113 protein-coding genes and 2 pseudogenes (2 of these 115 cut by a window edge) are annotated in these 115,343 nt (G+C 49.4%); 50 read left to right on the forward strand and 65 right to left on the reverse strand.

Annotation, left to right across the window (positions count from 1 at the left end):
* Positions 1-529, forward strand: partial view of a bifunctional metallophosphatase/5'-nucleotidase gene (locus tag FCN78_RS13335; RefSeq protein ID WP_077659224.1) — the end only. 1,220 nt of this gene lie to the left of the window's left edge; the window shows 529 of its 1,749 coding nt (coding positions 1,221-1,749); its start codon lies off the left edge, out of view; its stop codon occupies positions 527-529.
* Between the two features lie 229 nt (positions 530-758).
* On the opposite strand, the gene FCN78_RS13340 is transcribed toward FCN78_RS13335, so the two are convergent.
* Complete coding sequence (locus FCN78_RS13340; protein WP_201258658.1) at positions 759-1,691, reverse strand: hypothetical protein; 933 nt, start codon at positions 1,689-1,691, stop codon at positions 759-761.
* A 348-nt stretch (positions 1,692-2,039) separates the two neighbouring features.
* On the opposite strand from FCN78_RS13340, the gene FCN78_RS15890 reads away from it, so the two are divergent.
* The 10 genes from FCN78_RS15890 to FCN78_RS13385 all read left to right on the forward strand — a co-directional run bounded on the left by FCN78_RS15890 (position 2,040) and on the right by FCN78_RS13385 (position 11,148).
* Positions 2,040-2,213, forward strand: coding sequence for a hypothetical protein (locus FCN78_RS15890; RefSeq protein ID WP_167369488.1), 174 nt, complete (start codon positions 2,040-2,042; stop codon positions 2,211-2,213).
* Between the two features lie 141 nt (positions 2,214-2,354).
* Entirely contained in the window at positions 2,355-2,636 is a 282-nt protein-coding gene (locus FCN78_RS13345; RefSeq protein ID WP_077523163.1) for an HlyU family transcriptional regulator, read from the forward strand.
* Between the two features lie 312 nt (positions 2,637-2,948).
* Positions 2,949-4,502: a Re/Si-specific NAD(P)(+) transhydrogenase subunit alpha gene (locus FCN78_RS13350; protein WP_077523165.1), complete on the forward strand. Its 1,554-nt coding sequence runs from the start codon at positions 2,949-2,951 to the stop codon at positions 4,500-4,502.
* Between the two features lie 9 nt (positions 4,503-4,511).
* On the forward strand, positions 4,512-5,888 hold the full coding sequence (pntB, locus tag FCN78_RS13355; RefSeq protein ID WP_069362972.1) for a Re/Si-specific NAD(P)(+) transhydrogenase subunit beta: 1,377 nt from the start codon (positions 4,512-4,514) through the stop codon (positions 5,886-5,888).
* Positions 5,889-6,028: 140 nt separating this feature from the next.
* The gene (locus FCN78_RS13360; RefSeq protein ID WP_077659266.1) at positions 6,029-7,468 is read left to right on the forward strand and encodes an ATP-binding protein; all 1,440 of its coding nucleotides are present in this window, start codon (positions 6,029-6,031) and stop codon (positions 7,466-7,468) included.
* Positions 7,440-8,105 (forward strand): response regulator transcription factor, encoded by a 666-nt coding sequence (locus FCN78_RS13365; RefSeq protein WP_069362973.1) that lies wholly within the window; start codon positions 7,440-7,442, stop codon positions 8,103-8,105. Before FCN78_RS13360 ends, FCN78_RS13365 begins: the two co-directional genes overlap by 29 nt.
* Complete coding sequence (locus tag FCN78_RS13370) at positions 8,102-9,007, forward strand: DUF2861 family protein (protein ID WP_069362974.1); 906 nt, start codon at positions 8,102-8,104, stop codon at positions 9,005-9,007. The genes FCN78_RS13365 and FCN78_RS13370 overlap by 4 nt, the downstream gene beginning before the upstream one ends.
* A gap of 123 nt (positions 9,008-9,130) precedes the next feature.
* Positions 9,131-10,261 (forward strand): conjugal transfer protein TraF, encoded by a 1,131-nt coding sequence (locus FCN78_RS13375; RefSeq protein WP_077523167.1) that lies wholly within the window; start codon positions 9,131-9,133, stop codon positions 10,259-10,261.
* A gap of 88 nt (positions 10,262-10,349) precedes the next feature.
* Positions 10,350-10,508 carry a YoaH family protein gene (locus FCN78_RS13380; protein ID WP_077487001.1) on the forward strand — a complete coding sequence of 53 codons (159 nt, stop codon included), beginning with the start codon at positions 10,350-10,352 and terminating at the stop codon, positions 10,506-10,508.
* Positions 10,509-10,593: 85 nt separating this feature from the next.
* The gene (locus FCN78_RS13385) at positions 10,594-11,148 is read left to right on the forward strand and encodes an HD domain-containing protein (protein WP_069362976.1); all 555 of its coding nucleotides are present in this window, start codon (positions 10,594-10,596) and stop codon (positions 11,146-11,148) included.
* A 48-nt stretch (positions 11,149-11,196) separates the two neighbouring features.
* On the opposite strand, the gene nadE is transcribed toward FCN78_RS13385, so the two are convergent.
* Positions 11,197-12,036, reverse strand: coding sequence for an ammonia-dependent NAD(+) synthetase (nadE, locus tag FCN78_RS13390; RefSeq protein ID WP_077458892.1), 840 nt, complete (start codon positions 12,034-12,036; stop codon positions 11,197-11,199).
* 200 nt (positions 12,037-12,236) lie between these two features.
* Here nadE and FCN78_RS13395 point away from each other — a divergent pair, with 200 nt between their 5' ends.
* Positions 12,237-12,755 carry a nicotinate-nicotinamide nucleotide adenylyltransferase gene (locus FCN78_RS13395; RefSeq protein WP_077659225.1) on the forward strand — a complete coding sequence of 173 codons (519 nt, stop codon included), beginning with the start codon at positions 12,237-12,239 and terminating at the stop codon, positions 12,753-12,755.
* Positions 12,756-12,789: 34 nt separating this feature from the next.
* Here FCN78_RS13395 and FCN78_RS13400 read toward each other — a convergent pair whose 3' ends face one another.
* Positions 12,790-13,461 carry a cupin domain-containing protein gene (locus FCN78_RS13400; protein WP_077659226.1) on the reverse strand — a complete coding sequence of 224 codons (672 nt, stop codon included), beginning with the start codon at positions 13,459-13,461 and terminating at the stop codon, positions 12,790-12,792.
* A 194-nt stretch (positions 13,462-13,655) separates the two neighbouring features.
* Between FCN78_RS13400 and FCN78_RS13405 the strand changes: the two genes are divergently transcribed.
* A complete protein-coding gene (locus FCN78_RS13405) occupies positions 13,656-14,819 on the forward strand; it encodes a lysophospholipid acyltransferase family protein (protein ID WP_069362980.1) in 1,164 nt (387 codons plus the stop codon).
* 5 nt (positions 14,820-14,824) lie between these two features.
* Here the strand turns inward: FCN78_RS13405 and FCN78_RS13410 are convergent, their stop codons facing one another.
* Positions 14,825-15,745: a LysR family transcriptional regulator gene (locus FCN78_RS13410; protein WP_077659227.1), complete on the reverse strand. Its 921-nt coding sequence runs from the start codon at positions 15,743-15,745 to the stop codon at positions 14,825-14,827.
* A 463-nt stretch (positions 15,746-16,208) separates the two neighbouring features.
* Here FCN78_RS13410 and chrA point away from each other — a divergent pair, with 463 nt between their 5' ends.
* A complete protein-coding gene (gene chrA / locus FCN78_RS13415; protein ID WP_077659228.1) occupies positions 16,209-17,354 on the forward strand; it encodes a chromate efflux transporter in 1,146 nt (381 codons plus the stop codon).
* Positions 17,355-17,492: 138 nt separating this feature from the next.
* Here chrA and FCN78_RS13420 read toward each other — a convergent pair whose 3' ends face one another.
* Positions 17,493-18,527 (reverse strand): Gfo/Idh/MocA family oxidoreductase, encoded by a 1,035-nt coding sequence (locus FCN78_RS13420; RefSeq protein ID WP_077486996.1) that lies wholly within the window; start codon positions 18,525-18,527, stop codon positions 17,493-17,495.
* Positions 18,528-18,812: 285 nt separating this feature from the next.
* On the opposite strand from FCN78_RS13420, the gene FCN78_RS13425 reads away from it, so the two are divergent.
* Positions 18,813-19,217, forward strand: a complete 405-nt coding sequence (locus FCN78_RS13425; protein ID WP_077659229.1) for an MbcA/ParS/Xre antitoxin family protein — start codon at positions 18,813-18,815, stop codon at positions 19,215-19,217.
* A gap of 1 nt (position 19,218) precedes the next feature.
* The gene (locus tag FCN78_RS13430) at positions 19,219-19,905 is read left to right on the forward strand and encodes an RES family NAD+ phosphorylase (RefSeq protein WP_077659230.1); all 687 of its coding nucleotides are present in this window, start codon (positions 19,219-19,221) and stop codon (positions 19,903-19,905) included.
* A gap of 375 nt (positions 19,906-20,280) precedes the next feature.
* On the opposite strand, the gene FCN78_RS13435 is transcribed toward FCN78_RS13430, so the two are convergent.
* Both FCN78_RS13435 and FCN78_RS13440 read right to left on the reverse strand, forming a co-directional pair.
* Positions 20,281-20,811 carry an RES family NAD+ phosphorylase gene (locus FCN78_RS13435; RefSeq protein ID WP_077659231.1) on the reverse strand — a complete coding sequence of 177 codons (531 nt, stop codon included), beginning with the start codon at positions 20,809-20,811 and terminating at the stop codon, positions 20,281-20,283.
* Positions 20,804-21,166 carry a hypothetical protein gene (locus tag FCN78_RS13440; RefSeq protein ID WP_077659232.1) on the reverse strand — a complete coding sequence of 121 codons (363 nt, stop codon included), beginning with the start codon at positions 21,164-21,166 and terminating at the stop codon, positions 20,804-20,806. The genes FCN78_RS13435 and FCN78_RS13440 overlap by 8 nt, the downstream gene beginning before the upstream one ends.
* Positions 21,167-21,398: 232 nt before the next feature.
* On the opposite strand from FCN78_RS13440, the gene FCN78_RS13445 reads away from it, so the two are divergent.
* Positions 21,399-22,289: a TPR end-of-group domain-containing protein gene (locus FCN78_RS13445; protein ID WP_077608647.1), complete on the forward strand. Its 891-nt coding sequence runs from the start codon at positions 21,399-21,401 to the stop codon at positions 22,287-22,289.
* A gap of 69 nt (positions 22,290-22,358) precedes the next feature.
* Here FCN78_RS13445 and yciH read toward each other — a convergent pair whose 3' ends face one another.
* Both yciH and FCN78_RS13455 read right to left on the reverse strand, forming a co-directional pair.
* Complete coding sequence (yciH, locus tag FCN78_RS13450) at positions 22,359-22,682, reverse strand: stress response translation initiation inhibitor YciH (protein WP_069362988.1); 324 nt, start codon at positions 22,680-22,682, stop codon at positions 22,359-22,361.
* Positions 22,683-22,776: 94 nt separating this feature from the next.
* Positions 22,777-23,145: a DUF3319 domain-containing protein gene (locus FCN78_RS13455; RefSeq protein ID WP_077523177.1), complete on the reverse strand. Its 369-nt coding sequence runs from the start codon at positions 23,143-23,145 to the stop codon at positions 22,777-22,779.
* Positions 23,146-23,353: 208 nt separating this feature from the next.
* Here FCN78_RS13455 and FCN78_RS13460 point away from each other — a divergent pair, with 208 nt between their 5' ends.
* A complete protein-coding gene (locus tag FCN78_RS13460) occupies positions 23,354-24,307 on the forward strand; it encodes a tyrosine-type recombinase/integrase (RefSeq protein WP_077486393.1) in 954 nt (317 codons plus the stop codon).
* Here the strand turns inward: FCN78_RS13460 and FCN78_RS13465 are convergent, their stop codons facing one another.
* Positions 24,308-25,312 (reverse strand): D-alanine--D-alanine ligase, encoded by a 1,005-nt coding sequence (locus FCN78_RS13465; protein WP_069362991.1) that lies wholly within the window; start codon positions 25,310-25,312, stop codon positions 24,308-24,310.
* A 229-nt stretch (positions 25,313-25,541) separates the two neighbouring features.
* A complete protein-coding gene (locus FCN78_RS13470) occupies positions 25,542-26,045 on the reverse strand; it encodes an SPOR domain-containing protein (protein ID WP_201258659.1) in 504 nt (167 codons plus the stop codon).
* A gap of 281 nt (positions 26,046-26,326) precedes the next feature.
* On the opposite strand from FCN78_RS13470, the gene FCN78_RS13475 reads away from it, so the two are divergent.
* Positions 26,327-29,032, forward strand: a complete 2,706-nt coding sequence (locus tag FCN78_RS13475) for a bifunctional acetate--CoA ligase family protein/GNAT family N-acetyltransferase (RefSeq protein WP_077659233.1) — start codon at positions 26,327-26,329, stop codon at positions 29,030-29,032.
* A gap of 79 nt (positions 29,033-29,111) precedes the next feature.
* Here FCN78_RS13475 and FCN78_RS13480 read toward each other — a convergent pair whose 3' ends face one another.
* The gene (locus FCN78_RS13480) at positions 29,112-30,023 is read right to left on the reverse strand and encodes a LysR family transcriptional regulator (RefSeq protein ID WP_069362994.1); all 912 of its coding nucleotides are present in this window, start codon (positions 30,021-30,023) and stop codon (positions 29,112-29,114) included.
* Between the two features lie 198 nt (positions 30,024-30,221).
* Between FCN78_RS13480 and FCN78_RS13485 the strand changes: the two genes are divergently transcribed.
* Complete coding sequence (locus FCN78_RS13485) at positions 30,222-31,853, forward strand: DUF2813 domain-containing protein (protein ID WP_077659234.1); 1,632 nt, start codon at positions 30,222-30,224, stop codon at positions 31,851-31,853.
* A gap of 26 nt (positions 31,854-31,879) precedes the next feature.
* Here the strand turns inward: FCN78_RS13485 and FCN78_RS13490 are convergent, their stop codons facing one another.
* Genes FCN78_RS13490 through FCN78_RS13540 form a run of 11 tightly spaced genes read right to left on the reverse strand, consistent with a single transcriptional unit; the run spans position 31,880 to position 41,092 of the window.
* Positions 31,880-32,419: a DUF3833 domain-containing protein gene (locus FCN78_RS13490; protein ID WP_106406599.1), complete on the reverse strand. Its 540-nt coding sequence runs from the start codon at positions 32,417-32,419 to the stop codon at positions 31,880-31,882.
* A 5-nt stretch (positions 32,420-32,424) separates the two neighbouring features.
* Positions 32,425-32,958, reverse strand: coding sequence for a chalcone isomerase family protein (locus FCN78_RS13495; protein ID WP_077659235.1), 534 nt, complete (start codon positions 32,956-32,958; stop codon positions 32,425-32,427).
* A complete protein-coding gene (locus FCN78_RS13500; RefSeq protein ID WP_069362996.1) occupies positions 32,955-33,473 on the reverse strand; it encodes a DUF2878 family protein in 519 nt (172 codons plus the stop codon). Before FCN78_RS13500 ends, FCN78_RS13495 begins: the two co-directional genes overlap by 4 nt.
* Before the next feature lie 3 nt (positions 33,474-33,476).
* On the reverse strand, positions 33,477-34,718 hold the full coding sequence (locus tag FCN78_RS13505; protein ID WP_077659236.1) for an SAM-dependent methyltransferase: 1,242 nt from the start codon (positions 34,716-34,718) through the stop codon (positions 33,477-33,479).
* Between the two features lie 2 nt (positions 34,719-34,720).
* On the reverse strand, positions 34,721-35,467 hold the full coding sequence (locus tag FCN78_RS13510) for a DUF1365 domain-containing protein (RefSeq protein ID WP_077599467.1): 747 nt from the start codon (positions 35,465-35,467) through the stop codon (positions 34,721-34,723).
* A complete protein-coding gene (locus tag FCN78_RS13515) occupies positions 35,464-36,723 on the reverse strand; it encodes an NAD(P)/FAD-dependent oxidoreductase (RefSeq protein ID WP_077599466.1) in 1,260 nt (419 codons plus the stop codon). Before FCN78_RS13515 ends, FCN78_RS13510 begins: the two co-directional genes overlap by 4 nt.
* A gap of 3 nt (positions 36,724-36,726) precedes the next feature.
* On the reverse strand, positions 36,727-37,452 hold the full coding sequence (locus tag FCN78_RS13520; RefSeq protein WP_069363000.1) for an SDR family NAD(P)-dependent oxidoreductase: 726 nt from the start codon (positions 37,450-37,452) through the stop codon (positions 36,727-36,729).
* Entirely contained in the window at positions 37,449-37,889 is a 441-nt protein-coding gene (locus tag FCN78_RS13525; RefSeq protein WP_077458323.1) for a nuclear transport factor 2 family protein, read from the reverse strand. Before FCN78_RS13525 ends, FCN78_RS13520 begins: the two co-directional genes overlap by 4 nt.
* On the reverse strand, positions 37,886-39,328 hold the full coding sequence (phrB, locus tag FCN78_RS13530) for a deoxyribodipyrimidine photo-lyase (protein WP_077599465.1): 1,443 nt from the start codon (positions 39,326-39,328) through the stop codon (positions 37,886-37,888). Before phrB ends, FCN78_RS13525 begins: the two co-directional genes overlap by 4 nt.
* Positions 39,319-40,149 carry a MerR family transcriptional regulator gene (locus tag FCN78_RS13535; protein WP_077659237.1) on the reverse strand — a complete coding sequence of 277 codons (831 nt, stop codon included), beginning with the start codon at positions 40,147-40,149 and terminating at the stop codon, positions 39,319-39,321. Before FCN78_RS13535 ends, phrB begins: the two co-directional genes overlap by 10 nt.
* Positions 40,139-41,092, reverse strand: coding sequence for a YbgA family protein (locus FCN78_RS13540; protein ID WP_069363004.1), 954 nt, complete (start codon positions 41,090-41,092; stop codon positions 40,139-40,141). The genes FCN78_RS13535 and FCN78_RS13540 overlap by 11 nt, the downstream gene beginning before the upstream one ends.
* Positions 41,093-41,450: 358 nt before the next feature.
* Between FCN78_RS13540 and FCN78_RS13545 the strand changes: the two genes are divergently transcribed.
* On the forward strand, positions 41,451-43,613 hold the full coding sequence (locus FCN78_RS13545) for a putative bifunctional diguanylate cyclase/phosphodiesterase (protein WP_158075206.1): 2,163 nt from the start codon (positions 41,451-41,453) through the stop codon (positions 43,611-43,613).
* Here FCN78_RS13545 and FCN78_RS13550 read toward each other — a convergent pair.
* Together FCN78_RS13550 and FCN78_RS13555 are read right to left on the reverse strand one after the other, a co-directional pair.
* Positions 43,610-43,885 (reverse strand): GIY-YIG nuclease family protein, encoded by a 276-nt coding sequence (locus FCN78_RS13550; RefSeq protein ID WP_077458333.1) that lies wholly within the window; start codon positions 43,883-43,885, stop codon positions 43,610-43,612. The genes FCN78_RS13545 and FCN78_RS13550 overlap by 4 nt on opposite strands.
* A gap of 5 nt (positions 43,886-43,890) precedes the next feature.
* Complete coding sequence (locus FCN78_RS13555; RefSeq protein WP_069363007.1) at positions 43,891-44,529, reverse strand: YceH family protein; 639 nt, start codon at positions 44,527-44,529, stop codon at positions 43,891-43,893.
* A 219-nt stretch (positions 44,530-44,748) separates the two neighbouring features.
* Between FCN78_RS13555 and FCN78_RS13560 the strand changes: the two genes are divergently transcribed.
* Together FCN78_RS13560 and FCN78_RS13565 are read left to right on the forward strand one after the other, a co-directional pair.
* A complete protein-coding gene (locus tag FCN78_RS13560) occupies positions 44,749-45,189 on the forward strand; it encodes a bactofilin family protein (RefSeq protein WP_069363008.1) in 441 nt (146 codons plus the stop codon).
* Between the two features lie 12 nt (positions 45,190-45,201).
* A complete protein-coding gene (locus FCN78_RS13565) occupies positions 45,202-45,627 on the forward strand; it encodes a DUF3069 domain-containing protein (RefSeq protein WP_077659238.1) in 426 nt (141 codons plus the stop codon).
* A 65-nt stretch (positions 45,628-45,692) separates the two neighbouring features.
* Here the strand turns inward: FCN78_RS13565 and aroG are convergent, their stop codons facing one another.
* Complete coding sequence (aroG, locus tag FCN78_RS13570) at positions 45,693-46,775, reverse strand: 3-deoxy-7-phosphoheptulonate synthase AroG (RefSeq protein ID WP_077608673.1); 1,083 nt, start codon at positions 46,773-46,775, stop codon at positions 45,693-45,695.
* A 279-nt stretch (positions 46,776-47,054) separates the two neighbouring features.
* Between aroG and FCN78_RS13575 the strand changes: the two genes are divergently transcribed.
* Positions 47,055-47,594: a hypothetical protein gene (locus FCN78_RS13575; protein WP_235607568.1), complete on the forward strand. Its 540-nt coding sequence runs from the start codon at positions 47,055-47,057 to the stop codon at positions 47,592-47,594.
* 200 nt (positions 47,595-47,794) lie between these two features.
* The gene (locus tag FCN78_RS13580) at positions 47,795-47,992 is read left to right on the forward strand and encodes a hypothetical protein (RefSeq protein WP_131825180.1); all 198 of its coding nucleotides are present in this window, start codon (positions 47,795-47,797) and stop codon (positions 47,990-47,992) included.
* A gap of 554 nt (positions 47,993-48,546) precedes the next feature.
* On the opposite strand, the gene FCN78_RS13585 is transcribed toward FCN78_RS13580, so the two are convergent.
* The gene (locus tag FCN78_RS13585) at positions 48,547-49,866 is read right to left on the reverse strand and encodes a DEAD/DEAH box helicase (protein ID WP_077458341.1); all 1,320 of its coding nucleotides are present in this window, start codon (positions 49,864-49,866) and stop codon (positions 48,547-48,549) included.
* Positions 49,867-49,999: 133 nt separating this feature from the next.
* On the opposite strand from FCN78_RS13585, the gene FCN78_RS13590 reads away from it, so the two are divergent.
* Both FCN78_RS13590 and FCN78_RS13595 read left to right on the forward strand, forming a co-directional pair.
* Positions 50,000-50,545 (forward strand): NUDIX hydrolase, encoded by a 546-nt coding sequence (locus FCN78_RS13590; protein WP_158014700.1) that lies wholly within the window; start codon positions 50,000-50,002, stop codon positions 50,543-50,545.
* Positions 50,546-50,637: 92 nt separating this feature from the next.
* The gene (locus FCN78_RS13595; protein WP_077458345.1) at positions 50,638-51,120 is read left to right on the forward strand and encodes a PaaI family thioesterase; all 483 of its coding nucleotides are present in this window, start codon (positions 50,638-50,640) and stop codon (positions 51,118-51,120) included.
* A 321-nt stretch (positions 51,121-51,441) separates the two neighbouring features.
* Here FCN78_RS13595 and FCN78_RS13600 read toward each other — a convergent pair whose 3' ends face one another.
* The 5 genes from FCN78_RS13600 to FCN78_RS13620 all read right to left on the reverse strand — a co-directional run bounded on the left by FCN78_RS13600 (position 51,442) and on the right by FCN78_RS13620 (position 61,407).
* Positions 51,442-54,507, reverse strand: coding sequence for an efflux RND transporter permease subunit (locus FCN78_RS13600; protein ID WP_069363016.1), 3,066 nt, complete (start codon positions 54,505-54,507; stop codon positions 51,442-51,444).
* Positions 54,504-55,598 (reverse strand): efflux RND transporter periplasmic adaptor subunit, encoded by a 1,095-nt coding sequence (locus tag FCN78_RS13605; protein ID WP_106406597.1) that lies wholly within the window; start codon positions 55,596-55,598, stop codon positions 54,504-54,506. The genes FCN78_RS13600 and FCN78_RS13605 overlap by 4 nt, the downstream gene beginning before the upstream one ends.
* On the reverse strand, positions 55,595-56,632 hold the full coding sequence (locus FCN78_RS13610) for an efflux RND transporter periplasmic adaptor subunit (protein WP_235607569.1): 1,038 nt from the start codon (positions 56,630-56,632) through the stop codon (positions 55,595-55,597). The genes FCN78_RS13605 and FCN78_RS13610 overlap by 4 nt, the downstream gene beginning before the upstream one ends.
* A 123-nt stretch (positions 56,633-56,755) precedes the next feature.
* A complete protein-coding gene (locus FCN78_RS13615; RefSeq protein ID WP_235607570.1) occupies positions 56,756-60,196 on the reverse strand; it encodes an ATP-binding protein in 3,441 nt (1,146 codons plus the stop codon).
* A 2-nt stretch (positions 60,197-60,198) separates the two neighbouring features.
* Positions 60,199-61,407 (reverse strand): EAL and HDOD domain-containing protein, encoded by a 1,209-nt coding sequence (locus FCN78_RS13620; RefSeq protein WP_069363162.1) that lies wholly within the window; start codon positions 61,405-61,407, stop codon positions 60,199-60,201.
* A gap of 181 nt (positions 61,408-61,588) precedes the next feature.
* Here FCN78_RS13620 and FCN78_RS13625 point away from each other — a divergent pair, with 181 nt between their 5' ends.
* Complete coding sequence (locus tag FCN78_RS13625) at positions 61,589-61,777, forward strand: restriction endonuclease subunit S domain-containing protein (protein WP_069363020.1); 189 nt, start codon at positions 61,589-61,591, stop codon at positions 61,775-61,777.
* A 188-nt stretch (positions 61,778-61,965) separates the two neighbouring features.
* Here FCN78_RS13625 and FCN78_RS13630 read toward each other — a convergent pair whose 3' ends face one another.
* Both FCN78_RS13630 and phhA read right to left on the reverse strand, forming a co-directional pair.
* A complete protein-coding gene (locus FCN78_RS13630; RefSeq protein ID WP_069363021.1) occupies positions 61,966-62,307 on the reverse strand; it encodes a 4a-hydroxytetrahydrobiopterin dehydratase in 342 nt (113 codons plus the stop codon).
* Complete coding sequence (gene phhA / locus FCN78_RS13635; RefSeq protein ID WP_069363163.1) at positions 62,300-63,124, reverse strand: phenylalanine 4-monooxygenase; 825 nt, start codon at positions 63,122-63,124, stop codon at positions 62,300-62,302. The genes FCN78_RS13630 and phhA overlap by 8 nt, the downstream gene beginning before the upstream one ends.
* A 270-nt stretch (positions 63,125-63,394) precedes the next feature.
* Here phhA and FCN78_RS13640 point away from each other — a divergent pair, with 270 nt between their 5' ends.
* Positions 63,395-63,700, forward strand: coding sequence for a DUF6482 family protein (locus tag FCN78_RS13640; protein WP_069363022.1), 306 nt, complete (start codon positions 63,395-63,397; stop codon positions 63,698-63,700).
* A gap of 17 nt (positions 63,701-63,717) precedes the next feature.
* Here the strand turns inward: FCN78_RS13640 and FCN78_RS13645 are convergent, their stop codons facing one another.
* From FCN78_RS13645 to FCN78_RS13660, 4 genes are all read right to left on the reverse strand, one after another.
* On the reverse strand, positions 63,718-64,452 hold the full coding sequence (locus FCN78_RS13645) for an SDR family NAD(P)-dependent oxidoreductase (protein WP_069363023.1): 735 nt from the start codon (positions 64,450-64,452) through the stop codon (positions 63,718-63,720).
* Positions 64,453-64,539: 87 nt separating this feature from the next.
* Positions 64,540-66,507, reverse strand: coding sequence for a Fe(3+)-hydroxamate ABC transporter permease FhuB (gene fhuB, locus FCN78_RS13650; RefSeq protein ID WP_069363024.1), 1,968 nt, complete (start codon positions 66,505-66,507; stop codon positions 64,540-64,542).
* Complete coding sequence (locus FCN78_RS13655; protein WP_077659240.1) at positions 66,504-67,367, reverse strand: iron-siderophore ABC transporter substrate-binding protein; 864 nt, start codon at positions 67,365-67,367, stop codon at positions 66,504-66,506. The genes fhuB and FCN78_RS13655 overlap by 4 nt, the downstream gene beginning before the upstream one ends.
* On the reverse strand, positions 67,364-68,143 hold the full coding sequence (locus FCN78_RS13660; protein ID WP_077659241.1) for an ABC transporter ATP-binding protein: 780 nt from the start codon (positions 68,141-68,143) through the stop codon (positions 67,364-67,366). The genes FCN78_RS13655 and FCN78_RS13660 overlap by 4 nt, the downstream gene beginning before the upstream one ends.
* A gap of 239 nt (positions 68,144-68,382) precedes the next feature.
* Between FCN78_RS13660 and FCN78_RS13665 the strand changes: the two genes are divergently transcribed.
* Positions 68,383-69,975, forward strand: a complete 1,593-nt coding sequence (locus FCN78_RS13665; protein WP_077659242.1) for an FAD-binding domain-containing protein — start codon at positions 68,383-68,385, stop codon at positions 69,973-69,975.
* Entirely contained in the window at positions 69,965-70,126 is a 162-nt protein-coding gene (locus FCN78_RS13670; RefSeq protein ID WP_077458369.1) for a DUF2256 domain-containing protein, read from the forward strand. Before FCN78_RS13665 ends, FCN78_RS13670 begins: the two co-directional genes overlap by 11 nt.
* On the opposite strand, the gene FCN78_RS13675 is transcribed toward FCN78_RS13670, so the two are convergent.
* Positions 70,062-70,994: a LysR family transcriptional regulator gene (locus FCN78_RS13675; RefSeq protein WP_077659243.1), complete on the reverse strand. Its 933-nt coding sequence runs from the start codon at positions 70,992-70,994 to the stop codon at positions 70,062-70,064. The genes FCN78_RS13670 and FCN78_RS13675 overlap by 65 nt on opposite strands.
* 99 nt (positions 70,995-71,093) lie before the next feature.
* Here FCN78_RS13675 and FCN78_RS13680 point away from each other — a divergent pair, with 99 nt between their 5' ends.
* From FCN78_RS13680 to FCN78_RS13690, 3 genes are read left to right on the forward strand one after another with little or no spacing between them, the layout of a single operon-like run.
* Positions 71,094-72,461: an NADH-quinone oxidoreductase subunit L gene (locus tag FCN78_RS13680; protein ID WP_077458373.1), complete on the forward strand. Its 1,368-nt coding sequence runs from the start codon at positions 71,094-71,096 to the stop codon at positions 72,459-72,461.
* On the forward strand, positions 72,461-74,908 hold the full coding sequence (locus tag FCN78_RS13685) for a DUF2309 domain-containing protein (protein ID WP_077659244.1): 2,448 nt from the start codon (positions 72,461-72,463) through the stop codon (positions 74,906-74,908). The genes FCN78_RS13680 and FCN78_RS13685 overlap by 1 nt, the downstream gene beginning before the upstream one ends.
* Positions 74,909-74,916: 8 nt before the next feature.
* Positions 74,917-75,888, forward strand: a complete 972-nt coding sequence (locus FCN78_RS13690; protein ID WP_106407183.1) for an L-threonylcarbamoyladenylate synthase — start codon at positions 74,917-74,919, stop codon at positions 75,886-75,888.
* A 10-nt stretch (positions 75,889-75,898) separates the two neighbouring features.
* Here FCN78_RS13690 and FCN78_RS13695 read toward each other — a convergent pair whose 3' ends face one another.
* Together FCN78_RS13695 and FCN78_RS13700 are read right to left on the reverse strand one after the other, a co-directional pair.
* Entirely contained in the window at positions 75,899-76,333 is a 435-nt protein-coding gene (locus FCN78_RS13695) for a PaaI family thioesterase (protein WP_077659245.1), read from the reverse strand.
* Positions 76,302-76,814, reverse strand: a complete 513-nt coding sequence (locus tag FCN78_RS13700) for a NifB/NifX family molybdenum-iron cluster-binding protein (RefSeq protein ID WP_077659246.1) — start codon at positions 76,812-76,814, stop codon at positions 76,302-76,304. Before FCN78_RS13700 ends, FCN78_RS13695 begins: the two co-directional genes overlap by 32 nt.
* Before the next feature lie 255 nt (positions 76,815-77,069).
* Between FCN78_RS13700 and vapB the strand changes: the two genes are divergently transcribed.
* Together vapB and FCN78_RS13710 are read left to right on the forward strand one after the other, a co-directional pair.
* Positions 77,070-77,303 carry a type II toxin-antitoxin system VapB family antitoxin gene (vapB, locus tag FCN78_RS13705; RefSeq protein WP_077659247.1) on the forward strand — a complete coding sequence of 78 codons (234 nt, stop codon included), beginning with the start codon at positions 77,070-77,072 and terminating at the stop codon, positions 77,301-77,303.
* Entirely contained in the window at positions 77,296-77,715 is a 420-nt protein-coding gene (locus FCN78_RS13710; RefSeq protein ID WP_235607571.1) for a type II toxin-antitoxin system VapC family toxin, read from the forward strand. The genes vapB and FCN78_RS13710 overlap by 8 nt, the downstream gene beginning before the upstream one ends.
* A gap of 31 nt (positions 77,716-77,746) precedes the next feature.
* Here FCN78_RS13710 and FCN78_RS13715 read toward each other — a convergent pair whose 3' ends face one another.
* From FCN78_RS13715 to FCN78_RS13735, 5 genes are all read right to left on the reverse strand, one after another.
* Entirely contained in the window at positions 77,747-78,028 is a 282-nt protein-coding gene (locus FCN78_RS13715; RefSeq protein WP_021023566.1) for a DUF134 domain-containing protein, read from the reverse strand.
* 128 nt (positions 78,029-78,156) lie between these two features.
* A complete protein-coding gene (gene gnd / locus FCN78_RS13720; RefSeq protein ID WP_069363035.1) occupies positions 78,157-79,605 on the reverse strand; it encodes a decarboxylating NADP(+)-dependent phosphogluconate dehydrogenase in 1,449 nt (482 codons plus the stop codon).
* A gap of 11 nt (positions 79,606-79,616) precedes the next feature.
* Positions 79,617-80,342: a 6-phosphogluconolactonase gene (pgl, locus tag FCN78_RS13725; protein WP_077659248.1), complete on the reverse strand. Its 726-nt coding sequence runs from the start codon at positions 80,340-80,342 to the stop codon at positions 79,617-79,619.
* Positions 80,339-81,841: a glucose-6-phosphate dehydrogenase gene (gene zwf / locus FCN78_RS13730; RefSeq protein WP_077458389.1), complete on the reverse strand. Its 1,503-nt coding sequence runs from the start codon at positions 81,839-81,841 to the stop codon at positions 80,339-80,341. Before zwf ends, pgl begins: the two co-directional genes overlap by 4 nt.
* Positions 81,842-82,061: 220 nt before the next feature.
* On the reverse strand, positions 82,062-82,985 hold the full coding sequence (locus FCN78_RS13735; protein WP_077659249.1) for a LysR family transcriptional regulator: 924 nt from the start codon (positions 82,983-82,985) through the stop codon (positions 82,062-82,064).
* Between the two features lie 223 nt (positions 82,986-83,208).
* On the opposite strand from FCN78_RS13735, the gene FCN78_RS13740 reads away from it, so the two are divergent.
* Entirely contained in the window at positions 83,209-84,840 is a 1,632-nt protein-coding gene (locus tag FCN78_RS13740) for a glycoside hydrolase family 13 protein (RefSeq protein ID WP_077659250.1), read from the forward strand.
* 121 nt (positions 84,841-84,961) lie between these two features.
* Here the strand turns inward: FCN78_RS13740 and FCN78_RS13745 are convergent, their stop codons facing one another.
* The 5 genes and pseudogenes from FCN78_RS13745 to FCN78_RS13770 all read right to left on the reverse strand — a co-directional run bounded on the left by FCN78_RS13745 (position 84,962) and on the right by FCN78_RS13770 (position 88,301).
* Positions 84,962-85,483: a GNAT family N-acetyltransferase gene (locus FCN78_RS13745; RefSeq protein WP_077659251.1), complete on the reverse strand. Its 522-nt coding sequence runs from the start codon at positions 85,481-85,483 to the stop codon at positions 84,962-84,964.
* Positions 85,484-86,306: 823 nt separating this feature from the next.
* Positions 86,307-86,462, reverse strand: a pseudogene (locus FCN78_RS16040) (GNAT family N-acetyltransferase); the annotation flags it as partial.
* 99 nt (positions 86,463-86,561) lie between these two features.
* Positions 86,562-86,798: a hypothetical protein gene (locus FCN78_RS13760; RefSeq protein ID WP_077659252.1), complete on the reverse strand. Its 237-nt coding sequence runs from the start codon at positions 86,796-86,798 to the stop codon at positions 86,562-86,564.
* Between the two features lie 250 nt (positions 86,799-87,048).
* On the reverse strand, positions 87,049-87,525 hold the full coding sequence (locus tag FCN78_RS13765) for a GNAT family N-acetyltransferase (protein WP_077659253.1): 477 nt from the start codon (positions 87,523-87,525) through the stop codon (positions 87,049-87,051).
* Between the two features lie 155 nt (positions 87,526-87,680).
* The gene (locus tag FCN78_RS13770; RefSeq protein WP_077659254.1) at positions 87,681-88,301 is read right to left on the reverse strand and encodes a LysE family translocator; all 621 of its coding nucleotides are present in this window, start codon (positions 88,299-88,301) and stop codon (positions 87,681-87,683) included.
* Between the two features lie 149 nt (positions 88,302-88,450).
* On the opposite strand from FCN78_RS13770, the gene FCN78_RS13775 reads away from it, so the two are divergent.
* Positions 88,451-88,729, forward strand: a complete 279-nt coding sequence (locus FCN78_RS13775) for a type II toxin-antitoxin system RelB/DinJ family antitoxin (protein ID WP_077458086.1) — start codon at positions 88,451-88,453, stop codon at positions 88,727-88,729.
* A complete protein-coding gene (locus FCN78_RS13780) occupies positions 88,722-88,931 on the forward strand; it encodes a type II toxin-antitoxin system RelE/ParE family toxin (RefSeq protein WP_077651115.1) in 210 nt (69 codons plus the stop codon). The genes FCN78_RS13775 and FCN78_RS13780 overlap by 8 nt, the downstream gene beginning before the upstream one ends.
* Before the next feature lie 143 nt (positions 88,932-89,074).
* On the opposite strand, the gene FCN78_RS13785 is transcribed toward FCN78_RS13780, so the two are convergent.
* From FCN78_RS13785 to FCN78_RS13830, 9 genes are all read right to left on the reverse strand, one after another.
* Positions 89,075-89,854 carry an adenylate/guanylate cyclase gene (locus tag FCN78_RS13785; protein WP_077659255.1) on the reverse strand — a complete coding sequence of 260 codons (780 nt, stop codon included), beginning with the start codon at positions 89,852-89,854 and terminating at the stop codon, positions 89,075-89,077.
* On the reverse strand, positions 89,854-90,417 hold the full coding sequence (locus tag FCN78_RS13790; protein ID WP_077659256.1) for a hypothetical protein: 564 nt from the start codon (positions 90,415-90,417) through the stop codon (positions 89,854-89,856). Before FCN78_RS13790 ends, FCN78_RS13785 begins: the two co-directional genes overlap by 1 nt.
* Positions 90,418-90,500: 83 nt before the next feature.
* Positions 90,501-91,067, reverse strand: coding sequence for a hypothetical protein (locus tag FCN78_RS13795; protein ID WP_077659257.1), 567 nt, complete (start codon positions 91,065-91,067; stop codon positions 90,501-90,503).
* A 137-nt stretch (positions 91,068-91,204) separates the two neighbouring features.
* Positions 91,205-91,714 (reverse strand): hypothetical protein, encoded by a 510-nt coding sequence (locus FCN78_RS13800; RefSeq protein WP_137317909.1) that lies wholly within the window; start codon positions 91,712-91,714, stop codon positions 91,205-91,207.
* A gap of 96 nt (positions 91,715-91,810) precedes the next feature.
* A complete protein-coding gene (locus FCN78_RS13805) occupies positions 91,811-92,278 on the reverse strand; it encodes a GNAT family N-acetyltransferase (protein ID WP_077659811.1) in 468 nt (155 codons plus the stop codon).
* An 89-nt stretch (positions 92,279-92,367) separates the two neighbouring features.
* Complete coding sequence (locus tag FCN78_RS13810; RefSeq protein ID WP_077659810.1) at positions 92,368-93,108, reverse strand: hypothetical protein; 741 nt, start codon at positions 93,106-93,108, stop codon at positions 92,368-92,370.
* A 103-nt stretch (positions 93,109-93,211) separates the two neighbouring features.
* Positions 93,212-93,970, reverse strand: a complete 759-nt coding sequence (locus tag FCN78_RS13815; RefSeq protein WP_077659821.1) for a restriction endonuclease — start codon at positions 93,968-93,970, stop codon at positions 93,212-93,214.
* Between the two features lie 807 nt (positions 93,971-94,777).
* Positions 94,778-95,149 carry a hypothetical protein gene (locus FCN78_RS13825; RefSeq protein ID WP_137317910.1) on the reverse strand — a complete coding sequence of 124 codons (372 nt, stop codon included), beginning with the start codon at positions 95,147-95,149 and terminating at the stop codon, positions 94,778-94,780.
* Positions 95,100-95,579 (reverse strand): GNAT family N-acetyltransferase, encoded by a 480-nt coding sequence (locus FCN78_RS13830; protein ID WP_077650144.1) that lies wholly within the window; start codon positions 95,577-95,579, stop codon positions 95,100-95,102. Before FCN78_RS13830 ends, FCN78_RS13825 begins: the two co-directional genes overlap by 50 nt.
* A 258-nt stretch (positions 95,580-95,837) precedes the next feature.
* On the opposite strand from FCN78_RS13830, the gene FCN78_RS13835 reads away from it, so the two are divergent.
* The 5 genes from FCN78_RS13835 to FCN78_RS13855 all read left to right on the forward strand — a co-directional run bounded on the left by FCN78_RS13835 (position 95,838) and on the right by FCN78_RS13855 (position 103,516).
* Positions 95,838-97,841: a hypothetical protein gene (locus FCN78_RS13835; RefSeq protein WP_077659018.1), complete on the forward strand. Its 2,004-nt coding sequence runs from the start codon at positions 95,838-95,840 to the stop codon at positions 97,839-97,841.
* Positions 97,842-98,307: 466 nt separating this feature from the next.
* Positions 98,308-100,137, forward strand: a complete 1,830-nt coding sequence (locus FCN78_RS13840) for a M4 family metallopeptidase (protein ID WP_077659017.1) — start codon at positions 98,308-98,310, stop codon at positions 100,135-100,137.
* A 269-nt stretch (positions 100,138-100,406) separates the two neighbouring features.
* A complete protein-coding gene (locus tag FCN78_RS13845; protein ID WP_077659016.1) occupies positions 100,407-101,141 on the forward strand; it encodes a substrate-binding periplasmic protein in 735 nt (244 codons plus the stop codon).
* Between the two features lie 65 nt (positions 101,142-101,206).
* Positions 101,207-102,757, forward strand: coding sequence for a methyl-accepting chemotaxis protein (locus FCN78_RS13850; protein WP_077459568.1), 1,551 nt, complete (start codon positions 101,207-101,209; stop codon positions 102,755-102,757).
* A gap of 27 nt (positions 102,758-102,784) precedes the next feature.
* A complete protein-coding gene (locus tag FCN78_RS13855) occupies positions 102,785-103,516 on the forward strand; it encodes a substrate-binding periplasmic protein (protein WP_077599423.1) in 732 nt (243 codons plus the stop codon).
* Positions 103,517-103,582: 66 nt separating this feature from the next.
* Here FCN78_RS13855 and FCN78_RS13860 read toward each other — a convergent pair whose 3' ends face one another.
* The 4 genes from FCN78_RS13860 to FCN78_RS13875 form a co-directional block, all read right to left on the reverse strand.
* Positions 103,583-104,398 (reverse strand): substrate-binding periplasmic protein, encoded by an 816-nt coding sequence (locus FCN78_RS13860; protein WP_077659015.1) that lies wholly within the window; start codon positions 104,396-104,398, stop codon positions 103,583-103,585.
* 64 nt (positions 104,399-104,462) lie between these two features.
* Positions 104,463-105,518: an efflux RND transporter periplasmic adaptor subunit gene (locus FCN78_RS13865; RefSeq protein ID WP_077659014.1), complete on the reverse strand. Its 1,056-nt coding sequence runs from the start codon at positions 105,516-105,518 to the stop codon at positions 104,463-104,465.
* Positions 105,515-108,823 (reverse strand): efflux RND transporter permease subunit, encoded by a 3,309-nt coding sequence (locus FCN78_RS13870; protein ID WP_077659013.1) that lies wholly within the window; start codon positions 108,821-108,823, stop codon positions 105,515-105,517. Before FCN78_RS13870 ends, FCN78_RS13865 begins: the two co-directional genes overlap by 4 nt.
* A 112-nt stretch (positions 108,824-108,935) precedes the next feature.
* The gene (locus FCN78_RS13875; protein WP_069363167.1) at positions 108,936-109,229 is read right to left on the reverse strand and encodes an ArsR/SmtB family transcription factor; all 294 of its coding nucleotides are present in this window, start codon (positions 109,227-109,229) and stop codon (positions 108,936-108,938) included.
* A 243-nt stretch (positions 109,230-109,472) separates the two neighbouring features.
* Here FCN78_RS13875 and FCN78_RS13880 point away from each other — a divergent pair, with 243 nt between their 5' ends.
* The 6 genes and pseudogenes from FCN78_RS13880 to FCN78_RS13900 all read left to right on the forward strand — a co-directional run bounded on the left by FCN78_RS13880 (position 109,473) and on the right by FCN78_RS13900 (position 114,336).
* Entirely contained in the window at positions 109,473-109,664 is a 192-nt protein-coding gene (locus tag FCN78_RS13880; protein WP_046075776.1) for a YgaP family membrane protein, read from the forward strand.
* 10 nt (positions 109,665-109,674) lie between these two features.
* Positions 109,675-111,375: an FAD-dependent oxidoreductase gene (locus tag FCN78_RS13885; protein ID WP_077522647.1), complete on the forward strand. Its 1,701-nt coding sequence runs from the start codon at positions 109,675-109,677 to the stop codon at positions 111,373-111,375.
* A gap of 201 nt (positions 111,376-111,576) precedes the next feature.
* Positions 111,577-112,623: pseudogene (locus FCN78_RS16150) on the forward strand (PAS domain S-box protein); the annotation flags it as partial.
* Positions 112,624-113,046: 423 nt separating this feature from the next.
* Positions 113,047-113,319, forward strand: coding sequence for a methyl-accepting chemotaxis protein (locus tag FCN78_RS16155; protein WP_369801978.1), 273 nt, complete (start codon positions 113,047-113,049; stop codon positions 113,317-113,319).
* 138 nt (positions 113,320-113,457) lie between these two features.
* Complete coding sequence (locus FCN78_RS13895; protein WP_077650152.1) at positions 113,458-113,883, forward strand: YeeE/YedE family protein; 426 nt, start codon at positions 113,458-113,460, stop codon at positions 113,881-113,883.
* Positions 113,884-113,898: 15 nt separating this feature from the next.
* Positions 113,899-114,336, forward strand: coding sequence for a YeeE/YedE family protein (locus tag FCN78_RS13900; protein WP_077659011.1), 438 nt, complete (start codon positions 113,899-113,901; stop codon positions 114,334-114,336).
* A gap of 64 nt (positions 114,337-114,400) precedes the next feature.
* On the opposite strand, the gene FCN78_RS16100 is transcribed toward FCN78_RS13900, so the two are convergent.
* Positions 114,401-115,343 carry the 3' portion of a methyl-accepting chemotaxis protein gene (locus FCN78_RS16100; protein WP_276469539.1) on the reverse strand. Its footprint extends 356 nt past the window's final position, so 943 of the gene's 1,299 nt are visible here — the last part of the coding sequence; its start codon lies off the right edge, out of view; the stop codon is at positions 114,401-114,403.

The raw sequence follows: 115,343 nt of genomic DNA on the forward strand, positions 1-115,343 counted from the left end.
TTTTGCTATTCACAATGCGGGTGGTGTGAGAGTCAGTTTAAACGCCGGGCCGCTCTCTGCTGCTTTAATTGCAGGCACGTTGTTACCGTTTGCTATCGACGTGATCGCCTACCAAGTAACCGGCGCACAGATCCGTCGTGCGATTGAAGGCGCGATCAACAATGCGACAGATAATGGCGTAACGGGCCTCGGGTCGGGCAGCTTTCCGTATTGCGCCGATATACGCTATCGCTACGAAGCCTGGCAGCCGATGGGGGCGCGGGTAACACAACTCGAGATAAAGCGCGGTAATCACTGGATAGCCATCGATGATCAGCGACAATACACGGGTGTGTCGTCATCTTATACTGCCCAAGGTAAAGAAGGATACGATGCCATTCAAACCGGCCACCGCCGCTCGATTGGTTTATCCATGGCGGAGTGCTTTATTGACTATGCGCGTCAACAGCCAGTGTTGGCACTGCCTACTGAGCCTTTAGTGTGTTACCTCCGAACGTCTGATGAGAGAAAAACCTGCTGGGGGGAATAACTTGGCCTGCCCCTTGCTTATTGATAGTCAGCTTGGTGTTGACGGCAGACAATTGCCGTTTAAGTTTTTGACAAAATTGTCGATACATAAAGTGAACCTGAATTGATCGACACACTATCGAAAGGTGAGGGGTTATGGAAAAACGTGACTGGTTTGATATCGGCTTGATCAGTTTTTGGTTGGTGGCTTGGGCATCGATTGTTTACTTTGTGCCAGTCATTTAACTTATTTACTGATCCGCGGATTGCGGGGGAACCTGTTTGAGTCGGGTTCCCCAGCGCACTAATAACGGCTGTAAATAGATTGGCAGCTGTATGGCGCCGATTAATGGCAGAAATGCCGGCCCCAGCGCGGCACCAGCAACGGTGTACGTTAGCAATACGTTCCGATTGACCGCTGACACCGCGGCGATCATGCTCGCTTCTCGCCCCTGATGTCGATATAGCCCATACGCAATGATGAAAAAAAGTATGCAAATTGCAACTGAAATGGCTAAAAGCTCCAACGCGTAGCCTGAATCCTTTTGCCACATTGCCCCGAACGGCCCTACTAGCCCTAATGGAAAACTGAACACCAGCACAATGGTAAACTGTGCCAGTTTGCTGTGAATGCGTTTGAGTTTTTCGGGTTTGATCAGCGCGTGAAAAAGCGCGGCAAACATCATGGGACCAAAAATAAAGATCACCAATCGCACCGCATAGCTTTTTAGATCCAATGAAAAATCATCACCTGACAGCACCGTGAGATTGATGAATAAGACGACGGGCATGAGCAATGTTGACGCGATGGTGTAGGCCATGGCGATGAGCGCGTCCATTCCCAAAGAACGAATGATGGCAGGCGTTGCAAACAAAGACCCAGTGGCGCAAATGCCACTGATTGCTAGTAACAAAGGGGTAGACGCACCGAGTAGCCACGCGAGAGAACAAGTGAGTACGGTAAGTAGCACTGAGTGAACCAGTGCGTACACCCAGACCTGCCACCGGGCTAACGCTTTCACTAATAGACCTTGATGAATGCCAAGCAGGGTAAACAGCATCAAGGCGAATAGCACATAAGGTAAAAACGGAAATAAGGCTAACGAGACGCTCGGAAAGGCAAAGCCAATCAATGCGGCAATAAAAAGACACAACGCTGAATGTTTGGCGAGAAACGCGAGCATGGTCAACACCTTGGTCACATGTGTAATCACGATGTTATCAGGTTTACACAACTAATCGAGTGAAAAATAGTCTTTTTCAATGATTAATACACTGTGTCGTATAAAAAGTCAGACAGGATGAGGGAGCGAGCGGTGAATTCAAACAGACAAACTGAACTCATTGATGGCTTGTCCGTCAGGTAAGTGATTCGCTTATTTTACTGCAACTTAACATAATGAATACGTGCAAACCGGCAAGTATGTTAGATTAGAAAAACTAATCCATTGGTTTAATTTTCATCAGTTTAAATCTCGGGGTAGCACCTTATAATTTGCGCCGAGTGATTAAGACAACAAAGCGAGGATCTGATGACGACTGCAACGGTTAATATGCCCCGTTCTCGTCGATCTTACGCGGTAACAATCAAAGGACTGATCGCTCACGCCATGGATGTGCTGTTTACTCGCAGCACGCACGCTCCCGCTTATGATGCCAGTCGTTTACCGGCACATTTGCAGCGTGATATTGGTATAAACCGATAAGACGACTTAAAACGGATAGAACGCGAAACGCCACATCATCGAGATGTGGCGTTTTTTTTATGGTTTAATCGTCTCCGAGCGTTTACGAACAATGAGTGGCTTACCAAGCCGACGAATGCGATTAATTGAGGAGTACAAAAGATGGGATGGTTCTCTGCACTGTTTTCCAAGGGAAGCGAAAAACAATCACAGGCGTCAGTCACCCCCACAGAATACCAAGGGTATTTAATTTATCCTGAATCGACCGCCGAAAACGGCCAATATCGTGTCAGTGGCCGCATTTGCAAATCACTTGATGACAAGGTACTCACCCATAGGTTTATTCGCTCAGATTTGCTGGGAAGTCAGGAAGATGCCAACAGCCTGATGGTCACAAAAGCAAAAATGATGATTGATCAAAACGGTGATCGACTATTTGATTGAGGGGCGTCAACGAATCGCGCGATAGCAAAAATAATGCATAACTATGAGCAATTAATTCGGATAAAGTGTAGCCCAGATCACATTTATGCCCCAATGGCGATCCCCGCCCTGTGGTGATTAAGGAATAAACTCGTTAAGTTAACACTGTTGCGTTGCTAAGCACGAAGCACTGATAACAGACCGCAACAGCGTGATAAGCGAATAAAACCGCTTGGAATGCTTATTTTTGTCAGTGAACCTATTTCAGGCTGCGGTTTTCGCGCCTGTGATAACCAAAAAAATTTCTTATAAGCCAACATTCAGGGAATAGCTATGCAGATTGGTGTTCCAAAAGAGAGGCTCGTTAATGAAACGAGGGTAGCTGCGACACCTAAGTCGGTTGAGCAGCTTATCAAGCTCGGTTTTGACGTCGTAGTAGAGAAGGGAGCAGGCGAACAAGCAAGCTTTGAAGACACTGCGTACGAACAAGCTGGTGCGAGCATTGTTGATACAGACGCTGCCTGGCAGTCTGACATCATCTTTAAAGTTAATGCACCAGGCGTAATTGAAGAGACTGGCCAAGATGAAGTGGCGTTGCTGCAGGCAGGCACCACCTTGGTTAGCTTTATTTGGCCCGCTCAAAACGAAGAATTACTCGAGCGTCTGTCAGCGCAGAACGTGAACGTGATGGCCATGGATGCGGTCCCACGTATTTCACGAGCGCAGTCATTGGATGCGTTAAGCTCGATGGCAAATATCGCCGGTTACCGTGCAGTGGTTGAAGCGGCGCATGAGTTTGGCCGCTTCTTTACCGGACAAATCACGGCAGCGGGTAAAGTACCGCCTGCGAAAGTCTTTGTTGCGGGGGCTGGCGTTGCCGGGCTGGCGGCGATTGGCGCAGCGGGTAGCTTGGGGGCGATTGTCCGTGCTTTTGATGTTCGTCCTGAAGTGAAAGAACAAGTCGAGAGCATGGGGGCGGAGTTTTTAGAAGTCGACTTCAAACAAGACAACTCAGGCAGTGGCGATGGTTATGCCAAAGAAATGTCTGACGAGTTTAATCAGGCGGCGGAAAAGCTTTATGCGCAGCAAGCAGAAGATGTCGACATTATCGTCACAACCGCACTGATCCCCGGTAAGCCAGCGCCGACGCTGATCACCAAAGAGATGGTTGACAGCATGAAGCCGGGCAGCGTGATTGTTGATTTGGCCGCAGCTAATGGTGGCAACTGTGAGTACACGGAAAAAGATCAAGTGATCACCACGCCCAATGGCGTAAAAGTGATCGGTTACACCGATATGGTCGGCCGTTTGCCCACCCAATCGTCACAGCTTTATGCGACTAACTTAGTCAACCTCACCAAACTGCTTTGCAAAGAGAAAGACGGCAACATCCAGATTGATTTTGATGATGTGGTCGTGCGTGGCGTGACCGTAATCAAAGAAGGCGAGGTCACTTGGCCGGCGCCACCGATTCAAGTCTCCGCGCAACCTAAAGCAGAGCCCAAAGCTGAACCTGCTCCTAAGCCGGCACCCAAAAAAACCTCTCGGGCGACCAAGTATGGTCTAATGGCCGCCGCCGCAGGGGCGTTCGGATGGATTGCCAATTATGCCCCTAGTGAATTTCTCTCTCACTTTACCGTTTTCGTACTGGCCTGTGTGGTGGGCTACTACGTGGTATGGAATGTGACTCACGCGCTGCATACCCCGCTGATGTCTGTGACCAATGCGATCTCTGGCATCATCATCGTTGGGGCGTTATTGCAAGTAGGACAAGGCATTGGCTTTGTAACCTTCCTTGCTTTCATTGCCGTGTTGATCGCCAGCATCAATATATTTGGCGGCTTTACTGTTACAAAGCGCATGCTTGAAATGTTCCGTAAAGGGTAAGGAGAAAGAATGTCTGAAGGATTGGTACAAGCGGCGTATATTGTCGCTGCGCTTTGTTTTATTCTCAGTTTGGCTGGGCTCTCAAAGCAAGAGTCAGCACGCGCGGGTAACTATTACGGGATTACCGGGATGGCGATCGCACTGGTTGCCACCATCTGGGGGCCGGAAGTGCAAGGTGTGGGCTGGATTATTCTGGCCATGGTCATTGGTGGCGCGATCGGTATTTATTACGCCAAGCGCGTAGAAATGACGGAAATGCCGGAGCTAGTGGCGATGCTACACAGCTTCGTGGGTCTGGCTGCGGTATTGGTGGGCTTTAATACCTACATCGATCACCCGCCGCTGACGGGCGCGATGCTTAACATCCACTTGGTTGAGATTTTCCTCGGTGTCTTTATCGGTGCAATTACTTTCACCGGCTCGATTGTCGCCTTTGGTAAACTTCGTGGCGTGATTTCCTCCAAGGCGCTGATGTTGCCACATCGCCACAAGCTTAACTTGGCCGCTGTGGTTGTGTCGTTCTTGTTGCTAATCAGCTTTGTCAACGCTGAAGGCTCAACAGCGGCACTGCTGATTGTGACCGTCATTGCGCTAGCATTTGGTTATCACTTGGTGGCTTCGATCGGTGGCGCAGACATGCCCGTGGTGGTGTCGATGCTCAATTCCTACTCAGGATGGGCAGCGGCGGCGGCTGGCTTTATGCTGGCAAATGATCTCTTGATTGTGACAGGCGCGCTAGTGGGCTCATCGGGGGCGATTCTGTCTTACATCATGTGTAAAGCGATGAACCGTTCTTTCATTAGTGTCATCGCCGGTGGCTTTGGCTCTGATGGCGCTGCGTCTTCGGGTGATGACGAAGTTGGCGAGTATCGAGAAAGTACAGCCGAAGAAGTCGCCGAAATGCTGAAAGAGTCAAACAGCGTGGTCATCGCCCCAGGTTATGGCATGGCAGTCGCGCAAGCCCAATATCCTGTTTACGAGGTGACAGAAAAACTCCGTAGTATGGGCGTCGAGGTGCGCTTTGCCATTCACCCTGTTGCGGGTCGTTTGCCCGGTCACATGAACGTATTGTTGGCTGAGGCCAAAGTGCCGTATGACATCGTGTTGGAAATGGATGAAATCAATGATGATTTCCCTGACACAGATACCGTTTTGGTCATTGGTGCCAACGATACGGTGAACCCTGCGGCGACGGACGACCCATCGAGTCCTATCGCTGGCATGCCGGTCCTTGAGGTTTGGAACGCCAAAAATGTGGTGGTATTTAAGCGCTCAATGAACACAGGTTATGCTGGGGTGCAAAACCCGCTGTTCTTTAAAGACAATAGCAGCATGTTGTTCGGTGACGCGAAACAAAGTGTAGAAGCGATTTTTAAAGCGCTATAATTAGCCTTAATGCTTGATACGCTGTCAAAAAGAGCCAGTTCCGACTGGCTCTTTTTTTTGGCGTGTCTTGACTAAGCGAGGAATGATGGAACTTACACGGTACTGACATTTTGATAAAAATTGATGATAAGCTTGCGATCATGCGAATTCTGCTGCTACTCACTCTCACATTGGCTGGCTGGCCAACCTTGGCCGCGAGCACGTTCTCAGAGCAGATGACTGCCTTTCGTGCGCAGTTATTACTTGCCGATCCTGTCGCTCGCTACAACTTGATCGGCATTAACCGTGCTTTCCCCCGTGTGTTGCTCAGCCCAAAGAGTTTGCTGCCGCAGAGTGCTCAATACCCGTTAAAAGACATTCGCCGCCTATATCAAGCCGCACAAAAATGCCAAGGGCCGTGGCCTGTTAATCCGCAAGTGACCGAACCGTTGGTATTCACGCGAGCGATGTGTAATCACACCCAGCTTCCTGTGGCGTGGTTCTCGCGGTCTGGCTTTATTCATCCCGGTGGGGGGAGTTACGCGGCAAAATATGCCGAGCAGTTTCCCGAGCGGCGTAGCGAATTAATGCGCTTCTTTCATATTCAAGAGCGACCTCAAGCAGAACCCGATAGCTTGTTGGGGCGATTGCAGCGGATGGAGTCTCATGCCGTTGATGCCTTAAATAGCGGCGCTAAATCGTTAATCAGTCAGGATGAGATGTGGGTGCGCGTTGGCAGTTATTATCATTTATACCAAGCCTCGCAATGGCAGCCATTGCTGGCCGAGTTTGATTTAAGGATCACCCCTCGAGGAGAGCAAGATTTCTGTTTGGCGCGGGTGGGCAACATTTGTTGGAACGAAGAAAAAGCGCCCAGTTATTGGCCCTACTTGGTTGGAACATTAATCGTTATCAACCTCGTGGCACTGGGCGGTTGGGCGTTTAACCGCTGGACAGTGCAGCGCCGGTTGATGCAAGAGCGTATGCTGGTGTTGCAAATCCTCACTCATGAGCTTCGTACCCCGATTGCGAGCCTATCCATGACAGTGGAGGGTTTTCGGCGCAAATTTGACAGTCTACCCGATGATTTTTATGAGGAGTTCCGCCGGCTTTGCGAGGATTCGCGACGTCTAAAACAATTGGCGGAGGCAAGTAAAGATTATTTACAATCCAACCAGAAGCCTCTCAGTAAAGAGACAATTCCGTCTGTTGAAGAGTGGTTGGGTTATATTTGCGACGAACACCAAGTTACGTTACACGTAAGCCAAGATGGGGCGGTGCGAGCGAATGTTTATTGGTTAACAACATCATTGAACAATTTGATTGCTAATGCGGTCAAATATGGCGTAGCACCTGTCGATGTTCATGCTCACGTGTCTGAGGATCGTTTTACGATCGCGATACGCGATCAAGGGGAACTGACGGCCAAGGACTGGAAACATATACGTAAACCGTTTGTCAGCCAAAGTGGACTTGGACTGGGGCTGACGATTGTAGAATCCATGATTGAGCGAATGGGGGGGAAGTTAATTTTATCTGGCCCACCCACCACATTTACTTTGGAGATTCATTGTGACGCAAGCGACGTTACTTCTGGTTGAAGATGATGCCAACCTGGCGGACGGGTTACTGGCAAGCTTGGAACAAGCAGGCTACCGCTGCTTATATGCAGAGAACGCGACAAAAGTGGCCGAATTATGGCGCGATGCCGATCTCGTGATCCTCGATCGCCAATTGCCAGAAGGGGATTCAATTGAGTGGCTAGCGGATTGGAATAAGCTTAAAACTATTCCTGTGATTTTACTGACAGCCATGGTCTCGGTGCGCGATCGTGTTGGCGGGTTGGATTCGGGAGCCACTGATTATATCACCAAACCTTTTGCCGAAGCAGAGCTGCTCGCGCGTGTGCGTGTGCACCTTCGTCATCCCGTGGGGGAGGTAGAAGTCTCAAGCAATGACATCGTTATCAATGATGTGCGTATCGATACCGCGAGTCGAGCCGTTTTTTGTGGTGACGAAGAGATGACCTTGACGCGCACTGAGTTCGATCTTTTGCACTTTCTGGCTAAAAATGCCGGACGCGTATTCACGCGTGATGAACTATTGGATCAAGTGTGGGGCTATAACCATTACCCGACGACTCGTACCGTCGATACACACATATTACAGCTGCGCCAGAAGCTACCTTCGGTCAATATCGAAACCTTACGTGGCGTTGGCTACCGTATGAAAGCATGATGAAAAAGTGCGCTCTCTTTGGTCTATTCGCAACAACACTGGGTGCTGGTGGCACGCAGGCAGCATGGTTTGACGGCAATGATGCATTAACCAGTGCCCATCAGCGCCTGTTAGAGGGAAAAACCGCGGCGAGTGTCGAATCGATGATTGAGGCGTGGCAACAGCCTAGCCTTTCAGCGTCGCGTCAGAATCACCTGGCTAAGCTATTGGCACTGGCCATTACCGAAGATTGTGGTCGCAGCTTGAGCCGTCAGACATTGCCAGATTGGTTAAGCAACGTCTCCATTCGTCGAGAAACGGTGCAGACCACCAGTCGCGTTTACTATCGCGTCCAAGTCGCGGGAGAGTCGCAGCTTGGCGTTGACGCCTTTACGATGAAAAAATGGCCCGACGAAACCGTCATCAGTGACGATTTATCGGCAGAGCAGCAACACCGCTGGCGCCTTGTGAAAGATGGGCTATCAGAGCCAGTTTCTGAAGGGCTCTATCAGTTAACCGCTCAGTCAGTGGCTGGAGAGACATGGTCTAGCTGGTTATTGTTAACACAGCCTCAGCCGCGTCAAACGCTAAGTTGGAAAGACACCCGCAGCTGGCACATTGCGCCTTTTGATGATTTTAACTCAACCTGTCAGCGTCCTTTCTTGACGCTGAATCTTTATCCGCAAAACCAAACTGACGGTGCACCGATTTGGTCGGCAGAGAAGCACAAACGACTGCCGACTCAGTTACCTATGCTGGATGTCCCCAATGGCCAGTATTGGTTCAGTGTTGCCTTGATTGAGCGGCGCTGGCAGGGCGCGCTGTCAATTGAAGAAGTGCAACGCATCGGGCGTGCGGTTGATTTGCCGGACTTGGAGCCAGGGGCCCTTGAGGCGATTGCGCCTGAGACTGATAATCCGTAAAGCGACGTTTAGGCGTGTGGGATTTTGATAAAGCTCACAGGTTTGAGTGAGGGCTCTCCACCCATTCGTTTTTGCCTCTATCCTTGCTGTTAGTTGCGAAACAAACAATATAGAGGCTGCTCAATGACTTTTAAAACAAAAGCACTTGTTCTAGCGTTAGCCACGTGCTCTGCCAGTGTGATGGCCGCGACCAATCCAACCGATGCGCGTGGCAATGCCATGGGCGGAGTGGGTGTGGCATCGGGGGATTATCTCTCTGCTGGCTTTCATAACCCGGCTCTGGCGGCGCTCGATCCAGAGAGCGCGTTTGGTGTTCTCGTACCTTATCTCGGCGCTGAGGTGCGTGATCCCGATGAACTCGTCGATGGACTCGATGATGTGGCAGACGCCTTTGATACTAACGATGCCAATCAAATTGAACAATCATTACGAGCGGTGCAAGGTGATAAAGCGTATCTGGATGCCGGTTTAGGCGCGGCAGTAGGGATTCCCACAGGCTCTGTCTCTGCCACTCTTTATACATCGGGGTTAATTGAAGGCGCGGTGTTACCCGATATCGACACCAGTGACTTTGGCCTCACCTCCAACCCCAATTCAAATGCGACGATCATTGCCGCCGGTATTGGTGAATTAGGGGTAGCACTGGCGACCAACCTTGATATTGCCGGCCAGCGCGTCGCGGTGGGTGTGACGCCAAAACTGCAACGGATCACTACTTATAATTACGGCGTCGCGGTCGACGATTACGATACGGATGATTGGGATGACAGCCGCTACCGTGAAGAGGACAACACGTTTAACCTTGATCTTGGCGCTGTTTGGCAATCGGGCCCTTATCGGGTGGGGCTTGCCGGTAAGAATTTGGTTAGCCAAGATGTCGATACTGTGACTAGCGCGAGAACAGGCCACCGTTTTACGTATGAACTTGAACCACAACTCACACTGGGTTCGGCGTTTGTGTCTGACTTTGTCACCTTGGCGGCAGACTTGGATCTGAACAAGAAGAAAGGTTTCAAAGGTTCCTTGGATGTGGATGATGACACCCAGTTTTTCCGAGTTGGGGCAGAATTTGATGCCTTTGGCCATGCGCAGTTACGTACTGGTTACCGTGCAGACCTTGAAGATAATGTCGATAATGCGTTTACGCTCGGCTTAGGCTTATCTCCCTTTGGTGTCGCTAACTTCGATATTGCTGCCAGCATTATCGATAGCAACAGCTATGGGGGCTCGGCACAGCTGGCGTTTACGTTCTAACGCTGCATTTGGGATGACAAATGAAAAGGCAGGCCCTAAAATGGCCTGCCTTTTTTGATCACGATGTACTACCAAGAGAGCCCCACCTATGTTTGATGGCGTCACGTTAAACCATGAACAACAGCAAGAAGCGGCAGAGCGCATTCATGCGCTGATGGCAGAAGGGATGAGCAGTGGCGAAGCGATTATGCAGGTTGCCAATGAAATACGTTCGCAAGCCGCTCAAGCCTCTTCGTCTGAAGAGTGAGACAAGTTACAAACAAATCGTCTTTTTATTTACAATTCCACCAATCCCTGATTTATTTAAAGGAGAGCAGTAAAAGGAGTGTCGGATGAGCAATCGGCTTGAAAAGGCGCGCGAGTGGGCAAGGGTGCGGCACGCACTGCAACGCTATGGAGCCCAGCCTTATCGTTGTCACCTTGATCATGTTGAACGTATTGCCGCGCCCTTTGGGGAGCAAGCACGCATTGTGGCGCAATTGCATGACATTCTGGAAGATACCGCCACACGTGTTGACGAAATCTCAGCACTTTTCGGCCCAACCGTTGCTAGAGCTGTGATGCTGGTGACGGATCCCCGACGGCCCAGTCGGGAAGAGAGAAAGCGCGCCTTAAACCAACGTTTGATTGCACTCGATCCGAGCGATGAAGCCGCGTGGTTAGCATTAGTGGTAAAAACGTGTGACCGTTTAGCCAATGTGATTGCCAGTAGTGAGCATAGCCCACCGCGTTTTTTACAATATCAACGTGAGCATGGAGGCTTCCGGGTCGCCGTATATCGACGAGGGTTATGTGATCACCTTTGGCGTGAGTTAGATGGCCTGATTGATGCCGGCCAACAAGCAGACCGGCACCCAGATCATCAACTGCACGCATCCATCTCTTGACTCAGGCTAAGCCAGACACGCTTTTCTTTTAACGCCTCAGTTCATCAATCAGTTATCGAGATCATAAATTGTCGGAATCGGTTGACGTTTGTGCTGTGTGGCTTGGTAAACCTGAATAATCTTCTCTTTAACCGCGTCTTCAACCGGCTTACCCTCAAGAAAATCATCGATTTGCTCATAGGTCAGCTGCAGCGCTTCTTCATCCGCTTTTTGCGGTGATAAGTCTTCCAAGTCAGCGGTGGGCGTTTTATTTACCAAGACGTCTGGTGCCCCCAATGTGGCGGCGAGTTGACGCACTTGTCGTTTGCTTAGACCAAAGAGCGGCGCAAGATCACACGCACCATCGCCGAACTTAGTATAGAAGCCCGTGATGTTCTCGGCAGAATGGTCAGTCCCGATGACGAGCCCTTGTGTTAATCCTGCTATTTCGTATTGCGCCATCATTCTTGCGCGTGCTTTGACATTGCCTTTGGCAAAATCAACCCGGCTATCACTGTCGGGGAGTAAGCCTACGGCAGACACGGCATCTAAAACTGATTGGTGATTACCATCGACCCCCGGTTTAACGTTGACCGTGACGGTTTTGCTCGGCTTGATAAAAGACAGGGCGAGTTGCGCTTCGTCTTCGTCTTTTTGTTCGCCATAGGGCAATCTGACCGCAATGAATTGATAGTGATCCTTGTTTGCTTCTTGGTTAAGCGCTTCAATCGCTAACTGTGCCAGTCGTCCACATGTCGACGAATCGACACCACCACTGATACCTAACACGAGGCTACGTGTCCCGGAACGTTGCAACATAGTTTTGATAAAGGCGATGCGACGACGGATCTCCGTTTCTGGGTCGATATTGGATTGGACGCGCATTTCTTCGCGGATCTGGTGTTCCATCTTATGTTCCTCTCAATCACTCTGGCATACAATGTCAATGAAGACTCTACTGTGAGTTATTGTGCATGATCTCTGTTGGCTTGGGTATAGCGCAAGTGAATCTCCTCACTCTGATGGCGATAGGTTAGGCTTTTGGTCAAATTCATGGCATCATCTCGCGTAATCCCTAAACGCGAACATGACTTGGCAAAGAGCGTATAATGACAGAGCAAATAGCCGTATTTGGCAGCGCATTCAATCCACCCACTCAAGGTCACGCGTCTGTTCTGGCGCAATTGTGTCATTTTGACAAGGTGCTGCTCGTGCCGAGTTATAGACATGCATGGGGAAAAATGATGGCACCTTACGAGACACGATGCGGGTGGGTACAGGCATTGATTCATGATTTGTGCTTACCGAATCTACACTTGTGTCAGCGAGAGGCATCGTTAGGGCGAGAAGGTGACGCTGTCACAACACACATGCTGCTTTCCGCGTTACAGCACGATTATCCTGACGCGGCACTCACGTTCGTTGTGGGCCCTGATAACTTACTCAAATTTGACCAATTTGCCGATAGTGCGCAAATACTCTCGCGCTGGTCAGTATTGGGGATGCCTGAGAAGGTGGTGGTGCGCAGTACACATATTCGTGAACGACTCGCACAAGGCTTACCGGTAGATGATCTCACCACCCCGACAATCGCAGCACAGCTGAGCGAAGCCGTATTTTGTCGCTAGCGGCCTATCGGCGCGTTTTTAACAGTGCTTGCGTTTAGCGTTCAAACACACAGGCATAACGAGTGTACAGGGTGTCAGCGTCGGCCGTGGAGACGCCGGCCGACTCAGCCGCGCGCTCCCATGTTTTACCAGACTTTATCGCTGCTCTTAGCTGTCGAACGGTAAAATACTCTTGCAGTTGTGCAATGGTCAGCTGAGTAAGCGCTTGTAATTGGTAGTGTTGCGCTGTGCTCACCGGCGGCTGGCCTGTTTGGGCATATGCCGTACAATCTGCCAGCGCTTGGGTGGGCGCATCAAGTTGCTGGGTCGGCGCGAGGTGGGTGATTTGGTCAAGCAGCACGGCTTGAATGTGATGCGACTGCGCTGCCGTCAACACGGATGCTGTTGGCGAGCCAAGCTCCATTAAGCCGGCGGCCAGTAATGGGGGCAACACAACATGTCCCACACTCTCAGGGAGAGAATGTTGTGTGCGTGGCGATACGGCCAATTGGTGTAAACGGGTATTGGGCGTGATGGTCAATGCATGAAGGCACTCAAAAGGTAGCCAGAACCCCTGACCGGTGTAGACAGGGACATCTGTTTTTCCTAAGCGAACAAGCACTAAACCGTCCTCAACATAAAGCAGGTTCGCTGTGTAGCGGCGCTTTCGAGGGGTGAATATCAATGAGGGTGTGTGATAAAGAGTGTATTCGCTTGTGGTCTTCATAACAGTGTCTCGATGTAATAAGGCGGCAATGGTGAGCACTTTTGCTGTTGAGGTCAAGTCAATGACGGTAAAGGGAACTCTTAACCAGGCTGAAGGTCTGACCTCCAACCTGTGTAAAATTTCGGTGGGTTCACTTTGAATCCTTTGTTGACTGCGTAGAATGGCGCGGTTTTTACTCGATATAATGGAAGAAAGTGCAGACAGTTAACGATCCTTATCAAGAGATTCGTCCTTATCATGACGACGAAGTTCCCAGTGCAATTCAGCGACTCATCCAAGATGACGAGTTTATCAATGCGATTCTATCTTATCGCTATCCGCATGCGTCTGGCCCGCTTGGTTGGCTTTTAAAGCCTGCTCTTAAATTGTATCTAACTAAAAAGTGGAGCAATATTAAAACAGTGCAGGATGTCCAACTGCATGTCGCCAGCTATATGCGCAAGATGATTAAAACAACCTGTGATAAAGTCACGGTCTCTGGCGTAGAAAAACTGGATCCGAATAAAGCCTACCTATTTGTCTCCAACCACAGAGACATTGCGATGGACCCTGCGCTAGTAAACTGGTGCTTGCACCAACAGGGGCTCGATACAGTGAGAATCGCTATCGGTGATAACCTGTTACGTAAACCGTGTGCGACTGAGCTGATGAAGCTTAACAAAAGCTTTATTGTCAAACGCTCAGCCAAAGCACCACGTGAAATGATGAAGTCATTATCACAGTTATCGGGTTATTTGCGCTTATCCCTCGATGAGGGTCAGTCGATCTGGATTGCTCAGCGAGAGGGGCGAGCCAAGACGGGCCAAGATGTCACGGATCCGGCAATCTTAAAAATGTTCTTCATGGAAGGGCGAAAACGCAAGCAAGACTTTGACAGCTATATGGAAGCGCTTAATGTGGTGCCTGTCGCCATCTCCTACCAAAACGATCCATGCGATCTAGACAAAGCAACTGAATTAGACGCGGTCAACCGCCTTGGCGCCTACGAAAAAAGCGAGTTTGAAGATATTCAAACCATCGTGAAAGGGATTGTCGGCGACAAACGGCATGTGCACGTGGCCTTTGGTGAGCCTGTGACCCTGTCACAAGACACACCCGAGTCAATGGCCGCAAAAATTGATGCGCAAATCCACCAGTTATACCGTTTATACCCGGCTAATTATATTGCCGCTGGGGTAGAGCATGACAGTGTCACGCCGGCTGAGCAGCGCCTCTATGAGCAGAAGCTTGCCCAGGCCCCCGAAGCGGCGCGTGACTATTTGCGTGAAATGTACGCTAACCCTGTGCTCAATCAGTGTGCAACAAGCTCAGACAATATCAATCAGGACAGTCCTCTCGCAGCAGAAAATAATAAGTGACAGCGTCACTCATGATGGCGATCCCAAATCGGCGGATCGCCGACTTCTTGCAGCATAAAATCGACAAACTCTCTCACTTTGGGCGCAAGATGTTTGCGTCTTGGATACACAATGTATATCGGCAGCTCAAGGCAAGGTTGCCATTCAGGCAATAGCTCAATGAGTTCACCTTTTTCTATTTCCTCGTTAATAAGGTAAGTAGCCAAATAGGCAATGCCGAGTCCCGCTTTAACCGCCTCGAGTACCGCGGGTGCGTTATTAATTGTGTACTGGCCACTGACATGCACCACTTGCTCCATGCCTGCTTTCATAAACGGCCATTTATCATAACGGCGCTCACGGCTTTGATAGGTGATGCAATCGTGCTGCCGCAAATCAACCAGTTGTTTTGGGATGCCTCTCGCTTCTAGATAACCGGGTGCCGCGACCAGTTTAAATTGGCAATCCGCCAGCTTTCGCGCCACCATGCCTTCTGGGGGATGTTCATGAATCGCGACCCAGCAATCGTAGCCTTCCTCGACGAGGTTAGGGCGGTGATCAAAAAGATTAATGTTGAGGTTAAGCGCTGGGTAAGTTTGGCGGAATTTAGCGAAATGACGCGTCATTAATGTATTGCCAAACGACTGTGCGACGCCAATCTTAAGTTTGCCTGTCACTTCATTGCGATAGCCTGCCACCATCGCTTCCGCTTCGTCCAAGGTAGCGATCAACTGGCTGCCATACTCCGCATATCTGCTACCGACTTCGGTAAGGGAAACAGAGCGGGTGTTGCGCTGCACCAACTGCACACCTAAGCGATCCTCTAAATAGCGAACCTGTTTGCTGACCTGAGACTTCGAAATTCCCAGCCTGTCTGCTGCGCGAGTAAAGTGCTGCTCTTGTGCAACAGCGGCTAGCACAACGATTTGTTGAAGGTAATCGAGCATTCTACGCACATCCATTTCATCAATAGCGTGAGACTACCACATAACGTCGGTGGTCAGGAATGTGTGTGACAATGTCACGCATGCGTATTCATCAAAGATAAACGGTTTATACCACTTCGAGTGTATTTCATTAAATGCGTGCACATTGTGACATCGATGCGTCGATGAGGGCACGTCTTTTCTGCCCTATGAACGATACATGAGCCTACCACTGTTATTTTTACGGCAAGCCTATAAATATATAAATTATTGATTTAAAGCGAAAAATAATGATTGTTTCTTCAAGTAAACATGGTGAGTGCAGAGCTGTAAGTGCTTACTACTATTTATGTTGTAAAGTTACACAGCGCTTCTGCTTAGCGCTACCTCTCCTTTATTTATTAATTTAATCGATTCATAAAATCAAAATGGTCTGTTTTTGTTCATTGTTCTGTTTGCGTACACTCGTGGTAGGAGGTAAACAATGATTGAGTTAATCAAGCAGTTTTTTTTGTTGGGTTGTATGTCCTTTGGGGGGCCTGCCGCCCATGTGGGTTATTTTGAGCGGGTTTTCGTCAAAAATGAGCGCTGGCTCAGTGAAGAGACATTTGCATCGGGCTTGGCAATGAGTCAGTTCTTACCTGGCCCGGGGAGTAGTCAGTTAGGCATGTATATTGGCTATCAGCGTGCAGGATACCTGGGGGCGTTCGGCGCGTTTGTGGCGTTTACTCTCCCTTCCTTTGCCTTATTGACGGCGGCGGCGGTATTAAACAGTAGTGGACAAGCGTCAGACTGGGTATCGACGATCATCAGTGCGGCAAAGTTACTGGCGGTGGTGGTCGTGATTGATGCCACGGTGTCGATGGGTAAAAAATTTATCGCCTCGTGGTCGAGTGCTGTTGTCGCGGTAATAACGATACTTTGGTTGTTACTGACGCCTTCAGGCGTGTTGTACCAAATTTTGCCTATTTTGATTGCTGGAATGGTTGGCGCGATAGGGTTTGCAAAACCGCAACAGAGCCACACTGCCGTATCTATTGCGTGGCGTCGTAGTGCCAGTATTATTGGCCTGTTTTTATTATTGCTAACGGTGCCTTGGTTGTTTAACCAGACACTTTGGGTACAAGTGTTTAATCTTTTCTATCAGGCAGGGAGCTTTGTGTTTGGTGGTGGCCATGTCGTGCTGCCTTTGCTCGAGCCTATAGTGGGTGACGTTGTCACAGACTCTGCGTTGATTGAAGGGTACGCGGCAGCACAGCTTGTGCCTGGCCCTATGTTTACGATGGCGAGCTACCTTGGCGCAAGTATTGATGGCTTGTCACCGCTTTGGGGCAGTATTATTGCCACTATCGCAATTTTCTTGCCTGGCGCATTGCTGATGTTTGGTGTTTTACCTATCTGGGAGGCGGTGAAGACACAGCCACGCCTAGCCGGCGCTATCAGCCTCATTAATGCCAGTGTCGTGGGGTTGCTCGCCGCCGCGCTGTATCAACCAGTGTGGGTGTCTGCTTATACACAACCGCTTGATTTGTTGCCGATAGCGCTAGGTTTGATTGCGCTCATCAGGTGGCGTGTTTCTGTGTTTTGGTTGCTCCTGTTGATGATGGTCTATCAGTTTACCATCGCCTAAAGCGACTCTATTTTATAGCCCAGCCATATCCTGGGCTATTTTTTCGTACTATAATGCACTATAACTTTAAATAGTTGAATGAAAAATACTAGTCACACCGATGATGTGACTAGGCTAGGTTTAATCTTTTAAAGGTAGTTAGTCTTGGAACTGCCAAGGCTGGCGAGTGCCTGTATCGGAGGCTGTTTGTGCCAACTCAATAGCATAGATAACTTTGCTTGCGGAGATGGGGCAAACAGGCGAGGGTTGATCATTGGTAATTGCCTGAGCTAGCCCGTCAAATAGGCGGTGGTATTGGCCATCTTCAAGCGTAAGCGGGTCAGGTGTGACGCTGTCACCTACTTCGAGCATCCCTTGATACGCTTGTTCACCAAAACCAGAGACAGTCACCATCAAGCCAGCGCGTAGTTGCTCTTCTTGAATATCCAGCCCTACGGTACTGAAGGTTGCCTTTTCACCATGAACAACAAAACGCTCTGTGGTGCCAGAACGATAGGGACTTGAGGAAAGAATTACCTCTTTGTCTGGGTAGTGCAGAGTCACCTGAAAGTAGTCGGTCGTTTCACTGCCTGGGCGGAGTGCGCGGCAACTAGCGGAAACCGCATTCGGCTCCCCTAATAAGTGCAGTGCTTGGTCAATTAAATGTGAACCCAAATCATACAAGATACCGGCGCCTTCACCCGGTAGCTCACGCCACCGTTGACGAACCTCTGGGCGGTAGCGATTAAAGCTAGAGTGCATGACTTTGATGTCGCCAAGCTCACCTGCGAGATGTAAGCCTTTTAGAGTGAGAAAATCCCCATCCCAACGTCGATTGTGGTAAGGACACAACACTAAGCCTTTTTGCTTGGCCAGCTCTGCTAGCTCGAGACCATCACGGCTATTGGTGACAAAAGGCTTTTCCACTAAGACATGACAACCGGCTTCTAATGCTTGTTTAACATGCTGGTAGTGAAGATGGTTGGGTGTGGTGATCACCACCAAATCCGGGGTTTGTTGGGTGAGTAAGGTGCTGAGATCATCAAAGCAGGCCGCTTTGGGTAACCGCTGTGCAACCTGCTCGGGTTTACTGGATACAACAGCTGAAATCGCAAACTCAGAGATTGCGCTCAGAAAAGGAACATGAAATGTATTGGCAGAAAAGCCAAAACCCACCAAAGCTGTTTTTATCATAAAGCTCACTCGCATTGACGACCTATTATCAGCACTTTATCGGACATCGACATGCCAATCAATCCAAGCGAGATGAGGAGTGATAACGCGTCGCTGTTTAATGTATCAAGACATACCATACGATGACATCAAGCGTGGTCTGTTAGGGCGTTGATTCGGGTGCGAGGTTTGGTCAACCCAAGACGAAAAAATGTCGCGAGCTGTGTAAGGCGTTATGTCTCATTGTGGACAAAATTAAACATTAGGTCCATGATGAGAGTGTGCAAACATGAAATGGTGAATGATATGACAGCAGCACAAGCACTAAAAGCGGCAGACAAGAAGAGAATGGCTCAGGTCGGCTTCAAGGCTGCTGTAAACATAATGGAAGGATGGGGATGCACCGGCGCAGACATGCAACGAATTCTTCGCATACCAAGGTCTACGTTCCAAAAGTACAAGGCTAACCCAGACACGATATCTATGGATGATGATCAGCTTGAGCGTTTAAGCTACATCGCAAACATCCACGGTAGTCTTCGAATTATCTTCGATAACCAAGAGAACGTTCAGGGATTCATGTCTATGGAGAACAAAAACGCTTACTTCGAAGGGCGGACTCCTTTATCTATTATGAGTAGCGGCAAATTTGCTGATCTCTACGAAGTGTTTTGTCGTGTTGACGCTTTACGTTCAGGTCAGTGGGGATAAAATGCTGAATGCTCGAGAACATCAAGCGGTAGGATATAGGCTCATTCCGTCTAAGTACCCGACGATTGACTTGTTTGATGATGTCCTTAATCCGGAAGACTTTGAGGTGATGTATCAACTGCAAGCATTGACGAATCCACGTATTCTCGATGAAGTGGGCGATGTTTCCCTGATTAAGCCGGAAGAAATCCCGTACCACTGTGAACGTGGTCGTAGCTATGCGGTAGCCGCCTTTACGCACATTAACCGTGATGGCTCACGCTTTGCTGATGGCAGCTTTGGAATGCTGTATATCGGCGACACCGAACAGACCGCTTTAAAGGAAGTCATGTATCACCAGCGCAAGTATTGGACTGATGTTAATGGGCTTCATTATGATCGCTTGGTGTTTAGGGCGCTTCGTTTCACATTTAATGACGATCAGGTGATTGATGTGTGCGATAAGCCAATGACAGATCCAATCTACGACCTTATTGATTACTCCGCGGCACAGGCGTTTGGTCGTCAGGTTCGGCAAGATGATACATTAACAGGGATCCGCTACAACTCAGTAAGAAATGAAAAAGGGAGCTGTTGGGCGATGTCTACGCCACAAGTGGTTAGCGACGTCATCCAATGCTTCCATGCAGAAATGATTTGGAACGGGAAAGACATTAGTCAGGTTGAGAAGATTTACGCAATGGACTGAGTGTTACGGCTGTATGTTAACAAACCAATCTTAAGTACGCATTATGTATGTTATGTTAAATAGTGTTTGGGCGTGCTGAAGTAGAACGAGGTTTGTTGTTTATAATATAGAGACCGCTGCTTATGCGCCATTACGACCACTGTCGCCCTACTTAGCGACGTGTATTCATGCTTGCCCATCATTCACCATAAACGATATTTACCATAAAATAGCTAATCACCACTTTCTTTAACCCACTCAGTTCAAATGCTCCGCTTGATCTGAGATGCTTCAAGCGCGCGGTGATGAGCCAGACGGAACGGCTTTACGGGTTATACCAAGCTATTTTGGCAAACACTGGGGCTTCACTTACCTTGGCGGGTGGCGCTAATAAGGTTATGGCGGCAGCCGTTCAAAGTCATCAATCACTTTAACCATGTTGGGTGGCGTATCACACCATCGCCAAAATACGATGTTTTTCATCTCTCGGGCGGCGCCATGTGCAAAACTGGGCACAATAATGGCGTTGACCTTTGCACTGATGAGCTGTTTCGATAAGTGCCAACTATCGGGGGTTTGGTTCTGGGTCACTTGGTCTAACCAGGCACAGCTGAGTGTTGAGGGCTTGATGCCACAGTTTAGCAGCACTGTTTCATCGGTCAGGTCGAGTACATTGTCACAGTCGACATCATATTGACATATTGTCAAAGGCTGCGCTTTAAAACGAAACCCCTGCTGAGCCTCGACCCATGCACCCGATTGAGACAATGAGGTATATAGCGCGGCAACGCCTTTGGGATTAAAGCGCCCACCATTGCGTCTTGCTCCTTCCCCACTGTTAGGCGCGTATGACCAGCGAGGGATATGGCCACGAAATACCGCACCTTCAAAGCGAAATAGGTATTCCTGTAGCTTTTCTTTACGCATAACCGCCTTCGCTCGTATGGTTAAGGTAGGCTCTCAGCGCGTCCATTCGATCGTGTTTAACCAGTTGCTCTGCGGTTAATCCGCCAAACTCTGGTAGCCCTTCGCTCCGATACCATGCGTAGGCATGAAATTCATTTCCCGTCCACGGAAGGATTCGGTTGATCACTTCTGTGCAGTTACGCAGTTGTTGCTGTGCCTTGATCGTTGAATATCGCTCTGCGCGGCTTAACGTGGAATAAGGCAATCCAGACAACGACGCAATTTCTTTCAAGTTGGTATGAAAGAACGCGGCCATTTTGCTTGGTTCAACGATACCTTCTGCGTTCATGACTGCATCTAAAATAGATCGGTTCATTGCGCTCACCATGTCAACAATACCTGACTTATATACATCCAATATGATTGTCGTTATAGTGATTGTCAAGGCGTTCGCTCACGGTGCCTGACGCTCCAATCACGGATCGTATCGGGCGTTAGGTATTGAAAAGTCATCTTATCAGCGAATTCCATCTGTTAACCTTTTTAGTCTGCAGAAGGTTTGCTAAAGTCTTGCTAGTTCTCAACTGATTCGTTACATAAGGATAATCATGAAAGCGCACATTTGGGCTTGTTTGCTCGTGGCGTTGGCATGCTTCAGTGCTAGTGCTGAAGATGAAAACGATGTCAAGCATATCAAAGCGGCGAAAGAGCCGACCTCGTATGCTGAGCAAAGTATTTACGATAAACCCCTGATGGAAAGGTACGTTTTGGATGAAATCCGAAACTTAAGAACCGATTTCCAGGCGCTAGAAAAGCGAATGGTGACCGAGATTACCGATCGTGAGCTGGACGTAGCGGATAAATCACTGAACTATGCCAATGTAACAGTGACCTACTTCTTTTATCTGATTGCCGGTGCAGCATCATTGATTGCGTTGGTGGGTTGGCAGTCTTTGCGCGATATAAAAACCAATACTAAAGAACTGGCGGATCAACAGTTATCTGAAATTGCAGAGCAATATGAACGCAAGTTCCAAGCTTTGGAACGCGACTTGAAGCGTAAAACGCGCATTATTGCTGAAAACAACAAAGAGATTGAACGCATTAACGAGATCCATAACTTATGGTTGCGTGCGCAACATTCGCAGACGCCAGAGCAGCGGATGGAAATTTATAATGAAATCCTCAAAATCCGTCCTGGTGACCTTGAAGCGCTCACCCATAAGGCGGATGCTGCGATGGAAATGGGCGAATACCATTGGGCGCTGAGTATCAGTAACCGCGTGCTCGAGGTGGATGAGCGTAATGCCAACGCCCTCTTCCAACGCGCATGTGCTTATACGAGGTTGGGGGCGGAAGATCAGGCTGTGTCTGACTTAGAGCTGGCGGTTGCAGAGAGTGCGTCACTGCGCGAAGCCGCTCGTGAAGAAGCAGACTTCGAATCTCTACACGGTAATGAGCGCTTCGATGCCTTGATTGACGCAGACGGTCATACCTAATAACTGCGCTGAACAAAAAAAAGGCAGCCCACGCTGCCTTTTTTGTTTCTATTATGATGTTTTTAGATCTTAGCCGCCCGCCAGCTTCACTATATGGCCTTTCTTTTCTAGGTGTGCCTTGAGGGCATCGCGTTTGTCCCCTTGGATCTCAATAACGCCATCTTTGACTGCGCCACCACAGCCACACACTTTTTTAAGCTCAGCGGCGAGCAGTTTCAGCGCGCCATCATCAAGATCCAACCCTGTTACCAAGCTGACGCCTTTACCTTTGCGCCCTTTGGTTTGTCGCTGAATACGAACGATGCCATCACCTTTTGGGCGGCTTGGCTTTTCTGGCTCGGCTTTAATTCTGCCAGTTTCTGTCGAGTAAACTAAATGATTATTATCAGACATAATTCTGTATCGTTGAAGCGTTTGGGCACACTATATCAAAGCTGAATCCACATAGCAGCCAGTGACAGGGAGAGCCACTCAGTGGCTTTCCTTCTTAAGCGCGGAGTTGCTCTGCATTTTTGTCAATAAAGTGTTTGAGTGCGGGCAGCGAGCCTTTCATTAAGTTACCGCGTACAATCATGTACCAGCCCTTTTCATCTTTTTCTGGGTCGTCGTTCATGATACGAAAACCTTTATATTCTTCTACCTGCTTTTTTGACGATACGTCATTCTCTTCATCGTCAAAATCAGCGGGCTCCACGAATGTGTTTGTGTCAGCCCACCACTCGATTGACTTTTTTACATTCTGCAAACTGCCAGAGATCGATTTACCTGCGACTCTAGCCCGGTAAACCTCCGTGGTCTCATTACCACCTTCTGTCTTTTCAATCGTATAACCACGATGAAAAAGGCGTCGAGTCATGGTTATCTCCTTTCGCGAACAATAATCCGATACACATACATGGCGTACGAGCATCTTTCATTTTTAGACTATTATCACGCGTTGTTCTAGAAATTTCACCCGCACAAGGGGCTGTTAGACTAAGGAGTAGGCGAATTGAGATATATTTCAAACATTTTTCACTAAAATCTGATACATTGGAGTTATTAATAACAAGTTATAGTGCGTTATGAAAAGACTATTGCCTTTAGACCCAAGTGATATTGAAGAAAGTCAAGCTCGCTTTAATACAGGCACATTGAGCATTGAAGAATGGTCTTCTGTCACGCAAAACGTCTATAGTCAAAACTCGCTGTTGAGTTATCGTAATGATTGGCGCGTTTTCGTTGCCTTCTGCCAAGAACAGAATGTGACGCCACTTCCTTGTGCTGTCACCACGCTGCGCCGTTTTGCTGAAATAACAGCCAATCGGCGTAAGATTTCAGCCGTGCGTAGGATGGTTATTACCGTCGGCTTGGTGCACAAGCTTCACCAATTTAAAGATCCCAGTAAGCACCGGGAAGTAAAGTACGCAATGGCGCGCCTACTCCACGCGAAGTTACCAGAAAGCCGAGAGGCCACTCCCTTTCAATCTCATCATCTAGCGGCGTTAAACCAACAGCTTGCCCGTTCAAAGCGCTTAAAAGACATACGTGATCGTTTAGTTTGGTCGCTCTCATACGAAGGATTATTAAAGCGCAGCGAGCTAGCCGCCCTGTCGGTAGATGACCTGATCACGGTCGAGGCGCAAGCATTCATTATGGTGAGAGACCAGCGCGTCCCACTGTCTGAATCCGTCGCTAGGTTATTGATGGACTGGTTAGACAAAACAGGTATCCGCCAAGGCCCCCTACTTCGGCGAATCAACAAGCATGGTCAGTTGGGAGAAGCGCCGCTTGACCCATCATCGATTTATCGTGTCTTTCGACGAGCTAGTGCGCTGTTGGATGAGTCCGTCACCTTTTCCGGCCAGTCACCCAGAGTGGGGGCAAGTCGGTCGCTCGCGAAAAAAGGCATGACGATAAAGCAAATTCAACATATGGGACGTTGGAAAAGCCCCGCCATGCCGGCGCAATATGTCGGTAATACGGAGGCCAGCGAACAAGCCAAATCGCGTTACCGACGAAAAAAACTTACCGATTAATCAATTAACCCGTCGACCCGTGGCCGTGCTAATACAGGATGCCAAGTATTCATGGAATGCTAAGCCATGGTGCTCCATCAGTTTGGGGAACATAGAAATAGGCGTCATGCCAGGAAACGTATTAATTTCATTGACTAAGATTTCGTTGTCTTCGGTTAAGAAGAAATCGATACGCGACATGTCTTTTAAACGCAGTTGCTTGAATGCCTGATGGGCGTAGGCACGGATTGCTGCCACTTGTGCTTCAGTCAGGTTTTCAGCCTCTATATAGGTATTACTGTGGCTCCCTTCGCTGTACTTTTCTTCGTAGGTGTAAAAGCTCCCTTCGGGACACCGGATTTCACCGGGGCGTGTCACGATAATTTCATCGCCCACTTGAAACGCTGCCACCTCTAATTCACGCGGCTTGATCGCTTTTTCGATCAATACCTGATCCGAGAAGGTGAATGCATCGGCAATCCGGGCTTGTAGCTGCGCGGCATCTGTTACGTGGTAACACCCTACACTCGACCCTTGGCTGGCCGCTTTCACAAACACCGCCTGATGGTCCGCTAGAAACGCGGAGGCACGTGCTTGGCTCTGCTCGCCTTGGTCGGTGATAAACACATAGGGGGTGTTGGGGATACCAAGTGCATCAAACCATAGCTTTGACGTTATTTTATTAAAACAGATCTGGCTACCTTCCGCGTCACATCCTAAGTATGGCAGGCCAGTGATCGTCAGTAATGACTGAATATCGCCGGTTTCGCCTGGGAAGCCATGAAGGCAAGGCACAACATAGTGAATTTGCGTGAGTTCCACTTTACTGCACAGGTTGCCATCAGTATCAAGATGACAGCGCATACCGTCATCCAGGTGCCACCCGTCTTGGGTCATTTCAACTTTATGCACCTTAACGCGGGGTAACTTAGCTAATTGTGATTCAATATATCGGGCAGATACGAGGGAAATATCATGTTCTGCCCCGCCGCCACCGCATAACAAAAGCAGGTTGAGTTTGGTCATTTTCTTCTCTCATCACGCGTCTAGACGCGCTGTTCGGACACTAACGCCATAGTAGACAAATGCGGATTCGCTTGCATCTCTCAGAGGCGTTTTTATTCGTTCATTAGAGCCCATTTGCTGGAGGTTTGTTCAATCTGTGCCGCTAGCGCGTCACCGGCAATACAGGGATAAACGCCACGCAACAAAAAAGCTGGCATTCGCCAGCTTTTCAATCACGCCAACCCGCGAATTAATTCACACGGATCATCTCAGGTGTTGAAGAGCGTTTTATTTTACTGATATCGCGTACAAAAGGACCATATTCCTGAATGGTTTGTGGCAGTGCCTTAATCGCTCGTTTCGCGGCATCACGGCTTGGATATTCACCGTATAACAAGGTGTACCATGGCAAACCATCTACCATTTTTTTGTTGCTCCACAATGGCTGGTCGCTCGGAAGCCGTTTGGCATAATCACTGAACCCTCTATCATGGCTAAGGGCAACGACTTGGATGGTATACCCAGCGCTTTGCGTCGCGGATTTCACCGCTTGCTTTTTCGGTGCTGGCTTCGGCTCAGGCTTGGCCGTGTTCATCATCGGCTCGGCGTCTGCCGTTTGCGCGGTATCTTCCGTTTGCACAGTATCGCGCTTGTCGGTTGATTCAATTGTCTGACTGTAAATTTCAGTGGTAACGCCACCGCCACTGCATCCGGTCAGCAGCATGACGATAGCCAGTAAGGCCAATTTTTTCATTGTGATTCTGTCAGTTATCCAAGTTTGTTTCATTGTGCCCCCGACCTAGGAGCCATTCAACCAAAAGTTATCCTCTTGCAAGAGGTTTCCGGCTACAGCTCACAGATAGTCACGTTAAACGTCGCTTTTAGTCTATCTCACTGTTCATTTTCTGCCATGCCGAGATCACATTGCGCTAAAAAAAACCGTTGAATTCAAGCGCAAACCGATAAACTGGCCAATAAACACGCTTGCACCTCTGAGCACCACAAGCAAGCACACGTCAACCAACGGAGGGCACCATGGCCGGTATTGATCAACTCCTCAAGCCAAAGTCCATCGCTGTAGTGGGCGCGTCTGATCACAGTGGTCGTGCTGGCTATGTCGTCACGCGCAATTTGCAGTCCGGCGGCTTCCAAGGCCCTATCATGCCCGTGACGCCCAAGTACCAAGCGGTTGCCGGTATATTAGCCTACAAAACCGTGGCAGATCTTCCCTTGGTGCCTGATTTAGCCATCCTCTGTACGCGTGGCGAAATCACCCCTCCTCTTATTGCGCAGCTTGGCGAGCGGGGGGTAAAGCTGGTGATTGTGCTGGCAGCGGGCATGCGGGGACAATTAAATGCAGAAGCGATCAGTCAATACGACGCCATGCAACAGATCGCGGCAAAATATACCATGCGAGTCCTCGGCCCTAATAGCCTTGGCATGATCTTACCTTGGCTCAATCTCAATGCGTCATTTGCGCCGGTCCCTGCCAATAAGGGCAATATTGCCTTTGTCTCTCAATCTGCAGCGGTATGCACCACTATCTTAGATTGGGCACGCAACAAACGTATTGGCTTTTCCACTTTTATCTCACTCGGTGAAGCCAGCGATATCGATTTTCCAGAGTTACTCGATTTTCTTTGTCGTGACAGCAAAACCGACGCCATTTTGCTGTATGTCGACTCAATACGCGACGCGCGCCAATTTATATCAGCCGCCCGCGCCGCTGCCCGTAATCGGCGGATCCTGGTACTTAAAAGCGGCCGCACACGAGGTGGCTCGGTGGCGCTCGAGCAGCTCAGTCATACCAACATTGGTTTAGATGCCGCCTACGATGCGGCAATTCGCCGCTCAGGTATGCTGCGCGTTAACAATACGCACGAGCTGTTTGCGGCGGTGGAAACCCTTGCTCACTCGGTGCCACTCCGTGGTGAACGCCTTGCAATTATTACCAATGGGGGCGGGCCGGCGGTGATGGCCGTCGATACGCTCATGGATGCTGGCGGCAAGTTAGCGACGCTGAGCGAACAAACGCTCGACGCCTTGCATCAGGTCCTTCCCAAAAGCTGGTCGCAAACCAACCCCATTGACATAGTGGGGGACGCCGATACGCAACGGTATCAAGCGGTGATTGACATTGTGTTAAACAGTGACGATGCCGATGCCGTGCTTATCATGCATTCTCCCTCGGTCACCGCGCCGGGCTTGAGCACCGCCAAGGCCATTATCCATTCACTCAAAGAAAACCCTCGCGCGCGCCGATTTAATATTCTGACCAACTGGCAAGGCGAAGGCGATGATGCCACGGTAGCGCGTCTCGCTTTTACCCATGCCGGTTTTCCGACCTATCGTACGCCCGAAAGCGCCGTCACCGCCTACATGCATCTCGTGGAGTATCGGCGCAACCAAAAGCAATTAATGGAAACGCCCACCTCGACGGGGAATATGGACTACGACTTGCCCGCCGCTCGCGCGTTTATCGATCAAGCAGAAGATATTGAGCACCTGACCTTAACCACCCACGAAGTCCGCCCCTTACTCGAAGCCTATGGCATGCAAGTAATAGCAACCTGGTTAGCTAATGATTCGGTCGAAGCCGCGCAAATTGCTGAACAGGTTGGCTACCCGGTCGCGGTAAAACTGCGCTCACAAGATATCCGACACAAATCGGATGTACAGGGCGTCATGCTCAATCTACGCACTGGCGCTGAAGTCGCGAATGCCGCCCAAGCCATTGTGGATCGTGTCACGGTTACCTTTCCAGACGCGCGTATTGAAGGCCTGTTAGTCCAATCCATGGCTCATCGCGCTGGCGCGCAAGAATTGCGGGTGACCATCAGCAATGATCCCGTGTTCGGCACTATCATTCTGCTGGGTGAAGGGGGCTCGGACTGGGATGTGACCAAGGATGCTGCGGTTGCGATCCCACCATTAAACATGGCATTGGCACGTTACCTGGTCATTGGCGCGATAAAGAGCGGCAAAATCAAACAACGTGGTTTTCCGATTTCTATTGATATTCCCCGCTTATGCCGTTTTTTAGTGACCCTGTCACAGATGATCATTGATTGCCCAGAGATTGATGAACTCGATATTCACCCTTTATTGGTGTCTGGCAATGAGCTGACTATTCTCGATGCCTCTCTACGGTTACGTGATTACGCAGGCAGTCAACAAAAGCGGTTAGCGATACGCCCCTATCCGAAAGAGCTTGAGCAGTCTATCCAGCTCAAAAATGGGCAGACCATTCTGCTTCGTCCTATTCTTCCCGAGGATGAACCGACGCATAAAGCCTTCGTAGAAAAAGTCTCTGAAGAAGATTTGTATCGTCGCTTTTTTTCCGACGTCGGCGAACTCAACCATGAAGCGCTGGCAAACCTGACCCAAATTGATTATGACCGTGAAATGGCACTCGTGGCTACTTACCATCTTGCGTCTGGCGAAGAAGAGATTTGGGGGGTAGCACGCTTGCTGGCAGATCCACAAAACACCGACGCTGAGTTTGCCGTGCTCGTGCGTTCCGATCTGAAAGGGATAGGTTTAGGTCGCGTGCTTATGCAAGCCATCATCGATTACGGTCGCCAAGCGGGATTATCGCGGATCACCGGGATGACGATGCCCAATAACCGAGGGATGATAACCTTGGCACAAAAATGTGGTTTTAGTATTGATGTGCAAATGGAAGATGGCATTGTCGATATGCAGCTGTCTTTGCACCCGCATCCGCCAGTTAACGACTAAAAACGTCTAAACGGACTTGGGCTGCATGCATCGGCCGGACGAGCGCGGCTAAAAACGAGCAAGCGAAACGCTGTTTTACCTACTTGTGACCAATGGGAATATCCCCTGCTTGCAGGTAGGGCGCTAAGAGCTTGGGAAGCTGGCGTACTAACCATGATTTAGCATTACCCATCCGATTACGTTTCCAGGCCACCCCAAGCGTTAGCTCGAATGGCTCTCCGCCTTTCAAGCGTTTTAAACGGCCCGCATTGAGATCATCTTGTATCCAAAACCAAGGCAGCGTCCCGATCCCTTGTCCGTTTAAGATCGCCGCGTATTTATCGTGCATTGAACTGACGGTGAGCCGCGGCTGGTCTTCTAACACATTGAAAGTTTTAGGTTGCATACCACGCGCAGTATCCGCCACCGCCACCCCGCGATATTTGGCACGCACATCAGGCTCAACGGGACGCGCCTCTTTGTGAATGGGATGGTCGGGCGCGGCTACCCAATAGGCGCTCATCTCGCCCAAAGGCTGCACCTTTATGCCCTGCGGCACCGTGTCGGGAATGGGTGCCACCAACACATCAGCGCGGTCTTGGGCCAGCGCTTCCCAGCATCCTGCCAAGATTTGCTCGGTCAACTTAAGGCGCGTATTGCTTTTCTTCGCCAAGCGCTCGATCAGAGGAAAGAAGAAGTGGCTTTTAAACAGCCCATCATAGGCCAAGCAAATCTCCAACTCCCATCCGTGTGCCAAGGAGGCCGCATCGGCGACCATCTCATCGGCGGCATTCAATAACATCCGCCCACGTTCAACCAATAAATACCCCGCATCGGTAAATGTGGCGCGATGTCCGGAGCGATCAAAAATCACCAAACCCAGCTCGTCTTCTAGTTTTTGAACCTGGTAGCTTAACGATGACGGCGCGCGATTCAATGATTCAGCGGCGGCAGCAAAACTGCCTTTTCTCTCAATGGCATCCAGCACTTGTAGGGCTTCAAACGATAGCATGACTGTCTCTTGATGATCGCCCAATCGGGCTGCGTTGTTAACTCTAAACACTATATCAGGGTTTCGCTCACCACCCTATTGTAAATATGCCCGAGTCCCCACTCGGTTAAGTGCAATAAATCAGGCATATAGCACAAAACCACAAAGGACTGGGTTTCCTTTTTCAAGAAGGTGTCATACTGTAAAACAGAGGTGACAATGAGACTAGACCGAATTGAAATAGCAGGCTTTCGTGGTATCAACCGCCTGTCACTGCAAGTAGATGAACTGACCGTTTTAATCGGTGAAAATGCATGGGGTAAATCTTCTCTACTCGATGCGTTAGAAATTGCCCTCCACCCCAGTGGCGATAAACCTCAATTCAAACGCTCGGACTTTCATGTCGACCATGTTCTGGGGGTCTTGCCTGAACAACAGTTTCAAATCATTCTCCGTTGGCAAGAGAGCTTTCCCGGTGAGCATAAAGCGCGTCGCTATCGCCGCTTTAAACCCGTTTGGAATGGAACCAACGCGGGTTGCCGAACCCTTGATTATTGCTTGAGCGCCACCATCCAAGAAAGCAAGGTCTCGGTACGAAGAGCGTTTTTATCCTCACAAGGCGATATGATTGAGCACGAAAACAGTGACGCGCTCGCCAGCCACCTGATGCAAATCCATCCTGTCGTTCGTGTACGTGACGCAAGGCGCATGCGCGTACCAGGACAAGCGGTGACCAAAGATAACACCCGTCTTGAGCAGCGGTTAGACAACACTTATCGCCGCCTGTTGATGATGCCTGGCCATGTGAATAAAGGCGAGATAAAGAGCGGCCTGCATGCCATGCGTCAATTGCTCGATCACTATTTTGCCGCCTACGAGCATGACCGCGATCCTTATCCCATTCATGCCCCGGGCGCATTGGCCATCACGCATAACCAAATGCACCCGCTCGAAGCGGTGGCCGCAAACACCTCTAATCAAAGCCGGCTCGTGCTCATGGGCCTATTAAGTGCGTTTGTCCGAGCACGCGGGCCTAAACAGCTCAAACGCAATGCGCGGCCAGTGATGCTATTTGAAGATCCAGAGGGGCGACTTCATCCAACCTTACTGAACCAAGCGTGGCGCTTGATTCAGTTGATGCCGATGCAAAAGCTGCTTACTACCAACAGTGGTGACTTGCTCGCGGGTGTACAACTAGACCATATTCGCCGTCTCGTGCGACACCCCACCGAAACTCATAGCCACCAAGTACCGTCTCACCTTCTCAGCCAAGACGAGCGTCGCCGCGTCACCTTCCATGTTCGTTTTCACCGACCCAGTGCACTGTTTGCACGCTGTTGGCTATTGGTGGAGGGTGAAACAGAAATTTGGCTGTTTAACGAGCTGGCGCGATTGCAAGGTTATGACTTAGCGGCAGAAGGGGTACACCTTATCGAGTTTGCCCAAAGCGGTTTGCGGCCGTTGATTAAGGCCGCCAAGGCCTTGGGCATTGAATGGCATTTAGTGGCAGATGGCGATATGGCTGGTAAGAAGTACGCTGCGACGGCGCGCGGGCAAATAGAGCATCAACCAGAGGGCGCGCGTTTAACCGTGCTGCCTGACCGCGACATTGAACACTACCTATATAATAACGGCTATGAGCCTTTGTTTCGCGATATGGCCGGCGTCACGGCACAGCAGCCTCATATGAACGACAAACGCATCATCGCCAAAGCGTTAAAACGCTATGCCAAGCCCGACGCCGCGCTGGCCATTATCGCTTATACCGAGAACGAGTTAAAAGCCCCGATCCCCAAGCTGTTGCGCTGGGTTATCCAACGCGCAATCGGTCTAGCCAGGGGGGTTGGTTAACGCCTCTGACGCGTCCTGTTCGCGCACTATGGCTCTACCCGCTCAAAGAAAAGCGTGACTTTGCCGACTTCTATCCCCCATTTACGCATCGAAGTGACGTTAAAGAGGCGATCTTGGTCTTGGCGAAACATCCAATCGTCAAAGTGGAGTTGGTATTCGCTGTCGCCAACTGGCACCACTAAGTCGTACCGCCAATTAAGCGCATTGCCCGCCACCACCCCTTTTGCCGTCCCGACGATGTCGCCAGCCGTCCCTGTATAAGTCCCGTCAGGGTGACGTTTAATCGTCCAAACTCGGGTTTGCGTTTCGCCATCGGCATACACAAAGGATTCGTCCAGTGTCAGTGTGTCTCCCTCTACCACACCTTCGATATCAACAACGAAGCGTCGGGTTTGCTCACCGGTAAAATCTTGCACCATACCCCAGGCTTTTGTTTGTCCTTCAAAGTACTCAAATAAATTAAAGTCCGGCTTTTGACCTTGGTAATCTTCAATATCGGCAGAGCACGCCACCACCAGCATGGCACTCACCAATACCGTTAGGATCTTGCCTATCGTCTGCGTCATTTTTCTCATGGCGTTTCTCCTAATAATGCTCGACGATGATCTGGATAATCCGTGTCTTCCGATAACCAGATCGCGAGAAATGCATCCGCCAGCTCGGTGTCATCCACTGTCAATGTCGTTTGCCAGCTTTCTCCTTTTGGCTGGGCGTAAAATATCCCTTTTTGTGCGTGGCGCACGAATGCCAAGCGATCGCCTTCTTCAATATCCCCCCACGCTTTGTCTAGCGCTTTTTCCCAACGCGCTCGTTGTGTTTCCGTAAAGCCCAAGTGTTCCCACTGATCCTTGGTTGCTTTCATCAGTCGTTGATCACTGATGTCACGCGCGTAGGTAATCACTAGCGCGTGGGGTGCTTGCGCTTGATAACGCCCGGTCGGTGAGCGCAGTGATGACTGATAGATGGTCCACCAGCCCCAAGTTAACGTCGCTTCGCCAACTTGTGGCCAGCTTTGCCATGTCATTGACGACGACGTCGTCCCGACCGCATAGCCAGGCATTGCGAGCGCGAGCATTAAAATAAGGTGTTTTATCCGCCTATTCATGGCTCTCTCCTTGTCGCGATAGAACGGGCACGCAACTGATGTTGCAGCCATTGCATCAGGTTAATCAGGAAGATGCTGTAGACTAACCAGACCCCTATCAGTACCGCGCCAGTGACCCATAGTGACTGTGGGAAGCTTAAAACCCCTAAACGCTCTCCTGCCCAGTAACTGCTCGCGCCACCCAAACTGCCCAGCGCCGCCATAAACCAAAATGCACGTGCAAGGATCAGGTCACGCATTAACCAGACAAAACTGCAAAATCCTAGCCACAGTAATAGTAGCCACAGCGGCATCACAACGTACTCAGTATCAACCGCTAACCACTGTGTGTGGAGTAATAGGCTATCACCGATCAACCCAACAGGCGTGAGTACGGCCATTGCCCACATCACGCTGCGGTCATAAAGGATCGCGCCCAGCAACATCGCGACCATCAACCACTGAAAGCTCGGCGGACCGAGCGCCGCCGAAAACCAGTAAACATTGAACAATAAAGAAATAACGACAAAGCGCACGAATTATGCCTCTCGCCAAGCGGGGCGACTTAGGAGTAGCTGTACCGCACTGATCGTGCGCTCCTTAAAACCGCCCTCACAATAACAAAAGTAATAGCGCCACAAACGCGCAAAGCGATCGTCATAGCCGTAGTCGCGCAGTGCGTCTGTCTGCTGATTGAAGCGTGTGTGCCAATCCGCCAAGGTTTGTGCGTAATCCAAGCCAATGTCTTTTAAGTCTCTGATCACAAAATCAGTTTGAGCGGTGAGGTGAGACAACAACACACTCACTGAAGGTAAGAATCCTCCGGGGAAAATATGCTTTTGGATAAAGTCGACGTTCCGGCTGTAATGTTCGTAACGCTGATCAGCAATGGTGATCGCTTGGATAGCCATCAAACCATCAGGCTTAAGCAAGGCCTGACATTGACGCACAAAAGTGTCCAAGTACGCTTTCCCCACCGCTTCAATCATTTCAATCGATACCAGTTTATCGTATTCACCGGTCAGATCGCGGTAGTCTTTTTGTAGCAGCGTGATCTTATCTTCCAGCCCTTCTCGCTCGACACAGGCTTTTGCCCAAGCATATTGCTCTTGTGAAATCGTGGTGGTGGTCACGCGGCAGCCGTAATGTTTAGCCGCGTAGATCGCCATGCCTCCCCAGCCGGTGCCAATCTCGAGCAAATGATCATTTGCAGTCAGCGCAAGCTGTCGGCAGAGTCGGTCCATCTTCTCAACTTGGGCTTGTTCCAGCGTCATTTCTTTGTCTGTGTAAATAGCGCTGGAATACAGCATTTGCTCATCAAGAAAATGGCGGTACAAGTCGTTGCCGAGGTCATAATGTGCTGCGATGTTGCGGCGCGCGGTCTCTTTTTCATTGCGATTGCGCCAGTGAGCAAGCTTGTTACCCAACCCCACCAACCAGCCAGTGTGCTTTTCAATTTTGTCGATAGCAGGAAGGTTGCGAGCAAATACGCGAATGACGTCAGTTAAGTTTGGCGATTCCCACCAACCATCGATGTATGCCTCGGCCGCCGCAATGCTGCCGCCGGTTAAAATCCGGGTGTAAAAGCGTGGGTCGTGTACCAGCACGGATGCATGTAATTGTGCCTGAGGATCACCACACTGTAAGGTCTGGCCCTGCTCATCGACCAGGGAAATACACGCCTCATCAACATGTGCTAGCAAGGTGTAAACCAACTGCTTGGCGTAGTGCTCTTTACGTGTCAGTGTGCGTTGACTCTGAGGGACGTCCGTTGCAGACATAATTACTCCTTCTTCGCACTCGGGTGCGGATAAAACGGTGCGCCCTTTATCCATAGTTTGAGCGCTTGCCAATAAATACCAATGACAACTTTTACTGTTTCCATCGGCGTCCGGATCAATAACTTATTCAGTGTTTTTGATGTAAACGGACGTCGCTGCAGTCCCAGTGTGGCGTCGAATTCTTTCTGTTGTCGGTGAGCCTCGAGGTGCAAGTGAACCCGCTTGCCTAAGGGGCGCAGACGCCAGTGATAACGCTGCTTAATAGGATTAAACGGAGAGACATGAAACGCTTTGTCATGTTCATACCGTTGACCCGCAGGCACGGCATAATAATGCCGCTCTCCCCACGGGGTATTACTTACCTCGGCTAATAAATAACGCCAGTTATGCGCTTGGTCATAGAGGTAATAAAAGTTGGCCGGACTAAAATACACGCCCAAATAACGTAGCTGGCACAACGCATACACTTTCCCCTCAATGCGCTCGCCTGTCAGTTCTTGAATCTTATCGATGCATGCTGCTTTGGTATCCGCTTGTCCATTCAAATAATCGCGGTGATCAAAGGCGGCTACCCCCCACTTGCCCAAGCGAAACCCTGTGACCTGCGATGCCAGCAAACTAAGCTCATCCAGATCAATCACAGGCATAAACACCGGGTAATTGAACGTGTGTTTTATTGGGCTAAATCGCCGATGCCGCACGTGTCCGACATACAAACCGCTATTTAGTGCTGAAACCGACTCACTCACGAATTGATCCCCTCCACCACATCAAGCGCACTCCGCACACCATCCTCGTGAAAGCCGTTATACCAGTAGGCGCCACAGAACCAGCTACGTTGCTGGCCATTCACTCGATGGCGCTGTTGCTGTGCGGCAACACTGTCGGTATTAAATACGGGGTGAGCATAGACAAATTGCTTGAGAATTTTACTCGGCTCAATCCTGTCGGTTTGATTTAGCGTCACGCAGAATGTCTCAGGCGCCTGAATTGACTGCAATATATTCATATTGTAGGTCAAAGCCGCCGGATCTGTGTCTATTTTATCTGACAACGGCAAATGATAGTTCCAACTCGCCCAGGCGCCTTGACGCTTGGGCAACAGCGATGTATCGGTATGAAGCACAACCTCATTGTCTTGATAGGGAATCGCCCCGAGCACCTGTTGCTCCGCTTCACTAGGATCGGCCAGCATGGCCAAGGCTTGGTCACTGTGACAGGCAAAGATCACCTGTTCAAACGCCTGTTCACCGGCCTCTGTCGTCACCCATACCGCATCAGGGGTACGGCGAACCTGTGTCACCGGTGAATTCAGGTGGATCTTATCCTCAAAGGCAGGCGTGAGCTTTTTAACATACTCACGAGAGCCACCGGGGATCACATACCATTGCGGCCGATTCGCGATATCCAATAAGCCATGGTTTTGGAAAAAACGTAGAAAGAACGCCAAGGGGAAACCACGCATATCCGACAAGGTGGATGACCAAATCGCCGCGCCCATGGGGAGAATATAGTTTTGACAAAAATAATCGCTGAACCCATGTTGATTGAGAAAATCACCCAAGGTGTTGAGTGCGCCTTGCCGCTCAGCCTCACCCGTGGCATGTGCGTCGCGCGCAAGGCGATTAAATCGCATAATCTCGGCCAAAAAGCGGTAGAAACGCACATTGATAACATTACGCTTCTGCGCAAATAACGAGGAAAGGCTGTGCCCGTTATACTCCAGTCCATTCGCATCATTGCGGACACTAAAGCTCATCTGAGAAGGTTGGCGATCCACACCAATTTCATTGAGTAAACGTTCATAGTTCGGGTAGGTGCGATCGTTAAAAACGATAAAGCCGGTATCAATCGCGTACTGTCCACTGGCGACCTCGACATCGACTGTCGCCGTGTGGCCCCCCAGATAATCATTCGCTTCAAACAAGGTGATATCATGCTGTTTATTGAGATAATGAGCACAGGTTAAACCGGCAATGCCTGAGCCGATGATGGCAATTTTCATGCTTTAGTTCCTTGTCATACGTCGTGCGAGGGCTCGCTGCCAGGACATGGGCAGTAGCGCGAGAAACTTGAGAATAAAGGTAAATTTCCGCGGAAAATGTATTTCCGTTTTTCCTTTTGCCAATCCTTTTTGAATGGCCTCAGAGGCTTGCTCCACCGTGATGCGCATCGGCATCGCAAAGTCGTTTTGGTCTGTCAGTGGCGTCTTTACAAACCCCGGCGAGATAAGTGACAGCGTCACCCCTTGCTGTGCCAAATCGACCGATAAGGTGTTGGCAATGTAGCTAATCGCCGCCTTTGATCCGCCGTATGCTTCCGCACGTGGCAGCGGCATATAACTGGCCGAGGAGCCGACAATGGCAAGATGCGTGCTGTGAGTGAACCGAGCCTGTAGCGCTTCAATACAATGGAGAACACCGAAGACATTGATCTCAAACACACGCTTAAACAGTGCCACATCGACTTTGCCATGGTCGATATATTCACACGTCCCGGCATTTAAAATAATTAAATCAGGAAAGACGCTTAGGTTACCCAGCGCTTGATGCGTTTGTTCGCTATCCGTAGCGTCAAACGCCAATGCGTCTAGTGATGCGTGATCGCGAGCCATGGTGTTTAGCTTGTCTTGGTTCCGTCCACAAGCTGTCACCTGCCAGCCTTGACGTGCATAGTCTCTTGCCAATTGCTCACCAATTCCCGACGTCGCGCCGGTGATCAATACGTGTTTCATTGTCCTAGCCTCGTTTTGATATGTTTGAGCAAGCGACCTATCACAGGCAGCGCTTCGTACAGCATTTCACCTAAGTCGAAGTAATCACGATGCCGAATGATTTTGCCGTCACAAAAACATAAGTGAGAACAGCCCTGGACTTGTCGCGTTTTTCCCCCATCCAGCTTGGGGTGCGATAACATCATGGTCCAGGTCACAAAGGCATCATCTCCGTCTACCGCGGTCGTGTGTATATGAAATTGACAATCAGTCACGTTTTCGTACAGCAGCGAAAAATACTGGATAAACGCCTCTAAGCCAGTTATCTCGTGCGCCGGGTCGACAAACACAATCTTGGGGTGATAAATCGTCGCCAGTGATGACAAGTTATCTTTATTGAGCGCTTGATAGGTCGTCACAAATTGCGACACACCGACATGGGTTGGCGAGCGAGTCATGGTGTTTGCTCCTGAGGCTGATTCTTCGCCGCTTCAAATATGGCTAGCGCCTTTTTACGCTGAGTGGCGTGATCCACCACCGGACGCGGATAATCAAGGGACTGGGCATACTTATCCGCCCACTGCCAGGGGTTGTGAATATGCTTGCCTGGCACCTCTTTAAGCGCCGGTAACCAGCGACGAATAAAGCGCCCATCGCTATCAAATCGCTCTCCCTGTGTGGTCGGATTAAAGATCCGAAAGTAAGGTTGAGCATCGGTCCCCACCGACGCAGACCATTGCCAGCCCCCGTTGTTCGAGGCAAAATCGCCATCAATCAGTTTGGACATGAAGTAATCTTCTCCCCAGCGCCAATCGATAAGCAGATCTTTGGTCAAAAAGCTCGCCACAATCATTCTCAACCGGTTATGCATCCAACCCGTTTGATTAAGCTGGTGCATGGCCGCATCCACAATGGGGAAGCCCGTTTTTCCCGTCTTCCAAGCCTCAAACAATGTCGGGTCGTTATCCCATACCACGGATTCGCCCCAGGCTAAAAAGCTGTACTTTTTGCTGATTGCTGGGTTTTGTGCGCTCACTTCCTGATAAAAATCACGCCAAATAAGCTCCGACAGCCAGGTGGCAGCCCCTGTATCGGGCTCGCGCCAATCGGCTTGCTCTTCTTGTAAACGCGCCAAGCATTGACGCGGGGATAATGCGCCAATGGCCAAATAAGGAGAAAGCTGACTGGTGGCATCAACCGCCGGAAAGTCACGCTGTCGTTTATAATCCGCCACTTGCTCGCGGCAGTAACGACGCATGTGCGCGAGGATCCCTTTCTCATCGGACGCCCAGTCCGAGACATCCTCCATCGGATAATCAAAATGAATCGGTTGAAGCTGTGAAAAGATCGCGTCAACGGCTGAGTTTGTCTCGCGCTTGGATGGTTTTTGGCACGGTGAAACATCCATGCCGTCTAGGGCACGTAAGCAGGCTTTTTTGAAGGGAGTAAACACCTTATACGGTTCACCTTTTCCCGATTTTATGGTGCCCGGGGCAAATAAATTGCGGTCATCATAGGCATACCATGCGATGCCTTTATCCGCTAACGCCGCGCACGCCTGTTCATCACGCTTGCTTTCATTAAGCTCGTACTCCTTGTTGGCAAACACCGCTGTTGCGCCAATGCGGTGCGCATAGTCGGCCACTTTTTCTGCCGATTGAGGAAAATCAGCCGCACGCTCCACCACTAAAGGAATATTTTTCGCGCTAAGCTCCTCACGTAACGCGTCTAGCCGCGCCTTAATAAGGCCCGCTTGCTTGGGCGAAAGGTGGTGCGATGCCCACTGTTCCGGTGTCTCAATAAAAATCCCCACCACGGGCTCGGACGCGTCGCTGGCTGCGCTCAACGCACGATTATCCAGCCCGCGTAAATCGCGCCGAAACCAGACTAGATGCATAACGTTTTGTTCTCCTTAAGTTCTGCCAACTCGTCACCGTGTACGGAGCAGATAAAAGCTTGGCTCACCACCTCAATATCATCTTGAGTAAGGCAATGGCGTACCTGATTGAGTTGGGCACGATCGAGCCGACGATTTGCCATCAAGGCCAATGTTCTCGCCCCCTGCTCCCGCATCACCTCAACCAACATATTCAACTGTTGATGCGGGCTTGACAGAATAGTGACACTGTAACCCTTCTCGTTGAGTGCCATGGCCATCAGCACACGTTGGTATTCACTGGTCACGGTTAAGGAGACAAGCCAGCATCGAGATGGTGCATGCCGTTTTGCATTCGCCGCCAGCGCTGTTCGGCATCGATCGATCACGGCGCTTTGCCACAGGTCGCGCTGTAACAAACGTACCGCTTCCCCGTCGTCACCTAACCATTGGTCGACTGGGGTAAAGGCATGCTCGACTAACCAATAGAAGGGATACTCTTTTAAAAGCGTGTCCAGAACATTCCCTAGCCGTTTAACCGAGAATGTGTGAATACAGTCAATCAGTTCACGTGCCACGCTGTCATCGCCCGTGTCTGCCGACGCGGGACTGTGAGCCAGAAGTGGCTTGACCTTGCTGATCGGTACGCCTTTATCTAACCATTGAAGAATATGAGCGATAGTCTCTACATCTTCTTGGCTATAAAGCCGATGTCCCTTGGCCGTCCGCTCAGGCGCAAGCAATCCATAACGTCGCTGCCAAGCACGCAGCGTGACAGGGTTAACCCCGGTTTGATCCGCGACCTGACTGATGGTCAGAGCGTGAGTCGTGTTAAAGGCCATAGCGAAGCCTCAGCGCATCAGGATAAGGCTTGAGATAGGCTTGGTTAGCTAAGTACGCATCAGGGTGATTATGGAGGTGATGCGAAATCAACGTCAGCGGTGCCAGTAAAGGCATGGTGCCCTGACGATACGCATGAATAAGGTTCGCTAACTCAGCTTTCTGGCTTTTATCAAGGTTGTTTTTAAAATAGCCTTGCAGGTGCATCAGCACGTTGGTGTGTTTTTTACGCGTCGCACGAATGGCGATGGCTTGCATAAACGCGGTGCGGTACTGTTCAAAAAAACGATCAAGGTCATAATGGCCGATGTTGGCCATAAATCGCCCAAGCTCACGGTACTTTTCAGGTGAGTGCGCCATCAGCACCAACTTATAGCGTGAGTGGAAATCGACAAGGGCTTTCTTGGTCACCCCTTGCTCGACACTCTGGTAAAGATCATCAAGCGCAAATAGCCGAAAAACAAAGTTCTCTTTGAGGATAGGATCGTTAAGCCGGCCGTCTTCTTCAACAGGTAGCCATGGCATACGCGCCATCAGTGCCTGAGTGTAAAGCCCTACCCCGGAAATATCGGAGGCGTAACCATTCTCGCGGTAGACTTTCACCCGCTCCATGCCACAAGTCGGTGACTTAGCACAAACAATGTAGCCACGCAGTGATTGATGAGCGAGCTCCTCCGCTTTTTGCTCACTGAACGCCGTCATTTTTTCGGTGTAATCTTTTTGCTGATCTTTGGTTTCCACCAGCCTCACTGACAAATCGCCTTTGTCGACTAACCGAATAGCGGGGCGCGGTACAGGGAGTCCGATCCCGACTTCAGGGCATACTGGCACAAAGTCTACATAGGGTGCCAACTCTTTGCTGACAAAGGGACTCCGCTTATGACCACTGTCGAATCGTACTTTTTCGCCAATAACACAGGCGCTAACACCGACGGGGAATGACATAACTGACCTCTACACTAGCCGCGCCGTATTGGCTACGGAGTTGTACATTTATAATATGTTGTACAACTAAGAGTAGAGGATGGATCAAAATTGTACAAAAAAAATTTTTTGTACAATTTCATATTCGGTCGCGTTTAGGTCAGTGGCTGGATTAATCAGCCCATTCTGTTGGCGCCACGCTACCGGGCAATGTCTCAGTATTGATACGCGCAATCCCCATTCTTCGAACTACACTGGCAAAATCTGGTTATAACCTTAAGCCTTATGCGCAGGCCCTATGCCTTTATCGACATTCAACGGTCACAACGAGGACCCGATCACACTCGCTAGACGGTCGGCACAACCCCGTGGACGTGCGATGATTTTCATCGCGCTCGTCTGTTTTGCTGTGCTCGTTGCGACGTTTTTGTTGTATCAGGCTGCCCAATCACAACAAGCACAACGGATTGAAAAACTTCTCAATGTGGAAGTTCAAGCTTTGTCTCGTGCCGTCGAACGTGACATTGATACGCAACTCACGCGGCTAAGTGCATTAGCCAGCAATATCGAGTTAGATGTGCCCTCGACCTTCTCGACATGGCAAGCCTTAGTGCAACAAACCCAACAAGACAGTGCCTATATTTCATCATTATTTTGGGCGGACAGCCGACGAGTAATAAGTTGGCAAACACACGCGGATACCAGCCATGATCAACCGCGCTTTTCATTTGACGTAGTGGGTGAACCAGAGGGCCAGCTTAAGACAGACCAGCCCGATCTTACCCAATGGCGAATTGCTTATCCGATTTATAGCCGTGACCGTGCAGAGCCAAGCTACTATCTTGGTGCAATCATTAATCTTGACGCGCTTATTAACGAGGTTGCGTCCGACTATCTTAACCAACATCAACACCTCACCATCACCCGTTGGGCAAACGACACCGTGTTGCGCGGTGACACTATCTCCCCGTTTGCCGCGGTTGGTTCGGCACCTTTGAGATTGACGAGCACGCAATCGGCGATGCAGCTCACGCTTTGGCAAGAGCCAGGCGCCAGTCAGTTTATTTCATTACCCATCATGATTTACATCGCCGGCATGCTTGTGGCGCTGTTATTGGGCATCACCTTGTATTTGGCTGAGGTGAATTTGATGTCTCGCCGGGCGGCACAGACCACGATTGATTATTTAAAAAATGAAATTGAGCAACGCAAAGACGTCGAGCAGCAACTACATTTTATCGCAAACCACGACGCCTTGACGTATCTCCCCAATCGTCATGCCCTCACTCGCTATATTCAGCAGCGAGTACATGAATCCAGCACTTACCCACACGATCTCGCGCTAATCTGCGTAGATATTGATAACATAAAAGAGATCAATGATTTATATGGACAAGCGGTGCATGATCAGCTTTTAGTTGAATTAGCACAGCGTCTACAGCGCGTCAGGCAAACCGATGACTACATTGCCAAAATCAGCGATGACCAATTCGCGATTGCCGGCAGCGAGCTTTCACCGCTGAAAGCGGAGATCTACGCGAAACAGATCCGCAAAACCATTGAGCAACCTTTCTTCCATCACGCAGAGGAGATTATTGTCACCTGTGCCGTCGGCATTAGTTACCGTTACGATGCGTCCATGCCGGCCCAGGAACTGTTACGTCACGCAGACACCGCGGCCCATCGCGCTCGTCAACTCTCTCATCACAGAGTCGTGGTGTTCCAAATGGCCATGCGAGACCATCTGCATCAGAAAAAAGATACCGAGTACGCCATCCGCAAAGCGATTCAAGGTAACGAGTTGAGCTTACATTTTCAGCCGCAAATCGATTTAAACGATCACAGCATTGCTGGCATTGAAGCCTTGGTACGTTGGCAAGATACAGAGGGCGCGGTAATTTCTCCTGATACCATCGTTCGTACCGCAGAAGACACCGGGCTTATGCGGCAGTTAGGCACTTGGGTGGTTAATGAGGCGCTAGAAACCTATGCAACCTTGCTGGCGCAGCACTGCGCCCCTCCATTTATCGCGATAAATATCTCTGGGCATGAATTCCAAGACAGCTTCCTCGCCGATACTATTCTCCATGCCATCGAACGCCATCAAGTCCCACCCGAACGAGTGCAAATTGAGCTGACAGAACAAGTTTTCATTGAAAACCTCAGCCAAAACCAACATACCTTACACACGCTCGCGGCAGCAGGCGTTTCCCTAGCAATTGACGATTTTGGCACGGGGTACTCCTCCCTCGCCTACCTTAAGCATTTCCCGGTGGACACCGTCAAAATCGATCGCAGTTTTGTCGCCGATCTGCCTCATTGCAAAGACGATATCGTGATTTGCCAAGCCGTCATTAAGATGGCGCAATTGCTGAAATTAAAAGTGGTTGCGGAAGGAGTGGAACGTGAAGATCAGCGTGACTTTTTGCTTGATCTGGGCTGTCGCTACGCACAGGGGCACCTTTACCATCCCTCAATGAATATCCATCAGTTAACGGCGCTCCTCACTCAGTCACAACCTATCACCCGCTTATTTAATTAATCGAGACTGTCACGCACATCATCAAAGCGCGCGCATAGCGCCTCCTTGCGCTGCTTCGGCCATTGCTTTATTTGCCATTCGCGCTGCATTGCCGTTCGCTTTTCCATCGGCTGCGATTGCCACGCCAGTGACAGCGGTCCTTTCCCTCTTAGCGCTCGCGCGCCTTTACCTTGGCGATGTTGTATCAACCGTCGGCTAACATCCGTGGTGACGCCACAGTAAAGCTGCCCTTGGCGCGTTCGAATCAAATACACAAACCAAGGCTTATTCATTGGTGTTATCGCTCCAAAACAGCCTCTAACATCTGACGTAGCTCCGCCACTTCTTGCTCTAACGCACTCACTCGCATCACCAAAGATGCATCAGTGGTAGGTTCTGACTCCTCCTGCGGTACTGAGTGACTCGGCGTATTCACACCGTCAGTAAATAAATGTTGATAACGCGACTCGCGCTTCCCAGCCTCACGCGGCAATTTTTTTATCCAGTTTGACGCAATCATGTCAGCCAGTGTGCGCTCAACATCTTCGACACGATTAAAAGCACAGAGGCGCTGTGTACGGGTTCTCAACTCCCCGGGCGTCTGAGCACCTCGCAATAACATGACACACAGGATCGCTTTTTGTGGCTCGCTGAGAGTGAGATCGCCAAATTGTGTATTACAGAAACGATGTTGATACTTGGAGACACGACCACCACTGCCCTCTTGCAGGCTCACCAGACGCCTCTCAATCAAGCTCTCTACGATGTCTAATACCTCTGAATCGGCCATCTCATAGACAGGCTCACGATTGCTTTTTTGATTCACGGCAGTGGTCAGCGCATTGAGTGTGAGCGGATACTGTTCTGGAGTGGTCACTTCTTTTTCAAGCAAACAACCAATGACACGTTGCTGATACGCTGAGAGTGTCCTTGACATAACGATGGTCCCATATAGTCGGTTTCATCGAGTTATATCAACTGAATGTCACGCAAGCAATCACTGCGCCGATAACCGCGCAATAATCCATCCAAGGCGACGATCACCAATACTGGTAGCGGGATCACACCTTAGTCATCGGGTTGTGCACCAGAGCGCCACCATCGGCGCACAGCTAATGATATACTTGACCAAAATGATGTATGTGGAGTGCACGACATGGGTCTGTTTAGTTCAAAGTCTACCCCGAGTCATGGCTTATCGATCGTCGCCAGAAACTGTAAAGTGGTCGGTGATATTGATCTTGAAGGGGATATTCAAATTGATGGGTTTGGGGAAGGGAATATCACGCAGGCTAACGCCGTTGTTATCTCAGCGTCTGGCCACTTTCGCGGTACCATCAACGCGAAGCATATCACCATCAACGGCTTGGTCGAGGGACAGTGCGATGCAGACGCTATCGATATTCTCTCTCAAGGCAAGATGAAAGGCGTCCTGAACACCGAGCAATTGACCATTGAAAAAGGGGGACTGCTTGCTGGTGAGAACCGTGCCACCCTCTCAACAGACACCGTGGTGCCATTGGCGGAGCAAGCAAGATCACACGATAAAACAAGCAACGACAAAAAAACACATCCATCCTCCTCAAAACAGTCGTAAGGAAGCCTGTGAATGCCCGACGCTAACCAACCAACGGTCAGCTTTGATAGCTTTTCTCCTGAGCTACAATGCGTGATCCGATACGAGCAAGCCCCTGAAGCCATGTACGCGATGATCGCTTCTGTCCATGACGCGTCCAGTGCCAGTGTCAAAGAGGCGTGGGAAAAACTGCCTGCCAGTGCGCAAAACATTCTCGACAACTATGATCAATTTCATGCACTCGTCGCCATAAGCCAAAGCTATGCTGGTATCGATGCACTGAGCGAGCTGGAAAAAGTGGATTTAAGTGATATGTCTGACGAAGAGCGTGATAACTACAAAGCGCAAATTCTTGATAATGTGCTCAGCTCTTGTGTTAAAGATTTATCGAAGCAACTGAAACAAGCACGCTTAAAGCCAGGATTAAAACGCGAGTTTCAAGCCATTTTCCAAAAATAAATAGGGCCAGTGACACGCACTGACCGCTATGATTCGCCCCCACGCGTTGGGGGCTTTTTTGTAGATTAAGCGGATTCACTGAGTGGCGTGGCCTTTTCGCGGCGTGCTCGCACAGAGGCGGCCAACTGATGGAGGACGCGCTCGGTATCTTCCCAACCAATGCACCCGTCCGTAATGCTTTGGCCATAGGTTAGTGACTGACCGTCAGTTAAGTCTTGGCGACCTTCGACGAGATGACTCTCAATCATCACTCCAAAGATCGCTTTGTTACCGGCTGCAATTTGCCCCGCCACATCTTCGCTGACTTCTTTCTGCTTTTGATATTGTTTGCTGCTATTGGCATGGCTCAAATCAATCATCAATTTTTGTCGTAATCCAGCATCGGCCAACGCGCCACAGATCTGATCGACATCACCCGCGTAATAATTAGGTGTTTTGCCCCCACGTAAGATCAGATGACAATCCTCATTACCTCCAGTCGCGACGATCGCAGAGTGCCCATACTTGGTCACCGATAAAAACTGGTGCGGTGAACTCGCTGAGCGAATCGCATCCGTAGCAATCTTGATATTCCCATCTGTGCCATTTTTAAACCCAACAGGACAAGATAGCCCAGAAGCGAGTTCGCGATGCACCTGAGACTCTGTCGTGCGCGCCCCAATCGCGCCCCAACTAATTAAATCTGCCATATACTGTGGCGTGATCATGTCGAGAAATTCACCCGCTGCTGGCAAACCAGAATCTGCAATGTCTAACAGTAAGTGGCGTCCTAATCGCAGGCCATCATTGATTTTAAAACTGTTATCTAAATACGGGTCATTAATCAGGCCTTTCCAACCCACTGTTGTGCGCGGCTTTTCAAAATAAACCCGCATCACCACTTCCAGGTCGGCACTCAATGTCTCACGCAGCTGCTTAAGTTTTTTGGCATAATCACGTGCCGCATTAGGATCGTGAATAGAACAAGGCCCCACAACGACAACCAAACGATCGTCTTGGTCGTTTAGGATCTGATGGATCGCCTGACGCGCCGCAAAGACAGTCTGTTCCGCCGCGTCAGTTGCGGGAAACTTTTCCAATACAGCAATAGGCGGAAGAAGTTCTTTTATTTGCTCAATTCTTACGTCATCCGTTGGGTGTACACTCATGGGCTAATCCTGTGTTTGCATGTCGCGGGTTCACGTAGCTGATTACCACGTTTTCTTTGTTGAACTCTTACGCTAACCTGCCATATTCTTTTGTGCAAATATTTTTTTACGCAAAACACAAAAATCAAATCAACAAAAATATTGACACATTCAGACCCGTGGATTAAGCGAACAACAATGTGCGCCGTAACTTAAATATGGGTGCAAGATCGGCGAAGTGATTGCACTGGTTGCGTTGAAGCTATTACACTGATGTTAAATGCAAATGGAGTAAATGCTGTGATCACACGCCTCAGTCAAGCGGCACTATTGGCCATAACCCTGACCGTACCCGCTGTCCATGCGACCAATTTTGATTACAACCATATTCAGGTCAACGTCCTTGCAAACCCGAGTGGGATTGGCGGGCTAGGACGCTTTGCATTTACCGAAGGCGCACACTTTGTCGCCAAAGGGGATACGCAGTTTGAAGGAGACTGGTACACCTCAGGCGGTGTGGGGTTTCATGCCCCAATTAACCAGTTTGTCGATGTGTATGGCGAGTTGGAAGGCGCTTGGTTTCGGCGACCAGACGACGACAAGCATGATACCGGTGATTTTGCTACTGTGATTGGTGCCGGATTACGTGGCTGGGTAGCCCCACCGATTGAAGCCAATCTCTATGTCGGTTCTATCATCTTTGATCAGGACGACACCACCAGCTTGGTGGAAATTGGCGGGCGCTTTCACTCCACTGAAACCTTGTCGCTCGGCGCAACGTGGCGTGCCAATGGCTTGGAACAAAATCGCTTGATTTTTTCTGTCAGATACCTGTATTAATAGCAAACGGTAACCATCTCACTCCCTTGTGTTGCCGTCCAGTGTGACCTCTCTCACTGGTTATATTGTCAAACTAAACTAAGTTTAAGGTATGGACGTAACCGCTATCAAAAGGCGGGCGTCTTAGTGCGTGGTGCAACTCCCACAGCGATGCTTGTTGTGATTGTGCGTGGGAACTGTCGGAGGGTATAACGATGGTGATGACTCAACGTATTGATGAATTTGAAAGAAAGATCCAAGAGGCCTATCAAGAAGGCAACATTGAGACTGCTCATCGCTTGGAAGAGCAAGTAACGATGTTACGGCGACGTCAACTCAAGCCTGCTGCTGATTTCCAAGCCGCCAGCCAAGTAGAAGATTTTCATGAAGTGTCAGACGGTGACTATTACGACAGCTGACCCCGGGCATCGGAACACATAAACATAAAAAAGCCTTCTCCACGGAGAAGGCTTTTCGTTTTTGCTGACTAAAACGAGTGTATAAAAGGGCTCAATCAGCAGATTATTGTGCAGCACGTTCACGGCGAACAATCCACGCCGCAGCAGTGATAAAAGCAACGACCAGTGCAGTTTCCACAGCAATTTTCCCAGTTTAAAAATGATAGACAGAGCAATACGTGTTTTCAGCGACTCAAACTGTTCAAAGGATAAGCGCTTTCCAACAGATGGGCGTAGTCTACGGATAACTCACTGTAAAATCAGCCATAGAATCGATCTCACGCAAAGAAAAGTGAGTTTTTTGCTCAACTCGACAGTTGAACGCATAAAATTTCATCACTAAACATTTTGCGGTGCGACAATGCGCAGCTTTCACTACCGCTGACGATTGCGACTAACAATTAAAGAGAAAACAATCGCCGGATAGCGAGGGAACAGATACCGCTGCGCTTATGGCGCAGCGAGCAGGTTAACGATTAACACTAAGTGACAAACGCGTTGTCACCACTGCGAGGTTAGGATTCTGGCTTAGGTTTCTTTTTGACTAAAGGCGCATCACCAGCAGGTACATTGGTGTAAAAGCTTCTATCACGTTTTTTAGGTGCTTTTTTCTGTACTTTGGCCGGCTTTTTTTTATGTTTAACTGAATCCGACGGCTTTGATTTTTTCGCCTTTTGCTCTTTAAAGCCTTTGAACTTTCCTTCAAAGCCTTCAATCTTGGTGAAATCGAGTTTTTGCTGCAAAAAGCCTTCGATATTTTTAAAACTACGCCAATCTTTAGGTCCAACCAATGAGTAGGCCAACCCTTGCTGTCCAGCACGACCGGTACGCCCTACACGATGGATGTATTCTTCCGCATGCTTTGGCATGTCAAAATTAATCACCAAAGACACATTCATTAAATCCAGACCACGCGATGCCACGTCCGTGGTCACCAATACCTCATGAAATCCACGCTCAAACTCGTTCATGATTCGGCTGCGTGTGGCCTGATTCAATTCGCCACTGAGTGCAATCGCTTGGTAGCCTGCTTGAGAAAAACGCTCCGCCAAACGCTCAGTATCAGCGCGTGTCGCAGTAAAAATCATGACTTGCTTATGCGCATTGGCTTTGACCAGTTGCTCAAGCAGCGCGTGTTTATGGTCGAGGTGATCACTCAGCACAAAGTGCTGTTCGATATCGCTATGTAACGCTTCAATTTCTCCTACGGCTACACGTTTAGGCGACTTGAGCATCCCGGCTGCGATATCAGTCACTTGCTGATGATCCAAGGTGGCAGAAAACATCAATGTCTGTCTTAAACGGTGATCAGCATGTTGGTTAACCGTGTCGAGCTGTGCTTTAAAGCCTAGGTCAAGCATGCGATCCGCTTCATCCAAAATCAGCATTTCCAGCCCCGACAAAGACAGATGGCGTTGTTCAAGGTGATCAGCTAATCGACCTGGTGTCGCGACCACAAAGGTTGGCGATTGACGAAACACTTTCGCTTGCTCGTTAAAATTCTCGCCACCGAGTACCAAAGCCGGTTTGTGGTTAGTGCCGCTAGTCAGCATACGCAGCTGACCATACACTTGTTTTGCTAGCTCACGGGTCGGCGCCAAGATCAAAACACGCGGATCGCGACGACTGAGGGGTTTAGAACGCAACACACGCTGCATAGCTGGCAACAAAAACGCCAGAGTTTTCCCCGACCCTGTTTTTGAAGAGGCCAATAGGTCTTTGCCTGCCATTACAACGGGAATGGCTTGACGTTGAATGTCTGTTGGCTGTTCAAATCCACGGTGGGCAATAAGCGACAGTAAGCGTCTATCGAGTCCCAGATCGTCAAATTGCAAGGTATCACTCCAAAGGTAAATCAAAAGCAAAAGGCGTACACACGCCAATTAAGGCGGCGAATGCTATCATACTTTAGCAAAAAACACTGCACCAAAAATACTGATGGCACCACGAACAAAGGATCATACGAACATGAATGACACGATACGCTACCAGTGGCAAAAGCTCAGCTTGGTGGAGGCGCATACATACACACCTGATGGCCAGTACCACGCACATCACGTTGTGCGCCACCCCGGGGCCGTCGTGGTATTACCCCTGTCAGACGCTGGCAATATACTACTGCTCAAGCAATTTCGTCCGGCTATCAATCAATGGATTATCGAAGCGCCAGCAGGGACACTGGAAGCGAAGGAGCCACCACGAGACGCCGCCAAAAGAGAGTTAGAAGAAGAGACCGGTTATGTGGCAACTCGCTGGCATCCACTCGGCATCGCGCACCCTGTGCCCGGGTTTTGCGATGAAGTGCAGTATTTTTACATTGCCCAAGCGCTCACATCCACCGAGACGCAACTCGATGACGATGAGTTTATCGAGCCTTATTGGGTGAGCCCTCCCCAGTTACAGGCACTCATTGCCAATGGACAAATCACAGACACCAAAACCTGCGCCATTATTCTTCGTGCCTTATGCAATGGATTAATCCCAACAATGGATGTCGAATGCCTGAAAAAATAAAGCACTAGGCCACAACTTTGTTAACAAGATGTTGACGACAAATTGAGCATCGATGTAGCGTAACAGGTATGACCAGATAACAAGGAGTGTCTATGTTCTCGTCTCCGTTAGCACGCGCTAATCAACATTTGTCGTTATTCGGCTTCTTAAAAGTGCCGATGATTGGCTGGTGTCGTCCTAAGATCCTCTCCATCGACGATAAGCATGTCACAATGCGAATCCCACTGGGGCGGCGTACCAAAAACCACCTCAACAGCATGTATTTCGGCGCGTTGGCGGTTGGCGCTGATGTCGCAGGTGGCTTTCTTGCCATGGCGATGGCTGAGCAACGCGGGGTTAAAATTAGCTTGGCGTTTAAATCCGTCAACGCTGATTTTCATAAACGACCCGAGGATGATGTGGTGTTTACTTGTTTCGATGGCAACAAGATTAACCAGATGATCAGTGAATCAATCGAAACAGGTCATCGTGTTAATCAGCCTGTCACCATTGTCGCCACTTGCCCGAGCTTACACGGGGATGAGCCTATGGCGACCTTTGAATTGACGCTATCGGTCAAAAAAATCGACGACTAATCCACCATCAACGCGCTTATCAGTTCATTGTTTGTCACGTCTTCAGCCAGTCTATCTCCACAATAGACTGGCCCTACTTACCCATATTACCCATAAAGTATAATCAATCAGTTACATAACCCCCAATACCATTGTGATTTTGGTTCTGAATTCACCATTACATTATTGACTTTACGCAACGCCGATAAAATCGCGAGGTTGCGATGAAATTCACCGAGTTATCAACTGTTTTTGTGGATGAAATTCAAGTTATACACAGGCGCTTTTATCTTAAGATTGAAACACAAAAAAAGCACCGTCAACACGGTGCTTAAGGTGGGGTTATTCAGGGTGATAGCGAATTTGATAGAAGATCCGATATAGCACGGGTACCACTATCAATGTCAGCACGGTGGCAAATCCGAGCCCAAACATGATCGTCACCGCCATCGGCCGGAAGAAAACATCCGGCAACAAAGGGAGCATCCCTAAAATAGTGGTAATGGCTGTCATGCACACCGGGCGTACCCGGCTTACCGCCGCATCGACGACCGCTTGATAGCGTTGCTTACCACTGGCCACTTCGATGTTGATCTGATCGATCAACACAATGCCGTTTTTAAGCAGCATTCCACTCAAACTTAAAAAGCCCAAAAGCGCCATAAAACCAAACGGCGTATCTAACAACAGCAGCCCTGTGGTGACCCCAACCACCGCTAAGGGAACCGTGAGCCAAATGATCAATGACTCTTTCACCGAGTTAAACAGCAATATGGTGACCAGGAACATAAACAAATAACCAAGCGGCATAATGCTAAATAAGCCTTCTTTTGCCTCTTGGGAAGATTCATGCTCCCCCCCCCACTCGATACTGTAACCTTCAGGCAGAGGAATCGACTCAATATCAGCGCGCACGCGGCTTAGCAAGGTCGCCGCGGTGGTTTCCCGTAACGGATCGGGATCAGCTAACACGGTGAGCATTCTTTTGCGGTTTTTACGCATGATAATCGGATCTTCCCAACGCATGTCGTAATCGAGAATAACTTGCTGTAAAGGAATGTAGTCTTTCAATACCGGGCTCCATATTTTCATGCCTTCTAAGGTATTGATATTCACACGCTCCTCATCGGGCAATCGCGCAACGATCGGCATAAGGTTGGTCCCATCCCGGTATACACCAATCCGTTTGCCACTGAATGTCATTGTCAGTAACTCGTCGACATCTTTTTTGGTGATGCCATAGCGCCGTGCCTGACTTTCATTAAACGCAGGCTCAAGAACTTTGGTGCGATTACGCCAATCATGGCGGATATTCACCGCATCAGGATCCTGATGCAATCGTGCTTCTACTTGTTTAGCAATTGCGCGTAACTTAGTGGGATCTGAACCAAAAATACGCGCTTCAATTTTCGAGCCAGTCGCAGGCCCCAAGGAAATAGGCTTCAGTTTAAGCTGCGCATCTGGATACTGGCTACGAACATGCTCACGCACCATGCCCATAGTGGGTTTAACATGTTCGTATTGGTCAACGCGGACGATCAGCTCGCCATAGGCGGCATATGTTTTCTCCGGTGAATAGGTCAACATAAAACGTTGCGAGCCTTGTCCGGCACTGGTAGAGACATAGTTGACGCCTTGTTGTTTACTCAGCCAGCTCGACACCTCATCCAAGGTGCCTTGTGTTGCACGAATATCAGTGCCCTCTGGCAGCCAAATGTCGACCATAAACATGGGCGTGGTAGAGTCTGGGAAAAACGACTGCTTGAGGTGGCCAAAGCCATAAATACTGGCTCCCAATGCCACTACCATTACCAACAAGGTGATATAGGCGTGATGCATGCAGGCGGTAAGAAAACGTTTATACACCACAAACAGAATCCCGTTGTAGGGATCACTGCCCTCATCCCCTTCGTCGAGCGGAGTTTCTTTGAAAAACACGCTGGCAAAGAAAGGCGTTAATGTGATGGCGGTAAACCAACTTAACAGTAAGGAGATTAATAACACCGTAAATAAGGTGCCACAGTATTCGCCCGTTGCGTCTTCGGACAAGCCAATCGGGGCAAACGCCGTTACCGCGATCACCGTCGCCCCCAGCAAAGGCCACTTGGTTTGCGTCACAATATCGTGAGCCGCCTGTAGACGGGTTCGCCCTCGCTTTAAGCCGACGAGTATCCCTTCGACCACCACGATGGCATTATCCACCAACATCCCTAAGGCAATGACTAACGCCCCGAGAGACACACGTTGCAGGTTAATCTCAAAGTAGTACATGAATACAAACGTACCCAGTACCGTCAGCAATAACACCAAACCAATTAATAGTCCTGAGCGCAGGCCCATAAAAAAGAGCAGTACGATAATCACAATCGCTACCGCTTGGCCTAAACTAGAGACAAATCCGCTGACTGAGGTATCGACCTCATTGGGCTGGTTGTAGACATGATGGACATTGATGCCCACAGGCTGATCACTGTTTAACGCCGCGAGACGCTTATCCACCTTGTCGCCGACTTCTACCACGTTCACACCATCAGCGAACGATATCCCTACTTGTAGCGCTTGTTTACCGTTATACGAAATAATTTGTCGCGGTACTTCTTGATATCCACGCTTTACCTCGGCAACGTCGCGCAAATAAATTAGCCCTTGTGACCCTGCTTCAGTCAGAATTAAGTTACCCAGCTCATCCACGGAGGAAAACTCACCAGTTGGGTGAATGCGAATATATTCATCACCCACACGCAAGGCCCCGGCGTTGCTCACGAGGTTTTGTGTCGCCAACAAATTAAACAAGGTATCCGGTGCGATCCCTAGGCTACTTAACCGCTGAATCGAGACCTCAATGAAGACTTGCTCTTGCTGCGTACCGCTGACTTGCACCTTGCCTACGCCATCAACAAGCTCAAGCTCGCGGCGTAAAAAGTCGACGTAGTCTTTCAGTTCGCTGTAGCCGTACCCTTCGCCAGTGACGGCTAACATGATCCCAAACACATCGCCAAAATCATCTTTCACCTGTGGCGGATTGACACCAGGAGGAAGCGCGCCACGAGCATCATGGACTTTTCGTCGCAACTCATCCCAAATCTGAGGCAAATCATCAGAGCGGTATTTGGGTTTCATTTTGACCGTGATCTGGGACAGGCCGCGACTGGAGATCGAACGTACTTCATCCACATAGGTCAGCTGCTGAACCGCTTTCTCCAGCGGATAAGTGACTTCTTCCTCCACTTGCTGGGGAGTGGCACCTGGATAACTGGTCACCACCATCGCATCTTTGATTGTGAAAGCCGGGTCTTCCAACCGCCCTAAGCCCAAAAATGCAAGGGTGCCGCCAATCAGGAAAATCAGCGTGATCATCCAGCTAATCACTTTATTTTGAATAAAATATCCGGCTACACCCTGCTTCATGATGCGTTTTCCTCTTTCGATGCCAGCGTCACTTTTTGCCCCTCAGATAGGTGATTGGTTCCTCCCACCACGATACGATCCCCTTTAGACACACCATGGGTGATTTCTAGCCGCTGGCCATGAATACGCCCCATCGTTACCCGCCGTTTCGCCACGGTTTGCGTGCGACTGTCATAAATCCATACATAGCTATGGGCTCTATCCAGTGGATCGCCGTCTTGATTAAACACCGCTTCGATTGGCACAGAGAGCCCGGTGCGTGTCAGTTGTAGTCCTTCCCGAGCGATACTGACCTGTACGGGCATACCATCTAAAATAAACTGCTGCTGCGGCATTGGCATGGTGAGCGTCACCACAAAAGCACCACTGCTCGGATCCGGCTCTGCCGTGTATTCATCGATGGTGGCGGGGTAAGACTGCCCTTGCTGAGTTAAGACGTTCGGTTTGAGTCGCGCTTGCACTTCTTCTGCGCTCGCGCCCGTGTTTTGGGTGAATAACACATCCGGCACTTGTACACGAATATCAGCACGTGAAGCATCATGAATGTTCATGATCCCTTGTCCTGGCGCGATGGTTTCAAATGGCTCAACATTCAGCTTAGATATCACCCCGTCAGCTGGCGCTCTGAGCGCAACATAAGACAAACGAAGATTGGCCAGTGCCAGCTCCGCTTGCGCAATTTCACGCTGCGCTTTTAATTCATCAAATTGTGATTGGGCAAGCATACCTTTCTCTACCAGGGGGGCTGAGCGGCGATACTGCGCATCGGCCACGTCAAAACGTGCACTGGCATTCTCTACCGCTAAGCGGTAATCGGTCGGCTCCAAACGTGCCAATACCTGTCCCTGCGTCACGCGATCACCCGCTTTGACATTGATCGCTTGAATTTCCCCCGGTACGCGAAACGCGAGCGTGGCTTTATCAGCTGCTGCCGCCACCGCGGGGAAAGAGATGCGTTCATTTAATGGTTGTTGGCTCACGGTAAACGTGGACACTACCGGCAAAGGAGCAGGTTGAGACTCGGTCTCCGGTTGGCACCCAAACAGCGCCCCCACCGCAAGGACACCAATCAGTCCATGTATTGCTCTCATAATCCTCTCTCCTTCACCCATGCTTTCACACGGTCACCCTCTTTCAGCGCACTGACGCCAGTTGCCACAATCACCTCACCATTTTCTAGGCCCGAAATGACTTTTCCTTCACGCAAGGTGACTGGGGTTAGCTTAACTTCACCGTTATCACCAACGCGCCATACGGCCGTTCCCTCATTCGTCTCGAGCACGGCAGACTGAGGCACTTGCGTTTGCGACTTAGTAGGAATGGTGGCATGCACTTTTGCTGCCATTCCCGGCAAAACATTGATGGCGTCAGGTCGATTTAAACTCACAGTGACATGGTAAGACGCCGTTTTAGGATCCGCCTCTGTATCAATTTCCTTAAACTGCGCGGGAAACTGGCGTGATGGGTGGGTGTCAAATGATACGCTTGGGACCAAATTATCCGCATGCTGTGCAAAGTAATGGAAATAGCGTTCTGGCAATTGAAAGCTGACATTAATGATGTCTTTGGATTGAATGTGTAGCACTGGCGCTTGTGCTTGTGCGAATTCATTCTCCTCTTTCATTCGGAGTGAGACCGTCCCCGCATACGGCGCTTTTAGTTGCGTATAATTCAGATTTGTCTGCGCTTGCTCTAGACCAGCCGCCGCTTCACTGAGTGCCGAGCGGGCTTCATCGAACCTTTGCTCGGCGATCACTTTATTATTGTGCAGGCGTTCGGCACGGTTAAACTGTACCTGAGCAAGCTGATATTGCGCACGCGCCTTATCCAATTGCAGCTGATATTGCTGGCTGTCTAACGCCGCCAGGACTTGCCCTTTCGCAACATCCATACCTGCTTTTATCGGCATTGACTCAATCACGCCTGATACACGAAATGAGAGCAAGGCTTTATCATCCGCTTCAACTTGGGCAGGAAATTGGCGGGCGAGTCCATCTTCATTCGTCACTACCGCCAGTAATTTTGCTGGCCGAGGCGGTGTTTCAGACGGTGCTGACACCTTCGGCTCACCACAGCCAGCTAGGGAGAGAGCGAGGCAACCGCTCAATACAAAACGCATTATCATCAGTTTTTCCTTACAATAAAACCCAGGGTCCGACAGCGTTTGTCGGGCCCTAGGTCTTTGATGGGTCATTGTTTTTATCTTATCCCGCGCTAACGGCTATGCTAACCAGTGCCGGATAATGTATCAAGATGTTTCAGAGAGGTGCTCTGCCTGTTGAATCACCTGTGTTGTCTGATCCTCTATCCGCTGAAGGTAGGGATGTAGCGCCTCCAACTCATCATGCGGTGACTTTTCTAACTCAAGACATGTTTGTGATAGTGCTTTGGCGCCGATCATGGCGGCCGCTCCTTTCATTTTGTGGCCAAGTTTTTTAATTTTTTCGATATCTTGTTCTGCAAACGCGGCCTTCAAAGCCTCTAAATCATTGGTTTGGTTTTTTACGTACTTATCAAGCAGCATTTTTACCAAGTCCATGCTATCACCGATTTGGTCTTTGACATGCTGGATGTCAATGGGGGGTGAGGTGTCGCTCATTGTATTCCCTCCGGATGGCTGCTCTGGTTCTGGTTCTGGTTCTGGTTCTGGTTCTGGTTCTGGTTCTGGTTCTGGTTCTGGTTCTGGTAAGGAGTTTGTCTCTGTGGACGCATCTGTAAAGTGCTCACTGGCTAAGTCATCCAAGGTCGTTTCCTCTTCGTCAGTGGTTTTATCGCCATAACTGACCGCATCTGGATGAGCATACAGGAGTAACAATTCAATGAGTTGATCTTTACTGAAGGGCTTAGCGAGATGTCCGTTCATCCCTGCCTCCACACAACGCTCTGCATCGCCAGAGAGCGCGTTAGCCGTCACTGCCAAAATGGGCGTGTTTTTGTCGAATTTTCGGATCTCACGCGTGGCTTCAAAGCCATCCATTTCCGGCATTTGACAATCCATTAAGATGATATCGAACGGTGAAGACTTATGAAGTTCTAACGCTTCTTTACCATTGACGGCCAGCGCACGCTGACAGCCTAGTTTAGATAAAATAATGTCAATCAATTCTTGGTTCACCAAGTGATCTTCAGCCACGAGAACGTTAAGGTTGAATTGGATATCATCATACTGCCCAGCCACAGGCTCAGGCTCTGTCAATGCATTCTCATCCTCGTTTAATACACGATACAGTTCAACGTGATAAATCGGACAAGTCAGCGTCGCCATGCCAGTGTCATGATGGCCATCATGGCTAATTGCGACCGATTTTTGCGCTTTGCCCACTAACGCCTGGCAACTTTGCATTTTATCTTGGTCAATCATCAACACAGCGTCGCTGAGATCGCCAACGATTAATGCGTTTCCATCGCTTTTAGCCACTAAACGCAAACCAAGTCGGTCTAAGTAGGCGGATAGCGTATCGATCAAAATAGCATCTTCCGACACCAAGTAGATGGAATCACTCTCTATCCCCGCTTCTAGCTTGGATTGGGCTAATAACTGAGAGTCAGGATCGCTGATCGTGACGGGCACTTCGGCGGTAAAAGTGGTTCCCTGGTTCTCTTGGCTGCGGATGTAAATGTCACCATCCATAAGCCGCAATAATTTACGACAGACTGGTAAGCCCAGTCCCGTGCCTTGATAAGAACGCGAATAGGAGTTGTCGACCTGGGTAAAGTTCTCAAAAATGGCTTCGTGGCGGTCTTCCGGGATCCCGATCCCTGTATCTTCTACTTCCATGACCAATGTTACTGAGCCATCACCCGTTTGCCGTTGGAATAACCGCACAGCAATATGCCCCTGCTTGGTAAACTTAACGGCGTTGCCGACCAAGTTTATGATCACCTGCTTATAACGCGTGGCATCTAACTCAATGTCACAGGGCATATCAGGGTCGATATAACAGTGTATGCGCAACTGTTTTTCCGCTGCTTTTGCGGTAAAAATACTTAAGGATTCGTGAACAAGCTCCGCCAAATCTAATGACTGTTTGGTGAGCGTCATCTTTCCAGCTTCAATCTTAGTTAAATCGAGCACATCGTTAATGATATTCAGCAGCGCGGTCGAAGAGTGCTGTAAGGTATCAACAAAATAGCGTTGCTGCTGATTGAGCGAGGTCTCCATCAAAAGGTTAGACATGCCAACAATGCCGTTCATGGGTGTGCGAATCTCGTGACTCATCATTGCTAAAAAATTGGTCTTTGATTCGTTCGCCCGCTCTGCTTGCTCCTTAGCTCGTGCCATTTCTTTTGAGATCATGTCATTCAACGACTTCTGCTGCACAAAGTGCACCATAGCACTCAGACTTGATAGTATCGGCTCAATCCAGCCTTGAAGCTCTTCATTGTAGGTGGTCGATTCATCAAACAAGCACACCACCCCCACCATCTGGCTCGACATATATAGGGGCGTACCATAAACGTTAATAATCATTTTCTGATTATTTCCTGCCACACTCGCCATTTGCAGACTACGTTTGCTTTGTTTGGTCTCAATGATTTCCTCAATCAGTGCTCGCACAAACTCTTCACCAATAAACTCATTCTTCACCAATCGAGTTTGTGCGAGCACTTTATAAGGCAGATTGGTTTTGATCGGATCATCATCGCTGTGACCCACCTCGACAATAATGCCATGATTACTTTCCCCTATTCGTAATAGGATCTGCAAAACATCTTGGAAACTCTTACCGAAATCTTCCCTGATCAGAAACTTATCTTGTAAGCTTTTCATCGCAGAGAAAAGTTCAGCCCCTTTAGATACTTTTTGTTTATCGAGGTGCTGTTCCGTGATATCGCGAATAATCGCCACGTTCAGTGCTCTCGGGTCTTCATCTTTGATGGGCGTTGATTTGACCTGCACAATATGGACACCTTGATCCGTATCTATCTCGTATGACCGCTGTAACTGCCCTCCAAGACCATAAAGCGCTTGTGAAAAATAGCCGCGTGAATTAGGGCTGACGCGAGAAATAATCGTCGATAAGCTGATCGCTTCGTCGGGCACAGATTCTAATTCGAATAACTTCTTAGCCGAGTCATTAATAGTAATAATACTGTGCTTATCGCCGAGCACTAATAGCGCATCAGTGTAACTATGAATCACTGTATTTAAATACGCACGACTTTGTTCCGCTCGATTGATCTGCTTAGCGTATTTCCAAATAAAAAAACCAACCAACAAGTTCAACAGAATGATTTGCGTGGCAGTACGGAGAATTTCTGTGTTGAGCTCTTTATCTATGTATCGACTATCTTGGTAGATAATCAACCTACCCACATCGACAGATTGGCCTCCCTGATCATAGACCAAGGAAACGTTGATTTCTTTTAACTCATCGCTTGACCGCATGCCTTTAGAGTCAGTCACATAACGAAATTGTTCATTGCTATCCGTCAGCTCAAGGCGATGGATATAACGAGAGCCCATTTCACTGTCTAAATCATTTTGAACATTATTAAAGTCATAATTCCACATCAAAGTAGGAAGACGTTGCTTTAGGCGTTGAGTGATCGAGTTAATATCTTGGCTCATATCAGACTCAAGTCGCTCTTTGGCTACATGATAATTATAGTAACCAAACACACCCAATAGTAAGGTAGCTAGTACAATTAAAATAACAGCGAGCCGCATACCTACTTTATTCATCATGATCACACCTGCATTGTCGCCGCCAGGGTTTGAGTTTGGTATCGGGCTTTCTCAAACGCTTTCAAGACCGCACGCTCCCTTAGCGCCATTTTCTCACACAGTGATCCAACCCAATCCCAATTCGCATGCTCAATATGTTTACATAGTTCTAAGAGGTCACCATACGGACCTGATCGTGATAATAATGCTAGTTTTGCCGGTTGGTTGAGGGAAAGCTTTTCTACGACATCCTCCATGGGCACGCCTAACATCGCATCAAGGAGTGAAAACGCGCCCACCAAAAAGGCTTCATCAGGATCCAGGTCGTTCAATAGTGGACCTGCTTGCTGCATAAAAATAGCCCGAAGGATCGCCGCATTCTGCAGGTGTGAGCATTCTTGATGATTCATGTTCGACATAATTAACAGCGAGATCAGTCGCCGCAATGACTCTAACCCAAGATACACCACCGCTTGTTTGGGATTAGTGATCGCTTTCTTTTTTGACTTCGCTAAGATATTCGCACTTGTGACGACTTTGTAGAGTAACGAGACATCGCGAGAAATAACCTCTGTGATTTCATCGATATCGTGGGGGCTGCGATTAATCACGATACACGCATCCAATAAACTAATCACTGAGGGGGCCACATCACTATGGCTTTTAATCACAGGCTGCTCAAAAAAATACCCTTGAAACAAGCTGAATCCGAGTTGTTTGGCCAACACAAACTCTTCGTTGCTCTCTACTTTGCTGGCCAAAAAGCGTATATCCGGGTAGTTAGCAATCCCCTCCGTCCAATCGGAAAGGTTTTCTGTCGCCATACTGACACGGACAACCCCGAACAGGTGTAAGTGCCTTTGCCAGCGACTCGTGAAGACATCACTCTCTCCTAAAATGGTAAAGCCAGCTTTCTGGTAAGACTCCAGTTGCTTCACCAGCATCGGCGTCGCGTTACACTTTGCGGTGACACAAATCACTAGAGATTTAACCGGAATCGAAAAGGGGATCTCATCAAGCAGTGCTGCCTCCGAAAAGCTCACCACGTATCGTAAGCTATCATCGAGCTCTTTCCCTGACAAAAAGTTGGCACTGAGAATACGTGACGTCGCCGTATCTTCATCAATTGAAGGAAACTTATTTTCTTGGCCCTCCCTAAACAGAAGCTCATTGCCCCAATGATTTTGCCCTTCGTTAAAGATGGGTTGGCACGAAAAAAAGATTTCACTCACCACTCACTCTCCCTAAAACAAACCTTTACTACAAACGTAGACCAATGGCGCGGGGTCTGAGCCTTTTTTTTGATGTAACTGAGTGTGTTAAGTCCAACTACTTGGCCCACGTTCGTCTTTTGCTTGGGCAAAATCACGATTTTTGCTAGGCTCTGCGTTAAGCATATTACGAGGTACATTTATGGATATTTTGAATCAACTGGCCGATGACGCCCCCGAGCATGAGCCAGAGACATTGCCCTCACTCGACGAACAAAAAGCGATTGTGGCAAAACTCAAAGCGCTTGAGGAGAAAGGTGAGCTCACTGACGAAATCCTAGCGCAGTATTTTGCCGTTAAGCAAAAAGACACAAGCGACGAAGAAGAGTAGGCTCAACACGATAAAGTGACCGTGTCACTTTTTCAATCTATCCTATTCTACGGCCAAGAGTCGTAAGAAGAGTAAAAGATTGCCGAGAAGTGGTGATGAGATCGCAGGATGGATACTTGCGTGACTGGGATAGATAGCAAGTGAGCGAAAAAGAAACGCCCCGAGATCACACTCAGGGCGTTTTTGGTTTACTCAGGGACAATGCCGTCGGTTTTCGCCGCACAAATAAAATCATTTTTGTGCAGGCCTTTGATCTTATGCGACCACCAAGTCACGGTCACCTTACCCCACTCCAGCAAGATAGCGGGATGGTGTCCTTCTTGCTCAGCCAGCTCAGCCACTTGGTTGGCAAACGCCCACGCCAACTTAAAGTTGCGGAAGGTGAACTCACGTTCGAGCTGATCAATCCCATCTCGTGTTACTTTACGCCACTGCGGAATGTCTTTAAGCAGCGCTGGCATTTCCTCAGCACTGACCAAAGGGGCATCAATATTACAGGCTTCACATTTCAACTCAGTTAGTTCAGACATGTTGCGTTTCCTTTTGCTGTTCTGTCTTTTTCGGTTTGGGCGGGAACAAAGGCGCATGGAGGCCCAGTTCCATGGCTTGATGCACATCAGCAATCAAGTCACGTTGACTGATGGCAAATAAATCGTCAATCGACTCAATGGTAAAGTAAATGGGTTGCATGATGTCAATCCGATAGGGCGTGCGCATGACATCTATCACTTCTAAAGGCTTACGCACCGCTTTGTCGCTATTAAAGGCGTACTCGGTCTCCGCCGGCGACGACAAGATCCCGCCGCCATAAATACTGCGATTGCCTTGCGAATCACTGAGTAAACCAAACTCGACCGTAAACCAATATAAGCGTGCAAGATAGACGCGCTCTTTGGGCGTGGCTTTCTTACCCAGTTGGCCGTACATGTGGGTAAACTCAGCGAACGCTGGGTGAGTCAGCATCGCGCAGTGACCGAAAATCTCATGGAAGTAATCCGGCTCTTGCAAGTAATCAAAGTCTTCTTTGGTGCGTAAAAAGGTCGCCGCAGGGAATTTCTTGTCCGCCAATAAGGCAAAGAAATGGTCGAAATCAATCAATGCAGGCACAGGAGCCACTTGCCAGCCCGTCTCTCGCATTAACACTTCATTCACATCTGGGATCTGTGGCACCGTATCATGCGGCAAGTCGAGCATGCGTAGTCCATCTAAATATTCCTGACACGCTTTGTCTTTGATACACGCAAGTTGCCGTGTGACTAACTGGCGCCATACATCGTTTTCTTGTGCCGACCAGGCTACTCGGCCCAGCTCATCAACGGGTTTGGATTGGTATTTACTCTGTTTCACGTTCACCGCCTTGTGTCGTTGTCTGGCGTAAAAAATCGCGCGTAAACAGCGGCAGTCAGCCTTACGCATTGTCTCCGTTACCCACAGGTTACGTCGACTTTGCAGAGAAAATCATCTCATTGCCACGGTTTTAATTTTACCTTTGCGTAACATTTATTTTACATTACAGACTGAAAAGGGGGCTGCGACTGATAATGCTTTACCCTCGAGGGATCCGCGTGCTTGCATGGCTCGTAGTGGCTGGGGAAGGCCTAACCGCAAGGACGAGTGATGAATTTACAACTGAGCGAACTGATAAATTGCGACAACATTGACAAGATTCAGATCCGTGGCATTGATGGCATGTTGTATCAAGCCATCGCCTTTTTGCGTCACGGGGATACGGTGGAGCAGAAGCTGATTTATCACGGCGATAAGCCCTACTTATCTCGCAGCTTGCTGGCGGTGAAAGAGGATTTTGAATGGGTTAACGCCGCGCAGTACGTGTTAGTGACCGACACGGCATACGATGAAATGATAGGACTAGGAAGCGAAAAGCCTTTGTCGACCCTAGAGCAGCCATTGCATTGGAAGTGACTCGATAATGCCCCAGTCTACGGGGCAATTTCTTCTCCATCCCATGCAAACAGACGCCCGGTGTGACGACTGTCGAGGCCATCCAATACCGACAATAAGTAGCCAGCCGATTGAGCCGGGCTGAATAGCTTGCCGGGCTTAACATTGGCTTGAAAGGGCGCGGATAGACGACTGTCGACGGTCCCCGGATGCAGGCCAACCACAGTTAATGATTTATCTTGGCGGCCAAGTTCGATGCTCATGCCTTTGATTAACATGTTCACCGCCGCTTTGCTTGCACGGTAGGCATACCAACCGCCCGCACGGTTGTCACTGATACTGCCCACGCGCGCCGACAAGATAGCGAGCTTCGCCTCAGCGTTGCGTTTCAATTTGGCCGCAAGGTGTTTGCTCAACAGCAGCGGCGCCACAGCATTTACATCAAACAGCTGGTGCATCGCCTCACTGCTGCACGCCGCGAGTCGCTTTTCTGGACTGACCGCATCATCATGCAGCATCCCCGAGGCAATGATCACCGCATCTAAATGGTTGTCGTCGATGTGTTCGGCCGCTGCTTGTATTGATGCTTCATCGCGAATGTTCACCGCCACAGGAGTGACCTTTTCACTTATCTCAGCAAGTGGCGCGGGGTGACGCCCCAAGGCAAAGACTTGCTGAATGGATGGCTTGTCGAGCAATGCACGGCAAAAAGCTTCACCGATCGCGCCGCCTACGCCGACAACCGCCACACGCTGCATGGAATCACTGTTCATTCTTTTGGCTCCTAAAACAAAAAGAGATGCAAACTGCATCTCTTTAGTTAGGGATGAGGCGATCCTGTCGATCACCGCACGTTAAAACTATAGCTTACGTAACACAATCATTAGGTAGAGCCCACCTATCAAGGAAGCAATGATCCCAGCCGGCATTTCTTGCGGATACAACCATTGTCGTCCGAGCCAATCGGCAAACAGCATCAATCCCATACCAATCAATCCGGCGGTGACCATATGCGCCCGGGCATTTTTCGCCCCCCAGCTACGCGCAATGTGCGGGGCCATCAGCCCGACAAAACTGAGCGGCCCCACTACCAAGGTGGCACTGACGGTCATGACGGCGACGAGGGCCAGCAACAGCATGCGGGCACGCCCTACCTTAACCCCCAGCGATTGAGCGGTTTCGCCACCGAGTGGCAAAATATCGAGCCAACGCTGGCACATTAATCCTAGCGCCACCAGCACGGCGGTAACCAAGGCCAATGTCGTCACCGTGCTGTCAGTCACATAGTAGGTTGAGCCTGAAATCCACGCGAGCACTTGATACGCGCGAGGATCGCCCCCCGCCATCAAGAAGCTTTGCACCGCTTGCATCAGTGCTGCGATGGCGACGCCAGTGAGCAATACTTTTTCTGGCTGAAAGCCAGTTTTGCGATTAAGCAGCACAATCAACGCCAAGGTTGCCCCCGCACCGATTAGACCACCGACATACAAGCTCACCATAGATGCGCCCATGCCAGCAAAAATAGTGACAATCAGTCCCAGCGCCGTACCGGCACTGATCCCCATCACTTCAGGGCTCGCCATCGGGTTAGCACTTAAACGCTGAAGCACGGCACCGGCAACAGCAAGCACACCACCCGCCAATGCCGCGGCCAGCAAGCGTGGCAAGCGCCACTCCAACAAGGACCAATCGCCGCTGAGCGCCAGCCACTGCCAGCCCTCACTTTGACGCGATACGGTCGCAAAAATCACCACACCCAACACCAGTAACATCAGCGTTCGGCCTAGTGGCCAATCCTGACGTGGTGCAGGCGTCCCGGCATGCATTTGTTGGCGTTGGCGATTCCCCAGTGACACCCGTGGCAGCAACCACAAAAGAAGAGGCGCCCCCAACGCTGCTGTCGCTGCCCCCGTGGGGACCATCATGGCCCGACGGCCAGGTAACAGTTGGACAGCCAAATCGGTGGCTGCCAACATCAAGGCGCCTAAAATCATCGCTAGGCTCAATCGGGTGATAAGCTTGCGAGCACCACATAAGCGCGCAATCGCGGGCGCGGCAAGACCGACAAAGCCAATCACGCCAATCAAGCTGACCACCCACGCGGTCAGAAGCACCGATAGTCCCAGCGCAATCACACGGATTTTCGCCAGTGATACCCCTAAGCTTTTTGCCCCTTCATCAGACAGACTCAAGACGTTGAGCGGCTTTAATAAGGCAAGGATCAACACGACCGCCAATCCAATACGCGGCAATAAGGCTTGCACACTGTGCCAGTCGGTTTGCACCATCGAGCCCGCGCCCCACACCATCATGCCGTGTAGCGCTTCTTGATTCATCAAAAGCAACACGGTGCTGAGCGCGCCGCAGTACAGATTTAAAATCAAACCCGCGATCACCACTACGGTGGGCGATAGGCCGCGTCGCCATGCTAGCGCAAACACCACCAGCATGGTCAGCACTCCGCCAGACATCGCCACCATCGCGCTCGACCAAGTCAGTAGCCAAGGGGCATAAAGCGTCGCTAGCATCAGCGCCAAGCTAGCGCCGTTCGCCACCCCCAGCGTCGAGGGCGAGGCCAAGGGGTTGCGCAATACCTGTTGCATCAAGGTACCGGCCAGCCCCAAACACGCCCCCGCCAGCAATGCGGTGACCAAGCGCGGCCACCAGGTTAAATGCATCACCACCCCAATCGACGCACTGTCATCCAGCGACCACAGCGACTGCCAGAGCATAGATGCATTCACATCCCACTGCCCCAACTGAGTGGAGGCGAGGCTTAACAGTGCCGCCAGTAATGCCAAGGGCACCCATAACAGACTCAGTTTCATGACTGCCCTCCTTGCTCGGTCAATGCCGCGGTTACAAGGCGAGCAAATCGTAACGCCGATGGAATCGCACCAAAGCTCCATACCGGATCAATCATCAATGGCGTATGCCCCGTGCGTTTAACCAAATATTGCCAAAACATATTAGTCTTTAGGGTTTGCTCCACACCCGCGGGGAGTGGGCGCACAATCACCAGCTGCGCATCAAGGTCTAGCAGCTCGCGGGTGGAAACCATGCTAAATCCCCAACTGTTGGTGGTGTTCTGCCACGCATTGCTGAGCCCCAATTCACTGATGGCGGCATGATACAAGCTGTTAGTCCCAAACACCCGTACATGGTTGGGGTCTAGGAACTGGATCATCAGCAGCGGGGGCTGTTCACCGGAGATGGTCTCGCGCAAGTTCGCCAGTTGCTGTTTCGCATTGGTAATCAGGGTTTCACCCGCTTCAGGACGGTTGGCCTCGCGCGCAATTTGCCGCGTCACGGTTTTGAGCGATGACCAGCTTAGGCCACTTTCATACAGAGGAATCGAGCTGACCGGCGCAATAGCGCTTAGCTTGGGCTTCATTGCCTTAAAAATGGGTGAAATTAGAATTTTATCGGGGTGAAGCTCGGCCAAACGCTCCATGTTCGGCTGGGTGCGAAGCCCAATATCGACAGTGTCCTCTGGAATGGGCGGGGCTTTCACCCACGAATTGTAATCTGCCTTTTGCGCGACCGCGACTGGGGTAATGCCTAGCGCCAACAAGGTTTCAGTTTGGGTCCAATCCAGCGAGAGAATACGAGGCGACGCGCTGGCGCTAGCCGACATCATGGCCGCGGTCAGCCAGACCATAAGCGTCAAGAACGAAGACTTGATCATACCGGAGATAACTCCCCCGGCATCGCAACCGCATAGCCGGCAGCATGATCGGCAATCGGCATCTCAATGCCATAAATCGATTTGAGCGCCGACTCTTGAAACACATCGCTAACCGCGCCTTGAGTCAGGATTTGCCCGCTATGCAACGCGACAATCTCATCACAAAAACGCGCCGCCATATTAATGTCGTGCACCACGATAATGATGGACTTATCCAGCTCTCGGCTGAGTTTGCGCACCAAGGTCATCACTTCAACTTGGTGGGCCACATCCAGCGCAGACAGCGGCTCATCGAGCAGTAAGTGACGCGTTTGCTGTGCCAGCAGCATCGCAATCCACAGCCGTTGGCGCTCGCCGCCCGATAAGGTATCGACTAGGCGCTCGGCATAATCTTGAGTGCCAGTCAGTGCCATTGCCTCGTTGATCGCTTGGTGATCGGCTTTGGTCAACCGCCCCAGCAAACCATGCCAAGGATAGCGACCAAAACTGACCAACTCATACCCGGTTAAGTTATCGGTTGCCGGTAAATGCTGTGGCAAATACGCCACCTCGCGCGCAAACGCTTTTTCCGACCATTTTGATAAGGGCTTTTGGTCTAATGTGATCTGCCCGCTGCTGGTTGCTTGCTGCTGCGCTAACAGTTTTATCAACGTTGACTTGCCCGAGCCATTGTGCCCGACCAACGCACAGATTTTTCCTGGCGTAAACGACAAGCTCACCTTATCGAGTAACACGTTTCCGTTGACGGCAAACGCAACGTCCTTTGCCTCTAACATATCCCGATCCTACTTTCGCAAACACAAGCGCGTGGCACTTGCCCGTTATCTCTGAGAGCGGTAATTTTCCGATGCTTAAAAGGTAAATGCAAACCATTTTGATTTCGCTTTGTACGCTTAGCGCTTGTTAATCAGAGAAATTAGACCTCAACCCCGTCAGCATCAGGGATCCAAGCGCCATTCAGCCTCGTATCGCCACAGGTAAGTAAAAGATTGTTGTTACGACTGTCGAGAGCCCTATGTCCGCGCCCATCAGCCTTGTGTGGCTAAAACGCGATTTACGCCTGCGGGATCATGCCCCGTTACAAGCTGCCATTGCCACTGGGCGACCCTTGGTGATCCTGTACCTGTTTGAGCCACTGCAGCTTGACGATCCACACCATAGCGAGCGCCATTGGCGATTTGTCTGGCAATCACTGTGCGATCTCAACCGACAGCTGGCGCCACTTGGCGGGCAGATCACCATTTGCCAAGGTGAGGCACTCGCCGTTTTCGACGCCATTCACCAGCAACACGCCATTGGCGCGGTGTACAGCCATCAAGAAATTGGCGTCGACGCGACATTTTCGCGAGATAAAGCGGTGGCGAAATGGCTGGCAAGCCATCAGATCCCTTGGCATGAATTTCCCACTGGGGCAGTGATCCGCGGCGCGAAAAGTCGGGTTGATTGGGACGCAGAATGGCAAAAGGTGATGCGCGCTCCCCTTGCCGATCCCGATTGGCAACAAGCGCGCTGGCTAGACACATCACTCACGCTACCCGCGCTCAAACACCACAATTGGGATTCTCCCGCGCCACGCTTTCAACCCGGCGGCCCGAGTTGGGCGTATAAAACCTTGCAGTCTTTTTTCCGCGAGCGCGGGCAAAGCTATCAACGCCACATCTCTAAACCGCTCGCCAGCCGCAAAAGCTGTACGCGACTGTCACCCTATCTTGCTTGGGGTAACATCAGCGTGCGCGAGATGTATCAAATCACCCTCCTCCATTGGCAGAAAAAGGGTTGGCGGCGTGCGCTGGTAGCCATGGTGTCGCGTTTGCATTGGCACTGTCATTTTATGCAGAAATTTGAAAGCGAGCATCACATGGAGCATCGGCCCGTCAATCGAGGTTACTTACATTTTGAGTACGCAAACGGTCCGCAGAGCGATGCGCATCTGCTCGCATGGCAACAAGGGTATACCGGTTATCCGCTCGTCGATGCCTGTATGCGTTGCCTACACGCCACCGGCTATATCAACTTTCGTATGCGGGCGATGCTGGTCAGTTTTTTAACCCACCATCTACTGATTGACTGGCGGCGCGGTGTGCATCATTTGGCGCAGTTATTTCTCGATTTTGAGCCCGGCATTCACTACCCCCAGTTTCAAATGCAGGCTGGCGTGACGGGCGCCAATACCTTGCGCATTTATAACCCAGTGAAACAATCGCAAGAGCAAGATCCGCAAGGGGCATTTATTCGTGAATGGTTACCCGAGCTTTCTCCCTTGCCCGATAGCTTGATCCACACCCCGTGGCAAATGACCGATATGGAAGCGATGATGTACGGCGTGGTGCTTGGCGAAGACTACCCGAAACCCATTGTCGATATAGAACAAACCGGTAAACGTGCGCGTGACATTTTATGGTCGTTTCGTCAACAAGACGCGGTTCGCATCGAAAAAGCACGGATCCTCGCCACCCATGTGCGTCCAAACAGCCCTGAGCAAACAAATAGCCCTGAGCCAACAAAAAGCCCTGAACATCGAAAAAGCCCGGGGCACGCAGACAAGCGCACTAAAAAATCACGTTTACCAGCCACTCCATCCACTGGAGGTAACCCAGATGGCGCATAAAAAGCCGCATCTCCCTAGCAAGGTATGTTTGACGTGCGAACGCCCCTTTACGTGGCGTAAAAAGTGGGCGCGCTGTTGGGACGAGGTTAGGTATTGCTCTGACCGTTGCCGTCGCGAAGGTCGTCGCCATGCGCGAGCGGCGACGCACTGAACGCATCTAACAGTGAATTCAATTGCGGATGCACCCACTGACGTTTAATCGATACCGCATAAAACGGCTCATACACACTCGGCAGTAGAGCGTAGCGGGTGAGTGTGCCACTATCTAGCTCATCGCGAACCACCACTTCAGGCATCACCGCTAACGCATCATTGTCGCGGGTTAATAGGCGCAACATCGCCATATCATTGGCCTCTGCCATGATGTACGGCTTGAGTTGATACTGCGCAGAGATGGCATCAAACCCAGAGCGAATCGGGTTGTCGCCATAAGGTAACACCCACGATTGGTGCTGGTAGCTGGCATCTAAGGTGGGTGATAAGGCTTTACCCGGCCAACCAATCACGGCTACCGGCTGGCGTGCCAGTTGCTGGTACTGCCAAATTTGTTTATTGGTGCCCCGCACCGCGATATTGGTTAACGCCAAATCCAACTGGTGATCAGACAGCGCATGAAGCAAGCCGGTTTGATCCATCGACTGCAACACATAACGACACTCCCGTTGATTGACCAATGGCTGAATAAACTGCTCGATAAAGTTCCGCGACATGGTGGATAAGGTGCCAATGCGAATCGTGGCACTAGACAACGCCCCGCCGCTGGATAGCAACTGCTCTAACTCTTCCCCTTGGCGAAAAATCTCTTCGGCATAGTTCATCGCTTGATAGCCACTTTCGGTCAACGTCAATGTACGACCTTGCCGCTCAAACAATTGCACCTGCATCGCCTGCTCAAGCTGCTTGATTTGTGACGACAGCGCCGACTGCGAAATATGCAGCTGGCGAGCGGTCTGGGTCAGGTTGCCGTGGCGCGCCACCTGCCAGAAATAATACAAATGATGGTAGTTGAGTCGGCTCATCGTTCTCTAAAACAGAATGAAAAATAATTTATTATGTATTTTACTTAACTGTAGTAAGTTTTCACAATGGTACGCATAACTGTTGCTGTGAGGTAAGTCATGTTATCCCTATTTCTTGTTACGCCGCTCAAACTGGTACTGCTGGCACTGGTTGCGCTTCTTGGCGGTGTTATCTGGCGATACAGTGCCACTGCGTTTGCGGGCGAAGCCGACAAACACCGTTTTCTTTCATCCTTGCTGCTCACTTTGTCGGCAGTCTTGTTGGTTTTAGTTAGCAATCATCTGTTGCTGTTTTGGCTTGCTTGGGTGGCGGTTAGCCTCTCATTAGGTCGCTTAATTCTTTTCTATCCGCATCGGCCTCGCGCCCAACTCGCGGCGCATAAAAAAATGCTGCTCGCCCGCTTTAGCGAATTGCTACTCGGTGGCGCATTTTTACTGTTGTTTTTCCACTACCAAACCGCGCAGATTGATCAATTGATGTTTCAAGTCAGCCAGCAGCCTCACACACTGACTGTAAGCATCGCCGCCTTTATGTTGGTGGGCGTGGCGATTATCAAGTGCGCGCAACTGCCCTTGCACGGCTGGTTAATTCAAGTGGTGGAAGCGCCAACGCCTGTCTCTGCCTTATTGCACGCCGGTATTGTCAACCTTGGCGGGATTTTATTGATGCTGTTCGCGCCAGTGCTCGCGGCGAGCCCCAGTGCCAGCCTTGCCCTGCTGGTTATCGCAGGCGTCAGTACGCTGGTGGCGGGACTGGTGAGCCTGACACGCGTGAGCATTAAGGTAAAACTGGCGTGGTCGACCGTCGCACAAATGGGTCTGATGTTAGTCGAAATCGCCCTAGGGCTTTACGAGTTGGCACTGCTGCACTTACTGGCACACTCTTTCTACAAGGCGTTCTCTTTCCTCAACAGCGGCAATGGCGTGAATCATTGGCTCGCCACCCAATTGGCTGACGCCTCAGTCCCGCGTCGTAGCCATTGGCTTGCCGCGATGACCACCGCCGCCGGTTTGATTGTCGCCGTGCATCTGAGTGTTGGTATTTTAAATAGCTTGGCCGCCGGTTGGTTGCTGTGGATGGCGATGACCATGCTGCTATTACCGGCCTTCACCCGCCCAGGTGCTGCCCGCCCGACACGCGTGCTGCTCAGTAGCGTGTTTGCACTTGGCTTGCTCGGGCTCTACGCCGCCATTAAACATAGCTTGATTGTGTTTGTCGCGGGCGGTAATGCCACCTATTTATTTGCCGATGCCTTTGCGCTGGTGCTGTTTATCGCGCTATTTGCTCTGTCATTGGCGGTCCAGTACTGGCCTCACAAAGCGTGGGTCAACCGCCTGTTTATTTGGCTGAACGCCGGGGCTTACCTTGATGAGTGGGCGACGCGCCTAACGCTCAAATGGTGGCCGAGTGCTTCTTTAATCCAACTACAAACGACCCAATGGCAACCGCATAAGGAGACGCGCTAATGATTGCGAAAACGCCCAACGTATCTGCACACCCTGAGTCCCTCGATGTGAGCGATTTTCGCGATGCCACCCAGCAAGCAGTCGCAGCGATTGCGCCAAGCTGGCCGTTGGATCAAATGATTGCGGTGAACCCATGGTGGCCGCAACGCTTTACGCCCATTGAGCACGTCTTTGCCGAGCAAGCGGTGTTAAGCGGCCACTGTCCGCTAATGTCGTCGGTGTACTATCTGTCGAATTGGCAATCGCCGATTAGTGAGGCACATCTTGCCGAGGCCATCTCAACCTCTGGCAGCGCATTGACGGTCAGTGATTGTCTGCGTGCGCTGCGCAGTCATAACAGTGATCTCCCGCGTTGGAAGCCATTGGCTGAATTGTGTGACCGCACTCGAGAAGCACAAGAAGGCTTATCGTGGCAGCAAGAAATCCAGCAGCAAGTGAGCCAGTTTCTCGCGCTTTATCACCAATACCCACAGCGTTTTGATGCCCAAGGCCAAGGCGGTGAGCACCTTTATCAATGCTGGTTGGATGTGGTGAGCCAAGATAAAGGCATTAAAACCCTCACAGGCGTGGATTTGCTCGCCGATTTCGCCGCTCTGCCCACCCAAATGGATGCCCTGATCGCGGAAGCCGCCGCCTTTTGGCAACCGATCCTTCACGACCAAGACGGCAACTTGGCCTACTGCCACGCGTTGATGCATGGCTTATCGGGTTGGGCAAGCTGGCAAGCCTGGTTAGATTGGCAACAACAGCTCAGTGACAGTGAACAGCAAGATCATGGCATGGGCCTATTCGCGATTTTACTCGCATGGGATACAGTGCTGGCACGCTGGCTTGCCAAACACCGTGAAACAGCGTGGGCAAGCATTCGCCAGTCCATGCACCATCAAGCGGTGAATGTGCGCCATTGGTATCACCAAGCACAACAACAGCTCGCGCCACTGTGGATTTGGCAACAAGCGCTGGAAATCAGTCAGCAGCGCCCTTGGGCGCACGCCTTGTCCACGCAGGCCAGTGTCGACACCCTTGCCACCTCGCCCACGTTGCAAGCTGTGTTTTGTATCGATGTGCGTTCTGAACCGATGCGCCGCGCATTAGAAGCACAATCCGATCGGGTTCAAACTCTTGGCTTTGCCGGCTTTTTTGGCTTGCCGATCGCTTATCAGCCCACCGATAGCCATATTCATCGGCCACAACTGCCCGGCTTACTGGCGCCAGCGGTCACCGCCTCACAAACCCATGCTACCCCCGAACGCTGGTTGCGAATGACCAAGCTCGGCTGGCAGCGCAGTCTCGATGCGCCTGCCGCCAATTTAGGTATGGTCGAAGCCGGTGGCATGCTGAAGCTAGTGAGCCTATTAAAACGCGCATTACGCATTTCTGGCACCGAAAATCCGCTAAATCGACTCAGCCATACTGACAGTGATTGGGCGCTCACCCGTGACAATACCCCGTTAAGCGCAGCAGAAAAGGCGGAGCTAGGCGCTGGTATCTTGCGGGCAATGGGCATTGCTGAGCAACTGGCCGATGCCGTCTTGTTGGTGGGTCATGGCAGTGAAACCTGTAACAACCCTCATGCGGCAGGGCTTGACTGTGGTGCTTGCGGCGGACAAACCGGCGAGGTAAATGTCCGTGTGCTCGCACAATTGCTGAATGATGCCGAAGTGCGTGATGCCATGGCACAACAAGGCGTAACCATTCCCGCCAGCACCCATTTTTATGCCGCCATGCACAACACCACTACCGACGCACTGGATGTCTTTCACGCCCCCGAGCATGCTGCGTGGCAAACTTGGCTGGCCGACGCGAGCGAGCATGCACGTGCAACTCGCGCCAACCAGTTTGATCAAACACCAACCCAACCATCTAAACTTAAACGCTTCTTTGCCACACGGGCCAAAGACTGGGCACAAATGCGTCCTGAGTGGGGACTGTGTGACAACGCCGCGTTGATCGTGGGCCCGCGCACCCTGTCTCGACAGATTAATTTGCAAGGTCGCAGCTTTTTACACGACTACGACATGCACAAAGACCGTGACTTTAGCCAGCTTGAAGCCATCCTCACCGCGCCCATGGTGGTGACCAATTGGATCAATCTGCAGTATTTTGCTTCTGTCACCGCACCGGAAAAATTCGGCAGCGGAAACAAACTGCTACACAATATCGTGGGTGGCCACATTGGGGTGTTTGAAGGGAATGGTGGCGACTTACGAATCGGCTTATCACATCAATCCGTGCACGATGGTCGTCGATATCGCCACCAGCCAGTGCGATTAAGCGTATTTATCGCTGCCCCTCGGGAGGCAATTGATAGTATACTTGCACGCCATGACGATATAGCCGCGCTGGCGAATCACGGCTGGCTGTACTTGATGCAAATTGATGCACAAGGTGCAGTTTGGCAACGCGATCGCTCGGGTCAGTGGTATCACCTGAACGTAGCAACATAAAACGGAGCATGTCGTTGAAAACGCAACTTCTCTCAGCGCAGTGTTCAACGGATCTAACACAAGCCGCCGAGCTGCTGAAAGCCGGCGAACAAGTCGCGGTGCCCACAGAAACCGTGTACGGTTTGGCAGCGGATGCCAGCAATCCAGACGCCGTCGCGGGCATTTTTACCGCCAAAGGACGTCCCGCCAATCATCCTTTGATTGTTCATCTCGGTGACGTCGCGTCGATCACCGAGTGGGCAACGCAGATCCCGGATGAAGCGTATAAGCTGGCGAATGCCTTCTGGCCAGGGCCGATGACGCTGCTGCTGCCACGAGCCGAGCATGTTTCACCGGTGGTTACGGGTGGATTAGATACCATTGGGCTTCGCGTGCCTGCGCAACCTGTGTTGTTGGACCTGCTCGCCACCCATCAACTTGCCGTTGCCGCCCCGTCAGCGAACCCGTATAAAAAGCTCAGCCCCACCACGGCAGAGCAAGTGGTGCATGGTTTAGGCGGAAAAATTGCGGCAGTCATTGATGGCGGCCCTTGCCAACATGGGCTGGAGTCGACCATTGTCGATCTTACCAAGCGTCCTTTCAGTGTACTTCGCGCCGGTCCCATCACCGCCAGCGAGTTGAGCGCCGTGCTGGGTGAAACAGTCGAAGCCCCCGAGCAGCACGACACCGTGGTGCCCGGCAATGTGGGAAGCCATTACCAACCCAACACCCGGTTGCAGATGGTGGCTGCGGACTTGTCTGATCTCCCTGCGCCCCATCCGGAAAAACGCGCGGCCTTGCTTCACTTTGGCGATGCCCCAACACGGGATGATCTGGTCTGTATTGCCATGCCGGATGACGCCGCACGCTACGGGCAAGCGTTATATCACCAATTAGCGCAAGCCGACCAACTCGGCGTCGATGAAATCTGGCTCGCCCAGCCCCCTCATGGCGAGGCGTGGCTTGCGGTGCATGATCGCCTGCGCCGCGCCGTCAGCTAGTTTTTGACGCTCACGACACGCGTGTTTGCATAAAGCTTGCCGTTGCACTGGCACACACAGTGCCAGCAACGGTCAGCGTTGCCTCCAACCGACTCATGCCGTGTTTCGCTTTTACACACCAAGCACGTGTCTCAGCCTCAACCGCAACAGGCACCGGATGGTGGTAGCGAATATTAAGTGACGCTGTCACACTTTGCGGGGCAAACAAGAAGGTACAATGGGTCAACGCCGCATCTAAAAGCGTGGCAATCACTCCACCGTGCAGCTGATCTTGATACCCCTGCCAAGTGCTTTCTAACCAGACTTTTGCGCTCACTGCAGTTTCATCGTTTTGATAAAACTGCAATTTAAATAGCCCATTGTCACTGCAAGCCACACACTGATGATGCGAGCGTGGCGGCATCACACGTAATTCAGTCATGGCAACCGCAACCCTGTCCATCATTACGACCTCGTTGGCCTTGCCGCTTACCACATCCTCGATGTTGATGACCTAAACGGTGGCCTTGTGCGCCACAGCCTTTCCCACGCTCTGAGTAACAAGCGGCGTTCTGTTGTTGTGGTTTTTGCTGCTTCATTCGCTGCAACGCCGGTCGTCCTTGACTGGCATCCGTAAGCGGTTGCCAGTACGCAGGCGACAACCACTGGGTGGGATTTAAGCGACCATTGGTTAACTGATACACATGTAAGCCAGCATCAAGTAACCCCGCTAACGCATGCTCACCAATATGACGGGTCACCACACGTGTCACTTGGTTGGCTTTTAGCATCGCAATCAAGGCGTTTTTGGCACCACAACCTTCCGTTACACGTGGGTTGGCGAATTGAGCAAGTGCTTGGCCATCGTCGTCAAACAGCGCGAAATGTTCTGCTTTCATAAAATGCCCCGCAGGGCGGTCTTGATTCATCGCAATGGCAATTGTCATCTTCCGTTCTCTCTTTATATAAATGGCATATGCCAAAAATACGCTTGATTTATGGCATATGCAATAAACAAAGTTAGAAGAGGTCAAAAATAATGTGTTGAAGCATCAAGTTTGCCATTCCAAATGCACGACTTGTGAGAGGTGTAAGGTCTGGCCCTTTCAGTTCGATTTTCATTACAGTCACGCATATGTTTGACATATGCCACACTGAAATTATACTGAATAAAGATTGAACAGATACATAGCGAGGACCTTATGAGAACAATATCCATTTTCAAAAATGGCAAGAACCAAGCGGTACGCTTGCCAAAGGATTTTGAGTTTGACGGTGTTAATGAGCTTGAAATTCATAAAGAGGGGGATGTCATCACCTTACGCCCAGCTCGACCAAGTTGGCTCTCATTTGGCGAGCTCGAAAAGGCTGATAGTGATTTCATAACCCATCGCGAGGAACTGATCAAAGATGAGGGGCGGTTCAACTTTGACTAATAAAATCAACTACATGCTTGATACATGTATTTGTTCATTCATTATGAGAGAGCAACCCAAAGCGGTGTTGAAAAAGCTTCACACTGTTGTCGGCAATCAACATCGCATTGTTATCTCAGCCATTACCTATCAAGAAATGCAATACGGGTTGTTAGGAAAAAAAGCATCACCAAAACATGCCGTGCTTGTTGATGCTTTTCTTCAGCGAATCGATGAGATTTTACCTTGGGATAAAGCCGCCGTTGACGCGACAACTGCAGTTAAGCGCAACCTAATGAATAAAGGCACCCCTATTGGCGGAAACGACACCGCGATTGCCGGTCACGCCATTGCGACTGGTTGTGTGCTAGTCACAAACAATACGAGGGAGTTTCAGCGTGTTGAAGGACTGAAACTTGAAGATTGGGCTTAATAGTACTGACGTAACGACGGCTCATGTCGAATTACTCTTCTGACTCAAACACCAGTGCTTTACCTTCTACGAGGCAGGCGGTGGTTTTGGCGCGGGCGCGTTTAACCAGGTTGGCTAACGTTTGACGAGATACGCCCATGACTTCCGCCGCTTGCAGTTGCTGCATACCCTGATGATCAACAAGGCGCATGGCTTCGAACTCATCCAGACCAATGGTCACCGTCTCTAGCTCACTGAGTGGAATGGCGTTGGGTTTAAAACAGTTGGTATGCGGTTTCCCGCAGATACGGCGGGGCATTTTTGGACGCGGCATAGGGTCTCCTTTTTTGCCTATGCTAAGTGAGTTTTTTTGCTTATGCCAACAAAAAGGGATGCCAGCGCATCCCTTTTCTATTTATAGCTATGGACAGTGACTTAGTCTGTCACGTTACACGCCGTACGTTACACGTCGTACGTCGTCGAAGCCGTGTTACCGCCGGTACCCGTCCAATTGGTGTGGAAGAACTCACCACGTGGCTGATCAAGACGCTCATAGGTGTGCGCGCCGAAGTAGTCACGCTGCGCTTGCAGCAGGTTCGCGGGCAAACGTGCTGTGGTGTAACCATCCAAGAAGGTCAGCGCCGATGTGGTACATGGCATGGGGATACCGGTTTCCATCGATTTCGCCGCCACTTTCCGCCATGCCGCCAAGCAGTTATCCAAGATCCCTTTAAAGTACGCATCTGAGCCCAAGAAGGCCAAGTTAGGATCTTTATCAAACGCATCACGGATGTTGCCCAAGAAGGCTGAGCGGATAATACAGCCACCGCGCCACATCAGCGCGACGTTACCGTAGTTGAGATCCCAGCCGTTCTCATCAGACGCTTCACGCATCAGCATAAAGCCTTGCGCGTAAGAGATGATTTTTGACGCCAGCAGCGCTTGACGCAGCGCATCAACCCATTCGGCTTTGTCCCCATCAACCGGTTGGATGTGTTTTTCAAATAGCTTCTCTGCCGCAACACGCTGATCTTTCAATGCTGACAAGCAACGCGAAAATACCGATTCAGAGATCAGGGTCAGCGGAATGCCAAGATCCAGCGCGTTAATCCCAGTCCACTTACCGGTGCCTTTTTGGCCCGCGGTGTCGAGAATTTTCTCAACCAGTGGCTCACCGTCTTGGTCTTTATACCCCAAGATGTCTGAAGTGATCTCGACCAGATAGCTATCCAACTCGGTTTTGTTCCAGTCGGTAAAGACTTGCTGCATCTCGTCATGGCTCATGCCAAGGCCGTCTTTCATGAACTGATACGCTTCGGTGATCAGCTGCATGTCGCCATACTCGATACCGTTGTGCACCATTTTCACAAAGTGGCCGGCACCATCGCGTCCAACCCAATCACAGCATGGCTCGCCGCTATCGGTTTTTGCTGCGATACCTTGGAAGATAGGCTTCACCGCTGGCCACGCTTCTTCTGAGCCGCCTGGCATAATTGACGGCCCAAAACGTGCGCCTTCTTCACCGCCAGACACACCGGCACCGATAAAGTGAATGCCTTTTTCACGCAGTGCTGCCACACGACGGTTGGTATCTGGGTAGTTAGTGTTACCGCCATCGATAATGATGTCGCCTTTCTCAAGCAATGGGGTGAGTTTGTCGATAAAGGTATCGACCACATCACCGGCACGAACCATCAGCATCACTTTACGTGGCGTTTCTAGCTTCTCAACCAACTCTTCCAGTGAATAAGCGCCAACGATGTTAGTGCCCTTGGCTGGGCCTTCAAGAAACTCATCCACTTTGGCCGCGGTGCGGTTATGCGCCACCACTTTAAAGCCGTTGTCGTTCATGTTGAGGATCAGGTTTTGGCCCATGACCGCCAAACCAATTACGCCGATATCACCTTTCATCGTGCTCTCCATTAATTCTGTTCTGGTAATTTTTTTGCTGCCGCGGTATCGAGTACCCATTCCGTGGTGCCTTTGGCACTGCGGATATTGGCGGCAGGATATGGCAGTTGAGTGGGCTCGTGTGAGGCGATCTCATGCACAATCGCTTGCTTGCCTTCACCCAACACCAGATAACTGATTTTCTTCGCCGCGCGCAGCACACGGGCGGTTTTTGATACCCGCTTTTGGCCCGATTCTGGGTGTGAAGCCACCATCGCGAGCGCGGTATTGTCATACTGAGGATCGTGCGGGAACAGCGAGGCGGTATGGCCATCGCCACCGACGCCCAGCAAAATCCAATCAAACACAGGCGTGCCGTTTTCGCTTGGGATCAGCGCTTGCATTTCCGCACTAAAGCGCGCGGCTTCCACATCCGGATCGTCTTCACCACGAATACGATGAATGTTCTCTTCTGGAATGCGAATCTGGCTAAACAGCAGTTTGTGGGCTTCGCCAAAGTTGCTCTCGGCATCATCCGGTGCCACACAGCGCTCATCGCCCCACCAAAAATGCAAGTTTTGCCACTGAATCGCCGTGGCGTAGTCATCACTGGCTAAACGCTTAAACAGCATTTTGGGCGTGCTGCCGCCAGAAAGCGAAATGTGTACGGCACGATCTTGCTCGCTGAGCGTTTGCATCGCGTCGGCTAAGTGATTGACCACCGCGTCGGCATCATCAAAAATTCGGGCATTTATCATAATTCGCAGTATTCCGTGTCAGTCAGGTTTTTGCAGGGAAAGCGCCACGCATGGCCATCACGCTCAAGCAATTGATCAGCTTCTTTCGGCCCCCAAGTGCCACAGGCATAACCATATAGCGCTTTGCCATTATCCTTATATTGAAGAATCGGCTCAACAAACTGCCAGCAAGCTTCCACCGCGTCACTGCGAGCAAACAAGGTGGCATCGCCTTTAAGCGCATCCAGCAACAAACGTTCATAAGCCGTCAGCATCTGGGTTTCTTCCAGCGACGTATAATGAAAATCCATGTTTACCGCTTTGGCGTTAAAGCCAGCACCCGGCTCTTTAAGACCAAAGCTCATTTGAATGCCTTCGTCGGGCTGAATGCGGATCACCAAGCGGTTCTCGGGCGCGTTTTTACCGAACACAGGGTGCGGAGTCTGTTTAAAGTGGATCACCACTTCGGTCACGCGTGTTGGCAAGCGTTTACCGGTGCGCACATAAAAGGGCACCCCATTCCAACGCCAGTTGTTGATAAACATCTTCAGGCCAACATAAGTCTCGGTACGCGAGTCTTCGGCGACACCTGGCTCATCACGGTAACTGGGTAGTGGTTTGCCCCCAACTTGTGATTCAGTGTACTGACCCAGCACCAAGTTATTGTGCAGGTCGTCTTCAGAGAGCGGCTCGAGCGATTGTAGTGCTTTAAACACCTCATCACGCATCGCATCAGCATTGATTTGAGCAGGCGGCTCCATTGCCACGAGCGATAACACTTGCAACAAGTGGTTTTGGAACATATCGCGCACCGCACCTGATTGATCGTAGTAACCACCGCGGCCTTCCACCCCAAGGTTTTCAGCACCGGTGATCTCAACATAATCGATGAAGTTACGGTTCCAGAGCGGCTCAAACATCGCATTAGAAAAACGGAAAACCAGTAGGTTTTGTACCGTTTCCTTGCCTAGGTAATGATCAATGCGGTAAATCTGATGTTCGGCAAAGTGGGCGTGAATGTCTTTGTCGAGCTGGCGCGCAGAGGCAAGATCGTAACCAAACGGTTTTTCGACCACCAAGCGTTTCCAACCGTGACTTTCATCATTCAAACCATGTGCGGCGAGGCAGGCAGGGATAAAGTTGTACAGCTTCGGCGGCGTAGCTAGATAAAACAAGGTATTACGCTGGGTGAAGCCATATTGTTCGGACAATTCGTCTAAACGGCCTGTTAGCGCGCCATACTCGTGGGTATCAGAGATATTAAATGATTGATAGTGCACGTGCGCCATAAACGCGTCGAGCGTGGCAGGATCAGTTTCTTCAAGCTCTTGCATTGAGTGACGTAGTTTATCGCGAAATGACTCGTCACTGTAGAAGGTGCGGCTTGCGCCTAAAATCGCGAAAGACGCAGGCAGCTGTTTGTTCGCATACAAATGATACAGGGCTGGGATCAGCTTACGGAAGGTCAGATCGCCAGATGCACCAAAAATAACAATACTGCTGTTTTCTGGAATTACCATCATCTTTCCTTTGATAATAAAGGTACTGCATGTGATTTGCGCCACAAATTAGCAGCGCAATGGCCAAATTGGTAATTGGCGCTACCTATTGATTTCATCGATGTCACCACTGGAACACGCTGATCGGCTAGCTAATCCCTACATTCGCAGCCAGCACGACACAGACAGAGTGAGACAAAGGCGATACAGTCTAGCACTTTCTTACTCAATAAGCTTTACCCTAACTGGTATGACGTGGCGAGATGCCCACCTGCTGGGCAGCCTCACACAGCTGTTGGATCAGCGCGTCGACTTTTTCATTCCGCTCATTGCGCAAGGTATATAAGCCGACGTTACCTCTCTTACTCGGATGAGCACCCAACACTTTTACCCCCTGACTGGCCAGATACATCTGGGCTCGGCTGGTATAGGGCATCACCGCCTGAGTGTCGTGTAATAAGTCGATACCGGGACTGAGAGCATCAACATCAAACACCACTTGGTTGACGTGCGTCGTTGGGCTGATGGGGTTCGCTAGCAAATGCGCATGCCGGGCATGATCAGGCGTGACACGCATCAAAGGCCAATCACTTAGGCGCTGAGGGTCGATGCTGGCGGATGTGTCTGTGAGTAGCGGATGGTTGTCAGCCACATAATAACTTTCTGCGTCCTGAAACAAGGGCATAAAGCGCACTTGCTGGCTGGCGACCAGATCGTCAATTTCATGACCGATAAACACATCCACATCACCACTGAGCAGCGACGCCATTAATGCCAAACGGTTACCAAATTCAATATGGACGGCACACTGGCGATCCGCCTGATACTCAAGCACTGCCGGTTTAACAAACAAGGGCCACCACGCCTCACCGGTGCCAAGCTTTATTTGCCCCGCTTCACGCGCTTGCAAAGCATGAATCTGGGCATAAAGCCGTTGCCGCTCGGCGTGCAGTGCCGTGGCATGCTGATAATAAAGCTCTCCTGCTGCAGTCATACTGACGCCACGAGGGTGGCGAACCAACAGCGGACACGCGAAACGTTGCTCCAGCTTTTGGATCTGTGCCGTCAATGAGGGTTGGCTGATCCCTAACTGCAACGCGGCCGCTTTAATGCCACCCGCCTCAACCACCGCAATAAAGTAGCTGGCGACTTTTTCTACATCCATACCGCCCTCACTCACAATTTAATGGCTTACTTTATAGTCTATTAGAGATACACAATTCAATGATAACGCCTATTTTTAGTCCATTAGCACCTTACCTATAGTCAATCGGTTATATCAATAAGCGCCACGGCTATTTTTCTTGGCACCGCTCGCGCGCTAAGCTGTTGGCCACATCTCAAGCTAAGGCTTTGAGGATTTTTATTGTCGATAAGAGGTAATCGGTATGCAGAACGCTTGGTGGCATGATGCCGTTGTTTATCAAATCTACCCACGCAGTTTTTACGACACCAATGGTGATGGCATTGGCGATCTTAATGGGATTATCGAGAAACTCGATTACTTACATTGGCTCGGCGTCAATGTGTTATGGCTATCACCGGTGTACCAATCGCCGATGGATGACAATGGCTACGACATTTCCGATTACTGCGCGATCGCGCCTGAATTTGGCACCATGGAAGACATGACGCGCTTGATTGATAAAGCTGGCGCGCTTGGCATCAAAATCGTGATGGATTTGGTCGTCAACCACACCTCCGACGAACACCCTTGGTTCCAAGCTGCGCTTCAAGACAAAAACAGTCCCTATCGCGACTTTTACATTTGGCGCGATGCCAAACCCGATGGCAGTGCACCCGATGATCAAGGCTCAATTTTTGGTGGCAGTGCATGGCAATGGGAGCCAAACACCGAGCAATATTACTTTCACTTATTCTCCAAACGTCAGCCCGATCTGAACTGGGAAAACCCTGCCGTCCATGACGCCGTGTATACAATGATGAACTGGTGGATTGATAAAGGTATTGGCGGGTTCCGCCTTGATGTGATTGATTTTATTGGTAAAGAGATCGATAAAGGCATTACTGGCAACGGGCCGCGCCTTCACCCTCTGCTACAGGCAATGAATCGAGCCACATTTGGCGACAAAGACTTGCTCACCGTCGGCGAAACATGGGGCGCAACGCCGGAGATTGCCAAACTTTATAGCGCACCGGAACGCAATGAACTCTCCATGGTGTTCCAATTTGAACACATTACCGTCACCTGGAAAGACGGCGATAAATGGCAGCCCGTACCGCTGGATGTCGCCGCCCTCAAACAGGTACTGTTCAAATGGCAACAAGAGCTGGCCGATAGCGGTTGGAACTCACTATTTTGGAACAACCACGATTTGCCGCGTGCCGTATCCAAGTTTGGTCACGACGGCCAATACCGAACCCGCTCGGCAAAAATGCTCGCCACAACCTTGCACTTAATGAGAGGCACGCCCTATATCTACCAAGGGGAAGAGATTGCGATGACCAATGTCACCTTCCCGTCTATCGACGATTATCAAGACATCGAAACCCGCAATTTCTACGACTTGCGTGTTGCAGAAGGCGTTGATCCAGACACCATGATGGAGGCGGTCTACCAAAACAGTCGCGATAACGCTCGCACCCCGATGCAATGGGAGAACGCACCGCAGGCAGGCTTTACCCAAGGAACACCGTGGTTACCGGTTAATCCTAACTACACCACCATCAATGTGGCACGGGCAACTGAAAACAGTGGCTCGGTACTTTATCACTATCGTCAATTGATCAAGCTGCGCAAGCAATACCCAGTGATCGTACATGGCCAGTTTGCGCCTGTGGAAGAATCACACCCTAACGTGATGGCTTACGAACGCTTCGACGATACCCACCGTATTTTGGTGGTCAGCAACTTTAGCGAGCAAAAACAAACCATCACCCTCCCCGCACACTGGCACGATAAGGCCTTAACCTGCCTTAGTTACAACATGGATCCGGTCAAACAGTTAAGCACCACCTACAAACTAGCCCCTTACGAGTCGTTTGCGGTGATGCTGTAGCAAGGACGTTTAGTCGCCGATATCATCAATATAATAGGATCGCGCCTGCAGACAGCTGCAGGCGCCCAGCCACAGGCGACTCACCTCTCTTACACGCCATAAACCACGTCTACCGAGGGTATTAATACATATACCCAAGCCAATCCATATGGCCTGCTGGCCATGATTTGTCTTTCATCGGTTTTACATACAATTCATCGACATACTCGACCGCAACGCCATAGTTGGTATGTTCATGGATGCGTAGCCAAGAGGCATATGACTCGACAAGCTGAAAGCCATTAGCCACATAAAAATCGTGCAGCTCAGAGATGAGAACAATGAAATCAACGTCTTTATCGCTGGCATAGTCAGTCAGTTGCGCCAGCATACTCGAGCCTATCCCTTTTCTTTGCCAAGCGCTATCGATGCAAAAATCACTCACCCCTAATACTTTGTATACGTCGCCACCGACATTCACTGCCCTATAATCCAACCCCATATAACCAATCAGTTGATTATCTTGGTACTCCAATGCCCGCATGTGGAGAAGCTGCTTATAGTAAGAACGGGCAACTTGATGGTCAGGAAATGCCTTGTTTCTAAGCGCTTGAATAGCCTCATGCTGCGCGTTCGACACTTCGATTTCTGGGAGAATTTCCATGTTTAAGCTATTGATAATAAATCCATTTATTCAATTGTTAACCAGTTCGCCATACTAATAGGGTTCCAATCATCTTGTCTTATCGGTGATGGGCAAATGTGCTTTAGTTCACACAATAAAAATGGCGGCTTCTATGTAAAGTAAAAGCCGCCATTTCTTAACAACCTTCATTAGCGCTCGATGATAACCAGATCGATTACGCCCTTGGGTCCGGGATGGTTTTAAAGGTAGCGTCGAAAACCTTGTTGTCACCCTCAGAGAGCTTTAACTGATAACTAAGTGATTTTTCATAAAACTCTATAGCTTGGGCCCGTTCTCCTGTGATCAATAGTGAATGACTTAAGACCGCATTCGTGAATGCTTGAATCCAATTCGCGCCTTGTCCGTCAAAGTAGGAAAATGCCGTTTTCGCAAATTGAATACACAGAGGAGAATCATTGATACAAAGTGCTCTTGCTATCGCTAAATGGGCAAGTTCAATATTCTCTTGTGTTCCTACTTCTGATCAATGATACAGAGAGGAAAACGCAACAGTTAAAAGCCTTTTCTTCTCTTCTTGGCTCAGGTCTGACTCCGATAACGACCAAAATTCATTGTTGCTTTCAATTGCGAAGTATCGGTTAAATCGAGAGATTTCTTCACTATTTGGCTTTGCCATAAACATCCTTATTCATATAAATGATATAATTATAATCCACCCAGTGTTTAGAAATAGGTGGTAACAATATACACTCCATAGTTATTAATCACACTTCAGAAGCATATACACAAACTTCCCTTTCCTGCCCTTGTATACGATTCGATTCCCTACCTATGTATGTGATACCCAATTTTCAGCATCAGAAATACTATATGGATGGGGGATATTTGCGGTCATTTCCGATATTTTCTTTTCCCCAACCAGTTCGGCGACACGTTCCGCATCATTGAGAGAAAACGGCCTCAATATTAACCTGTCACTTTCAAACGTTTTTTGCACTATACACCCTTAAAAATGAGACGGAAAGCCATAAAAGGTCAAAGACGCATGATTTCTTAATGAAGTCGAATTGTTCGAATAGATGTAACCTAAATATTACTATTGAAATTCGTCACCCTGATTTTTTAAGGTTTTATGCCCAAATCTTGTACAAACTTCGTATCGATCGATTAAGTCCAACGATGCACCAACAGGACTGGCAGCACCACCAAAGAAACCGTCGAGAAAGGCCTTAAATTGTTCTTTTTTACTCTTCCCATATTTCGAAGGCTTTTTCTTTATGATTTCTTCATGTTCAGTTTCTTTCCCGCATTTATCACAAAACCGAGTGCTCACTTTATACCTCTGACCAACTGATAGATTTGGTTTAAATTACCATATAACGGCATAGAAAAGGTTGACCGATTTCAAAGTTAACGTAACATATTGAAGTGAGCTCTTATTTGCTCACTTCTTGGCTGCGCTCGCGCTGAAAAAGTGCCAGACGCAGCGCCTACCTATCTGCATTCGAGCTATTTACTTATAAATCAACGGGCTTGTTCAACACCCAAATAAGTGTCGGCTGCGCGACACTTATTTTTATTTGTTATAAAGAAATTTCCATCTGGACTAACGGCCACCTTTCTCCAAAAAAATCTTTAAACTTTGGAGCTTTGTCTACAGCTATAAATCCCAAAGATTTATAGCAATTATAGGCTGTTTTATTTTTGGCGAAAACCGCTAATGTCACGATTTGATACTGTTTTCGCTTTTTGATTTCTTCAAGTGATAAGGTTACCAAGGCTTTACCCACACCTTGACCTCGAAACTTAGGAGATACAGTAACTCGGCATAAACGCATTTCATTAAGGCTAACGTGTTGTAGTTCAATGAAACCAAGCACGTCACTGCCGCTAGATAACGTTAAGAACTCAATGTCCTTTTGATGGCTTCGCTTGATAATTTCAGAAGTCTCGATTGGCCAACTGAATACACGACCACCCCACAAAAGAGACTCCTCTCGACTGGAAAACCAACTGGAAATTTCTGGTGCATCATGAACTGAAAATTGTCTTAGATACAAAGTACATCCTTATACTTTTATACGTGAATCAATAATGCTTTATAACACCAAATTAAGGTGTGAACAACGCTAAACACCTACCTAAAGCACTGTGCCATAAACACTAAACTTGCTTGAAGTGAGAGCGCCGCGCGTTGTGAATCACCCTTAAATTTTTATTGTTTCAGAGTTGATGTCACTAGACCTGCGCTAACTAACATACCACCACTAAATCTGTTGAAGAACCTCTGCCCCTTTTCAGAAGATACATACCCTCGAACGCGTCCACCAAAATAGGCATAAAAACTTACGCTACAAAATGATATGAAAATGAAAGTCACAGCAAGAATTAGCATTTGCATACCTACATTGGGAGCTTCAGGAGAGATAAATAATGGTAGAAATGCCAGAAAGAATACTAAACCTTTAGGGTTTAACGCGGTCACCAAAAATGCATCTAGATACACTTTCCAAGCCTTTCTCATTGGCTTGATATCTGTTTTAGCCTCAGAAATCGGGCTGCACCATGCCTTAATACCAAGGTAAATAAAATAGACAACGCCAAGCCATTTAAGAATGCTAAAAGCAAGATATGATGTAGACAGAACTACACTAACGCCCAATAGTGAGCAAGCCAAAGCCACCACATCACCAGACAAAATGCCCAACATCATAGGAACTACAGACTTACGTCCATGAGCAAGACTAAGACCGATAACTAAAAGAACCGCCGGGCCTGGCGACAACACAAGTACCATTGAAGCCAACACAAAGGACATCCACGCCTCAATGTTCATTTATTTCTCCTTAAAACTAACGCCGCCAACAGGTGCCCATTTGTAGTGAGGCCGCAGCACAACGAAAAATGGGTCGCCCTACTTGGCATTGTTACAGGCTTTTGCTATACATTCACATTGTATTACAGATTCACACATTTGGTGATGTTATGAAAAACGAAATGCTGAGCACCCGAATTGACCACGACACCAAGTTAGCGTTTACTCACGTTTGCGAGAACATGGGACTTAGCCCCTCTCAAGCAATAAAGCTTTTTGCCAAAGCGGTCGTTAATTACGGCGGCATACCCTTTGAGCTTAAAGTCAAGCAACCCAATGCAGCAACAGCCTCAGCCATCTCCGAGCTCGAGTCCGGCAAGGCAAATACCGCCAGCAATATTGAAGAGCTATTCGAAGAATTCAATATCGGTAAGACCGACAATGCTTAAACTCGAGTACTCAAGCCAATTTAAAAAGGACTTCAAGAAAATAGCAAAACTTTCGATTCCCGATGTAGTTGAAGTCGGTCATGTCATTAAACAATTACAGCTCGGGGAAACACTACCGGAAAAATACGTTGATCATTCTTTGTCTGGAAACTGGCAGAATTATCGAGATTGCCACGTAAAACCGGATTTAGTTTTGATTTAAAAAGTCGATGACACTTCTCTCAAACTGGCTCGAATTGGCACCCATTCCGAACTATTTCGATAACGCCGCTCAGCACGCGCGGCTACGAAATGGAGGCGAAGCCGCAATGTAGTAGACGTCGCCGTGACTGGCCTGGTTATATTTTATTCAGACCTAGCTAAGACGTAACCATTTTCTCCCTTTACCTTCTTCGCTTTAAAGGCGAGTGTACCGCCCTTCTTTGACGGCCAAGCAGCCTTGAGATTTTCATCGGAAATGATCTCATTTATTCCACCTGATAGCTTTGTGGCCCGAAAAACGCACTCCCCAAATGCTTTTGGGTGCTTTTCTCCGGGCAAACCAACCAGAGTTACAAGGGTTTGACTCAGTGACAGACCTACTCCGAGATCAACGCCTGGCAAACGATAACGCTCATGAAGAGTTTCATTAACGATACTTCTTATATCATTTATCGAATTTTTGGCCGCACGATGAGCTGCATAAATAGCTTCGCTTTTGTCGCTAGAATCCACCTTAAATAATGCCAAAAGACCATCACCCAAATACTCTGTCACGCACCCTTCTTCAAATTTCACCGCTAGGCCTAAAGCTGGCAACAATGCAGATGTTTCATAGTAAACTCGTTGCAAACCTGAAACGTCTGCCTTCTTCTCGCTTAAAGCACACATCAGGTGATTGCTGGACTGACGCATATCTGCCACAAAAGCTATAAACTCATCAATTACGGTTTCACTATCTTGAACCAGTTCGTGGCCCGGGATTTTTGACGGCTCATGATCTTCAAAACTCTTAGAAAGTGCGTCTTCTACAATAGCTCGGTTTGCAGCCAATTTATGGCCGCCATTTTTCCAATGATACTCAGCCCTATTTAGAGCGTCGTTAACCGTGCTTCTTACCAGGACTTCTTGTGTAGGTGTCAGCATTACAGACTCACCTTAAATAGATGATATCCCCAGATCGCAGCTCCTAATGTTATCCATAGAAAAGCTAAAATCACACACTGCGACGCCCTCTTAGTTTTTATGTCCCTAATGTAGGTTGTTTTTATCTTTTCGAAAACAAGCTCTTTGATTATTTCTGTATCGTCATCCGGTAATATCTTAACAAAATCATCTACCGTATAATTAGAAAGAACTGGTCTATTTATGAACCTATCGGTGAACCTGAAATTAAAAAGGTCTCCTCCATGGAAGGCCCCCTTAGCCTTTTCGCCAGATACAGACATATATGGATTGGATATTGCGACCACCCCTAAAAACAACGTATAAAATGACATGAACCAGAGTGTCAAAATAAGCCCCAAACCAACCGTCATAAATTTTGACTCACTGGCTAAATTCATAGCAATTTCATAAACGTCGCTGAATACAGTGATTGGAAGTAGGACGATAGCAAACAAAAAGCCGAGCTTTACGTCCGTAGCTCGTATGATCGCTTGGGTATCAGACAGAGATTGGTATAGAAACTCAATCTTACGCACACTCATTATTTACCCCTAAAATATAACGCCCCAGCTCACCGGAATTTTGCGGCGCGAAGCAGAGCAAAATATCCGTGTGAAGCTGATTGTTATATGCCGACATCACTTAGTCCATGAATTGTATTGTCACGCCCTATTGTAATGATATGTAGTCCTGTGCTTTTCATTATTGGACGTTCACGCCACTGTTCAGCCAGTGAATCGAATTTTTCTGATTTTGGCACTGCAACAGCAAGTAAGTCAGAAGGAGAGGCATGCTCAACAGTTACTAACTGGCCTATTGCTTCTCTAATTAGCGGGTACTCTTGTGACGATTTACTTCGCTTTAAAGGCCCCTTTTTTGACTCAACACGCAATTTTTTGCCAATTTTGAGATCAGCAGCTAAATCACCTTCACCAGCGCTTGAGTGCACAATTATTGAAGCCTGGTATTTGATGTTAGAGTATTTTGCCTGCCAGCGATCATTTTGACTTGGACTCCACCAGCCGTTTTCATTCAGGAATTTTACTATTGGGAAATGCACTGTGTTACCAGTTTTTACTTGGGCACCATCGATAGCTGTTTTTATATCACCAACAACGTGGCCATTTTCAATTAGCGCGATTGCAAGCCTCAACGTGACTTCAGCTTCTGGCATTTTATCTTCCGGTAACACTTATCCTCCTTTAGGCATATAACGCCAAATTAAGGTGTGAACAACGCTAACCACCTACCTAAAGCATTGTGCTATAAACACTAAACTTGCTTGAAGTGAGAGCGCCGCGCGTTGTGAATCACCCTTAAATTTTATTGTTATGTTCGTAGCTTTTGTAGTCCTCGAATCGCCCTGTTAGTCGACTCTACCAAGTCAGCCCGTTTCAATTTTTCTCGAATTGCTAATGCTTCTATGAACTGTTGCTCTGCCAGTTTATAGTTGCCAACCTCAACGTTCAATTTACCCAAATGCTGCAAGCTAAAACTCAAAGAAAGCTCACAAGCAAAGTCCTGGCTTTTTAAGAATGCTTTTTCAGCGCCAATCATGTCACCTGAATATTGCAGAGCCATACCTGAAACATGGGTTGACCAGAACTTGTTCTTAACGCTAGACGTTGAAGTATGCACTTTGAAAGCTATCCGATAAGCTAACCTACAAAGCCCAATGATTCGTAAACAATCGGCTATCAAGAGAAGCTGCCATTCTAGCTTCTCTTTTTTGTTTGAAAGCTTGAATACGAGGGCTTTACACAGCTTTACAACAAGTTTCTGAAAAACGCCAGAAGTTACCCTGTCCCTTTGATATTCCACCATGTCCTCCAAGAACATAACGCACGCTTAAACTGTGAGCGAACGTGTACCAAAATTGGAGCGAAGCGAAAGTGGCGCGCGTTTGCGAATCAGATTTAAAGCGTTTTGTTATGTTCATGGCTCAAAATTCATGACAATTTCTTGGTCTGTCTTAGAGACCTGTTTAAAGCCAAACTTCTCGTATGAGGCGATAGCAGCATCATTGTTAACGTAAACCGTTAGTTCTAGCTTGCCTTCTAGCCTCGAGCTTAAAATTGAGCAAGCTTTCGACAACAGCTGTTGCCCTACCGATTTTCCACGAGCACTCGCTGACACATACATTTGAACCACTTCTAAAGAGTCACCACTATCGGTAGGAATTAAGCCACATAAACCAACAAGTTGACCATTTTCGAAAGCACCGATCATCACGTGAGTCTCACACTGTTCCTCCATAAGCTTTTCAAAGAACAATTTAGGAAGCTGAGACTGTTCTTCGTAGGATGAACCAAAGGACTCAGGGTACAACTTCAGACTTTCCAGTCGCAAATCACGATACATATGACTGTCTTTAGAACTCAATATTTTGCAACATACTTCCATGTTTCCTCGTGTGAACATAACGCCCAGCGAAGGGGCAACTTTGTAGCGCAGCGGAAAAGTTGTCCCGCTTGCGCTGCTTGTTAGCTTGATCAATATTTGGGTAAGAACCGTATTCCATACGGAGTTTCCTTCACTTCAAATGTAGTGCTCTCCAAAGGATTTTGTAGATATTGTCTATCAGTAGATAGTGCTGGGTAGCTGACCGGAAGATTTACGAGGCTTTCATATTCCTCAGGCTTTAAGGCAATCAATCGAGCTCTTTCTATATCTCGCTGAGGAAGTCTTTTAGGTATCGAATCCCTTAGCAGATCCGGAAGATTACTACGTAGTAAATCTGCATCCTCTTGATGATCAAGATTTTTTGAAATCCTTTCCATTGTTCTTCTAATCGATGCCAGTCGTACACTCCTTTCCTCTTCCGTAAGATTCGAGCTTTCTCGCTCTAATTTTCTTGTTTCAGCCAATACCCTTTTAATTTGTCCTGGGACACCCAAACGTCGCTGGAAATTAATAACACGGTCTTGAGGTACACCCGATTGCTTTACATCTTCGAAAACCTTCTCAGAAATTGCTCTGGCGTCTTTAACCAAATAGTCAATGCCAGATCTGAAAGAGCCATATCCAGCCACTCCCGCATAAATTATTCCTGCAGTCGCCAGCCAAACCTTTAGAGAGCCATCTTCAACAAATACGGCAAACTCTAGGTCTTGACTGTAGATTCCTTCTGCATACAGCGGAGCTTTATTCGATAGGTACTCCTTTAATCTAGACTTGCCAATTTCGTCTAGATTTATATCTAAGTGAATATAAGTCTCTGAGAGTTTACTCAATGTTCTTATCCTTGTATGAGCTCTGTGAAGCTAACGCCAGCCGTAACCGGCGCATTTGTAGTTAGCGCAGCGAACGGAAAATGCGTCCGAGTTAACGGCATTGTTAGCTTTCTTTATAGCCATCCAACCAATCCAATAACTGGATTCTATCGACTAGCGCCAAATCCCAGCTACTTCTTGCCTCTTGTTTGACAAATTTTCTCGCATCATCGGTAAAAGTAGACGTAGTTACAATGATTGCCTTGTTTGGACCGTCCATTGTATTCATAACGCCATACAGAGTGCGAACAACATCTACACTGATCTTATTCGATTCGGCGTAGCGCTTGCATTCAACAAAATATTTGTTCTTAATCCCAATTCCGTCAGTGTGAACAGCGATAATGTCTTTCCCACCATCACGTGTTCTTTTGGTGAGGTCAACTTCAAATCCTTTTGACCTAAATACCTCTGCTACGATTTCTTCAAATTGTCTCGTAGTTACTTCATCTAGCAGGTATTGGCTTTGCTTCAACGCCGAAATAAGTTCTGAAATTGACTCATGCAAATGGAATAAATCTTCCGCACTATATATTTCGCGGAGGTGTTCCATTTCCGGTTCACCAGTGGTTTGAGCGCCTGCTGTTTTATTTAATACAAAATTCAAGAACTCTATCGGATATTCAGATGCTTCAAAATGCAATGAAATTGATGAACTGCATTCAGGGCAATCAAATTCATACAAGATTTCATAAAGATTTTCAGCCCCCATCTGACGCTCTGACCCACCGAAACATTCGATAGAAAAATCGTCAATTGGAAATTCTCCAGTATCTCCACAGGTATCGCAGGTATAGCTAATGGTTCCTGAGAATTTCCACACTGAGGTTTTGTCTCCTTATGAAGCTAACATTGTATTAGCACGCACACTCGATTTTCCAAAATCGTTATACGCGGCTTTTCTTACCTAACTAACTGTTATAACTAACATTTATTGCTTTCAGGGTCTATCTCTTTGCCGAGAAAGTGTGCATGCCGCCTATCTCTGGTGGCACGTTCACATTATCACCACGCCTACTTGCCTAATCTATTGATTAGAATTACTTTTTTCTTTGATGTTCTGAGATAGTGTGAATGAACGACGACAAAGCGTGCACTCAAATGGCGTGCTTCCACGGATAAGCTGGTTATCCAGCTAGTATTTTCCACGCTACCGACGATCAGTTCTCGGTTCCTAACACACCTTTTCGTCAACGTTGTCAGGCTAGCTTATCAAAGCCATACTGATTTTTTCGTGCTTAATTGTCCAAAATGTTAGCGAAGGCAGATTTTGTGGGGCAATGGCTGGATCGGCAAAAAGCGCTGAAGGCATTCAAGTCCGTCACCCACAACAACCTGTAATCGCCGCGTACTATGTGCCCCCATTCTAGAAGGGTAAGGTAGCCAGTTATGCGATGGGAGGTTTATCACACAGTGTCTATGTGGAATATGACCGCAACTTATTTTGGCTATTCACTAATTATGGGATCTACGTGCTCTCTTCGCCGGTGTTAGGCAAGCCTTCCTTTGTACCGCCTAAGCAAGCCTGGCCACCTCGTCCTGCCGGTGTGTGTGATTCTCAATAAATGTCTTTCACATAACGGAGTAAGATATCGCCGGTTCGCCAGCGGCATCTTTCTGAGTTTAGAAGTCAGAAAAAACTGAGCATAACGCTTGCGAGAACCGGTAGAAGCATAGAAAGCTGAGCCCAGACAGTGTTAATCGTTTTTCTGAGAGTTAAAACAATCACTGTAAAAAGCCAAGCCCCTGCGGCAAGATAACCAAGGGCCTCCTCTAAGCCGCTGTAGTGTTGAACACGATAGAGTACCGTATGCAACTGAGCGTCAGCTGCGGTTGGTATGTTTTGTATTTCACTGCTTGCGATACCACCGTAATAGTGTGAAAAACCAATCAACACCAGTTGTACGGTCAGCAGGGTTATCGACAATGCTTTCATATTCTGGGACAAGACTTTATAACCATTTGTACATAACGTAACTATCAACAAGTCCCAGCCGTGCATGTTTATACGCCTTAGGGATGGTACCAACAATCGAAAATCCGAGTTTCTGCCAAAGCGTTACCGCCACCTCGTTGGTCGAGACTACGCTATTAAACTGCATCGCCTTAAACCCTCGTTCGAGCGCCATATCCTGCGAATGCTGGCAGAGTAGACGGGCTATTCCCTTCCCTCTTGCCTCACTCGCCACCATATATCCACAATTACAGATATGCTGGCTTGGCCCCATGCCATTCGGCTTGATGTAGTAAATCCCCAAAACGGCGTCATTTTCCACGTACGCGTACGCATTTAAGGTTGAGCCACACCAAAGTGAAAAAGCGTCTTGCTGCGTCATATCAGGATCCAAGGCATAGGTTTCTTGCGCTTGAATAATCGCCGAAAACGTCGGCCAGAATGACGCAAAGTCAGGTCGGGTAATTTCTCTGATCATGGCTCCCCCTTAGAGGCCTCTTCAGTTGGCTCAGACGATAGCATCGACTCATGATGGTGCATTTATACCATCTTATCCAAGATATTAATAAAAAAGCTTTTTTTTATTAAACGGACAAGTATAGAGATAAAATCCATGCTTGCCGTCGCCAAGTCAACGCATTGCAGATGTGATCTAAACACACTTTTTCTTCCCCCTATACATTCCCTCTTGTAGACTACGCGCGCGTTGACTATCGACTGATAAGAAAATTGATTTATGCCTGCGATTACACCGGCCTTTAAAGTGATAGACGGTTTCTCTCTCTGTGCCACTGACACAGAGCGCCTTGATGTATTCTTTACCTACCTGCGTGAGGGTGCGCCCGAGTTAGCAGAGTTGCGTCTTGAGCAGCTTGTCTTAGCGTTAGCCAACTCCCCCTCCCAAGCCGCGCTCTTTGCCAATAGCGTGTGCAATGAAGCCAAGAAAATAAAGCTATCGCCGGCGTTTGTTCAGCTGGGGATTTTCTCTAAAAACGGCCTTGTGACTGACATCTTTCGTCGGCTTTATAATAAAGTGAATCCGCCGCCTAAACGCTGCAACGACATCAATGATCTGCTCAGTTACTTTGTCGGTGGAGAAGATAAAGCGTGGGTAAAGGCCATCTCTCATAAGTGCTGGTTTAAGCTATACCGTCTACTAGTCAAAAACGCCGCCCCGGAAGCCATCCGCTCAACCGGAGCTTATATAAAAAGCGAGTTGTGTTATTCGCTAGAAATGCTGTCTATCTGGATCGCCGCCGAGGAGCTTGATCCTGAGCTACTTCGGATCGATCGCCGTTTGAGTGAGGTCGATTCACCGTTCATTGCATTGCAGCGTGAAACCCATCAACTCGTTAATGCGATTAGATACGATACGTTGGACCCCAAAGACAGGGCACATTTTTGGGTGATGATTGAGCAATGCCAGCAGCAGGTCAAGCGGATTCGAGCCCGTGGTATCAACCAAATGGGCTTCTCCGCGCACGCTTCACGTATGCTTGAGCGCTTGGATCAAACATTAAACCGCATGGTGCTGTTGATCCAAATTCTTGATTTTCGTCACCCGCATCAGAAGGCGCGCTGTGTATTCAACCTCTGGCGGCAATTGCTTATTTCGGTGACGGAACGCAACAGTGTGCGCGCGATTTATCGCAAAAGTACCCGCACGTTTGCTCAGAGTGTGACACAAAACAAAAGCAATCACGGCGAGCACTATATCGCCAAAACCAAAAAAGATTACTTTAAGATCCTGCGCGGCGCTTGCGGGGCTGGAGTGATTATTGCCCTGTTAGCATGGGTAAAAATGTATATCGAGACCTTGCAATTGTCACCACTTAATAATGCATTGCTGGTCAGTTTAAACTACGGTGTCGGCTTTATGCTGGTGCATATTTTACACTTTACCATTGCTACCAAACAGCCGGCGATGACAGCCGCAAACTTTGCCGCGCACGTAGAAAAGAACAAAATGGGGCGTACGCGCAGCAAAAAACTCGCGCGCCTGCTGATTAATGTAAACCGCTCTCAATGGTTTGCGGTATGGGGAAACATTACCGCCGCAATTACCGTGAGTGTGCTGGTGAGCCTGGTGTTTAGCCACTTTTATCACAGCCCGCTACTCAGCAGTGGGCAAGCGGCCTATCAAACCTCAGCCATTCATCCGATCCATGGTTTAGCCTGGCTTTACGCTGCTATCGCCGGGGTCTGGCTGTTTTTGTCGGGTATTATTACCGGCATTCTTGATAATCGGGCGGACTACATTGAGCTCAAAGATCGCTTAATCGGCCATCCATTATTCCGCGCAATCTCGCTTCAACGACGAGAGCGGATAGCACTGTACATCCATCAAAACTATGGTGCATTAGGCGGTAACTTTATTTTTGGTGTGCTTTTAGGCATGACAAGCTACGTCGGCTATCTTATTGATGTTCCGCTTGATATTCGCCACGTGGCCTTTTCTTCTGCCCACGCTGCCTATGCGCATATGAGCGATTACTCGTCGTGGTTGTCTGTCTTATCCAGCCTGTTTTTTGTGTTGATGATTGGCTTTATTAATCTGTGGGTCAGCTTTGGTCTCGCATTATTCGTTGCGCTGCGCTCGCGTAACTGTGAGTTGGATATGAAGTCGGTAAGAACCGCGGTACTGACACAAATAAAACAACATCCTTCTAGCCTATTTTGGCCTAAAGACCCAGCGCCTATGGCCAAACCGCAAGGTGCAGGTCAACGCCGTGCGCCATAAAACCTAACGCGTTTGTCGCTGGCCAACGGATGGCCAGTGAGCGTTAATGACTAAAGCGTCTCTTTTGGCCCACTTGGGCTGGCGCTGTTTCAACGCACCAACCCGCTTCACCTTGGCACAATACCCGCCACAATGTGAGCAGGGTTCACATTTTTGCAGACAGGTTTATTCATTAATAATGCGGTCAATCTCTCATAAATAAATAGTCATTTATTCTGTAAAGAATAATGGTCACTCATTAGTAACTAACCAGACACCCCGACAAAATAACAGAATCAGCCTAATTTTTATCTGATTGATGTTTGAAACACGCCTATGACGTAATCTCCTGTTTACACGATAAATTGTAACGAGCTTGTAAAGCACTCTATTGATAGGCCACGTTAAAGATGCGAACCGACATGGTCGCCTTCCTATTGTGCAGTTGGGAAGAAAGGAATCTTTCAACAACAATTAGGGCAATAAAATGAAACTCTCTAGATTAACTTGGCTTATAGCCTCTAGCGTTGTCGCTAGTACTCCGGCAATGAGTGCCGAACTGGTTAATATCACTGATGATGCCATGCTAAGTCAGGTATTAGATCAACCCGCTGGCGTTTACGCGCCATCAGGTTCACAAGCCAACCCACTAGGGTTTAAAGAAGTGAAGCGCGTCACTTTGCCAAATGGCAAAGTCAAAGTGCGTTATCAGCAAACCTATCAAGGCGTACCCGTTATTGATACCGCTGTCGTTGCGACAGAAAAACAAGGTCAGCGTAGCGACGTCTACGGCACGATGGCGCAAGGTGTCGCGAACGATATCACCTCTGTCTCACCCGCGCTCAACAGCCAATCTGCCTTAGAAGCCGCTAAAGCCGCTTTCACACAGAACCAGCAAACCCTCACCGCAGCGCCATTTGAAAACGAGAATACACGTTTGGTCGTCAAACTAGACGATGAGCAAAACGCGCAGCTCGTCTACATCGTCGATTTCTTTATCGCTGGAGACGATCCAAGCCGTCCTTTTTATATGATTGATGCCGATACAGGTGAGATCTTGAAGCACTGGGATGGTATTAACCATGCTGCTGCCGTTGGAACAGGCCCTGGTGGGAACGAAAAAACGGGCCAATATATTTATGGCACGGACTATGATGGCTTGCCTATCGATAAAACCGGGACCACGTGTACGTTAGAGAACGACAAAGTGAAAACGGTCGATTTAGAGAACGGGACAACAGGCAGCACTGCCTTCACCTACCCGTGTACAGATAGCAGCAACTACAACGACGAAAGGTATGTTAATGGCGCTTATTCTGCACTGAACGATGCGCACTATTTCGGTAACGTTGTTTTTGACATGTACCAAGATTGGATGAACACCGCACCTCTGACGTTCCAGCTCACTATGCGCGTGCACTACGGCAACGATTACGAAAACGCATTCTGGAATGGTCGCTCAATGACATTCGGGGATGGTAAATCAACCTTCTACCCACTCGTCGACATCAATGTGAGCGCCCACGAAGTCAGCCATGGTTTTACTGAGCAAAACTCTGGCCTTATCTATGCTGATATGTCAGGCGGGATCAACGAGGCATTTTCTGATATTGCCGGTGAAGCTGCTGAATACTACATGCATGATGAAGTCGATTGGGTGGTCGGTGCCGACATCTTTAAAGGCTCTGGTGGGCTGCGCTATTTTGACCAACCCTCACGCGATGGCAAATCCATTGATGATGCCAGCCAATACCGTGACGGTATGAATGTGCACTATTCTAGCGGTGTATATAACCGTGCTTTCTATCTCCTCGCTAACAAAGCGAACTGGGATGTTCGCAAAGGTTTTGAAGTATTCACCACCGCGAACCAACTATATTGGACCGCCAGCAGCACATTCGACCAAGGTGCGTGCGGCGTAGTCAAAGCCACGCAAGACCTAGCTTACAATGCGCAAGACGTGATCGATGCATTCAATACTGTAGGCGTCGATGCCAGTTGTGGTGACAACGGTGGAAACGTGCTCCAGCCCAACCAGCCCGTTACCGGTTTAAGTGGTGGGAGTGGTAGTGAAACCTTCTTTACATTCACTGTCGACAGCAGCCGCAACGTCAATGTCGTGATGAGTGGTGGTACGGGTGATGCCGACCTTTATGTAAAAGCAGGCAGCCAACCTACTACTAATAACTGGGACTGTCGTCCTTATAACTACGGCAACGATGAAACCTGTCGTATCAGTGCTCAAAAAGGTACCGAGTACCACGTTATGGTGCGAGGCTATCGGAGCTACGCTAACGTCAGCCTTGAGCGTGATTAATCACTCCCTGACGAGCCGCTGTTAAAACAGCGGCTTTTTTGCCTACCCAAAAGCCAAAAACAGCTAGGTTTATAGACAAAATCAGACGTCACCTTTTTCTTTCCGGCGAGTCACCGTCTTCCCCTCCTCTGGCCAGACCAGAAAATTGTTTATTTTCATCACATTATGACGATAAAAAATCGATATTATTCAGCAAGCCAACGATCACTGCACCCACCTATTTTTATCTCGTCTACGCTTATAAGAACGATGAATAAATTGGAGACGTTATGCTCAAGCATCTGTTCACTATCATTTTCTCAGCCCTCTTTCTTGCATTACCAGCGCGAGCGGATGTCCTCACTATGCCATCACTCGAGTGGCCACCTTATTCTGGCAAAAATTTGCCGGATCAGGGCGCATCAGTGGCGGTGGTGCGTGCGGCGGTGCAAGCCATGGGGCACGAGCTTAACGTCGAGTTTTACCCGTGGTCACGCACCGTGTATTTGGTCAAGAATGATGCGCAGTACGCTGGCTATTTCCCAGAATATCATTACGAGACAGACGAACTGGTTTTCTCTGACCCCATAGGTACTGGTCCGCTCGGGTTCGTTGAAAACGTCAACCAGCCTATCGAATGGTCGACCCTTGATGATCTGACTCAGCATACCATTGGCGTGGTTCGAGGGTATGTCAACACGCCAGAGTTAGATGAGCGTATTGCCAACGGCACACTTAAATCGTCTGCGGTCACCAGTGATACGCAAAACTTGCAAAAGGTGGGACGAGCACGGATCCCGCTAGCCGTGGTGGATGCTAATGTGCTGGACTATCTCAAAGAGAATGATCCTGCCCTTAGTGCCGTTAAAGCCAATCTACAAATGAACAAAAAGCTCTTGGTTGATAAAAAACTCTATATTGCGTTTGCCGACAATGCCGAAGGGCAAAAATGGCGTGACATCGTTAATCAAGGGCTCAAGAAAATCGACATTGAACAGATAATGAAACAACACCTGGGTGAATAATGAACACTCGAGGGGAAAGTGACCGCAGTCAGGTCGCATGGCAATGTAAATAGAAGAGTAGCGCTATGTTTAAGAGTCTAAAAGCAATATTTGTCACTCAAGTGGTTATTGCTGTTTCTGTGGTATTAGGGATATCAAGCTATATTGATTACCAAAATACTAAACAGGAACTGAATAGCGCGCTTGAAACCACCGTGGACAATGCCACCAACCGCATGAATCTCAGTTTGCCCAAAGCCATTTGGGACTTCGACCTGGAAGCGGCCAAACTCTCGATTTCTGCCGAATTAAAAGCCCCCGATATCAAGGCGGTCCGAATACTGGATAATCAAGGGTCTGCCATCGTCTTTCTGCGCCTCGGGCCACCCAATGATGAGGGACAACGCCAGCCGAAAGACATTGGCGACGGCGAAAAGTCGATGTACGAATCCATGCCCAACGAAGAAAGTGAGCTTTCATTTACCGAGTATGGTGAAACCAACAAAGTGGGGACTCTGCAGGTATTTTATAACACAGACAGATTAGAGGCGGAGTTATCCGATACCCTCACCCGAAGCCTGATTGAGCTGCTAGTGCTCGATCTTGTGATGATTGTGTTCCTGATTTTGGCATTGACCGCCACCGTGGTTAAACCACTCAATGATTTAACGTTGCGCGTGCGAGAACTCGCCAGTGGGGATGGCGATCTCTCCACCGTGATCCCAGCCCCGAAATACAAAGAATTCGCCCAGATCACTGAGCATATTAACCACTTTACCGCTTCGTTGCGTGAAATCGTCAATGAAGTGACCCAAGCTTCTATCAACCTCGCTGAAGTCTCGGCAGAGAGTGGGCAAATGGCACGCACTAACGCGGAACGCTTGGAGCAACAGAAACAAAGTCTCTCGACGGTTGCCGCCGCCGCTACGCAGATGAATCAATCTATTGCCACCGTCGCTGATACAGCAAACGATGCGGCGACTCGTGCTGCAGGTGCCACGGATCTGGTTAACCAAGTGTATGGGACGATTGAGAGTTCAGCCTCTGAAATCATTAATATGCGTTCAGAGATGGAGAATGTGAATGCTGAAATGCATAAACTGCTCGAGGAAGGTGAAAAGATTTCTGATGTCGTCAACGTTATCAACGATATCTCTGAACAAACCAACCTCTTGGCGCTGAATGCGGCGATTGAGGCGGCGCGCGCTGGCGAGCAAGGCCGAGGCTTTGCGGTGGTGGCTGACGAAGTGCGCAGTCTTTCAGTCAAAACCAGTGAATCTACCGAGCAAATTCAATCCAACATCAAATCCTTGAGTGAGGCCACTGAATCGGTAGAAAAAGAGATCAAACGCATTGGTAGTATCTTAGAAAATACCGCCGGACGCGTGTCTGAATCACAAGAATCAGTCAGTCAAGTGCGCGAAACCATCACGGATATTTCCGAGCGTAGCGGACAAATTTCGCAAGCCACTGATGAGCAACGTCAAGCCATTGATGAAGTCAGTCAAGCAATCAATGAGGCCTCAGAGGCAACCAATTACGTCACTGAAGGTGCGCAAGAAAACGCCGCACGCACCGACAAAGTGCTTACCCTGAGTGAAGACATCAAAGTACAAATGGAGAAATTTAAAACCTAATCAAAGGCATAATAACAAGGAGAAGACATGCAAAAGCTGGTTATCGTTAGTTTGGCAATACTCTTACTGGTGCCTAGCACAATGGCGAGAACGCTAACAGCGGCGCAAGATCCGTGGCCACCCTTTGTGACCACGGATCCTGACAGGCCAGGTATTTCTATCGAGCTTGTCAAAGCAGCGATGGCTACCCAAGGCTATGAAGTCGACTTTAAAAATATGCCATGGGCGCGTGCGCTTGATGCCGTTCGCAATGGCAGTATCGACTTATTGCCAGCCACTTGGCATACCGACGCACGCACTCAGTATCTGCGTTACAGCAACCCTTATATGAGCAACCAGCTCGCCTTTATTAAACGTGTTGATGACAACTTTCAGTTCTCTGATTTAAATGATCTAGAGGGCAAAGTGGTCGGGGTTGTACGGGGTTATGGCTACGGCGATGCATTTTTAAATGCGACGCATTTTGATAAACCTGCGGCCAACAACTTAACGACTAATTTGAAAAAGCTGCTCGCCAGCCGTATTGATCTGACCTTGGAAGATAAGATCGTCGCCCAATCAGTGATGCAAGAAGAAGGGATTGATAGTCACCAGTTTGCCTTTACTGACCAAGCGCTTTCAACCAATCCTTTATATGTCACCAGTGGCAAAGCTAACCCCGACAGCCAGATGTTTATCAATGCCTACAACAAAGGGCTAGAGACGATTAAAGCAAATGGCACCTTTGAAAAAATCCTGAAAAAATACGGTGTTGATTAATATTTTGATGATCGAAAAAGAGGTGTCATTGCACCTCTTTGTCACCGAACGAGTAAAGCCGGTCCGCTATTTTATATAAGCATCCAAGACAGCTTGTAGTTTTCCAGATTCACGCATCGACTCAAATCCGGCATCCAGCGTGGCTTTTATTTCCATGGCTTCTGGGTGCTCACGCGAGATCATCATGTGAAACTTATCACCACTGTTTCCCGGAATAGGCTCAGCTTGCATACCGCCGGCGAGATAATCCGTGCCTTTGGCCACTTTAAATCCAGCCAGTATTTCATATCGCGCTAAGAATACATCACAGCGCCCTGCTTCCGTTTTTTGCACGAGCTGATCAAAGCTTTTCGCTGATTTTCTCACCTTGCTATCGTCAACGCCAAAGCCCGTATAATTGTAACCAAGCAAGCCACACATTCTTAGACCGTTTAAATCGTCCATTGTGCTTATGTTCAAACCATTAGGATATTGGCTGGTTGAATATATGTAACTCGGCTGCAGTGTGTAGTAATAGTTGGTGAGAATAAAGTCTTTATCACGCTCTTCACTGTAGGAGGCACTAAGCGCGATATCATAATTGCCCGCTTTCGTCTGCAGCACACACCGCTTCCAAGGTGGCATTGCCACCGAAACATCGACCCCTTCCTTACCGAATATCGCGTTTAGGACGTCAACGTCGTACCCTTGAACTTGTCCGCCTTTTTCGAAAGTATACGGTGGCCAACCCGCCCCATCCCCACAGGCTTTAAGTGATGATGTGTCTAACGCGAGGGCTGGTGAAGATAGCAGCGCAGCACCAGTAAGGGCTGTCGCAGCGAAGGCTGTCGCAGTGAAAGCTGTCGCAGCGAGGCCTGCTGCAGAACGTGTCGCTTTTTTCATAGTGAACTCCTTTTAGGAAAACTCACCTTAAGTATTGATGATATTCACTATAACGCGACCTGAATCACTGTGTTTTTTTAGGATTTATGATTACCACTTCACCAGGCTTTAGCCCCTTACGCACGCGCCCTTGCTGTGTAAGCGATACCAGCCGTGTTCTCACCTCACCCGCGTCAAGCACCTTCACATAGTTAAGTTGTCCAATTTGATAATACGCATTGCTCGGTAGATAAAGCACTGGCTCGGCTTTTTGTGACACGGTCACTTTTGCAAACATTCCTGGTAGCAAAGTATCACTCGCCTCCGTGTTTGGCAGTGTCACGGCAACACGATAACTGCGTGACGTGGCATCGGCAGCCGGTGTCACAGTGCGCACCACGCCCGCAAGGGTTTTATCATAGGTCGGGAGCGTAACCGTTAACGATTGACCGATGTCGACATAGGGTAACGCAGATTCCGCCACATTGACCGTCGCTTCGATACTTTCAGGGTTGTACAGGGATAGCAGCGCCGCACCCGGTGTCGCCGTATTCCCTTGGTTGATGATTTTATCGGTGATCAGCCCTGAAAACGGCGCGCGCACCAGACTAAAGCCAAATTGGGTTTCAGCCTCATCCACCGCAGCAAGGGCACGACGGTATTCAGACTGCGCAGTTTTTAAGCGATTCTCCGCCTCATCGAATTGAGATTGTGGCACCAGCTTTTTCGCCAACAAGGTCTCCATGCGGCGGTAGTCACTGCGCGCGGTATTCAATTGCGATTGCGCCGAGGCCAAGGCTTGTTGCACTTGGCGAACTTTGGCACTGAGATCGGCATTATCCAAACGCAGCAACACATCCCCTTGCTCAACGCGGTCTCCGACATCAACCAGCACTTCCGCAACGGTTGCGGTCATTCGCGCCGCTAAGGTTGCCGTCTGTCTTGCCTCCAACTGGCCGGAAAAAATGCGGGTTTGTGGCTGTTCGACCGCCTCAAGCGTTAGCGTTTCAACGTTGTCCGGTGTCTCGTTCAATGTCGAGACGGGCGCGACATTCGAGGTAAACACCCCAGCCATCACCAAAAACAACACCAATAGCCCAGTGCCTAGCACCAGTGCGAGTACGCCTTTTTTTGCCTTCATGCATGCTCTCCTTCTACTGATAGGCCGTGGGTGGGATGATTTTGATACGCAAGGTTGTACACCACGGGCACAACCAGCAAGGTAAACACGGTAGACGCGGCAATACCGAAAATAATCGCCCAGGCTAACCCATTAAAAATCGGGTCGAGGGTGATAATCACATTCCCCAATAAGGTGGTGCCGGCGGTCAGCAAAATGGGCCGCATTCGCACTGCGCCCGCTTGTACTAAGGCTTCACTCAGCGCCATACCTTGAGCGAGTGACTGTTGAATAAACTCAATCAATACCAGTGAGTTGCGTACCACAATCCCCGCCAGTGCAATCATGCCAATCATCGCGGTAGCGGTGAACAGCGCCGGATTTGGATAGCCGCTGATTTGACCGCTCAAACCATTGAGCAACCAAAAGCCTGGCATGATGCCAATCACAGTCAGTGGAATTGCAAGCATAATAATGCCTGACACCGCCGGTAGCCCGGTTTGTATCAGCATCACTATAAAGACGCCCAGCAGTGCCGCACCATAGGCAATCCCCAGATCACGGAAGACATCAATGGTGATCTTCCACTCTCCTTCACCACTCCATACCACCTCGATACCCTCATCAACTTGCCAGCCATCACCCGCGCCATTATCCAGATAACTACGCGCGGATAGCGGGCGAGTACTGTCCGACTCAGGTTGGTTAAAATCAGCCATCATATCGGCGACTACCTCGCCCGGTACCCGTCCAGTGGGTTCGGCATACACATACACGACGGGGCGTAAATTCTTATGATAAATAGGCTGATCAACCGGTTGCCGCTCAAAATGGCCGAGTTCACTCAACGCGACCAGCGGCTGCGGCGCATCCACCAAGGCACCTTGAACCGATTGTTTCGCCACCCCTGCGCGACCACGTACATGCAGTGCGAGCAACGCATCAAGCTGATCACGGGCGTCCGCTGCAAGTTGCAATGTGACGGGCAAAGGATCCATTTCATCGGCGTCGGCCAAATGGGCCAGTGTAACCCCTTGGTTTGCGGCCCTGAGCGCTTGGTTAATATCGGCCACCGCAACACCTGACAAAGCGGCTTTTTCTTGGTCTACGACAAACTGCCAGCTCGATAGAGGCCCTTGAACACTGGTGCTCACTTCTGACACCAAGGCTTCACGCTTTAATCGCTCGGCTACCTGCGTCGCTTGCGCTTGCAGGGTTGAATAGGGCGTGCTTGGTGAGCCATACACTTCGGCGACAATGGTTGCCAGCACAGGCGGCCCTGGTGGCATTTCCACTAATTGCACCTCGGCATCATATTTTGCTGCGATGGCTTCTAACTCATCACGCATGCGTGTCACCAAGCCATGTGATTGCAACGTGCGCCGGTGCTTATCCACCAGCACTACCCGCAGTTCACCTTGGTAAGGCGCATGACGAGTAAAGTAATGGCGCACCATGCCATTAAAATCCATCGGTGAAGCGAGCCCGGCAAAGCCGGATACCGATACCACCTCGGCTTGCGTTTGTAGATAACCGTTCATCTCTCGCAGCGCATTGGAGGTATCGACATGATTGGCGGTTTCCGGCAAATCCAGCACCACCTGAAACTCGTTTTTATTGTCATACGGCAACAGCTTAAGCGGTACGAGGCGCAACGCAGGCAGCAGAGCGGCGATGACAAACAACACGCCCACTATCCATAAAAACGCTTTGGCGCGACGATTGTTTTCCAACAATGGCAGCAACACGCGCCGATAGCCACGGTACAGCGGCGTGGTCTCAAGGCGATAGTCATCGCCTTTATTGGACGCGCGGACAATTTTTTTGGCCAGCCAAGGGGTGACTAAAAACGCTACCAAGGTACTGATCACCACACTGACCGGCACATTGAATGCCAGCGGTGCCATATATGGCCCCATCATGCCGGTGATAAAAAACATCGGGGTGAACACAATCACAATCGCCACGGTCGACATGATCAATGCGCGTTTGATTTCCAACATCGCCAGCACAATCGTGCGGCCACGCGGCTTATTATCATGGGTCAGGTGCCGTTCAATGTTGTCGATACTGGCAATCGGATCATCAACAATCAGCCCTAGCGCCAAGATTAACGCAAACAAGGTGACGCGGTTAATTGAGTAGCCAAAGGCTAAATCCAGCCCTAATGCCGCGCCATAACTGATTGGGATCGCAATCGCCACCACTAAGGCGCTGCGCCAGTTTAAAAACAAGCCGACAAAGACCACCACGGTGAGCACCGCAATACCGAGGCTGGACACCAAGTTTTTCACTTTGGCATCGGCGGTTTGGCCGTAATTGCGAATGATTTCGACGCTTACGCCCTCGGGAAATTGCGTGGCGACCAAATGATTGAGCGTGGCGGTGACATCCTCGGCCACGGTTACCGCGTTGGCGCCTTTTTGCTTCGCCACCGAGAGAAACACCGCTGGATACGGCTGGCTATCATCGGTCGATTGGATCCACGTGTCTGTGGTGGGCTCTTGCGCGCCGTCCGATAACTTGGCCACATCCTGCAGGTACACAGGTTTACCATTCACCACCGCCACCACTAAATGGCGTATCTCCTCAAGGCTTTGATACCACTGGCCGGTTTTTAGTAAATAGCGCTCACCCTGATGCTGAATATCGCCAATATCACGCTTTTGATGGCTCAACGAAAAGGCATTAGTGAGATCAGATACGCTGATCTGATAGCTAGCCATGGCGGCAGGGTCGAGCGTGACCAACACCTGACGCGGCACGCCGCCCACTACCTTCACCGCATTGGTTTCGGGAAGGGCTTTAAGATCCAAGGTCGCCTGCTCGGCAATACGGCGCAGCGCATAATGGTCGAGCTGGTCAGGTTTGTCGCTACGCAGCGCCGCAATCACAATCGGCACATCATCAATTTCCACAGGCTTAATCGCCCACTCGCTCACGGCAGCTGGGATCGCGTCTTGATTGGCATAGAGCTTGTTATACAGTTTCACCAAGGCAGACTCGCGATCTTCGCCAACGTAAAAGCGCACCGTGACCAGCGCGGAACCGGCTTGGGTGGTGGAATACACATACTCCACCCCATCAATTTGGCTGACTTTTTTCTCCAGAGGCTGCGTCACCTGCTTCGCCACTTGCGGGGCACTCAAACCGGGCGCTTGCACCACTATATCCGCCATGGGGACGACAATTTGCGGATCTTCTTCTTTGGGAGTGAGCCACAGTGCTGCCGCCCCCACCAGCAGCGCGAGCACAATGAGGATGGGCGGGAAGAAGCTGTTCATCACTCGGGTGATCAGCTGACCTTGTGGCTGAGCATCTCGCATATTCGATCCTTTAGCTGATGACAGTAACGACAAGAGAACGACAGATAAAAAGGGTGACTGTTAATTAACCTAGCGCATCAACTGGCAATGAATGTGTGCTGACCTCTCAGATTCAGACACAATAGAGCCGCTGTAAGGTGGCAATAATCGCCGCGACGTGGGGGTCATTGAGCTGATAAAACACCTGCTGCGATGACTTACGTACCTTGACCAGTTGATGCCGCTTTAACACACTAAGGTGCTGAGAAAACGCCGATTGACTCAAGCACGACCCTTGCAGCAATTGCCCTACGGAGCGCTCTCCGGCCAAAAGCTGACACAGCACAATTAATCGCTCAGGGTGCGCCATTACTTTCAACATGGTCGCCACTAGAGACGCTTGCTCACGCATGGCAACGATGTCCATATCCGGTACGCTTTCTGCCTCAATCGGCACGCTTGACTCTGCCATCGCTCACTCCTTTTTTGCCAATACCCATAGCTTAGCGCGCCATTTTATTTAGTCAATTCTAATTTAGTTAAATTATTATTAGACTTTTCTAAATATAACTTCTAGAGTGATCCGAGTGCCGACAAACACTGAAGGCGTTCGAGCCAAAGCGGTTCGGTCTGTCGGGTAATCGTATAGGTAATGCAAAGGAGTCTTGCTATGACAATTGATAATGGCGTACGCGTAATCGCTGGCATGATGGTGCTACTTTCTGTCGTGCTTACCCTCACGGTTCATAGCCAATTTGTTTGGCTAACCGTTTTCGTTGGCGTAAACCTGATCCAAAGTGCGTTTACAGGGATTTGTCCGGCTGCCTTTTTCCTGAAAAAACTTGGACTAAGCAACGCTTAATGGAGTCATAATGACCAAAATCGTGATTATTGGCGGCGTCGCCGGTGGCGCTTCTGCCGCCGCTCGCGCCCGTCGTTTAAGTGAAGAAGCCGAAATCATCATGTTCGAACGTGGCCCGTACGTCTCGTTCGCTAACTGTGGTTTGCCTTATCATATCGGGGGTGACATTACCGACCGCAGTAAACTCTTGCTGCAAACCCCGGACAGTTTTCGCGCCCGCTTTAATGTGGATGTGCGCATCAATAGCACAGTCACTGCGATTAACCGCGAGGCCAAAACCGTCACCGTCACCCGTGCCGATGGCAGCGATTATCAAGAAGGCTACGACAAGTTACTGTTAAGCCCAGGTGCGGCCCCCATCATGCCGCCTATTCCTGGCTTAGATAACCCGCTGACTCACTCACTTCGCAATATTCCAGATATGGATGCGATTCTGCATACCATTGATATGAATAACCCCAGCCATGCGACTGTCGTTGGCGGGGGCTTTATTGGCCTTGAGATGATGGAAGCGCTGCATCAACGCGGGATTAAAACCACCCTGTTGGAGATGGCCGATCAGGTGATGACGCCCGTCGACCGCGAAATGGCGGGGTTTGTCCATCAAACCATTCGCGACCAAGAGGTCGACTTACGTTTAGGCACCGCGCTGGAGTCCGCCGAGTTTATTCCTACCACGCATGTCGCTAGTGATGATGCCGGCGAGCCTAGTGAGCCGCAACACTTAGAAGGTTCACTGAGCCTCACGCTCAATAATGGTGACACGCTGCATACTGAATTGTTGATCATGGCCGTTGGCGTTAAGCCTGAAGTCACGCTGGCGCAACAGGCGGGGCTTGCCATTGGTGAAAAAGGCGGGATTGTGGTCAACAGCACCATGCAGACCCAAGACCCCGATATTTACGCCGTCGGCGATGCGGTGGAAGAGATTGACTTTGTCACTCACAAGCCGACGTTGGTGCCATTGGCTGGCCCAGCGAACCGTCAAGGGCGCATGGCCGCTGACAACATGCTAGGCAGCACTGAGCATTATCTCGGCACCCAAGGCACCGCTATCTGTAAAGTATTCGATCTCGCGGTCGCCTCAGTGGGCCAAAACGAGAAACAACTCAAGCACGCTGACATCGACTACCAAAAGGTCTATGTTCACGCCGCCAGTCATGCGGGTTATTATCCCGGCGCAGAGATTGTCTCATTTAAGCTGCTGTTTGCCCCGGATACGGGCGCGATTTTAGGCGCACAAGCGGTGGGCAAAGACGGCATTGATAAACGCATTGATGTCATGGCCGTAGCACAACGTGCCGGCATGACCGTTGAGCAGCTCCAACATCTAGAACTCACCTATGCGCCGCCGTATGGCAGTGCTAAAGATGTGATTAATCAAGCGGCCTTTGTAGCAACCAACCTCATTAAGGGTGACGCTAAAGCGATTCATTACCACGAGTTAGGTGCACTGCGTGATGATCAAGTGCTGCTGGATGTGCGTAATGCCCCCGAGCGCGAAAACGGTCAGTATATCGATGGTGATATCCATATTCCGGTCGACGAACTGCGTGGACGCATCGATGAACTGCCCAAAGACAAAGAAATTTTGATTTACTGTCAGGTCGGTCTCAGAGGCAATGTCGCCTACCGCCAGTTAGTCAATCATGGCTTTAAAGCGCGCAATTTGATTGGAGGCTATCGCACTTACAAATTCGCCACCGCCTAACCATTCAGACACTCCCTGTCAAAAAGCACGAGCACCCGTTCGTGCTTTTATTTATTGGAAAATCTCCCCTACCTCGTTTATACCTTAACTATTGTCATGATTATCTTTAAGGCTTTAAGGCTTTTAACCATTAAATACATGCATGATGTCACGACATCACTCCACTGAGTCTCATTTCCCTTTTTGAGCAAGAGGATAACTATGCTGGGTCGCTCTAACACGCATCGGCAAGCACTTGAGCAAGCCATTATCGCCGTTGTTACAATTGATCATCACAATAACATCACCTTTTTTAATCAAGCCGCAGAGGATTTATGGGGATACGCCGCGAACGAGGTATTGGGTAAAAACGTGGCGATGCTGCTCCCTACCGAACTGCACGCTGATCATGATAGTTATGTTAACCGACACAGAGAGGGCGGGGAGGATCGTATCGTCGGACGCTCTCGGGAAGTGCAGCTCAAGCGGAAAGATGGTGCATTGACTTGGGTACAACTGTCGTTATCCAAGATACGTGTCGCTGGCAAAACCCATTACACTGCCTTTGTTCGTGATGTGACCGCTGAACGAGATGCACGAGAGATGATGACCCAAACGCTCGAACAAGCGCTTGATGCAGTCGTGTGCATTGATGAGCAAAACTGTATCACTTTTTATAACAAAGCGGCCGAGCAGTTGTGGGGATACAGCAAAGAAGAGGTACAGGGTAAGAACGTTAAAATGCTGGTCCCGCAAGCAATTCAGTCTAATCATGATGAATATATTGATAGGAACCGCAAAACCGGCGAAGACAAAATTGTCGGGACAAGTCGAGAAGTCGAAATTGAACACAAAGATGGTCACCTCCTCTGGGGACAACTATCACTGTCTAAGGTACGTCTGGATAATCGGATACTCTATACCGCATTTGTTAAAGATGTTACGGAAGTGGTAAGACGTCGCGAAGAAATGCAATTACTGTCCATGGTCGCTAACGAAACCGACAATGCCGTTGTGGTGGCGAACCCAAAGGGTGAGGTGGTATACGTTAATCGCGGCTTCGAATCTATGTCAGGCTATACATTGAATGAAATGAAAGGGAAAAAGCCAGGGCATGTTTTGCAAGGTAAAGATACCGATCCCAAAACAATACAAAATATCCGCAATTATTTATCACGTTGTGAGCCCTTCTATGACGAAATATTGAATTATAATAAGGATGGCGAGCCCTATTGGATCTCCTTATCAATAAACCCTGTTTGGGACAATCAAAACCAGCTAACCCACTTTATATCGGTACAAGCCGATATTACGCAAGTCAAGCAAACCTATTTAGATTTCACCCGCAAACTGGATGCTATTGGCGGCGCGCTCGTGATTATGGAGATTGACGCGACTGGCAAGCTTGATTCCGTGAACCCCTTATTTGAAGAGGCACTAAAACAGATTGATAAGTCGTGTGAAGACGCATCACGTTTTATTTATCATAAAATTACTCACGAATTAACAGACGCGATTGATGAACAAGGGCATGCTTCGGCGTTGATCGAGTTTGATGGTCAACATGACCAACTGGCGATTGATGCGAGAATCTGTGTACTTAAAGATTTATCCGGCAACATACTCAATTATGTCATGTTCGGTATCGATATCAGTACGCGGCGTAAAACAGTCGCAAAAACACAAACATCAATGCAGTCCGTCTCTCAGTCCAGTCAAGAGGTCATGAAAATCATTGATACCATCAACAATATTTCAGAGCGCACTAACTTACTCGCACTCAACGCCGCCATAGAGGCCGCTCGCGCGGGTGAGCTAGGGCGTGGTTTTGCCGTGGTCGCCGATGAGGTTCGCCAGTTAGCCCAAAGCTCTCATCAGTCGAGTAAACAGATTAGTGAGTTGGTAGAAAGTACCGTGCAAAGTATTGATGAACTGGCCACCTTGTTGAATGACATAGAGAGCTAGAACATCGAGAAGCCCAAGAGCCAATACTCGCGCTATTTATTTATGCATAAACTAAATTAGCATTGACTTATACAAAAATCTCAGTATGCTACCTGTCTTATTTAATTGTAACCTGTTTTGAGTCATCGAGAGGAAATCATGACGTTCCCTATCCCATGGGATGCCCTATTTGGTGGCATGCTGGTTGGTGCAGCCTGTCTGGCACTATTAGCGCTTAATGGCCGCATTGCCGGGATCAGCGGTATTGTGTCAGGCGCATTGTCATCGAATGTCCATGAAGCACAATGGCGAGGGTTGTTTTTGCTAGGGATGGTCAGTGCTGGCATCTTGATGCCATTTATCGGTTTTGAATTACCTAACGACACAAATCTTGCGCCTACACTCACACCTATGATTGCCGTACTGGCGGGCTTACTGGTCGGGATAGGCACTCAATTAGGTAACGGCTGTACCAGTGGTCATGGCATTTGTGGCATGGGTCGCTTATCGAAACGGTCAATCGTGGCAACGCTCACTTTTATGAGTGCTGCCTTTGTCACTGTTTTTGTTCGTTTACACCTTTAAGGACGTTTATCGCTTATGTTCCGCCTTGTTGCTCTACTCTCAGGCTTTATCTTCGGTGTGGGTATGATGGTGTCAGGCATGGTCAATCCCGCGAAGGTGATTGGCTTTCTGGATGTGTTCGGCCAGTGGGATCCCAGCCTTGCGTTTGTAATGGGCGGTGCGCTGCTGATCTTTGTCCCCGGTTACTTTTTAGCCATACGCCAGCAGCAAAAACCCATACTGGCCGATCAATTTTGCCTGCCCAAAACGCGAAAGATTGATAAAAAACTCATCGGCGGTGCATTACTCTTTGGCACCGGCTGGGGACTCGCCGGACTTTGCCCTGGCCCGGCAATCACGGCCATTGGCTCTGGTGCACTACCGATAAGCTTATTTGTGATTAGCATGCTAGTCGGAATTCGGCTTGTCGCCTACCTTCAGCGGCCACGAGCGCCCTCGCCATTAAACGCTTAAAGATCGTTCAAGGGATGCTGCGCCCTAATTATCCATTTTCGCGATAGGGCGCTAGTATTCCACACTAAGTGGCGAGGCGTTGAACCGTATCTGAGACTTCCTCAGCACCAGCATAAATATCGCGCATCACGGCTTCCGCTGACGTAATCTTTTCTCGACTCTGTTCGGATTCTGCGACGACTTCTTCCATCGACTCACTCACCCCCTGAGTCAATTTTCTATTTTCATCGACAACACTTGCGATTTGCGTTGTCGATTCACTGGTACGTTTGGCTAAACTTCTTACTTCGTCTGCAACCACCGCAAAGCCTCTGCCCATCTCGCCGGCTCGTGCGGCTTCAATCGCCGCATTCAGCGCAAGTAAGTTAGTTTGCTCGGCAATTTGATTGATAGTGGTCACGATCTCTTCAATGCTCTGTGCGTGCTCGGTCAGTTGGTGGAGCTGCTCTGCCGTTGATTGCATTTTTTCAGTGACATGACTCGTAATGTCAACGGCCTCTTTGAGCAAGGCACTACCATCTTCAACATGTTGAAGCGTCGCGGCTGACGAGTGATGAGCTAGATCAGCAGCTTGTGAGACTGCGTGGCTTTTCTGCACACTAGTGGTAATATTTGAAGCAAATTTCACCACTTTCTCAACACGCCCACTATCGCCGAATATTGGGTTATAGGTGGCCTCTAACCAGATTTCGTTACCAAATTTATCACGGCGTTGATACTGCCCGCTTTTAAATTGTCCACTTTCTAGCTCTGCCCAGAAAGCCGGGTTTTTCTCATAAAATTCTGCGTCACAGAACATACGATGATGCTGGCCTACAATATCATCTAATTCATACCCCATTGTGGCTAAAAAGTTGTCGTTAGCATGGATAATGTTACCTTGAGGGGTAAAAATGATGGCCGCCATTGAACGGTCAAGGGCCGTAAACAAGGCCTCTTTCTTGGTTTTTTCTTGATGGATTCGCGTTACATCCGACGCAATTTTGCGCACTTTAATCACTTTTCCG

Origin of the sequence: Salinivibrio kushneri (assembly GCF_005280275.1) — a bacterium.
GTDB classification, from domain to species: domain Bacteria; phylum Pseudomonadota; class Gammaproteobacteria; order Enterobacterales; family Vibrionaceae; genus Salinivibrio; species Salinivibrio kushneri.

Excerpts from the sequence above, each read along its gene's own strand:
- FCN78_RS13340 (WP_201258658.1), bottom strand. The coding sequence starts at position 1,691 with ATGCTCGCGTTTCTCGCCAAACATTCAGCGTTGTGTCTTTTTATTGCC.
- FCN78_RS15890 (WP_167369488.1), top strand. The coding sequence starts at position 2,040 with ATGACGACTGCAACGGTTAATATGCCCCGTTCTCGTCGATCTTACGCG.
- FCN78_RS13345 (WP_077523163.1), top strand. The coding sequence starts at position 2,355 with ATGGGATGGTTCTCTGCACTGTTTTCCAAGGGAAGCGAAAAACAATCA.
- FCN78_RS13350 (WP_077523165.1), top strand. The coding sequence starts at position 2,949 with ATGCAGATTGGTGTTCCAAAAGAGAGGCTCGTTAATGAAACGAGGGTA.
- pntB (WP_069362972.1), top strand. The coding sequence starts at position 4,512 with ATGTCTGAAGGATTGGTACAAGCGGCGTATATTGTCGCTGCGCTTTGT.
- FCN78_RS13360 (WP_077659266.1), top strand. The coding sequence starts at position 6,029 with ATGCGAATTCTGCTGCTACTCACTCTCACATTGGCTGGCTGGCCAACC.
- FCN78_RS13370 (WP_069362974.1), top strand. The coding sequence starts at position 8,102 with ATGATGAAAAAGTGCGCTCTCTTTGGTCTATTCGCAACAACACTGGGT.
- FCN78_RS13375 (WP_077523167.1), top strand. The coding sequence starts at position 9,131 with ATGACTTTTAAAACAAAAGCACTTGTTCTAGCGTTAGCCACGTGCTCT.
- FCN78_RS13380 (WP_077487001.1), top strand. The coding sequence starts at position 10,350 with ATGTTTGATGGCGTCACGTTAAACCATGAACAACAGCAAGAAGCGGCA.
- FCN78_RS13385 (WP_069362976.1), top strand. The coding sequence starts at position 10,594 with ATGAGCAATCGGCTTGAAAAGGCGCGCGAGTGGGCAAGGGTGCGGCAC.
- nadE (WP_077458892.1), bottom strand. The coding sequence starts at position 12,036 with ATGGAACACCAGATCCGCGAAGAAATGCGCGTCCAATCCAATATCGAC.
- FCN78_RS13395 (WP_077659225.1), top strand. The coding sequence starts at position 12,237 with ATGACAGAGCAAATAGCCGTATTTGGCAGCGCATTCAATCCACCCACT.
- FCN78_RS13400 (WP_077659226.1), bottom strand. The coding sequence starts at position 13,461 with ATGAAGACCACAAGCGAATACACTCTTTATCACACACCCTCATTGATA.
- FCN78_RS13410 (WP_077659227.1), bottom strand. The coding sequence starts at position 15,745 with ATGCTCGATTACCTTCAACAAATCGTTGTGCTAGCCGCTGTTGCACAA.
- chrA (WP_077659228.1), top strand. The coding sequence starts at position 16,209 with ATGATTGAGTTAATCAAGCAGTTTTTTTTGTTGGGTTGTATGTCCTTT.
- FCN78_RS13420 (WP_077486996.1), bottom strand. The coding sequence starts at position 18,527 with ATGATAAAAACAGCTTTGGTGGGTTTTGGCTTTTCTGCCAATACATTT.
- FCN78_RS13425 (WP_077659229.1), top strand. The coding sequence starts at position 18,813 with ATGACAGCAGCACAAGCACTAAAAGCGGCAGACAAGAAGAGAATGGCT.
- FCN78_RS13430 (WP_077659230.1), top strand. The coding sequence starts at position 19,219 with ATGCTGAATGCTCGAGAACATCAAGCGGTAGGATATAGGCTCATTCCG.
- FCN78_RS13435 (WP_077659231.1), bottom strand. The coding sequence starts at position 20,811 with ATGCGTAAAGAAAAGCTACAGGAATACCTATTTCGCTTTGAAGGTGCG.
- FCN78_RS13440 (WP_077659232.1), bottom strand. The coding sequence starts at position 21,166 with ATGAACCGATCTATTTTAGATGCAGTCATGAACGCAGAAGGTATCGTT.
- FCN78_RS13445 (WP_077608647.1), top strand. The coding sequence starts at position 21,399 with ATGAAAGCGCACATTTGGGCTTGTTTGCTCGTGGCGTTGGCATGCTTC.
- yciH (WP_069362988.1), bottom strand. The coding sequence starts at position 22,682 with ATGTCTGATAATAATCATTTAGTTTACTCGACAGAAACTGGCAGAATT.
- FCN78_RS13455 (WP_077523177.1), bottom strand. The coding sequence starts at position 23,145 with ATGACTCGACGCCTTTTTCATCGTGGTTATACGATTGAAAAGACAGAA.
- FCN78_RS13460 (WP_077486393.1), top strand. The coding sequence starts at position 23,354 with ATGAAAAGACTATTGCCTTTAGACCCAAGTGATATTGAAGAAAGTCAA.
- FCN78_RS13465 (WP_069362991.1), bottom strand. The coding sequence starts at position 25,312 with ATGACCAAACTCAACCTGCTTTTGTTATGCGGTGGCGGCGGGGCAGAA.
- FCN78_RS13470 (WP_201258659.1), bottom strand. The coding sequence starts at position 26,045 with ATGAAAAAATTGGCCTTACTGGCTATCGTCATGCTGCTGACCGGATGC.
- FCN78_RS13475 (WP_077659233.1), top strand. The coding sequence starts at position 26,327 with ATGGCCGGTATTGATCAACTCCTCAAGCCAAAGTCCATCGCTGTAGTG.
- FCN78_RS13480 (WP_069362994.1), bottom strand. The coding sequence starts at position 30,023 with ATGCTATCGTTTGAAGCCCTACAAGTGCTGGATGCCATTGAGAGAAAA.
- FCN78_RS13485 (WP_077659234.1), top strand. The coding sequence starts at position 30,222 with ATGAGACTAGACCGAATTGAAATAGCAGGCTTTCGTGGTATCAACCGC.
- FCN78_RS13490 (WP_106406599.1), bottom strand. The coding sequence starts at position 32,419 with ATGACGCAGACGATAGGCAAGATCCTAACGGTATTGGTGAGTGCCATG.
- FCN78_RS13495 (WP_077659235.1), bottom strand. The coding sequence starts at position 32,958 with ATGAATAGGCGGATAAAACACCTTATTTTAATGCTCGCGCTCGCAATG.
- FCN78_RS13505 (WP_077659236.1), bottom strand. The coding sequence starts at position 34,718 with ATGTCTGCAACGGACGTCCCTCAGAGTCAACGCACACTGACACGTAAA.
- FCN78_RS13515 (WP_077599466.1), bottom strand. The coding sequence starts at position 36,723 with ATGAAAATTGCCATCATCGGCTCAGGCATTGCCGGTTTAACCTGTGCT.
- FCN78_RS13520 (WP_069363000.1), bottom strand. The coding sequence starts at position 37,452 with ATGAAACACGTATTGATCACCGGCGCGACGTCGGGAATTGGTGAGCAA.
- FCN78_RS13525 (WP_077458323.1), bottom strand. The coding sequence starts at position 37,889 with ATGACTCGCTCGCCAACCCATGTCGGTGTGTCGCAATTTGTGACGACC.
- phrB (WP_077599465.1), bottom strand. The coding sequence starts at position 39,328 with ATGCATCTAGTCTGGTTTCGGCGCGATTTACGCGGGCTGGATAATCGT.
- FCN78_RS13535 (WP_077659237.1), bottom strand. The coding sequence starts at position 40,149 with ATGGCCTTTAACACGACTCACGCTCTGACCATCAGTCAGGTCGCGGAT.
- FCN78_RS13540 (WP_069363004.1), bottom strand. The coding sequence starts at position 41,092 with ATGTCATTCCCCGTCGGTGTTAGCGCCTGTGTTATTGGCGAAAAAGTA.
- FCN78_RS13545 (WP_158075206.1), top strand. The coding sequence starts at position 41,451 with ATGATTTTCATCGCGCTCGTCTGTTTTGCTGTGCTCGTTGCGACGTTT.
- FCN78_RS13550 (WP_077458333.1), bottom strand. The coding sequence starts at position 43,885 with ATGAATAAGCCTTGGTTTGTGTATTTGATTCGAACGCGCCAAGGGCAG.
- FCN78_RS13555 (WP_069363007.1), bottom strand. The coding sequence starts at position 44,529 with ATGTCAAGGACACTCTCAGCGTATCAGCAACGTGTCATTGGTTGTTTG.
- FCN78_RS13560 (WP_069363008.1), top strand. The coding sequence starts at position 44,749 with ATGGGTCTGTTTAGTTCAAAGTCTACCCCGAGTCATGGCTTATCGATC.
- FCN78_RS13565 (WP_077659238.1), top strand. The coding sequence starts at position 45,202 with ATGCCCGACGCTAACCAACCAACGGTCAGCTTTGATAGCTTTTCTCCT.
- aroG (WP_077608673.1), bottom strand. The coding sequence starts at position 46,775 with ATGAGTGTACACCCAACGGATGACGTAAGAATTGAGCAAATAAAAGAA.
- FCN78_RS13580 (WP_131825180.1), top strand. The coding sequence starts at position 47,795 with ATGACTCAACGTATTGATGAATTTGAAAGAAAGATCCAAGAGGCCTAT.
- FCN78_RS13590 (WP_158014700.1), top strand. The coding sequence starts at position 50,000 with ATGAATGACACGATACGCTACCAGTGGCAAAAGCTCAGCTTGGTGGAG.
- FCN78_RS13595 (WP_077458345.1), top strand. The coding sequence starts at position 50,638 with ATGTTCTCGTCTCCGTTAGCACGCGCTAATCAACATTTGTCGTTATTC.
- FCN78_RS13600 (WP_069363016.1), bottom strand. The coding sequence starts at position 54,507 with ATGAAGCAGGGTGTAGCCGGATATTTTATTCAAAATAAAGTGATTAGC.
- FCN78_RS13605 (WP_106406597.1), bottom strand. The coding sequence starts at position 55,598 with ATGAGAGCAATACATGGACTGATTGGTGTCCTTGCGGTGGGGGCGCTG.
- FCN78_RS13610 (WP_235607569.1), bottom strand. The coding sequence starts at position 56,632 with ATGATAATGCGTTTTGTATTGAGCGGTTGCCTCGCTCTCTCCCTAGCT.
- FCN78_RS13615 (WP_235607570.1), bottom strand. The coding sequence starts at position 60,196 with ATGATGAATAAAGTAGGTATGCGGCTCGCTGTTATTTTAATTGTACTA.
- FCN78_RS13625 (WP_069363020.1), top strand. The coding sequence starts at position 61,589 with ATGGATATTTTGAATCAACTGGCCGATGACGCCCCCGAGCATGAGCCA.
- FCN78_RS13630 (WP_069363021.1), bottom strand. The coding sequence starts at position 62,307 with ATGTCTGAACTAACTGAGTTGAAATGTGAAGCCTGTAATATTGATGCC.
- FCN78_RS13640 (WP_069363022.1), top strand. The coding sequence starts at position 63,395 with ATGAATTTACAACTGAGCGAACTGATAAATTGCGACAACATTGACAAG.
- FCN78_RS13645 (WP_069363023.1), bottom strand. The coding sequence starts at position 64,452 with ATGAACAGTGATTCCATGCAGCGTGTGGCGGTTGTCGGCGTAGGCGGC.
- fhuB (WP_069363024.1), bottom strand. The coding sequence starts at position 66,507 with ATGAAACTGAGTCTGTTATGGGTGCCCTTGGCATTACTGGCGGCACTG.
- FCN78_RS13655 (WP_077659240.1), bottom strand. The coding sequence starts at position 67,367 with ATGATCAAGTCTTCGTTCTTGACGCTTATGGTCTGGCTGACCGCGGCC.
- FCN78_RS13660 (WP_077659241.1), bottom strand. The coding sequence starts at position 68,143 with ATGTTAGAGGCAAAGGACGTTGCGTTTGCCGTCAACGGAAACGTGTTA.
- FCN78_RS13665 (WP_077659242.1), top strand. The coding sequence starts at position 68,383 with ATGTCCGCGCCCATCAGCCTTGTGTGGCTAAAACGCGATTTACGCCTG.
- FCN78_RS13670 (WP_077458369.1), top strand. The coding sequence starts at position 69,965 with ATGGCGCATAAAAAGCCGCATCTCCCTAGCAAGGTATGTTTGACGTGC.
- FCN78_RS13675 (WP_077659243.1), bottom strand. The coding sequence starts at position 70,994 with ATGAGCCGACTCAACTACCATCATTTGTATTATTTCTGGCAGGTGGCG.
- FCN78_RS13680 (WP_077458373.1), top strand. The coding sequence starts at position 71,094 with ATGTTATCCCTATTTCTTGTTACGCCGCTCAAACTGGTACTGCTGGCA.
- FCN78_RS13685 (WP_077659244.1), top strand. The coding sequence starts at position 72,461 with ATGATTGCGAAAACGCCCAACGTATCTGCACACCCTGAGTCCCTCGAT.
- FCN78_RS13690 (WP_106407183.1), top strand. The coding sequence starts at position 74,917 with ATGTCGTTGAAAACGCAACTTCTCTCAGCGCAGTGTTCAACGGATCTA.
- FCN78_RS13695 (WP_077659245.1), bottom strand. The coding sequence starts at position 76,333 with ATGATGGACAGGGTTGCGGTTGCCATGACTGAATTACGTGTGATGCCG.
- FCN78_RS13700 (WP_077659246.1), bottom strand. The coding sequence starts at position 76,814 with ATGACAATTGCCATTGCGATGAATCAAGACCGCCCTGCGGGGCATTTT.
- vapB (WP_077659247.1), top strand. The coding sequence starts at position 77,070 with ATGAGAACAATATCCATTTTCAAAAATGGCAAGAACCAAGCGGTACGC.
- FCN78_RS13715 (WP_021023566.1), bottom strand. The coding sequence starts at position 78,028 with ATGCCGCGTCCAAAAATGCCCCGCCGTATCTGCGGGAAACCGCATACC.
- gnd (WP_069363035.1), bottom strand. The coding sequence starts at position 79,605 with ATGAAAGGTGATATCGGCGTAATTGGTTTGGCGGTCATGGGCCAAAAC.
- pgl (WP_077659248.1), bottom strand. The coding sequence starts at position 80,342 with ATGATAAATGCCCGAATTTTTGATGATGCCGACGCGGTGGTCAATCAC.
- zwf (WP_077458389.1), bottom strand. The coding sequence starts at position 81,841 with ATGGTAATTCCAGAAAACAGCAGTATTGTTATTTTTGGTGCATCTGGC.
- FCN78_RS13735 (WP_077659249.1), bottom strand. The coding sequence starts at position 82,985 with ATGGATGTAGAAAAAGTCGCCAGCTACTTTATTGCGGTGGTTGAGGCG.
- FCN78_RS13740 (WP_077659250.1), top strand. The coding sequence starts at position 83,209 with ATGCAGAACGCTTGGTGGCATGATGCCGTTGTTTATCAAATCTACCCA.
- FCN78_RS13745 (WP_077659251.1), bottom strand. The coding sequence starts at position 85,483 with ATGGAAATTCTCCCAGAAATCGAAGTGTCGAACGCGCAGCATGAGGCT.
- FCN78_RS13770 (WP_077659254.1), bottom strand. The coding sequence starts at position 88,301 with ATGAACATTGAGGCGTGGATGTCCTTTGTGTTGGCTTCAATGGTACTT.
- FCN78_RS13775 (WP_077458086.1), top strand. The coding sequence starts at position 88,451 with ATGAAAAACGAAATGCTGAGCACCCGAATTGACCACGACACCAAGTTA.
- FCN78_RS13780 (WP_077651115.1), top strand. The coding sequence starts at position 88,722 with ATGCTTAAACTCGAGTACTCAAGCCAATTTAAAAAGGACTTCAAGAAA.
- FCN78_RS13785 (WP_077659255.1), bottom strand. The coding sequence starts at position 89,854 with ATGCTGACACCTACACAAGAAGTCCTGGTAAGAAGCACGGTTAACGAC.
- FCN78_RS13790 (WP_077659256.1), bottom strand. The coding sequence starts at position 90,417 with ATGAGTGTGCGTAAGATTGAGTTTCTATACCAATCTCTGTCTGATACC.
- FCN78_RS13800 (WP_137317909.1), bottom strand. The coding sequence starts at position 91,714 with ATGTTCTTGGAGGACATGGTGGAATATCAAAGGGACAGGGTAACTTCT.
- FCN78_RS13805 (WP_077659811.1), bottom strand. The coding sequence starts at position 92,278 with ATGGAAGTATGTTGCAAAATATTGAGTTCTAAAGACAGTCATATGTAT.
- FCN78_RS13825 (WP_137317910.1), bottom strand. The coding sequence starts at position 95,149 with ATGCACGGCTGGGACTTGTTGATAGTTACGTTATGTACAAATGGTTAT.
- FCN78_RS13830 (WP_077650144.1), bottom strand. The coding sequence starts at position 95,579 with ATGATCAGAGAAATTACCCGACCTGACTTTGCGTCATTCTGGCCGACG.
- FCN78_RS13835 (WP_077659018.1), top strand. The coding sequence starts at position 95,838 with ATGCCTGCGATTACACCGGCCTTTAAAGTGATAGACGGTTTCTCTCTC.
- FCN78_RS13840 (WP_077659017.1), top strand. The coding sequence starts at position 98,308 with ATGAAACTCTCTAGATTAACTTGGCTTATAGCCTCTAGCGTTGTCGCT.
- FCN78_RS13845 (WP_077659016.1), top strand. The coding sequence starts at position 100,407 with ATGCTCAAGCATCTGTTCACTATCATTTTCTCAGCCCTCTTTCTTGCA.
- FCN78_RS13850 (WP_077459568.1), top strand. The coding sequence starts at position 101,207 with ATGTTTAAGAGTCTAAAAGCAATATTTGTCACTCAAGTGGTTATTGCT.
- FCN78_RS13855 (WP_077599423.1), top strand. The coding sequence starts at position 102,785 with ATGCAAAAGCTGGTTATCGTTAGTTTGGCAATACTCTTACTGGTGCCT.
- FCN78_RS13860 (WP_077659015.1), bottom strand. The coding sequence starts at position 104,398 with ATGAAAAAAGCGACACGTTCTGCAGCAGGCCTCGCTGCGACAGCTTTC.
- FCN78_RS13865 (WP_077659014.1), bottom strand. The coding sequence starts at position 105,518 with ATGAAGGCAAAAAAAGGCGTACTCGCACTGGTGCTAGGCACTGGGCTA.
- FCN78_RS13870 (WP_077659013.1), bottom strand. The coding sequence starts at position 108,823 with ATGCGAGATGCTCAGCCACAAGGTCAGCTGATCACCCGAGTGATGAAC.
- FCN78_RS13875 (WP_069363167.1), bottom strand. The coding sequence starts at position 109,229 with ATGGACATCGTTGCCATGCGTGAGCAAGCGTCTCTAGTGGCGACCATG.
- FCN78_RS13880 (WP_046075776.1), top strand. The coding sequence starts at position 109,473 with ATGACAATTGATAATGGCGTACGCGTAATCGCTGGCATGATGGTGCTA.
- FCN78_RS13885 (WP_077522647.1), top strand. The coding sequence starts at position 109,675 with ATGACCAAAATCGTGATTATTGGCGGCGTCGCCGGTGGCGCTTCTGCC.
- FCN78_RS16155 (WP_369801978.1), top strand. The coding sequence starts at position 113,047 with ATGCAGTCCGTCTCTCAGTCCAGTCAAGAGGTCATGAAAATCATTGAT.
- FCN78_RS13895 (WP_077650152.1), top strand. The coding sequence starts at position 113,458 with ATGACGTTCCCTATCCCATGGGATGCCCTATTTGGTGGCATGCTGGTT.
- FCN78_RS13900 (WP_077659011.1), top strand. The coding sequence starts at position 113,899 with ATGTTCCGCCTTGTTGCTCTACTCTCAGGCTTTATCTTCGGTGTGGGT.